At 72.4% G+C, this 114410-nt stretch carries 96 protein-coding genes and 6 pseudogenes (2 of these 102 only partly in view); 50 read left to right on the plus strand and 52 right to left on the minus strand.

The window, feature by feature from the left end:
• Positions 1-2319, plus strand: partial view of a malto-oligosyltrehalose synthase gene (gene treY, locus AB0L59_RS11835; RefSeq protein WP_365581876.1) — the 3' portion only. Its footprint begins 51 nt before the window's first position; 2319 of the gene's 2370 nt are visible here — the last part of the coding sequence; the start codon falls outside the window, past its left edge; its stop codon occupies positions 2317-2319.
• Positions 2320-2504: 185 nt separating this feature from the next.
• Here treY and AB0L59_RS11840 read toward each other — a convergent pair whose 3' ends face one another.
• A complete protein-coding gene (locus tag AB0L59_RS11840; RefSeq protein ID WP_365581877.1) occupies positions 2505-3392 on the minus strand; it encodes a LysR family transcriptional regulator in 888 nt (295 codons plus the stop codon).
• A gap of 111 nt (positions 3393-3503) precedes the next feature.
• Here AB0L59_RS11840 and lpdA point away from each other — a divergent pair, with 111 nt between their 5' ends.
• Together lpdA and AB0L59_RS11850 are read left to right on the plus strand one after the other, a co-directional pair.
• The gene (gene lpdA, locus AB0L59_RS11845) at positions 3504-5015 is read left to right on the plus strand and encodes a dihydrolipoyl dehydrogenase (RefSeq protein WP_365581879.1); all 1512 of its coding nucleotides are present in this window, start codon (positions 3504-3506) and stop codon (positions 5013-5015) included.
• 136 nt (positions 5016-5151) lie between these two features.
• Entirely contained in the window at positions 5152-6402 is a 1251-nt protein-coding gene (locus AB0L59_RS11850; protein ID WP_365581880.1) for a M14 family zinc carboxypeptidase, read from the plus strand.
• Positions 6403-6437: 35 nt separating this feature from the next.
• Here AB0L59_RS11850 and AB0L59_RS11855 read toward each other — a convergent pair whose 3' ends face one another.
• Both AB0L59_RS11855 and AB0L59_RS11860 read right to left on the minus strand, forming a co-directional pair.
• Positions 6438-6872 carry an SSI family serine proteinase inhibitor gene (locus tag AB0L59_RS11855; protein WP_365581881.1) on the minus strand — a complete coding sequence of 145 codons (435 nt, stop codon included), beginning with the start codon at positions 6870-6872 and terminating at the stop codon, positions 6438-6440.
• A 107-nt stretch (positions 6873-6979) separates the two neighbouring features.
• A complete protein-coding gene (locus AB0L59_RS11860) occupies positions 6980-7531 on the minus strand; it encodes a DUF1707 and FHA domain-containing protein (protein ID WP_365581883.1) in 552 nt (183 codons plus the stop codon).
• A gap of 190 nt (positions 7532-7721) precedes the next feature.
• Between AB0L59_RS11860 and treZ the strand changes: the two genes are divergently transcribed.
• Complete coding sequence (gene treZ, locus AB0L59_RS11865; protein WP_365581884.1) at positions 7722-9467, plus strand: malto-oligosyltrehalose trehalohydrolase; 1746 nt, start codon at positions 7722-7724, stop codon at positions 9465-9467.
• Between the two features lie 321 nt (positions 9468-9788).
• Here treZ and AB0L59_RS11870 read toward each other — a convergent pair whose 3' ends face one another.
• The 5 genes from AB0L59_RS11870 to AB0L59_RS11890 form a co-directional block, all read right to left on the minus strand.
• The gene (locus AB0L59_RS11870; protein WP_365581885.1) at positions 9789-10727 is read right to left on the minus strand and encodes an aminoglycoside phosphotransferase family protein; all 939 of its coding nucleotides are present in this window, start codon (positions 10725-10727) and stop codon (positions 9789-9791) included.
• Between the two features lie 65 nt (positions 10728-10792).
• Complete coding sequence (locus AB0L59_RS11875; RefSeq protein ID WP_365581887.1) at positions 10793-11920, minus strand: aminopeptidase P family protein; 1128 nt, start codon at positions 11918-11920, stop codon at positions 10793-10795.
• Between the two features lie 214 nt (positions 11921-12134).
• On the minus strand, positions 12135-12701 hold the full coding sequence (locus tag AB0L59_RS11880) for a PDZ domain-containing protein (RefSeq protein ID WP_365581888.1): 567 nt from the start codon (positions 12699-12701) through the stop codon (positions 12135-12137).
• A 694-nt stretch (positions 12702-13395) separates the two neighbouring features.
• Positions 13396-15558 (minus strand): germacradienol/geosmin synthase Cyc2, encoded by a 2163-nt coding sequence (gene cyc2, locus AB0L59_RS11885; protein WP_365581890.1) that lies wholly within the window; start codon positions 15556-15558, stop codon positions 13396-13398.
• Positions 15559-15610: 52 nt separating this feature from the next.
• Entirely contained in the window at positions 15611-16636 is a 1026-nt protein-coding gene (locus AB0L59_RS11890) for an LLM class flavin-dependent oxidoreductase (protein ID WP_365581892.1), read from the minus strand.
• Here AB0L59_RS11890 and AB0L59_RS11895 point away from each other — a divergent pair.
• Positions 16635-17453 carry an alpha/beta hydrolase gene (locus AB0L59_RS11895; protein ID WP_365581893.1) on the plus strand — a complete coding sequence of 273 codons (819 nt, stop codon included), beginning with the start codon at positions 16635-16637 and terminating at the stop codon, positions 17451-17453. The two genes, AB0L59_RS11890 and AB0L59_RS11895, sit on opposite strands and share 2 nt — an antisense overlap.
• Positions 17450-18712 (plus strand): cytochrome P450, encoded by a 1263-nt coding sequence (locus AB0L59_RS11900; RefSeq protein ID WP_365581894.1) that lies wholly within the window; start codon positions 17450-17452, stop codon positions 18710-18712. The genes AB0L59_RS11895 and AB0L59_RS11900 overlap by 4 nt, the downstream gene beginning before the upstream one ends.
• Here the strand turns inward: AB0L59_RS11900 and AB0L59_RS11905 are convergent.
• Positions 18705-19886: a damage-control phosphatase ARMT1 family protein gene (locus AB0L59_RS11905; RefSeq protein WP_365581896.1), complete on the minus strand. Its 1182-nt coding sequence runs from the start codon at positions 19884-19886 to the stop codon at positions 18705-18707. The two genes, AB0L59_RS11900 and AB0L59_RS11905, sit on opposite strands and share 8 nt — an antisense overlap.
• 22 nt (positions 19887-19908) lie before the next feature.
• The gene (locus AB0L59_RS11910; RefSeq protein ID WP_365581898.1) at positions 19909-20556 is read right to left on the minus strand and encodes a ScbR family autoregulator-binding transcription factor; all 648 of its coding nucleotides are present in this window, start codon (positions 20554-20556) and stop codon (positions 19909-19911) included.
• 430 nt (positions 20557-20986) lie between these two features.
• On the opposite strand from AB0L59_RS11910, the gene AB0L59_RS11915 reads away from it, so the two are divergent.
• The gene (locus tag AB0L59_RS11915) at positions 20987-21814 is read left to right on the plus strand and encodes a lytic polysaccharide monooxygenase (protein ID WP_365581900.1); all 828 of its coding nucleotides are present in this window, start codon (positions 20987-20989) and stop codon (positions 21812-21814) included.
• Positions 21815-21832: 18 nt separating this feature from the next.
• Here AB0L59_RS11915 and AB0L59_RS11920 read toward each other — a convergent pair whose 3' ends face one another.
• Positions 21833-22486 carry a Tat pathway signal sequence domain protein gene (locus AB0L59_RS11920; RefSeq protein WP_365581901.1) on the minus strand — a complete coding sequence of 218 codons (654 nt, stop codon included), beginning with the start codon at positions 22484-22486 and terminating at the stop codon, positions 21833-21835.
• A 632-nt stretch (positions 22487-23118) separates the two neighbouring features.
• Here AB0L59_RS11920 and AB0L59_RS11925 point away from each other — a divergent pair.
• Together AB0L59_RS11925 and AB0L59_RS11930 are read left to right on the plus strand one after the other, a co-directional pair.
• Positions 23119-23817 carry a DUF6230 family protein gene (locus AB0L59_RS11925; protein WP_365581903.1) on the plus strand — a complete coding sequence of 233 codons (699 nt, stop codon included), beginning with the start codon at positions 23119-23121 and terminating at the stop codon, positions 23815-23817.
• Between the two features lie 5 nt (positions 23818-23822).
• Entirely contained in the window at positions 23823-24263 is a 441-nt protein-coding gene (locus AB0L59_RS11930) for a DUF6114 domain-containing protein (RefSeq protein ID WP_365581904.1), read from the plus strand.
• A gap of 203 nt (positions 24264-24466) precedes the next feature.
• Here AB0L59_RS11930 and AB0L59_RS11935 read toward each other — a convergent pair.
• Positions 24467-24935 (minus strand): annotated as a pseudogene (locus tag AB0L59_RS11935) (magnesium-translocating P-type ATPase); the annotation flags it as partial.
• On the minus strand, positions 24925-25293 hold the full coding sequence (locus AB0L59_RS11940; protein WP_365581906.1) for a metalloregulator ArsR/SmtB family transcription factor: 369 nt from the start codon (positions 25291-25293) through the stop codon (positions 24925-24927). The gene AB0L59_RS11940 and the pseudogene AB0L59_RS11935, both read right to left, overlap by 11 nt.
• 164 nt (positions 25294-25457) lie before the next feature.
• On the opposite strand from AB0L59_RS11940, the gene AB0L59_RS11945 reads away from it, so the two are divergent.
• From AB0L59_RS11945 to AB0L59_RS11955, 3 genes and pseudogenes are all read left to right on the plus strand, one after another.
• Positions 25458-25913 carry a TerB family tellurite resistance protein gene (locus AB0L59_RS11945; protein ID WP_365581907.1) on the plus strand — a complete coding sequence of 152 codons (456 nt, stop codon included), beginning with the start codon at positions 25458-25460 and terminating at the stop codon, positions 25911-25913.
• A gap of 28 nt (positions 25914-25941) precedes the next feature.
• Positions 25942-26010, plus strand: a pseudogene (locus AB0L59_RS11950) (hypothetical protein); the annotation flags it as partial.
• Between the two features lie 539 nt (positions 26011-26549).
• Positions 26550-26834, plus strand: coding sequence for an Lrp/AsnC ligand binding domain-containing protein (locus tag AB0L59_RS11955; RefSeq protein ID WP_365581909.1), 285 nt, complete (start codon positions 26550-26552; stop codon positions 26832-26834).
• A 233-nt stretch (positions 26835-27067) separates the two neighbouring features.
• Here the strand turns inward: AB0L59_RS11955 and AB0L59_RS11960 are convergent, their stop codons facing one another.
• Positions 27068-28642, minus strand: a complete 1575-nt coding sequence (locus AB0L59_RS11960) for an aromatic amino acid lyase (protein ID WP_365581910.1) — start codon at positions 28640-28642, stop codon at positions 27068-27070.
• Between the two features lie 22 nt (positions 28643-28664).
• Complete coding sequence (locus AB0L59_RS11965; RefSeq protein WP_365581912.1) at positions 28665-29627, minus strand: ABC transporter substrate-binding protein; 963 nt, start codon at positions 29625-29627, stop codon at positions 28665-28667.
• 289 nt (positions 29628-29916) lie between these two features.
• Here AB0L59_RS11965 and AB0L59_RS11970 point away from each other — a divergent pair, with 289 nt between their 5' ends.
• From AB0L59_RS11970 to AB0L59_RS11985, 4 genes are read left to right on the plus strand one after another with little or no spacing between them, the layout of a single operon-like run.
• On the plus strand, positions 29917-32484 hold the full coding sequence (locus AB0L59_RS11970) for an ATP-binding protein (RefSeq protein WP_365581913.1): 2568 nt from the start codon (positions 29917-29919) through the stop codon (positions 32482-32484).
• Entirely contained in the window at positions 32481-32957 is a 477-nt protein-coding gene (locus tag AB0L59_RS11975; RefSeq protein ID WP_365581914.1) for a roadblock/LC7 domain-containing protein, read from the plus strand. Before AB0L59_RS11970 ends, AB0L59_RS11975 begins: the two co-directional genes overlap by 4 nt.
• A gap of 14 nt (positions 32958-32971) precedes the next feature.
• Entirely contained in the window at positions 32972-33382 is a 411-nt protein-coding gene (locus AB0L59_RS11980) for a DUF742 domain-containing protein (RefSeq protein WP_365581916.1), read from the plus strand.
• Positions 33379-33978, plus strand: coding sequence for an ATP/GTP-binding protein (locus AB0L59_RS11985; RefSeq protein ID WP_365581918.1), 600 nt, complete (start codon positions 33379-33381; stop codon positions 33976-33978). Before AB0L59_RS11980 ends, AB0L59_RS11985 begins: the two co-directional genes overlap by 4 nt.
• Positions 33979-33987: 9 nt before the next feature.
• Here the strand turns inward: AB0L59_RS11985 and AB0L59_RS11990 are convergent, their stop codons facing one another.
• The 5 genes from AB0L59_RS11990 to AB0L59_RS12010 form a co-directional block, all read right to left on the minus strand.
• Positions 33988-34656, minus strand: coding sequence for an ABC transporter permease (locus AB0L59_RS11990; protein ID WP_365581919.1), 669 nt, complete (start codon positions 34654-34656; stop codon positions 33988-33990).
• Positions 34653-35306 carry an ABC transporter permease subunit gene (locus tag AB0L59_RS11995; RefSeq protein ID WP_365581921.1) on the minus strand — a complete coding sequence of 218 codons (654 nt, stop codon included), beginning with the start codon at positions 35304-35306 and terminating at the stop codon, positions 34653-34655. Before AB0L59_RS11995 ends, AB0L59_RS11990 begins: the two co-directional genes overlap by 4 nt.
• A complete protein-coding gene (locus AB0L59_RS12000; RefSeq protein WP_365581923.1) occupies positions 35303-36466 on the minus strand; it encodes an ABC transporter ATP-binding protein in 1164 nt (387 codons plus the stop codon). Before AB0L59_RS12000 ends, AB0L59_RS11995 begins: the two co-directional genes overlap by 4 nt.
• Positions 36467-36592: 126 nt before the next feature.
• On the minus strand, positions 36593-37312 hold the full coding sequence (locus tag AB0L59_RS12005) for an FAD:protein FMN transferase (protein ID WP_365581925.1): 720 nt from the start codon (positions 37310-37312) through the stop codon (positions 36593-36595).
• Position 37313: 1 nt separating this feature from the next.
• Positions 37314-37523 (minus strand): FMN-binding protein, encoded by a 210-nt coding sequence (locus tag AB0L59_RS12010; protein ID WP_365581927.1) that lies wholly within the window; start codon positions 37521-37523, stop codon positions 37314-37316.
• Between the two features lie 4 nt (positions 37524-37527).
• Between AB0L59_RS12010 and AB0L59_RS12015 the strand changes: the two genes are divergently transcribed.
• Positions 37528-37692: a hypothetical protein gene (locus AB0L59_RS12015; protein ID WP_365581928.1), complete on the plus strand. Its 165-nt coding sequence runs from the start codon at positions 37528-37530 to the stop codon at positions 37690-37692.
• A 75-nt stretch (positions 37693-37767) separates the two neighbouring features.
• Here the strand turns inward: AB0L59_RS12015 and AB0L59_RS12020 are convergent, their stop codons facing one another.
• A complete protein-coding gene (locus AB0L59_RS12020; protein WP_365581930.1) occupies positions 37768-39105 on the minus strand; it encodes a ferredoxin reductase family protein in 1338 nt (445 codons plus the stop codon).
• A gap of 150 nt (positions 39106-39255) precedes the next feature.
• On the opposite strand from AB0L59_RS12020, the pseudogene AB0L59_RS12025 reads away from it, so the two are divergent.
• Positions 39256-39562, plus strand: a pseudogene (locus AB0L59_RS12025) (response regulator); the annotation flags it as partial.
• Positions 39560-40270 (plus strand): annotated as a pseudogene (locus AB0L59_RS12030) (ATP-binding protein); the annotation flags it as partial. The pseudogenes AB0L59_RS12025 and AB0L59_RS12030, both read left to right, overlap by 3 nt.
• Before the next feature lie 21 nt (positions 40271-40291).
• On the opposite strand, the gene AB0L59_RS12035 reads toward AB0L59_RS12030, so the two are convergent.
• The 6 genes and pseudogenes from AB0L59_RS12035 to AB0L59_RS12060 form a co-directional block, all read right to left on the minus strand.
• Complete coding sequence (locus AB0L59_RS12035; RefSeq protein ID WP_365581932.1) at positions 40292-41602, minus strand: SpoIIE family protein phosphatase; 1311 nt, start codon at positions 41600-41602, stop codon at positions 40292-40294.
• A gap of 96 nt (positions 41603-41698) precedes the next feature.
• Positions 41699-41881, minus strand: a complete 183-nt coding sequence (locus AB0L59_RS12040; RefSeq protein ID WP_365581933.1) for a hypothetical protein — start codon at positions 41879-41881, stop codon at positions 41699-41701.
• Between the two features lie 516 nt (positions 41882-42397).
• A complete protein-coding gene (locus AB0L59_RS12045) occupies positions 42398-43675 on the minus strand; it encodes a vanadium-dependent haloperoxidase (protein WP_365581935.1) in 1278 nt (425 codons plus the stop codon).
• A 479-nt stretch (positions 43676-44154) separates the two neighbouring features.
• A complete protein-coding gene (gene msrB, locus AB0L59_RS12050) occupies positions 44155-44562 on the minus strand; it encodes a peptide-methionine (R)-S-oxide reductase MsrB (protein ID WP_365581936.1) in 408 nt (135 codons plus the stop codon).
• A 14-nt stretch (positions 44563-44576) separates the two neighbouring features.
• Entirely contained in the window at positions 44577-45965 is a 1389-nt protein-coding gene (murC, locus tag AB0L59_RS12055) for a UDP-N-acetylmuramate--L-alanine ligase (protein ID WP_365581937.1), read from the minus strand.
• 42 nt (positions 45966-46007) lie between these two features.
• Positions 46008-46390: pseudogene (locus AB0L59_RS12060) on the minus strand (helix-turn-helix domain-containing protein); the annotation flags it as partial.
• On the opposite strand from AB0L59_RS12060, the pseudogene AB0L59_RS12065 reads away from it, so the two are divergent.
• A pseudogene (locus tag AB0L59_RS12065) lies at positions 46390-46596 on the plus strand (integrase core domain-containing protein); the annotation flags it as partial. The pseudogenes AB0L59_RS12060 and AB0L59_RS12065 sit on opposite strands and share 1 nt — an antisense overlap.
• Here the strand turns inward: AB0L59_RS12065 and AB0L59_RS12070 are convergent.
• Positions 46593-47066: an indole-3-glycerol phosphate synthase gene (locus AB0L59_RS12070; protein ID WP_365581939.1), complete on the minus strand. Its 474-nt coding sequence runs from the start codon at positions 47064-47066 to the stop codon at positions 46593-46595. The pseudogene AB0L59_RS12065 and the gene AB0L59_RS12070 overlap by 4 nt on opposite strands.
• 131 nt (positions 47067-47197) lie before the next feature.
• Positions 47198-48058, minus strand: coding sequence for a pyrimidine reductase family protein (locus tag AB0L59_RS12075; RefSeq protein ID WP_365581941.1), 861 nt, complete (start codon positions 48056-48058; stop codon positions 47198-47200).
• Positions 48059-48095: 37 nt separating this feature from the next.
• Here AB0L59_RS12075 and zapE point away from each other — a divergent pair, with 37 nt between their 5' ends.
• The 10 genes from zapE to AB0L59_RS12125 all read left to right on the plus strand — a co-directional run bounded on the left by zapE (position 48096) and on the right by AB0L59_RS12125 (position 56288).
• Positions 48096-49199, plus strand: a complete 1104-nt coding sequence (gene zapE / locus AB0L59_RS12080; protein ID WP_365581943.1) for a cell division protein ZapE — start codon at positions 48096-48098, stop codon at positions 49197-49199.
• Between the two features lie 164 nt (positions 49200-49363).
• On the plus strand, positions 49364-49759 hold the full coding sequence (locus AB0L59_RS12085) for a hypothetical protein (protein WP_365581945.1): 396 nt from the start codon (positions 49364-49366) through the stop codon (positions 49757-49759).
• 87 nt (positions 49760-49846) lie between these two features.
• Complete coding sequence (locus AB0L59_RS12090) at positions 49847-50425, plus strand: carbonic anhydrase (protein ID WP_365581947.1); 579 nt, start codon at positions 49847-49849, stop codon at positions 50423-50425.
• 8 nt (positions 50426-50433) lie between these two features.
• Entirely contained in the window at positions 50434-51912 is a 1479-nt protein-coding gene (locus AB0L59_RS12095) for a SulP family inorganic anion transporter (protein ID WP_365581948.1), read from the plus strand.
• 140 nt (positions 51913-52052) lie between these two features.
• Positions 52053-52853 carry a slipin family protein gene (locus AB0L59_RS12100; protein ID WP_365581949.1) on the plus strand — a complete coding sequence of 267 codons (801 nt, stop codon included), beginning with the start codon at positions 52053-52055 and terminating at the stop codon, positions 52851-52853.
• Between the two features lie 10 nt (positions 52854-52863).
• The gene (locus AB0L59_RS12105; RefSeq protein ID WP_365581950.1) at positions 52864-53433 is read left to right on the plus strand and encodes a YbhB/YbcL family Raf kinase inhibitor-like protein; all 570 of its coding nucleotides are present in this window, start codon (positions 52864-52866) and stop codon (positions 53431-53433) included.
• 46 nt (positions 53434-53479) lie between these two features.
• A complete protein-coding gene (locus tag AB0L59_RS12110) occupies positions 53480-54376 on the plus strand; it encodes a PPK2 family polyphosphate kinase (RefSeq protein ID WP_365581951.1) in 897 nt (298 codons plus the stop codon).
• A 416-nt stretch (positions 54377-54792) separates the two neighbouring features.
• The gene (locus tag AB0L59_RS12115; protein ID WP_365581952.1) at positions 54793-55245 is read left to right on the plus strand and encodes a hypothetical protein; all 453 of its coding nucleotides are present in this window, start codon (positions 54793-54795) and stop codon (positions 55243-55245) included.
• A complete protein-coding gene (locus AB0L59_RS12120) occupies positions 55242-56087 on the plus strand; it encodes a polysaccharide deacetylase family protein (protein WP_365581953.1) in 846 nt (281 codons plus the stop codon). Before AB0L59_RS12115 ends, AB0L59_RS12120 begins: the two co-directional genes overlap by 4 nt.
• Before the next feature lie 18 nt (positions 56088-56105).
• Positions 56106-56288, plus strand: coding sequence for a hypothetical protein (locus tag AB0L59_RS12125; RefSeq protein WP_365581955.1), 183 nt, complete (start codon positions 56106-56108; stop codon positions 56286-56288).
• Here AB0L59_RS12125 and AB0L59_RS12130 read toward each other — a convergent pair.
• Both AB0L59_RS12130 and AB0L59_RS12135 read right to left on the minus strand, forming a co-directional pair.
• Positions 56280-56951, minus strand: a complete 672-nt coding sequence (locus AB0L59_RS12130; protein ID WP_365581957.1) for an ABC transporter — start codon at positions 56949-56951, stop codon at positions 56280-56282. The genes AB0L59_RS12125 and AB0L59_RS12130 overlap by 9 nt on opposite strands.
• Positions 56948-57850, minus strand: coding sequence for an ATP-binding cassette domain-containing protein (locus tag AB0L59_RS12135; protein WP_365581958.1), 903 nt, complete (start codon positions 57848-57850; stop codon positions 56948-56950). The genes AB0L59_RS12130 and AB0L59_RS12135 overlap by 4 nt, the downstream gene beginning before the upstream one ends.
• A gap of 105 nt (positions 57851-57955) precedes the next feature.
• On the opposite strand from AB0L59_RS12135, the gene AB0L59_RS12140 reads away from it, so the two are divergent.
• The 7 genes from AB0L59_RS12140 to AB0L59_RS12170 all read left to right on the plus strand — a co-directional run bounded on the left by AB0L59_RS12140 (position 57956) and on the right by AB0L59_RS12170 (position 65226).
• On the plus strand, positions 57956-58672 hold the full coding sequence (locus AB0L59_RS12140) for a peptidyl-tRNA hydrolase (RefSeq protein ID WP_365581959.1): 717 nt from the start codon (positions 57956-57958) through the stop codon (positions 58670-58672).
• 9 nt (positions 58673-58681) lie between these two features.
• A complete protein-coding gene (locus tag AB0L59_RS12145; protein WP_365581960.1) occupies positions 58682-59320 on the plus strand; it encodes a TetR/AcrR family transcriptional regulator in 639 nt (212 codons plus the stop codon).
• A 73-nt stretch (positions 59321-59393) separates the two neighbouring features.
• Positions 59394-60002 carry a TIGR03086 family metal-binding protein gene (locus AB0L59_RS12150; protein WP_365581961.1) on the plus strand — a complete coding sequence of 203 codons (609 nt, stop codon included), beginning with the start codon at positions 59394-59396 and terminating at the stop codon, positions 60000-60002.
• 90 nt (positions 60003-60092) lie between these two features.
• Positions 60093-61430 carry a DUF692 domain-containing protein gene (locus AB0L59_RS12155; protein ID WP_365581963.1) on the plus strand — a complete coding sequence of 446 codons (1338 nt, stop codon included), beginning with the start codon at positions 60093-60095 and terminating at the stop codon, positions 61428-61430.
• A 355-nt stretch (positions 61431-61785) separates the two neighbouring features.
• Complete coding sequence (locus AB0L59_RS12160) at positions 61786-62559, plus strand: DUF4142 domain-containing protein (RefSeq protein WP_365581965.1); 774 nt, start codon at positions 61786-61788, stop codon at positions 62557-62559.
• Between the two features lie 97 nt (positions 62560-62656).
• Positions 62657-63436 (plus strand): TIGR04222 domain-containing membrane protein, encoded by a 780-nt coding sequence (locus tag AB0L59_RS12165; protein ID WP_365581967.1) that lies wholly within the window; start codon positions 62657-62659, stop codon positions 63434-63436.
• 143 nt (positions 63437-63579) lie between these two features.
• Positions 63580-65226, plus strand: coding sequence for an alpha/beta hydrolase (locus AB0L59_RS12170; protein ID WP_365581969.1), 1647 nt, complete (start codon positions 63580-63582; stop codon positions 65224-65226).
• Between the two features lie 16 nt (positions 65227-65242).
• On the opposite strand, the gene hemQ is transcribed toward AB0L59_RS12170, so the two are convergent.
• Both hemQ and hemG read right to left on the minus strand, forming a co-directional pair.
• Positions 65243-65974: a hydrogen peroxide-dependent heme synthase gene (hemQ, locus tag AB0L59_RS12175; protein ID WP_365581971.1), complete on the minus strand. Its 732-nt coding sequence runs from the start codon at positions 65972-65974 to the stop codon at positions 65243-65245.
• Between the two features lie 5 nt (positions 65975-65979).
• Complete coding sequence (gene hemG, locus AB0L59_RS12180; protein ID WP_365581972.1) at positions 65980-67500, minus strand: protoporphyrinogen oxidase; 1521 nt, start codon at positions 67498-67500, stop codon at positions 65980-65982.
• 157 nt (positions 67501-67657) lie between these two features.
• Here hemG and AB0L59_RS12185 point away from each other — a divergent pair, with 157 nt between their 5' ends.
• Together AB0L59_RS12185 and AB0L59_RS12190 are read left to right on the plus strand one after the other, a co-directional pair.
• Positions 67658-68665 carry a DUF4349 domain-containing protein gene (locus AB0L59_RS12185; RefSeq protein WP_365581973.1) on the plus strand — a complete coding sequence of 336 codons (1008 nt, stop codon included), beginning with the start codon at positions 67658-67660 and terminating at the stop codon, positions 68663-68665.
• 27 nt (positions 68666-68692) lie between these two features.
• A complete protein-coding gene (locus AB0L59_RS12190; RefSeq protein WP_365581975.1) occupies positions 68693-70087 on the plus strand; it encodes an FAD-dependent oxidoreductase in 1395 nt (464 codons plus the stop codon).
• Here AB0L59_RS12190 and AB0L59_RS12195 read toward each other — a convergent pair.
• On the minus strand, positions 70084-70326 hold the full coding sequence (locus tag AB0L59_RS12195; RefSeq protein ID WP_365582195.1) for a hypothetical protein: 243 nt from the start codon (positions 70324-70326) through the stop codon (positions 70084-70086). The genes AB0L59_RS12190 and AB0L59_RS12195 overlap by 4 nt on opposite strands.
• 118 nt (positions 70327-70444) lie before the next feature.
• On the opposite strand from AB0L59_RS12195, the gene AB0L59_RS12200 reads away from it, so the two are divergent.
• Positions 70445-71269, plus strand: a complete 825-nt coding sequence (locus AB0L59_RS12200) for a rhomboid family intramembrane serine protease (RefSeq protein ID WP_365581977.1) — start codon at positions 70445-70447, stop codon at positions 71267-71269.
• Position 71270: 1 nt separating this feature from the next.
• Here the strand turns inward: AB0L59_RS12200 and hemE are convergent, their stop codons facing one another.
• Positions 71271-72329, minus strand: a complete 1059-nt coding sequence (gene hemE, locus AB0L59_RS12205; protein ID WP_365581979.1) for a uroporphyrinogen decarboxylase — start codon at positions 72327-72329, stop codon at positions 71271-71273.
• A gap of 114 nt (positions 72330-72443) precedes the next feature.
• On the opposite strand from hemE, the gene AB0L59_RS12210 reads away from it, so the two are divergent.
• The 6 genes from AB0L59_RS12210 (at position 72444) to AB0L59_RS12235 (ending at position 80578) form a co-directional block, all read left to right on the plus strand.
• Positions 72444-73121, plus strand: a complete 678-nt coding sequence (locus tag AB0L59_RS12210) for a DUF3000 domain-containing protein (RefSeq protein WP_365581981.1) — start codon at positions 72444-72446, stop codon at positions 73119-73121.
• A gap of 280 nt (positions 73122-73401) precedes the next feature.
• Positions 73402-74058 (plus strand): response regulator transcription factor, encoded by a 657-nt coding sequence (locus tag AB0L59_RS12215; RefSeq protein ID WP_023545949.1) that lies wholly within the window; start codon positions 73402-73404, stop codon positions 74056-74058.
• Positions 74059-74275: 217 nt separating this feature from the next.
• Positions 74276-75565, plus strand: coding sequence for a ribonuclease D (locus AB0L59_RS12220; protein WP_365581983.1), 1290 nt, complete (start codon positions 74276-74278; stop codon positions 75563-75565).
• 455 nt (positions 75566-76020) lie between these two features.
• Positions 76021-77238, plus strand: a complete 1218-nt coding sequence (locus tag AB0L59_RS12225; protein WP_365581984.1) for an acetyl-CoA C-acyltransferase — start codon at positions 76021-76023, stop codon at positions 77236-77238.
• The gene (locus AB0L59_RS12230) at positions 77235-79364 is read left to right on the plus strand and encodes a 3-hydroxyacyl-CoA dehydrogenase NAD-binding domain-containing protein (protein WP_365581985.1); all 2130 of its coding nucleotides are present in this window, start codon (positions 77235-77237) and stop codon (positions 79362-79364) included. The genes AB0L59_RS12225 and AB0L59_RS12230 overlap by 4 nt, the downstream gene beginning before the upstream one ends.
• Before the next feature lie 344 nt (positions 79365-79708).
• The gene (locus AB0L59_RS12235; protein ID WP_365581987.1) at positions 79709-80578 is read left to right on the plus strand and encodes a GNAT family N-acetyltransferase; all 870 of its coding nucleotides are present in this window, start codon (positions 79709-79711) and stop codon (positions 80576-80578) included.
• A 22-nt stretch (positions 80579-80600) separates the two neighbouring features.
• Here AB0L59_RS12235 and AB0L59_RS12240 read toward each other — a convergent pair whose 3' ends face one another.
• The 6 genes from AB0L59_RS12240 to AB0L59_RS12265 form a co-directional block, all read right to left on the minus strand.
• A complete protein-coding gene (locus AB0L59_RS12240) occupies positions 80601-81617 on the minus strand; it encodes a hypothetical protein (RefSeq protein WP_365581988.1) in 1017 nt (338 codons plus the stop codon).
• 46 nt (positions 81618-81663) lie between these two features.
• Complete coding sequence (locus tag AB0L59_RS12245; protein WP_365581990.1) at positions 81664-82716, minus strand: NlpC/P60 family protein; 1053 nt, start codon at positions 82714-82716, stop codon at positions 81664-81666.
• 36 nt (positions 82717-82752) lie between these two features.
• A complete protein-coding gene (locus AB0L59_RS12250) occupies positions 82753-83235 on the minus strand; it encodes a poly-gamma-glutamate biosynthesis protein PgsC/CapC (RefSeq protein WP_031169214.1) in 483 nt (160 codons plus the stop codon).
• Positions 83232-84863, minus strand: a complete 1632-nt coding sequence (gene pgsB / locus AB0L59_RS12255; protein ID WP_365581992.1) for a poly-gamma-glutamate synthase PgsB — start codon at positions 84861-84863, stop codon at positions 83232-83234. Before pgsB ends, AB0L59_RS12250 begins: the two co-directional genes overlap by 4 nt.
• A 6-nt stretch (positions 84864-84869) precedes the next feature.
• Positions 84870-87116 (minus strand): HAMP domain-containing protein, encoded by a 2247-nt coding sequence (locus tag AB0L59_RS12260; RefSeq protein ID WP_365581994.1) that lies wholly within the window; start codon positions 87114-87116, stop codon positions 84870-84872.
• Positions 87117-87335: 219 nt separating this feature from the next.
• Positions 87336-88553 (minus strand): CapA family protein, encoded by a 1218-nt coding sequence (locus AB0L59_RS12265; protein WP_365581996.1) that lies wholly within the window; start codon positions 88551-88553, stop codon positions 87336-87338.
• Between the two features lie 20 nt (positions 88554-88573).
• Between AB0L59_RS12265 and AB0L59_RS12270 the strand changes: the two genes are divergently transcribed.
• Positions 88574-89545, plus strand: coding sequence for a hypothetical protein (locus AB0L59_RS12270; protein WP_365581998.1), 972 nt, complete (start codon positions 88574-88576; stop codon positions 89543-89545).
• A 40-nt stretch (positions 89546-89585) separates the two neighbouring features.
• Positions 89586-89996 carry an NTP pyrophosphohydrolase gene (locus tag AB0L59_RS12275; RefSeq protein ID WP_365582000.1) on the plus strand — a complete coding sequence of 137 codons (411 nt, stop codon included), beginning with the start codon at positions 89586-89588 and terminating at the stop codon, positions 89994-89996.
• Between the two features lie 285 nt (positions 89997-90281).
• On the opposite strand, the gene AB0L59_RS12280 is transcribed toward AB0L59_RS12275, so the two are convergent.
• From AB0L59_RS12280 to ngcE, 9 genes are all read right to left on the minus strand, one after another.
• On the minus strand, positions 90282-91805 hold the full coding sequence (locus tag AB0L59_RS12280) for an amino acid permease (RefSeq protein ID WP_365582002.1): 1524 nt from the start codon (positions 91803-91805) through the stop codon (positions 90282-90284).
• A 152-nt stretch (positions 91806-91957) separates the two neighbouring features.
• Positions 91958-93922 carry a 1-deoxy-D-xylulose-5-phosphate synthase gene (dxs, locus tag AB0L59_RS12285; RefSeq protein ID WP_365582004.1) on the minus strand — a complete coding sequence of 655 codons (1965 nt, stop codon included), beginning with the start codon at positions 93920-93922 and terminating at the stop codon, positions 91958-91960.
• Positions 93923-94120: 198 nt separating this feature from the next.
• Complete coding sequence (locus AB0L59_RS12290) at positions 94121-95431, minus strand: sugar ABC transporter permease (RefSeq protein ID WP_365582005.1); 1311 nt, start codon at positions 95429-95431, stop codon at positions 94121-94123.
• Positions 95428-96228 (minus strand): ATP-binding cassette domain-containing protein, encoded by an 801-nt coding sequence (locus tag AB0L59_RS12295; protein ID WP_365582006.1) that lies wholly within the window; start codon positions 96226-96228, stop codon positions 95428-95430. The genes AB0L59_RS12290 and AB0L59_RS12295 overlap by 4 nt, the downstream gene beginning before the upstream one ends.
• Positions 96229-96415: 187 nt before the next feature.
• The gene (locus AB0L59_RS12300) at positions 96416-97516 is read right to left on the minus strand and encodes a substrate-binding domain-containing protein (protein WP_365582197.1); all 1101 of its coding nucleotides are present in this window, start codon (positions 97514-97516) and stop codon (positions 96416-96418) included.
• 133 nt (positions 97517-97649) lie between these two features.
• Positions 97650-98849 carry an ROK family transcriptional regulator gene (locus AB0L59_RS12305; protein ID WP_365582007.1) on the minus strand — a complete coding sequence of 400 codons (1200 nt, stop codon included), beginning with the start codon at positions 98847-98849 and terminating at the stop codon, positions 97650-97652.
• Positions 98850-99037: 188 nt separating this feature from the next.
• Positions 99038-99958, minus strand: a complete 921-nt coding sequence (locus AB0L59_RS12310) for a carbohydrate ABC transporter permease (protein ID WP_365582009.1) — start codon at positions 99956-99958, stop codon at positions 99038-99040.
• 15 nt (positions 99959-99973) lie between these two features.
• Positions 99974-100909: a sugar ABC transporter permease gene (locus tag AB0L59_RS12315; RefSeq protein WP_365582011.1), complete on the minus strand. Its 936-nt coding sequence runs from the start codon at positions 100907-100909 to the stop codon at positions 99974-99976.
• 145 nt (positions 100910-101054) lie between these two features.
• Complete coding sequence (gene ngcE, locus AB0L59_RS12320) at positions 101055-102500, minus strand: N-acetylglucosamine/diacetylchitobiose ABC transporter substrate-binding protein (RefSeq protein ID WP_365582013.1); 1446 nt, start codon at positions 102498-102500, stop codon at positions 101055-101057.
• A gap of 352 nt (positions 102501-102852) precedes the next feature.
• On the opposite strand from ngcE, the gene AB0L59_RS12325 reads away from it, so the two are divergent.
• Positions 102853-106659 carry a GH92 family glycosyl hydrolase gene (locus AB0L59_RS12325; RefSeq protein WP_365582014.1) on the plus strand — a complete coding sequence of 1269 codons (3807 nt, stop codon included), beginning with the start codon at positions 102853-102855 and terminating at the stop codon, positions 106657-106659.
• Positions 106660-107151: 492 nt separating this feature from the next.
• On the plus strand, positions 107152-109845 hold the full coding sequence (locus AB0L59_RS12330) for a SpoIIE family protein phosphatase (protein WP_365582016.1): 2694 nt from the start codon (positions 107152-107154) through the stop codon (positions 109843-109845).
• Between the two features lie 4 nt (positions 109846-109849).
• On the opposite strand, the gene AB0L59_RS12335 is transcribed toward AB0L59_RS12330, so the two are convergent.
• On the minus strand, positions 109850-111352 hold the full coding sequence (locus AB0L59_RS12335) for a HAMP domain-containing sensor histidine kinase (RefSeq protein WP_365582017.1): 1503 nt from the start codon (positions 111350-111352) through the stop codon (positions 109850-109852).
• Between the two features lie 421 nt (positions 111353-111773).
• A protein-coding gene (acnA, locus tag AB0L59_RS12340) for an aconitate hydratase AcnA (protein ID WP_365582018.1) crosses the window boundary here: on the minus strand, positions 111774-114410 show its 3' portion. It continues 78 nt past the right edge of the window; only the last 2637 of its 2715 coding nucleotides appear in the window; its start codon lies beyond the right edge, outside the window; the stop codon is at positions 111774-111776.

A 114410-nucleotide genomic window follows, 5' to 3' on the forward strand; every position in this document is an offset into this window, starting at 1 on the left:
CAGCTCCAGCCCGCCTTCCCGTTCGCCGCCGCCGCGGCGGCCGTACCGTACCTGGCGTCGCTCGGCGTCTCGCACCTGCATCTGTCCCCCGTCCTGGAGGCCGTGCCCGGCTCCACGCACGGCTACGACGTGGTGGACCACGCGCGCGTGCGTGAGGAACTCGGCGGCGAGGAGGGCCTGCGGTCGCTGGCGCGGACCGCGCGGGAGCACGGTCTGGGCCTGGTGGCCGACATCGTGCCGAACCACATGGCGATGGCCCCCCGGCACAACCACGTCCTGTGGGAGGTGCTGCGCGAGGGGCCCGGCTCCCCATACGCGCGCTGGTTCGACATCGACTGGGAGGCGCAGGGCGGGCGGGTGCTGCTGCCGGTGCTCGGCGGTCCCGTCGGCTCGCAGTTGGAGCATCTCGTGGTCGACGGCGACGTACTGCGCTATCACGACCACGCGTTCCCGCTGCGCGCCGGCACCGCCGAGCTTCCCCTGCCGCAGCTGCTGGACGCCCAGTGGTACCGCCCGGTGTGGTGGAGGCTGGCCCGCACCGAGCTGAACTACCGGCGGTTCTTCAGCATCTCGGAGCTGATCGGGCTGCGCGTGGAGGATGCGGAGGTGTTCGACGCCACCCACGCCAAGATCCTCCAGCTGCTCGACGAGGGCGTGCTCGACGGACTGCGCGTCGACCACCCCGACGGCCTCGCCGATCCCGACGGCTACCTCGCCCGGCTGCACGAGGCGACCGGCGGGCGCTGGACGGTGGTGGAGAAGATCCTCGCCGACGGCGAACGGCTGCCGGCCTCCTGGCCGGTCGCCGGCACCACCGGCTACGACGCCCTGCGGCAGGTCGACGGCCTGTTCACCGACCAGAAGGGGGCGTACGAACTGCTCGGCCGGTACCGGGCGTTCGCGGCGCCGCAGACGGACCGGGGCGGCAACTGGGAGGCCACGGTGCGCCGGGCCGCCTACAAGGTGCTCACCCACGAGCTGGCCGCCGAGGCCGACCGCCTCACCCGGGTGGCCACCCGGCTGTGCGCGTCCTCGCCGGACCTCGCGCTGCGCGACCGGGCTCCCTGGGCGCTGCGCACCGCCGTGGAGGAGCTGCTGGTGCGGATGCGGGTGTACCGGCCGTACACCTCCGGTGACGCGGCCGCCGTCGTCACCGAGGAGGCCGCCGAGGAGGCCCGGCTCGCCTTCGTGGTGCCGGAGGAGGCGGAGGCCGTCGGCATCGTGCGCCGGCTGCTGGTCGAGCCGCTCGGTGACGGGTCGGCACCGGACCACGCCGACCGGGTGGAGTTCCGCACCCGGTTCGCGCAGACGGCGTCGGCGCTGCGTGCCAAGTCGGTGGAGGACACGGCGTTCTACCGCTATGTGCCGCTGCTGTCGGCGACCGAGGTGGGCGCGGATCCGGGCCGGCCGGGGGTGTCCCCGGAGGACTTCCACGCGTACTGCGCGCGCGTGCAGCGCGACTGGCCGCTCACCGGCACGGTCGTCTCCACGCACGACACCAAGCGCAGTGCCGACGTCCGCGCCGCGCTGGCCGTGCTCACCGAATGCCCGGACCGGTGGGCGGAGTTGCTGGCCGAGGTGACCCTGCCCGAGGAGGGCGCGCCGGACGGGCAGCTGGCCTGGGCGGCCTGGCAGACGGTGTTCGGGCTCGGGTCGGCCGAGGAGGAGCGGGTCCGGCAGACGCTGCTGAAGCATGTGCGCGAGGCGGGCATGTACACCAGCTGGACGGAGCAGGAGCCGCCGTACGAGGAGGCGGTGGCCGCGTTCGTCGCCGCCGGGCCGTGCGGGCCGCCCGGTGAGCGCGTGGCCGCGTTCCGCAAGGCGCTGGAGCCGCACGTCCGGGCCAACGTGCTCGGCACCGCCCTGGTCCATCTGACGATGCCGGGGGTGCCGGACGTGTACCAGGGCACGGAGGGCGAGTACCGGGCGCTGGTGGACCCGGACAACCGGCGTCCGGTGGCGTTCCCGCCCGAGGTGCCCGGCGAGAAGGACGCGCTGACGGCGGCGGCGCTGCGGCTGCGTGCCCGGCGCCCCGGGGCCTTCGGCGCGGCCGCGTCGTACGACCCGCTGGCCGCCGAGGGCCCGGCGGCCGGGCACTGTGTGGCCTTCGCGCGCTCGGGTGAGGTGGTCACGGCGGTGACCCGCCTGTCGCTGCTGCTCGCGGAGGCGGGCGGCTGGCGGGACACGCGACTGGCGCTGCCGCCCGGCCGGTGGGCGGACGTCCTCACGCCGGGACGGGAGTTCGGCGGCGACGTGCGCGTGGCGGACCTTTTCGACCGGCTGCCGGCGGTGCTGCTGGAGCGGGTCGCGGAGGGGTGAGGGAGCGGCCGGGGAACGCGGCGGTCGCCGGGAACGTGGGCGCGGAGGGCCCCGGTTGCTCTGAGCGGCCAGGGCGCCGAGGAGGCTCGGCGGGCAGGCGGAGCGGCGCGTGTTCCTCCCTCCGTCCGGCCGACCGGTGACGGTGCCTGGGCCGGTCACGGAGGGTGCGCGACGTGCCGACGGGCTCAGCCGGCCGGAGGGGCGCCCGGGGCGGCCCAGGTGGCGCGCAGGAGGTCGACGAAGGCCTCGGCGGCACCGGTGGGCGGCACGCGCGCGTAGACCGCCAGGGGGCGCTTCCAGGCCGGGTCGGGGGTGAGGACGGCGCAGTCCTCGCCCACCGCCCCGCGCACGACGTCGGCCGAGGCGGCGCACACCCCGACCCCGGCGGCGGCCATGCGCACGGCCGTCGAGCTGTGCTCGGTCCACACGGCGGTCCGCGGCCTGAACCCGGCCCGCCCACAGGCCCAGTCGAGGAAGCGCTCGCCGTGGACGACGGGCTCCAGCGCACAGCGCACCCAGGCCCGGTCGGCGAGCTCGGGCAGCCGCACCGTCGTACGGCCCGCGAGCCGGTCGTCGAAGGGGACCACCAGGACCAGTTCCTCCTCACCGACCGGTACGACCGTGCCGTGCGGCTCGGTGGGCTCCGGACCGAAGGCGAGGTCGGCGGTGCCGTGCTGCACCGCCTCCTCCAGCGCCTCGGCGGTGGCGTACTCGTGCAGCCGCAGCAGCACCCGGGGGCGGGCCGTACGCCAGCGGGCGAAGACGTCGGGCAGGACGCCCACGGCGAGGGAGTGCAGGGTGGCGACGTGCAGTTCGCCGCCCTCGGCCCCGGCGGTGGCCCGGGCCGCGCGACGGGCCTGTGCGGCGCTGCGGACGGCGAGTTCGGCGTGCGGCAGGAAGGCGCGCCCCATGGGGGTGAGGCGCACGCCACGGGGCAAGCGCTCCAGCAGGGCGCCGCCGACCGACCTCTCCAGGGCCTTGACCTGGTGCGAGAGCGCCGGCTGCGTGACGTTCAGGGCGTCCGCCGCGCGGGTGAAGGACGCCTCCTGGACGACCGTCACGAAGTACTCCATCTGCCGCAGGCTCAACTCGGAGCCCTCCCCCCAGGCCCATAAGCATCCTGCATGGCTTCCACAAGAACATTGCCTTGGACTCATGACAAGGGGTGGGCGGAGGGTGGGGCCATGACCACACGAGCCACGCACACAGCGGACGTCATCGTCATCGGCGGCGGCACGGGCGGGTACGGCACCGCCCTGCGTGCCGCCGCCCTCGGGCTGGACGTCGTCCTCGTCGAACGCGACAAGGTGGGCGGGACCTGTCTGCACCGGGGCTGCATCCCGAGCAAGGCGATGCTGCACGCCGCCGAACTCGTCGACGGAATCGCCGAGGCGCGAGAGCGGTGGGGCGTGAAGGCCACGCTGGACTCGGTCGACTGGGCGGCGCTGGTGGCCACGCGGGACGACATCGTGGCGCGCAATCACAAGGGGGTAGAGGCGCACCTGGCGCACGCCGGCGTGCGGGTGGTGCGGGGCACCGCACGGCTGACGGGGCCGCGGACGGTACGCGTGGAGAGCGTGCGCACGGATTCCGCGCCGGGCACGGCGGACAGGCGGACGCTGAGAGCGCACGCCCAGGACGCGCGCCCGCACACCGATCTCGAGTCGGGCGTACACGACTTCAGCGCGCGGCGTGGGATCGTGCTCGCGACCGGCTCGCGTCCGCGCACGCTCCTGGGGCTCGAACCGGACGGACAGCACATCGTCACCAGTGACGATGCGCTGTTCGCGCCGGGACTGCCGGCCTCCGTCCTGGTGCTGGGCGGGGGCGCGATCGGCGTGGAGTACGCCTCCTTCCACCGGTCCATGGGCGCGGAGGTCACCCTGGTCGAGGCCGCGGACCGGATCGTGCCGCTGGAGGACGCCGACGTGAGCCGCCATCTGACGCGCGGCCTGAGGAAGCGCGGCATCGATGTCCACGCGGGCGCCCGGCTGCTGGACACCGAGGTGCTGGACAACGGCGTACGCGCGAGGGTGCGCACCGCGCGGGGCGAGACGCGCACGGTGGAGGCGGAGCGGCTGCTGGTGGCCGTCGGCCGGGTACCGGTCACCGAGGGGCTCGGCCTGGCGGCGGCCGGACTGACGACCGACGAGCGGGGTTTCGTCGTACCGGCGGACTGGAACCGGCTGGAGACGGCCGTACCCGGCATCCATGTCGTCGGGGACCTGCTGCCGCCGCCCTCGCTCGGCCTCGCCCACGCCTCGTTCGCGGAGGGCCTGCTGGTCGCCGAGACGCTGGCGGGGCTGCCCCCGGCCCCGGTGGACTACGCGGCCGTGCCCCGGGTGACGTACTCCTCTCCGCAGACCGCCTCGGTGGGGCTGAGCGAGACCGAGGCACGCGCGCGTGGGCGAGAGGTCGAGGTCGACACCATGCCGCTGACCGCCGTGGCCAAGGGCATGGTGCACGGCCGGGGCGGCATGGTGAAGGTCGTCGCCGAGGCCGGCGCCGGGCAGGTGCTCGGGGTGCACCTGGTCGGCCCGAACGTGTCGGAGATGATCGCCGAGAGCCAGCTGATCGTCGGCTGGGACGCGGAGCCCTCGGACGTGGCCCGGCATGTGCACGCGCATCCGACGCTGTCGGAGGCGGTGGGCGAGGTGTTCCTGACGCTCGCGGGACGTGGCCTGCACCAGCAGTGAGCACACGGCACGCACCGCCCGCGCCGCGCCCCGTGCCTGGGTCCGGGCGCCCCCGGGAGCCTCCCCGCCGCATGCTTGACAGTTCACCTTTCCCGTGCGGGACTTGGAGGGCGAAGCCGGGCGGAACAAGTCGGGGGTGAGTCTTCTGCCGGAGCTGCGCTATCCCAGCGTTCCCGAACTGGTTGCCTCCGCACAGGCGTTGGCCGCTCAGGAACCGGGGCTGTGCTCGCTCAGGCAGGTGGGCGCCTCACGCGCGGGAAGACCTCTGCACCTGCTGTCGGTGGGGCACGCCCGGCGGGCGGTGCTGGTGGTCGCCGGTGCCCACGCCAACGAGCCGACCGGGGGCTCCACCCTGCGGGTGCTTGCAGAAAGAGTGCTGGCGGAACGGGAGTTGCGGGCGGACGCGTCCTGGCACTTCCTGCTGTGCGCGGATCCGGACGGCGCGAGCCTGCACGTGACGCCGGCACCGCGCAGCCTGCTCGACTACCACCTCGGCTTCTACCGGCCGACGGGCGCGGAACAGCCGGAGTGGTCGCCGTCCGTGCTGCCGCCGGACCGGCTGCCACCCGAGACCCGGGCGCTGACCGGGGTGATCGACGAGCTGCGGCCCTACCTCCAGGTGACCCTGCACGGCACCGACCTGGGCGGCAGCTGGGTGCAGTTGACCCGGGACGTGCCGGGGCTGGCCGAGCCGTTCGCCAAGTCCGCGGCGCAGCTGCACATCCCGGTGGAGACGGGCGCCTCGGACGCCGCCGGCTGGCCGGCCTCCGGCCCCGGCGTGCATGTCATGCCCGGCCCGGAGACGGGCGCCGCGTACCCGAGCATGCCGGACGACGCGCGCCACAGCACCTGGTACCACGTGCACCGGTACGGCGGTCTGACGGCCGTGGTGGAGGTGCCGATGTGGGCGAGCGACCTGGTGGACGATCCGGCTCCGCATCCGGCACCGGTGGCGGCGATGCGGCGTCTGGCGCAGCGGCTGCTGCGGGACGCGCTGGAGGTGGAGCAGGTGCTCGCCGACGCGCTGCCCCGCCTCGACGGCGTGGACGGCCCGCTGCTGCGGGCCGCGCGCTGGGCGCTGGAGCTGATCCCGGGCCTGGCCGAGGACTGGATCCACACCCCGCCGGCCGCCACCACGATGGCGTACGTCGGCAGTGTCGACGCCTTCGGGCGGCGGCTGCCGCTGCGCGCGGCGGCGATGCTGCTGCGGGTGCTGCGGGAGGCGGACGACCGGGCGGCACCGCGGCTGGAACAGCTCGTCGCTGCCTGGTGCGACGCCTTCGCGGTGCGCTTCCGGGCCCGCTGGGTGCCGTTGGAGCACCAGGTCGAGCACCAGTCCCGGACGGTGCTGGTGGCGGCGCAGCAGGCCCGCGAGCGGGTGGGGTGAGGCTCCGCGCCGCCCGCGCCGCCCGGCGGCCGGGCTCAGTGGCCCACGTCGAACACCGCTCCCGTGCGCGCTTCCATGGTGCACCTGCTGGAGTAGGTCTCCTGGTAGTCGACCGGCCGTCCGTGCCACCGCCCGTGGGCGTGGACGGTCACGGGCGCGAAGATCATCGGGCAGAAGACCTTCTTCGCCGGGATGCGCGCGATGTCGCCGTCGGCGGCCGCGAGTTCGCCGCAGGCTTCGGCCGCGCGCGCGTACCCCAGGGGCACCGGGTCGCACAGCAGCAGCGTGCCGTGCTTGTCGCCGGCCGGGGCGGTCTCGCCCGGGGTGACGGTGAGGTAGAGCCAGTCGTCGGTGAGGGGCAGGACCGCCCGCGTCGCGCGGGGTGCCGCCTGGGCCGGGGCCGCGGTGAGGAGACCGGCACAGGCCAGCAGGGCGCCGGCGGCCGTGGTCACTCGGGTCATGTACGTCATGCCCGATGCATCGGCACACGGGCCCGCGTGCCACAGCCCGGCTCACCCGATCGGTTGGGCACGCGCCCGTGCGGGTGAGCAGGTTCGAACAGACGGGCCGGTGCCGTTCAGCTCGCGGCGAGGCGGAACGCGATCCTGCCGAAGGTGACCTGGTCGCCCTCGCGGACGACGACCGAGCCGATCACCCGGCGGCCGTTGACGGTGGTGCCGTTGGTGGAGCCGAGGTCCCTGAGCACCCACAGGTCCGCCTGCCGGCTGAGCTCGGCGTGCACACGGGAGACGGTCTCGTGGTTCAGGCGCAGCCCGTTGGCGGGGTCCCGGCCGATGCGCAGCGGGTGGGTTCGCGCCGGGTGCGGCAGCAGCAGCTTGGGCAGCCGCTCGGCCTGCCAGGCCCGGCGCAGCCGTACGGTGAACCCGGAGACGGCCTCGACGGAGCCGAAGAACGCGCGGGAGAAGCGGTTCTCGCGGGGCAGGTCGGCGACGAGGGCGGCCAGTTCGTCGGCGTGGCGGGCGGCCAGCGCCAGCTCCATGCGGCGCACGAACGTGTCGTGCGAGAGCCGGCCCATGGCGACGCCGTCACGCAGCACCTGCAGCGCCTTGTCGCGCTCCGCGTCGGACAGCCGCGCGGGGTACGTGGAGAACTCGAAGGACGACGTCACGCAGCTGATTGTCGGACAGTGAACCCCGGGTGTCCAGAACACGCGGAATCGGCGCCGATCTGCGGGTACTTCCACGACACCACCGGGAAAGGACGGATTCGAAAGCGGATTGATCGTCCGGGCGGGCACGATGGGGACGCGGGACATCACGGTGAGCAGGCGAGACATCACAGACGAAGGGGAACCGTCCGTGCAGTTCGAGGTGTGGGCACCGCAGGCGGACCGAGTGACGCTCCATTGCGAGGGGGGCACGCGCGCGTTGGCGCGCGATCCCGAGCGCGCGGGCTGGTGGACGGGGGAGGCGGATGCCGGGGACGGCGCGCGGTACGGGTTCGCGCTCGACGACGGGCCGGTGCTGCCCGACCCGCGCTCGCGCCGCCAGCCGGACGGCCCGGACGGGCTGAGCGCGGTCGTGGACCACGGGCGTTACGCGTGGCGAACGCGGTGGGCGGGGCGGGGGCTGCCGGGCGCGGTGCTCTACGAGCTGCACGTGGGCACGTACACCCCCGAGGGCACCCTGGACGCGGCCGCCGCCAGGCTGGAGCACCTGGTGGAACTGGGCGTCACTCACGTGCAGTTGATGCCGCTGTGCCCGTTCCCGGGGCGGCACGGCTGGGGCTACGAGGGGGTGTCGCTGTGGGCCGTGCACGAGCCGTACGGCGGCCCCGAGGCGCTGAAGCGCTTCGTCGACCGGGCGCACGACCTCGGCCTGGGAGTCGTCCTGGACGTCGTGCACAACCACTTGGGCCCGTCGGGGAACTACCTGCCGCGGTTCGGGCCGTACTTCACGGAGGCGCACCACACGCCGTGGGGTTCGGCGGTGAACCTGGACGCGCCGGGCTCGGACGAGGTGCGCGCGTTCCTCGTGGGCAGCGCGCTGGCATGGCTGCGGGACTACCGGATCGACGGGCTCCGGCTGGACGCGGTGCACGCGCTGTACGACACGCGCGCTCAGCACTTCCTGGAAGAGCTGTCGGCGGAGGTGGACGGCCTGGCCGCGGAGCTGGGCCGGCCGCTGTTCCTGGTCGCCGAGTCGGACCTGAACGACCCGCGGTTCATCACCCCGCGCGCGGAGCACGGCCTCGGGCTGCACGCGCAGTGGAACGACGACTTCCACCACGCCCTGCACTCCGCGCTGACCGGTGAGTCGCAGGGCTACTACGCGGACTTCGCGCACGCGCCGTTCGCCGCGCTGGCCAAGACCCTGACCGGCGGCTACTTCCACGACGGCACGTACTCCAGCTTCCGCGGCCGGCACCACGGGCGGCCGCTGGACCGGGCGCGGGTGGCCGCGCACCGGCTGGTCGGCTACAGCCAGACCCACGACCAGGTCGGCAACCGCGCCCAGGGGGACCGGCTCGCCGCCCGCCTCTCCCCCGGCCTGCTGGCCTGCGCGGCGACGCTCACGCTGACCTCGCCGTTCACGCCGATGCTGTTCATGGGGGAGGAGTGGGCGGCGGGCACGCCCTGGCAGTTCTTCACCGACCACACGGATCCGGAGCTGGCCGAGGCGGTACGGCAAGGCCGGCGGCGGGAGTTCGCGGCCCACGGCTGGGCCGAGGAGGACGTACCGGACCCGCAGGACCCGGCGACCCGTGAGCGGTCCTGCCTGGACTGGTCGGAACCGGAACGCGAACCCCACGCGCGCGTGCTCGCCTGGTACCGGCGCCTGATCGCGCTCCGGCACGAGCAGCCGGACCTCACCGACCCCGACCTGGCCGACACGAAGGTGGCGTACGACGAGGACGCCCGCTGGCTGGCCTTCGCGCGCGGTGACGTACGGGTGGCGGTGAACCTCGGCAAGGAGCCGGCGGCGATCCCGCTGGGCACCCGCCCCGCGATGGTCCTGGCGGCCTGGGACCCGGTCTCGACGCCGGGCCAGGACGGACTGCTCCGGGTACCCGGCGAGTCCTGCGTGGTCCTGGCCCAGCCCTGATCCGGGACGACCGACGCACACCCCGCCCGGGAGGCACCCCGACTCCGCACCGAGCGAACCTCCCGGGCAGGCCCGCCCCACCCCGGCACGCCGGGACCCGTCCGGCCTCCGCCCCCGGGCCACGGGTCTCTACCGGGGGTGCACGGCATCCGGCCTCCAGCACCACGGGTGTCCCGGGCATCCACGGCCTTCGGCCTCGGGCCCGCCCGGCGTCTCCGGGCCACTGCTCGCCCGGGCTGCACGGGCGCGGACCTCGGGGCCGCCCGGCGCCTCGGGAACCCTCCGCCACGTCGGTGCCTGACCCACCACGGGATCGGTGTCCTACCCCTCCGGCTCGTCCTCCTTGAATTCCGACAGGAGCTCCAGCAGGATCGGCTCCCAGGCGCGGGTCAGCTGGGTGCGCAGGAGGGGGAGGGGGCTGTCGTCCCGGCCCTCCAGGCGGTCGGCCAGGCGGACGACGGTGTCGCAGCGGGCCAGCCACAGGCCGCGCAGGCAGGGGCGGGCGCCGTAGCCGGCGAGGGTGGCCGCGCGGACCGCAGCGCCGGAGCCGACCGCGAGGACGAGCCCGGCGATGTCCTCGGCAGGGTCTCCCAGGGCCGCGTCGGTCCAGTCGAGGACGCCGCGCACCCTGCCGTCGGCGCTGACCACCAGATGCTCGCCCTTGAGATCGTGGTGGACGAGCACCGCGGTGCCGGGCTGGGCCGTGAGCTGGGCCGCGCCGGGCGGGGTCAGCTGGTGCAGCCGGGCGGCGTCGAACTCGTCGGCGGCGGCGAGCCGTTCGGCCGCGTGGACCGCCATGCGGCGCAGCGCCTCCAGGGAGCGCGGGGCGGCACGCGGCACGCCGAGCGCCTCGGCCTGCCGTGCGGGCACCGCGCGCAGCCCGGTGAGCAGCCCGGCGAGGTCCGCCTCGCCGACGGCCGAGACGTCGTGTTCCTCGGCGGTGCCGCCGGGGATGGCGGTGTCGAGCGTGTAGCCGAGCCCCGGTGCCCACTCGCCGTGCGCCACGCCCGCGGGGACGGCGACGGGGAGGTGCGGCCTGACCGCATCGCGCAGGCGCACTTCGCGGCGCTGGCGCAGGGTGCCCTCGCGGTCGGTGGCGAGCCGCAGCACATGGCGGCTGCCGACCCACCACGTGGAGTGCTCGCCGCCCTCCGTCACGGGCCGCACGTCGGGTCCCGCGGTGTCGTCGCCGCCCTCCTTGAGCAGCGAACGGACCAGTCGGCGGACGGTGTCCGCGGTGGGTGTCGATGCCTTGGTCATGGGTCGCGCGTCGCCGTTCCGGGATGTCGTCGAAGGTGGTGTCTCCTGGGTCTCCGCAGGGTGTCTCAGTCCACTATGACCATCTCGCGCGTGGTGGTGTTGAGGCGACGGCCGCCGTCCTCGGTGACCGTGACGATGTCCTCGATGCGCACCCCGAACCGGCCGGGCAGGTAGATGCCCGGCTCCACGGAGAAACACATGCCGGGCACGAGGGGCTGTTCCTCGCCCTCGATCATGTACGGCGGCTCGTGCGTGGTGACGCCGATGCCGTGCCCGGTGCGGTGGATGAAGTACTCGCCGTACCCGGCGTCGCCGATCACCGCGCGGGCGGCGCGGTCCACCTCCTGGCAGGCCACGCCGGGCCGCACGGCCCGGCAGCCCGCCTCCTGGGCCTCGCGCACGACGTCGTGCACCCGGCGCTCCTCCTCGGTGGGTTCGCCCACGTGGACCGTGCGGGTGGTGTCGGATCCGTAGCCGTCCTTCAGCCCTCCGAAGTCCAGGACGACCATGTCGCCGTGCTGGATGACGCGGTCGCCCATCTCGTGGTGCGGGTTGGCGCCGTTGGGCCCCGAGCCGACGATGGTGAAGTCCACCTGGGAGTGGCCGAAACGGCGCAGCAGACGGGCGAGGTCGTGGCCGACGTCGGACTCGCGGCGGCCGGCGAAGGGAACCTTGCGGATCTCCTCGAACGTTGCGTCGGCGGCCGCTCCGGCGGCTGCGAGGAGTTCCAGTTCCGCGGCGTCCTTGACGGCGCGCAGCATGGGGAGGGCGTCGGTGAGGGAGGCGTAGGAGCTGTCGGGCAGGGCCCGCTGCAGGCCCAGCAGGTGCATGGCCCACGTGTTGTCGCTGATGCCGAACCGGCCGCGGCCGTCGAGGAGGGCGGCGGTGACGGCGTAGGGGTCCTTGCCGTCGGTCCAGTCACGCAGGGTGAGGGCGGTCGCGCCGGTCGCGTGCTCGGCGTCCGGGGCCTCCAGGGTCGGCACGACGAGCACGGGGTCGTGGCCGGGGGTCAGGACCAGCACGGTGAGCCGTTCGGTGACGGCGGTGGGGGTGTAGCCGGTGAGCCAGACCATGTCCGGCCCGGGTGCCACGAGCAGGCCCGCGAGGCCGGCGTCGGCCGCGGAGCGTGCGGCACGCTCCATGCGGGCCCTGTAGTCGGCGGCGGTGAAGAGCGCGGGCGTACTACCGGTCATCCGGGCCTCCGGGCGCGGGTCGGGAAACGGGCGACGGCGTCTCGGGCAGCATCCTGCCCGGCCGGGCAGGGGCACGCGAGCCGATCGCCGGTGCTCCCCGCGGGCTGCGGTCGGAGAAGGGACTCGGCATGGGGCCATCATGGCGCGCGGGGCGGATGGTGACCAGCGGGTTTCCCTGAGTGACCGGGAGGTGCGGGCGCGTGCCGGGGCCTGGTCAGGTCACCACGCCCGGTACGATCGCCAACTGCCGGTAGCCCCCACCGCCGTGACGCACGGTGAGCAGCACCGGCTTGCCGGGCCGGGCGCGGGCGACGGCCCGGACGAGGTCGGCGGCCGTGTCGACGCGGGCGGAGCCGAACTGCAGCAGGACGTCCCCGCGGACCAGGCCGGCCGTGTAACCGGGGCCGGGCACGTGCACGCCCACGACCAGCGCGCCCGCCTTCTCGGCGTCCACGGCCTCGACGCCCAGCGTGGCCCTCGCGGGAGCGGGCTGAGCGGGACTCGGGCCTGCGGTGGGCGTGGCGGTGGCCGGCGGCGCGGCCTGCGGGGGGTGGCGCTGGAGTTCGGCGAGCCTGCTCATGCCGATCACCGTGGCGCCGACCGTGCCGATGCCGACGCCGGACAGCACCAGCACGGTGCCGGCGCACAGGCCGAACAGCACGGTCCGCAGCCGCCGACCCCGCCGGGGCGCGGCGTGCGGGCGGTGGGGCGGGCCGGCTGTGCCGCCCTCCCTCGGGTCCTGACCGGGCATGGGCTTGGGACGCAACGCAGTCTGTTCCATGGTTCGCTCGCCTCCGGCTGGTGCTTACCCGGCGCGCCGGGCCACGACGAGACACGAACGAGTGAGACTGGCCGGAGGGTGGCGGAGGGTAGTCATACCACCCTGCGACGAGCGTCCGGAGCCGCACCCGGGACAGTCCGTGGACTCCCGCGGTGCTCACCGGCCGGGCGACCGGCCCTCGCGGTGCACACGGACCGGCCCGCCGGCTCCGCCGCCGCTCCGCCCCGGCTTCCACCGTGGACCAGTTCCGTGCGCGGCCGTGCGCTCCCGCACGCGAGGAGGGCACTGCGGTCTGACCGCGGTCGCACACGCCAGAACGACCCGGACCTGCTCGTCGAGCCGCCGGGCTGCTCGCTGGTGGGCCACGAGGCCTCCCTGACGATCGAACCGGGTTCGCCGGCGGAGACCGTGACCGGCTCCGCGCCCACGGTCTGCGGTTCTCCGGGCACGACGAGGACGGGCAGGTACGGACACCGTGCCGTGCCGTCCCTTCTCCCTGGTGTCCCTGGTCCAGCCGGAGCCGGCGTCCACGGTCGCCCGGCCCGCGTGACCGCCCCCGCGCCGGCCGGGCGAGCCGGGCCGTGACTCGGCCGGTGTCCCGCGCCGTGGCCACCGTGCCCGGCACCGTGGTCGAACTCCGGGGCCTCGGCCTGCGACGCCGGTTCGCCCGCCGAGTCAGAAGGCTGGGCGGCCGTCAGGCGGGCGCCAGGGCCGGCACGGCGGGTGCGCGGTCGGGCAGGAAACCGTGCGAGCGGCGGCTCAGCCACTCGGCCTTGTACCGGTCGACCTCGCGGTGCCAGTTCAGGATCCCGGTGAGCCAGTTCTGCAGGTCGAGGACGTAGGCGTCCATGGCGGCCCGCCCCGCTCCCGACAGCCCGAAGTCGTCGTACAGCACCGGCAGTTCGTGCGCGACGACATGCTCGAACTGCTGCATGCGCTGGGTCGTCAGGTCGTGGACGACGCGCAGCGCGGCCGGATAGTCGACGCCGAAGAACTTCTGCACCACCAGGACGGCGTTGTGGATCTCGCCCTCGTACTCGATCTCCTTCTGGTAGGAGAAGATGTCGTTGAGGAGACAGGCGTAGTCGATGGCCGCGTTCTCCAGGGAGCGCACCGGGCCGCTGCGGTACACCTCCGGTGGGACGGCGGGTCCGCGGCCCATGCGGCACAGGCACAGCGTCAGGTCGGAGCCGAAGGTGGCGCGCCGCATCTCCAGGTAGTCGACCGGGTCGGGAATGCGGTTCTGCAGCTGGTTGGACAGCTCCCACACCCAGCTCTCGGTCATCGCGTCCACCGCGGCCTTCAGGGTGCGCCGCTCGTCGGCGGTCATCCCGGCCGTCGTACGCGCCCACAGGTCGACGAGGCCCCGCTCCATCGCGTCGGCCGGAACCGGGGCCGGCTCGTCATCGAGGGGCATGCACTGCGACAGCCGGGCCGTGGCCAGGCGGGCGGCGGCGAGGTCCCGCCGGTGGCCGTACACCAGCGGGTAGTAGTCGTCGCCGTACGTCCCCCATGCGAGCCACTGGGCGCTGAGGTCGAGGGCCTCCGGGGTGGCGTCCGGGTCCAGGCCGGCGGAGCAGAGCGCGAGGTCGTAGGCGGCGAGTTTGTCCTCGTCCCAGACGCCCTCCGCGAGGATGCCCATGCGGTGCGACCAGTGGACGAGGTTGCGGCGGGCCGCGTCGAGGTGGGGGCTCAGCTCGAGGCGGTACGGCATGTGGAACTCGGGCAGGATGGACGGGCCGACCTTCTGGTAGGGCACGTGGGTGTAGGCGCGCAGGCGGTCCTGGGCGGCGCGGGCGAGCAGCGCGGCGACGTCGGCGGCGGAGGTGCCGGGGCCGCTCGGCAGCTGCCAGGGCGAGCCGGTGCGCGCGCCCTCGTTCATGTAGCGGCTGGAGCGCATGTGCCATTCGTGGCCGCCGGACTGCCAGTCCTGCAGGCCCTTGGTGTAGGCGGCGACCGCGGCGACCTGGTCCGGGGTGAGGCCCTTCTCCAGGGCGACGGCGGGGACCTCGGTGAGCGCGGTGTGCTCGAACTGGTGCAGGCGTGAGGTGAGGATGTCGTTGACGGTCTCGGCGGCCTCCTGGGTGGAGCAGCCGAAGAACTTCTCCAGGACGAGCACGCCGTTGCTGTTCTCGCCCTCGTCCTCGACCTCGCGCTGGTAGGAGAACAGGTCGTTGCGCAGGTGGACGGCGTCGGAGAACGTCTCCATGAGGACCCGCAGCGGCCGGGTGCCGGCGACGGCGGCGGGCACCTCGGCGGTGGCGTACTCCACGAGCCCCGCCGACCAGGGCGCGCCACCCACCTTGCGGCGCATCTCGATGTACTCGACGGGGTTGGCGATCCGCCCCTCGTTGATGTTCGACAGCTCCCACATCGACTCGTTGAGCAGGTGCTCGGTGGCCACGGAGAAACGGCGGCGCCAGTCCACGGACATCGACGGCACGGTACGCGCCCACAGGTCCTTCAGACCCGCCTCGACGGGGTTCTCCGGCTCGGGCACGGGGGTCGACAGGTCGAGCGGCATGAACAGCGGCAGGCGGTCCAGGTGGGCCTTTCCGGCGGCGCGGTCCTGGGTGCGCTTGTACATGTCCAGGAAGTGGTCGTCGAAGAAGAACACCCACACGTACCAGTCGGTGATCAGCGAGAGAGCCGGGCCGTCGCAGTCGGGGTGGGTGTAGGAGCACAGGAGCCCGTAGTCGTGGGCCTCCAGGTCGGCCTGCTCCCAGATCCCGGAGCCTTCCAGCATGCCCATCTCACGCGCCCACGCGGTCGAGTGGGCGCGGGCCTCGTCGAGATGCGGGTTGAGCCGCGCGGGATACGGCATGTAGAAGCGCGGGAGTTCGAACGGCTGCGTCATGGCCGGGGCCCTACCCGTGGGCCCTCACGCCCATCCGCCGCGCCGGACATGATCACACCATCGCGTGAACCGCCCCCGGAACGCGGAACTTCGGCGGCCACCGCGAGACGGCCGGCAACCCGGCCTCGGCCGGCCGCCCCGGCTCGTCCCGCGCGCTCTGCGCGTTCGCGCGCGTGCCGCCCTGAGGGCGCCCGGGCAGATCGACGGCGCGGGACAGGCCCCGTGGCGGCAGAAAAGCCCCGGCGGTGGGCGGGATCGCCGCCGGGTCCCGACCGGTCCGACCGGCCCGGCCCGGCTCCGTTCCCGTGCCCCGGGCCGGTGCGATCGCACCGGCCCGGTCCCGTCGGTACCGTGCCCGCCCGTTTCCGCAACCGGATGCGTCAACCGGGCGCGTATCACCCCGAGTTGCCCGGCGTCGATTTCCCGCTCCGTGCCAGGCGTCGCGTGACGGAGGGTGCGGCGCAGGGCCGCGGCGCTGTGGCCGTCGATCCGCACGGGCGGGCCGCCCGGGGAGCGCGGCAGTACGCCGAGCCGCCTCGCGGGGTCCTCGTCCCGCCACAACCGCCGTACGGACGCGAGCTGTCCGTCGCCGTGGCGGCCCCGTCCGCTGAAGGGGGCGCCGACCGCCGCGAACTGCGCCGGGTCCCAGCCGGTGCCGAGCCGAGGACGAAGCGGCCTCGGGAGAGCCGGTCCAGGGTGCCGGTCCGTGGGCGAGGACCACCGGGTCGTACCGCGGCAGCACCAGGACACCGGCGACCAGCCGGATCCGCCGGGTGGCTCCGGCCGCCGCGGACAGCAGGACCAGCGGATGCGGCGGCACCCCGGCGTCCCCGGCGGGCAGGTGGCCGCTCGCGATGATGTGGCCGAAGCACGGTTCCTCGGCCGTGCGGGCGGGCTCGGCGACGTCATCGGTCTCGCCGTCCGACCGGGGCCACAGCCGGTGCGGTGCCACTCCGATGCGCATGGCGTCGCCGCCGGTGCGGACAGCAAGCCTGTGCGGGGCGACGTCGCCCGGCCCGCCGGTACGCCCCGACCGCGCCCTTGCCGTGCCCGCGCGGCCGGGCCACGGTAGGCGCATGACCTCCTTCGTGCTTCCCCACGAGGTGCACGGCGACGGCGCCCACAAGGTGTTCGCCGTGCACGGCTGGTTCGCCGACCGCTCCGCCTACGCGGCCGTCCTGCCGGATCTCGACCGCACCACGTTCAGCTACGCGCTGGTCGACCTGCGCGGCTACGGCGACGCCCGGGACGCGTCGGGCTCGTACACGACGGCCGAGGCGGCCACCGACCTGCTGGAGCTGGCCGACCGGCTGGGGTGGCACCGGTTCTCGGTGATCGGGCACTCCATGGGCGGCGCCGTGGCGCAGCGGGTGGCGGCCGCCGCCCCGGACCGGCTGCGCCGGATGGTCGGCGTCTCACCGGTGCCGGCCTCCGGGGTGCCACTGGCAGGCGAGCAGGGCGCGCTGTTCACGGACGCCGCGCACCGGCCCGAGTACCGGCGGGCGATCATCGACTTCACCACCGGGGGCCGGCGTCCCGCCGCCTGGCTGGACCGCATGGTCGCGCGTTCGCTGGAGCGCAGCGACGCCAGGGCGTTCCGGTCCTGGCTGGACTCCTGGGCGGGCGACGACTTCCACACCGACGTCGTCGGCAGCGAGGTGCCGGCCCTGGCCGTGGCCGGCGGGCTCGACCCGGCCCTCTCGCCGGAGGTCATGCGGCGGACGTGGATGTCCTGGTACCCGCGTGCCGAACTCGTGGCCCTGCCGTTCGCCGGTCACTACGCCATGGACGAGTGCCCGCTGGAACTGATCCGCGTCGTCGAGGACTTCCTGCGGGCGGACACCGGGGGGACGGCGGCCGAGCCGGCCCCGGCCGACGAGAGCGAGCCGGCGTGAGCGTGCCCGACGGGCCGCCGGTGCCCGACGTGTTCGACCCGCGCCGGTACGCCGTCGGGGTGCCGTACGACGACTACCGTGTACTGCGCGACCACCGTCCGGTCGCCTGGCAGGAGGAGCCGGAGGTGCTGGGCTGGCCGGCCGGGCCGGGGTTCTGGGCGGTGACCCGGCACGCGGACGTCGTCCGGGTGCTGAAGGACGCCACGACGTACTCCTCCCACCTCGGCGCGACCCAGATCCGCGATCCGGACCCCGAGGACCTGCCGTTCATCCGCGGCATGATGCTCAATCAGGACCCGCCGCGGCACGGGCGGTTGCGCCGGCTGGTGAGCCGTGCTTTCACGCCGGGCCGGGTCGACCGGTTCGCCGCCGTCGCCCGGGAGCGGGCGCGCACGCTCCTCGCCGGAGCGCTCCGGGAGGCGCGGGAAGGGGACGGCACCGTCGATCTGGTGGCGTCCGTGACCGACGAGTACGCCCTGCTCAACCTGGCGGATCTGCTGGGCGTCCCGGAGACCGACCGGCGGCTGCTGCTGCACTGGACGCAGCGGGTCATCGGCTACCAGGACCCGGACGAGGCCGGTCCCGCGGTGCTGGACGAGGGGGGCGAGCCCGTCGATCCGCGATCCCCGGCGATGCTGGAGGACATGTTCGCCTACGCGCGCCAGCTGGCCGCGCACAAGCGGCGGTACCCGGCCGACGACGTCATGACCACGCTCGCGAGCGAGGCAGAACTCGCCGAGGCGGAGCTGGAGATGTTCTTCTTCCTGCTCACCGTCGCCGGCAACGACACCGTACGCAGCGCGGCCCCCGGCGGGCTGCTGGCACTGGCGGAACACCCGGAGGGCTACGCTGCGCTGCGCGCCGGGAAGGCGGAACTTCCCACGGCCGTCGATGAGTTGCTGCGCTGGCATCCGCCCGTGCTGACCTTCCGGCGGACCGCCGCACGGGACACCGAGCTGGCCGGGCAGCGGATCCGGGCGGGTGACAAGGTCGTGGTCTTCCACGCCTCGGCCAACCGGGACGAGCGGGTCTTCTCCGATCCAGCCCGGCTCGACCTCGCCCGCTCCCCCAACCCGCACGTGTCCTTCGGCGACGGCCCGCACGTGTGTCTGGGCGCCCACTTCGCCCGGCTGCAACTGCGGCTGCTCCACGAGGAGGTGCTGCGCGTACTCCCCGAGGTGTGTCCGGCGGCACCGGCCGGGCGGCTCGTGTCGAACTTCATCAACGGCATCAAGTCACTGCCGTTGCGGATCACTTGAGGTCGGCCTGGATCAGCGCGTGGGTGCCTCCGGTGCGCCAGCGGCGGCCCTCGGCCGCCACCAGCCGGGCCTCGGTCGCCGGGGACAGGCCGGTGATCACGTCCGACTTCAGGGTGCGCAGCGCGGCGACCGGGCCGGGGAAGTACGCGGTCGTCTCCCGGAAGGGGGTCGTCGGCGGCCACAGCCGGTCGCCCACCAGACGCCGGTAGTTGAGGTCGCCCTTGAAGACGGTCAGCGTGGCCGCGGCGAACTCGGCGCGCAGGTCGTCCGGCATCGCCGCATAGGGCAGTGGCGCGCAGGAGAAGGGGTGGGCGCGCACGGTGAGGCGGCCGTCGGCCATGGCCGACCAGAGCACGCGCGCGTACTCGGCGGCCGCGCCGGACACGGCGCGCAACCGGTGCAGCGCGTCGACGACGTCGGCGGTCGTGGCGTCGGAGACGTAGTACGGGTACGGCTTGACGTGCAGCACCGCCCGCGCGGCACGGCCCTCGGCGAGGAGGTGGGCGATCAGCAGCAGATCCGGGACCAGTTCGCGGCCCGCGTTGTCGGCGACCGGGACGAGCGCGGCCGTGCCGCCGGGCGGCAGCAGCGACCACAGGGCCTCGCTGTCGTCGGCGACCAGCGCGGGGGCCGGGTCCTTGGCCTCGGCGCCCTCGGCGGAGAGCCGGAAGCCGAGGTCGGCACGGTTGCCCCACAGCGAGCCGTGCAGCAGGGCACGCGCCCGTTCCTGCTCCGGCAGGTCGGGCAGGGCGTTCAGCGCGGCGAGTTCCTCGTCCGTCTCCGGCGCGTCGAGTTCGGCGCGTTTGAACGGGCGGAAGGGGTCGATGCCCCGCCAGGCGCCGGGGCCGAACCAGCCGACGGACTCGAGCAGCCGGCGGTAGAAGTAGCTCTCGGACCACAGCCACGGCACGTCGTACCAGGAGCGCCCGGCGTGCTCCGCCAGGCCCCACTCCTGCCACCGGTCCCGGTCCGGGGCGTCGGCGGGCAGCGGGTCGACCGTCCCTTCGGTGCAGCTCTTCAGCAGCTCGTCCAGCGCCCGGTGCTGCCTGGGGCCGTACGGGAAGGCGTCCCGTACCTGCCTGATGATCGCGGGATGCCGGTCGGCCAGCACGCCGTGCGGGAACGAGCCGGGTTCGTTGCCGAGGATCACGGGTGCGAACGGGGTGTCGGGCATGTCCGTCACGGTATCGCGCGCGTCAGGCGGTTCTGATCTCCCGCTCCAGCTGCGTGGCGAGCGTGACATAGCGAGGGCGGCGGTGCACCGGGACCAGGCCCCGGACGAGGAGGTGCCACATCTCGGCGACCCGGCGCGGAAGCCGTCCCACGGGTTCGAGCGAGCGGCCGGCGACCCGGGTGCCGACGAAGAAGGAGACCAAGGAGTGCGCGACGATGCCGACGTCGAGATCGCCGTGCACGTCGGCCTCCCTGACGGCCGCGTTGAACTTCCGGGTCGCGAACTCCAGCCACTCGGTGAACGGGTGCCTGAGCGGTGGCCGTACGGCTATGTCCGCGGTGGCCAGGCGCAGGGCGGCGCGCGGTACGGGGTCCTCCACGGCGAGCCTGGCGGCGCCGAACGTGGTGCGCATCAGAGCCTCCAGCGAGGAGTAGCCGCGGCTCTCGACCTCCGCGACGAGCTGCCGGCCGGCCCTGGCGTTGAGTTCGAGGATGGCGTGGGCGAGGTCCTCCTTGGCGGCGAAGTGGAAGTACAGCGCGCCCTTGGTGACCTTCGCGTGTGCGACGATGTCGCTCAGGCTGGTGGACTCGTAGCCGTGCCGGTCGAACAGATCGGCGGCGGCCGTGATGATCGTTGCCCGGGTCTGCTCGGCGCGTAACTGCCTCGCCATCCTTGACCCCTCCTCGCGACTCGAACGAACGGGACATGCGGTTTGTTTTTGACCCCGCGCACACGATAACTCACCTGGCGACAGCGGGAGTCCGGGGCAGGGCCGACCCAACGACGCCTGTCACCTGCGGATCCGGCCTCGGACGCCCCCTCGACGGTCCTGCACGGACGAGACCAGAGCGGTTCCCCCTTCCTTGCCCGACTGCCCTCGGCAGCCGCGGGGCGGCGGGCGCCAAACCCATGATCGCCACGATACGAGGCCGACGCCCGGCTCCTCAACGGTGTCACGGAGCAGGCGCGAAACATCCCAACCGGTCGGTGCTTTCACGCCCCCGGCTCGCCGATGCGCCGGTCCCTTGAACACGCCGCACACCGCCGCCGTACTGGACGCCGCAGACCCCGTTCCCGTGCCCGCCGAGGAGATGCCCCGGATGACCCGGACGACCGCCCGCCTGAGCGCCGCGGCGGCCGCCGCCGCGGCCCCGCTCCTGCTCGTGACGTGGGCGGCGGGGCCCGCACAGGCGCACGGAGCCCCCACGGCCCCGGTGAGCCGGGTCTACGCCTGCTCGCCCGAGGGCGGCGACGCCACCCGCTCGGCGGCCTGCCGGGCGGCCGTCGCGGCGAACGGCGCTCCGTTCACCGCCTGGGACGACCTGCGCGTGGCGGGGGTGAACGGCCGCGACCGGCGGCTGATTCCCGACGGCAGGCTGTGCAGCGGGAACCTGCCCGCGTACCGCGGTCTGGACCTGGCCCGGCGGGACTGGCCGGCGACGCGGCTGGCACCCGGCGGCAGGCTGACGATGACGTACGCCTCGACGATCGCGCACACGGGCACCTTCAGGCTCTACCTGACCAAGCCCGGTTACGACCCGTCGAAACCGCTCACGTGGTCCGACCTGCCCGGGCGCCCCTTCGCCCGGGTCACCGATCCGCCGCTGCGGGACGGGGCGTATCACCTACGCGCGACGCTGCCGGCGGACCGTACGGGGCGTCAGGTCCTCTATACGATCTGGCAGAACAGCAGCACTCCGGACACCTATTACTCGTGCTCCGACGTGGTCTTCCCGGAGAAGGGACAGGACGCGGGGGCAGGGGCGGCGAAGGCCGCACAGGGCGCGACGGCGGTCCCGGCTCCCGCTGCGGGCGAGCGCGTCGGCCAGGGCAGCGGGCCCTCGGCGCACATGCTGACGGGCGGCGCCGCCGCGGTGCTGGTGCTCACCGGGGGCGCCGCCCTGGCCGTACGGCTACGGCGGCGTTGAACCGATCCGTCCGGCAGGTCAGTTGACGTAGACGCGGGCGCCGCCGTCCGTCACGGGCGCGTACTTGGCGGTGAAGTAACCGCTCGCGAAACACAGCGACGAACCCGAGACCTTCGTGAACTGCTGGTTGGTGAAGGTGATGCTGCTGTCGGAGTTGTCCGCCTTCCCGGTCAGGGAGGCCGCCTGGTAGACGCAGGTGATGGAGCCCAGCAGCGTCTTCAGCTTGACCGTGGTCTGGACGCTCGAACCGCCGGCCGGGGAGACGGTGAGGGTGCCGTCGGAGGCGACCGTCGCCGTGTAGGGCAGGTTGTCGACGGTGATGCTGCTGACGCCGGTGACACCGATGACGTTGCTGGTGCAGGAGGAGGCGTCGAAGCTGTGCCCGGTGACGGACTCGGTGGCCGTACCGGGGGCCGACGGGTTGCCGGTGACCGTGGCGGTGAACTGGGAGGACGTGCAGCTGACGCCGCTGGTGCCGGTCGCGCTGGAGTAGAGCGTGGCGGAGGTGCCGGGGGCCAGCGGGGCGACGAGGGTGTCGCCGGTCGCCGCGGCGGTGCCGCCCGCGCTGCCGGTGGTGAGGACGGCGCTGCCGTCGGCGGAGGCGGGGGCGGCCACGGCGAGGGCGAGGGCGGTGGCGGTGCCGGCGAGGGCGAGGAGGGATCGGGTACGCATGCGGGTGCCTCTTTCCTGGTGGGGTCCGGACGAGGTGGGGTGAGGGTGACAGTCGATGCCGTGAGGCGTGGCGCGGTGGAGCTGCGCGGTGCCGCCGACGCCGGGCCGTGGCGCCTTCTCCGTACGCGACGGACCGGCGCCGGCGGCGATGCGGGCACCGGCCGAAGTCCTACGGGGGGAGAAGGCCCTCGGCCGGGCCGGCAGGAAGCGGTCGGGCACGGTCCGGGGGGGAAGGGCCGTGCGCGGCCGCACTGATGTGAGCGGTTTCCGCGAGCTGAGGTGAGCGGTCGTCGTGAAAGGCCGGGAAACGCTTCCGGTACCGCTCGGCGGATCCGGCGCCACGGATCCGTGAAACAGGGGAAGTTGTAGACCTGATCAACCGTCAACGTCAAGCAGTGCAAGGGGAGTTGTGGCACGCGGTCGCACATCGCGCACATCCGACACCCTTTTTTCACATCTCCCTTGACCCCCCAAAGTAACCGGCGGTAACTTCCTCGCAGGCTACTGCCGCGTAACGAGAAAGCCCTTGCTCCGCCGGGAGTTCGAGGAGGCGTGCGCGGCGGTCGCTGTCCGCGCCAGGACACCGCGCCACGGAAGCCCGACCGCGTTGATCCATGCCCATGGGAGCAGACATGGCCTCGTCCCCGGACGTCTCGTCCGTCGGCAACACCCCCGAGAACCCGGAGAACGGTTCTCCGTCCGAAGCGCCGCAGGCTGCCGCTACCGCCGGCGGCGGCCGGAGACGCGGTCGCGTCCGGGCCCGCCGGGCCGCGGTGATGGCGGTACCCGCCACCCTCGTCGTCGCCGGTCTCGCGGTGTTCACCGCTCAGGGGGCGCTGGGTGTGCAGTTCGCGATCTCCGGCATGCCGTTCACGGTCACCGCGACGGAACTGAACGGAACCGGTTTCGAGCAGTTCGGCGGTCTCGACACCATGGCGGACGGCAGCCCGAACGCCGGGGACACCGGCGGGCAGGAGCTCGTCATCACCTCCGCGATCAAGAACGCCACACTCACCAAGTTGTGCCAGAGCGTCGACCTCGGCGGCACCAACCTGCTGATCACCGCGGGAAGCGGTTCCGACAAGGTGACCGCGAGCGACCTCACGACCGACTCCACCGAGCTGTCCGGCGACGCGGCGTTCGACAACATCGAGATCGGCAACGACGCCAGCACGCTGACCAAGGCGGGCGTGAAGGGTCCGATCGGCGTCTTCAGCCAGCAGGCCGACACCGTGCACATCGGCAATCTCCGGCAGACCAACTACGCGACCACGGCAGGTGTGTTCAAGCTGCCGGGCCTCAAGCTCCGCTTCAGCGACTCGGGTTGCTGATCGCGGTGACGGACCGTCCACGCCAGGGAGCGCGGGCCGCCTTCCGCGGGTGGCGGGGCCGCCGGCCGTTCTGGGGCGGGCTGCTGCTCACCCTGGCCGGGGGTGAGATCCTGCTCACCGAGAAGGCTTCGATGAAGGTCGTGATGCACGTCGGCATGCAGGGGCTGGCGGGCTATCTGCTGCCGACGCTGATGGCGCTGCTGGGCCTGCTGATCCTGTTCAACCCCGCCCAGCGGCTCTTCTACTCCATCACCGCCGTCCTGATCACCCTGGGCACCTGGGTGACCTCGAACCTGGGTGGCTTCTTCGTCGGTCTCCTCCTCGGCATCACCGGCAGCTGCCTCACCTTCGGCTGGCTTCCCGACCAGGAGCCGCGGGTCGGCCGCCGCAAGCGCCGGAGGCCGGCGAGGGCGGTGGCGGAGGGGGCGGAGGGCACGGCCGTCTGAGAGCGAGGCGCCGTACCGCCGGCGCGGCCTCCGCCGGACGGGACGGGCTCGAGTCGGCCTCCACCACTTGCCCGGGCACGCCCCCGCCCGTTCGGGCAGCGGGCCGGAGCACAACTCCAGCCACCGCGCAGCCCTCCCCCAGTTGCCCGACACAGTCCCGGCGCAACACCGCATGCCCGAGCAGAACCCCGGCCGCTCCGAAGCGCGGACTCGCCGGTGAGCGCGGCCTCGCACACCGTCAGCGTGGGCGCGAAGCCTTCGTACGTCGGCGGGGACGAGGTCGCCGGGGCCGAGCCGGACCACGTCGCCGGGGACCAGGTCGGACACCGGGACCTCGTGGGCGCGTGGTGTGCGGTGTCGTCGGTGCGGCGCAGCACGCCGGCCGTGCCGGTGACCAGTGCGCACAGTACACAGCTGACGGCGACCAGCGCGAGGATCACCGTGGCGGTACCCCAGGAGGCGGCGAACGGGTCGCGCAGCCCCCGCGGACAGCGCCGGGGCACGGAGGGGGTGTGCGGGCGGGGCGGGGTGTTCTCGCCGTGTGCGGCGAGCCGCGCGGCGGCCCACGGCGTCGGTGCGTCCGCGCGGGCCGGTGTCCAGGCGCGGCGGCACCTGCCGGGACGTCGCGGTCGCGGGCCCGGTCCCCCGGCCTGTCGGGGACTCAGAGGCCATGGCGGCGGCGGGCCGGGGCCTGGGTGGCCGCGTCCCGTTCGGCGAGCCGGCCGACGAGGAGACGTACGACGTCGACGACGGCGGCCTGGCCGGCGCCGTCCACGTAGTACACCTGGCGGCGGCCCTCGCGGCGGGAGCGGACGAGCCCGGCGAGTTTCAGCTTGGTCAGGTGCTGGCTGACGGCGGGCAGCGCGCCGCCGACCCGCTCGGCGAGCCCGGTGACGTCGCTCTCCCCCTGGATCAGCGTCCACACGATGTGCAGCCGGGCGGGCGAGGCGAGCAGTCCGAAGGCGGCGGCCGCCTCGGTGAGCACCTCGGCGGAGGGGTCCTGATGGCCGGTGCCGGGCGCTGTCGCCACTGTCGCCTTCCTCCGTGTCGCCCCGTGCCGCGTCCGCGTACCGGGGAATCAGTCTAGATCTCAGGAACTTCCCGGCGGTCCCACGAGTTTCTACGGTGCTGTAGAAGTCGCTGCCGGTGCGCCGGAGCACCCGGCCGTTGATACGAGTGATACGAGGAGTGCGCATGGCCCTGTGGGACCGCGTCAAGGAGTCGGCGTCGCAGATGCAGACCCAGTTGGTGGCGAAGAAGAACGACCTCAAGAGCGGCGCGTTCCGGGACGCGAGCATGGCGATGTGTGCGCTCGTGGCCGCCGCGGACGGGACGGTCGACCCGTCGGAGCGGCAGCGGGTGGCCCAGCTCATCGCGACGAACGAGGTGTTGCAGAACTTCCCGGCGGACGACCTCAGGCGCCGCTTCGAGGAGAACCTGAACAAGCTGACGACCGACTTCGCCTTCGGCAAGGTGAGCGTGCTGCAGGAGGTCGGCAAGGCGAAGAAGAAGCCGGCCGAGGCGCGGGCCGTCATCCAGATCGGCGTTGTGATCGGCGGTGCGGACGGCGACTTCGACAAGACGGAACAGGCCGTGGTGCGGGAGGCGTGCTACGCGCTGGACCTGCCGCCGCACGAGTTCGACCTCTGAGCCTGCCGGGCCGCGCGAGGACGGGGGCATGCTCGACGACCTCGACCGTGCCCTCATCCCCGCCCTGCACCTGGACGTCCGGGCGTCGTTCAGCAGGATCGCCGAGGGGCTCGGCGTCTCGGCGCGGACCGTGGCCCGCCGCTACCGCCGGCTGCGCACGGAGGCCGGGCTGCGCGTGGTGGGCCTGGCCGATCCGCACCGGGGCGGGCCACGCGCAGTGGCTGGTCCGGCTGACGGCGACGGCACGGTCGGCGCAGGACGTCGCCGCGGCACTCGTACGGCGGCCGGACACGTCCTGGGTCAAGCTCACCTCCGGGGGCACGGAGGTCACGGCGGTGATCCACGCCCCGGCCGAGGACGGCTCCGCCAGCTCCCTACTGCTGCGCGACGTCCCGCGTACCGGCGGCGTCACCGTCGTCTCCGCGCACTGTCTGCTGCACACCTACCTGGGCGGCCCCCCAACTGGCGGCGCAGCGCACAGGCACTGGACGCGGAGCGGCAGGCGGCCCTGGAGTACCGGCGGAGCGCCGAGGGGGTACGGCAACCGGGCGCGCAGGACGCCGGGTTGCCGGCCCGCGCTGGAACGGGACGGGCGGGCTCTTCGGCGTCCGTACCCGGGCCCTGCTGTGGCTGTCGGTGCGCCCGGCGGACCTGGAGCGGGTCGCGCTCGCGCCGGCCGCCCATGACGAGCCGGCCTTCGTCGCCGCGACCACCGGACGCACCGATCTGGTCGCGCAGGCACTGTGCCGCGATCCGGCCGGCCTGCACCGCTGTCTCACGCAGCGGCTCGGGGCGCTTCGGGAGGTCGACGCACTGGAGACGAGCCCGGTGCTGCGCACGCTCAAGGCGGCGAGTCCGGCGCTGAGGGGGATCGCGCAGGTGCGGCGCGGCCGTGCGGCGCCCACGCGCAGGGGCGGTTGAGACGGTGCGCGACCAGCCGGGCCACGGCCGGTCGCGCCCACGGGGAGGAGCCGCATGTGGATACAGCCCCGCGGCCCTCGGGGAGCCGCGGTGCCTTCGCCTTCTTCCGTACCGGCCCGCACACTCGCCACCCACGCCACGCCCGGCAGCCCCACCGCCACCCAGCAGGCGCCCTGTGCGCGCCCGGCCCTCTGCCCGCCACGTGCAGGGCGGTCGGCAGGGTGCCGTGCGGGTTACAACTCCGCGAGCCGTGGGAGCAGTTCGGCCGCCGCGGTGATGTCTCCGGACAGCGGGCGGTCCTCCGTGGGTGTGGGGAGGGCGGCGGCCGCGAGGGTGAGAGCGGGGACTGCGGGCGGCGCCGGGTGAAGCCGCAACGCCCGTACGGCAGCGACGAGTTCGCAGGCCAGGGTCGTCGTGTAGGCGGCGGTGGCCCGCTGCGTCTGGCGGGCCGCCTGGCCGGCGAAGGCCGCGGCCTCCTCCAGGCCGTCGGAGAGGACGACGTGGCCCGCAAAGGCGGGTGCGGCGGCGCTGGACCGCAGGTCGGAGAGGGCGGAGTTGGCGGTGTACTCCAGGATCATCGCGCCGGAGCTGCCGTCGGGGCCGGTGGCGAGGAACGCGGGCAGACCGGTGAGGTCGGTGCGGCTCAGCGCGGTCAGCCGGGCGGCGGAGAGCTGTGCGGTCTTCAGCAGGGCCAGGTTGAGACCGTCCAGGGCCAGCGCCAGATGCGCGGCGAAGAAGCCGCCGTGGTGGTAGAGGCGGCCGTCAGGGGTCAGCAGGGGGTTCTCCGAGGGGCAGTTGATCTCGGCCTCGACGATCCGGCACAGGGCGTCCGAGGCCTCCAGGGCGGCCCCGTGCACCTGTGGGAACGCGCGGAAGCCGTAGGGGTCCTGGATGCGCCGGCCGGGGCCGGAAGGGTGGTCGGGCATGCCGAGCAGCCGCCGTACCTCGGCGGCGGCGCGGGCCGGTCCGGGGTACGGCCGCAGGGCGTGCACCGGTGCCGCGTAGGCCTCCGGCGAGCCGGAGACGGCGGCGAGGGACAGTGCGGCGACGGCGTGCGTGGCTCGCAGCAGCAGTCCGGTCTCGTGCGCGGCGAGCGCGGCCTGGGCGAGGGCCAGCGCGTTGCTGCTGAGCAGGGCCAGGGCGTCCCCTGGGCGGAGGGTTGTGGGTTCGGGCAGGTCGTGGTGTGGCATTCCGCCGTGGGGGTGGCTGTCCTCCGCCGAGCGCGGGTCCGTGGTCGCTCGCGCCCACGCGGCGCAGCCGCACGTACGGGAACACCCTCGCGCCGTCAGCCAGGGGCGTTCCCCCAGCAGGGTCAGGCCCGTCTGGGCCAGGGCCGTCAGGTCGCCGGTGCCCACGGCGCCGTACTCGTTGACGGCCGGGTGGACGCCGAGGCGGAGGGCGTCGGTGAGGGCGGTGACGAAGGAGGGGTGGATGCCGGAGCCCCCGGCGAGGAGCTGGTTGGCGCGGACGGCGAGCATGGCGCGGACCGGGCGGGCCGGGAGCAGCGCGCCGGCGCCGCCCGCGTGGCTGCGCAGGAGCCGTAGCCCGTGGGCGGTCTCGTCGGCGGCGTCGACGGGGACGGAGCGGTGGGCGCCGACGCCGGTGCCGCGGCCGTACCAGCGGCCGGTCGCGGCGAGCCGGTCGGCCGTCTCCCGGGCCCGGCGGACGCGGTCCAGCGCAGCGGGGTCGACGACGGGGTCGGCGGTGCCGTCGGCGAGCCGGATCAGACCGGACAGACCGAGGCCGGTGCCGTCGAGCACGACGCGGGTGCTCCCGGCCTGAGGGGGCACCCGCGTCGGCACGTCCACGGTCGTACGGAAGGGCCGGGCGTCAGGCGAGGCCCGCGGACTTCAGCCAGGCCTGGGCGACGTCCAGCGGGTCCTTGTTCTGGGCCTGCACCTGGGTGTCCAGGTCCAGCAGGGTCGCCGTGTCGAGCTTGGCCGAGACCGCGTCGAGCGCGTCGACGCCCTTCTGCGGCAGGGCGCTCTTGTAGACGAGCGGCTGCACGTTCTCGAAGCCGAAGAGGTTCTTCGGGTCCTGCAGGACGACGTGCTTCTCCTTGGCGATGGACGGATCCGTGGTGAAGAGGTCCGCCACCTGCACGGCGTTCTTCTTCAGCGCCGCCTGGGTGAGCGGGCCGCCCGCGTCCAGCGCCTTGAAGGACTTGAACTGAAGGCCGTAGACGGACTTCAGGCCCACCAGACCCTGCTGCCGGGTCTGGAACTCCGGCGAGGCGCCGATGACCAGGTCCTTCGCGATGTTCTTCAGGTCCGCGATGGACGACTTCCCGGTGAGGCCGTACTTCTTCGCCGTGGCCGCGTTGACCGTGACCGAGTCCTTGTCCTCGGCCGGCGAGGGCTTGAGCAGGGTCAGCTTGGAGTCCAGCTTGGCCTCGATGGCCGCGGTGGTGGCGTCGGCCGTATCGGGCGCGGCCTTCGGGTCGAGGTAGGCCAGCAGCGCGCCGTTGTACTCGGGCAGCACCGAGATGGAGCCGTTCTTGATCAGCCCGTAGGTGGTCTCGCGGCTGCCGATGTTCGGCTTGTACGTGACCTTGATTCCCTTGGCCTTGAGGGCCTCGCCGTAGATGTCGGCGAGCAGGGTGCTCTCGGGGAAGTTGTTGGACCCGACGACGACGGTGTCGCCGCTCGCCTTGTCGTCCGTCAGCGGGTTGCCGCCGGACTTGTCGTCCTTGGAGGAACAGCCCGCCAGCAGAGCCGTCGCCGCCGCGAGGGCGACCACCGCCGCGCCTCGGTTCCTCCGGATGGACCTGCTGATGCGGTTGGTGGAAGTCACGCAGCCGATCCAATCCAGCCGGTTCTCGGTGAGTCAAGGGCCACAGATCACCGATTGGCCTCGATCTGCGGTCACTTGTGGGCACAGAGCGGTCTCTTCGTAACAGATTCTTGATGAAAGCCGCCCCGACCAGGCCGCCAAGAGCACGTAGTCTCGGGGCAGTTGATATCGCCACAGCGGTGCACGGGGCCCGCTTCGGTGTCGTGTCGCAGGTATTCCGGAGGCGACGAGGCCTCCAGGTCCGGGGGTGACGACGTCCCCCCGGCAAGACACCCACGAAGGAGGCCCGGTGTCCACGGACCAGGTGGACGCACCCGTCCCGCACGCCCCCGTACGACGCAGGGTACGGGATGTCGCCGACCGCTGGCCCTTCCGGCGCAAGCTCAACCTGCTGGTCGGCATCCCGCTGGCGGTCATCGCCCTCCTGCTGTCGTACCTGTTCACCGACCTGGTGCAGGAGTCGGGCAGCGCCGCCTCGGCGGCCCGGCTGGTGCGGGACAGCGCGCAGGTGGCGCGGCTGGTGGACCGGGTGGAGGCAGAACACCAGCAGGCCATCCTGCTCTCCACCCGCTACGAGTCCCGAACCGCCAGGCCCTCGGTGACTGCCTACCGCGCGGCGCAGCAGGCGGTCGACTCCCAGATGGCCACGGTGCGCGCGGCCTTCGGCGACCGGCTGCCGGACGGCGAGGCGCAGGCGCTGCGCGAGGTGGCGGGCCTGTCCAGCCTGCGCACCACGGTGGAGCAGTCGTATCTGCCCGCCGACAACATCGACCCCGCCTACGCGGGCGCCGCGCAGCGGCTGATCGACGGTCTGGGGCTGGACCGCGACGCGGACCTGGCCGCCACCTTCACCGGCGACCTGCTGGACTCGCTGCTGCGCGCGGACGCCGCCCACGGAGCCTTCGAGACCAACGTGTTCGCCGCGGCGACGGGCGACACCAACGCCTTCATCGAGTTCACCAACGCGGTCGGCGCCCACGACCAGTACACCCACCAGGCGGACCGCTTCGGCCGGTTCGCCTCCGATGCGCAGGCCGAGCGGCTCGGCGGCATCGAGCACACCGCGGCGCAGCGCCGGATCGACGACGCCTACGCCGAGCTGCAGGTCGACTCCGGCCGGCTGCAGGCGGACACCCAGGCCGAGATCCAGCAGGCGGTCCGGGACGCGCTGAGCGACTATCCGGACTATCCCGAACAGGCCGCCGCCCGACTGCGGATCACCACCGGGCTGATCGGCCAGATCGCCGGCCGCGCCGACGACGCCGCGGCCTCCGCCCGCCGGCGGGCCGGACTGCTGCTCAGCGGCGCGCTGGCCGCGTTCGCGCTGTGGATCGCCTTCGCGGTGCTGGTACGGCGTTCGGTGATCAGGCCCGTGCAGGCGCTCACCGGGGCCGCGCGGGAGGTCGCCGAGGTGGCGGGACGGGAGCTGGCCCGGGTGGCCGACGACGACGCCGAGGACGACGGGCCGCCCCGCCTGCGGGACATGCCGGTCACCGCGCGCGACGAGATCGGCGACCTGGCCGAGGCGTTCAACCGGGTGCAGACGACCGCGGGCGCGCTGCTGGAGCGGCAGGTGCTCAGCCGGCGCAACACCGCGGAGATGTTCGGCAACGTGGGCCGCCGCGTCAGCAACCTGACGACACGTCAACTTGCCCTGATCGACGCCGTGGAGCGCGGCGAGACGGATCCGGCGCTGCTGGAGCGGCTGTACTCCATCGACCACATCGCCGTACGACTGCGCCGCAACGCCGACAGTCTGATGCTGCTGGCCGGCCTCCGCGAGACCGTGCTGGACGCGGGACCGACGGCGCTGAACAACGTGGTCCGCGCCGCCCTCGGGCAGATCGAGGGCTACCGGCGGGTACGGCTGTACGCCGCCTCGGACGCGATGGTCGAGCCCGACATCATCGGCGATCTCACCCTGATGACGGCCGAACTCCTGGAGAACGCGGTGTCGTTCTCGCCCGAGGGCAGCCCGGTGGAGGTGACCGTCCGCTCCGGTGCCGAGGGCGCGCACATCGTCGTCACCGACCACGGCCTCGGCATGAGCGCCGAGCGGCTCGCCGAGGAGAACGCCCGGCTGATCCGCCGCGAGCGCCTGGACCTGGCACCGACGAGGGTGCTCGGCCTGTTCGTGGTGGGCGCGCTGGCCCGCCGCTGGGCGATCGGGGTCGAGTTGACCCGTACACCCGGCGGCGGTGTGACGGCGGAGGTCACCCTGCCCGCCTCCCTCCTGCTGACGATGAGCCCCGTGTCCGGTACGCCGGTCACGGTGACGCCCGCGCAGACGGGGACGGCGTCGGGACCGACTCCGGCGGAGAGCGTGCCGGGGCGGAGCGCCGCGGCACGCGCCCGCCCGGTGCCGGCGCCCTCCGCCGCACCGCGGTCCGCGACCACCACGTCCGTCCCGGACGCGTCCGATGCGGCGGGCGGCACCGTCCCAACGGCGGGAGCCGCCCCGGCGGAATCCCGCACCGCTGAGCCGCCCGGCCCACTCCCCCGGCGCGTGCCCCGCCGCGAACCGGAGCCCGGGGCCCGGCGCGCCACGCCCGAGGCGCACTCCTCCGCACCGGACACCGGCCCCCTCCCGGACGCCGCGCAGACGCCGGGCTCCTCCCGTCCGCTGCGGCGCCGGGTTCGCGGGGCCACCCTGCATACGACGGTCGGCAAGGGGCAGACCGTGCCGCTGGACGCGCGTGCCCGGGACGCGGAGGCCGAGCGCAGCGCGCTGGAGGAGTTCGAGGCGGCCGTGGCCCGGGCCCGACGCGACAGCGCCACCGGGAGCTTCGCCCGCCCCGCAGACCCACCCCACCCAAGGCAAGACCAGAACCACCTTCCGGAAGGAGCCGAGCAGTGAGCACGTCGACAGGTGACAGCCCGACGGGCGGCACCGCGCCGACCGACCTGCAGGCGGCCGCGGCCGACTTCACCTGGCTGCTGAACCGCTTCGCGACCGAGACCGCGGGCGTCGTGGACGCCATCGCCGTGTCCTCCGACGGGCTGCTGATCGCGGTGTCGCAGGTGCGCGAGCACGCCGACTCCGAGCGGCTCGCGGCGATCGTCTCGGGCATCACCAGCCTGGCCTCGGGCGCCTCCGGCAACTACGGCCTGGGCGGCCTCAACAAGGTCATCATCGATCTGGAGGACGGCCATGTCATCGTCTCCGCGATCGGCAGCGGCGCGGTGCTCGGCGTCGTCGCCGACAAGGAGGCGAAGCTGGGCAACATCGCCTACGAGATGACTCTGTTCGCCAACCGGGCCGGCGCCGCGCTCAGCCCCCAGCTGGTGCTGGAGCTGAAGAACTCCGTCGGCGCCGGCTCGGCGCGCTGAGAGCGGGGTCCACCATGGCGGACGGCGTCCCGGCCCCGGATCCGGTCGGCCCCGCCCCCGCCGTACGGCCGTTCCTGGTCACCGCCGGCCGGGTCGCGGACGCGGGCACGGGCCGGGCGATGCCCCTGGAGACCCAGGTGGTGGCCACCGCCGACGGCCTCGGCGCGCTCTGCCGGCTCTCCTTCGAGCGGCACGACATCGTCGCCGCCTGCCGGCTGCCGCAGTCCCTCGCGGAACTCGCGGCCCGGCTGCGGCTGCATCTGAACGTGGTCCGCGTGCTGGCCGAGGACCTGCGCGAGGCGGGGCAGTTGGCGGTGTACGTGCCCGACGCCGAAGCCACCCACGACGCGTCCGTCCTGCGCAGGCTCATCGACGGCCTCAGGGCCGTCCCCGACTCCCGAGGAATACCGAGGAACACCGAGTGACACCGACCGAACCGCTCCTCGGGGGCACGGCCGAGCCCCCCGTCGTACGGCCGCCGCTGCCGGTGAAGATGGTGATCGCGGGCGGCTTCGGCGTGGGCAAGACCACCGCCGTCGGCGCGATCTCGGAGATCGAGCCGCTGACCACGGAGGCGTCGATCACCGAGGTCGCGGCGGGGGTGGACGACCTCACGCACACCCCGCGCAAGACCACGACGACCGTGGCGATGGACTTCGGCTGCATCACCGTCGACCCGACGCTGAAGCTGTACCTGTTCGGCACCCCCGGGCAGGAGCGGTTCGGGTTCATGTGGGACGACATCGTGGAAGGCGCGGTCGGCGGGCTGGTCGTCGTCGACACCCGGCGGCTGGACGACTGCTATGCGGCCGTCGACTACTTCGAGCACCGGGACATCCCGTTCGCCGTCGCGATCAACGCCTTCGACGGCAGGGTGGAGCACACCCTGGAGGAGGTCCGCTGGGCGCTGGACGTCTCCGACGGGGTGCCGGTCGTGGTCTTCGACGCCCGGGAGCGGGGCTCGGTGCGGGACGCGCTGCTCGTCGTTCTCGAACTGGCGCTGGCCCGCACCGAGCACTAGGCCCTGTCGTCAGCCGCTGCGGCGTACGCCCGGCGAGACCGTGATGCGGGAGGCCGCCCAGAAGACCACGAGGGTGGCGAGGGCCAGTCCGGCGACCAGGGTGGCACCGCCGACGACCTTCTCGTAGTTCCTCTGGTAGAGCCCGTCGATGATGTACCGGCCGAGGCCGCCGAGACTGACGTAGGCGGCGATGGTGGCGGTGGAGACGATCTGGATGGCCGCCGTGCGCAGGCCGCTGAGGATCAGCGGGAGCGCGACCGGCACCTCCACCTGGAACAGCACCCGCGCCTCGGCCATGCCCATGCCGCGGGCGGCGTCCACGGGCGAGGGGTCGACGGACCGGATCGCCTCGTAGGTGGTGACCAGGATCGGCGGCACGGCGAGCACGACCAGCGGGATCATCACCGGCAGCAGGCCGAACCCGATCCAGATGAACATCAGGACCAGGAGGCCGAAGCTGGGCAGGGCCCGGCCTGCCGTGGCGATCAGGGCCAGCGCGTTGCCGCCGCGGCCGTAGTGGCCGGTGACCAGGCCGACGGGCAGTCCGATCAACGCGGCGAACGACAGGGCTTCCAGGGAGTACTTGACGTGCTCGGCGAGCCGGGTGGGGATGCCGTCGTAGCCGTGCCAGTGGGCGCTGTCGCTGAAGAAGGCGTGCGCGAAGTTCAGGACGTTCACCGGGTGGCACCCTTCCTCGGCATCCAGGGGGTGAGCAGGCGGCGGAGAAGGACGAGCAGGGCGTCGGCGAGGATGCCCAACGCCGCTGTCGTGACGACCGAGTTCACGGCGAGGGCGGGCCGGTGGTAGGTGGTGGCGTCGTTGAGCATGTTGCCGAGCGCGCCCTGGTTGCCGATGAGCATGCCGACGCTGACCAGGGAGAAGCTGGAGACGACCGCGACCCGCAGGCCCGCGATGATCGCGGGGGCGGCGATGGGCAACTGGACCTGGAGATAGCGGCGTACGGGGCCGAGGCCCATGGCCTGCGCGGCGGCCAGGGTCTCCTGCGGCACCGAACGGACGCCGTCCACGATGCCCGGGACCAGCACCACCAGGCTGTAGACGGCGAGCGGGATCATCACGGTCGTCTCGCTCTGCCCGAAGTAGTCGATGAGGACGACGAAGAAGGCCAGCGAGGGGATGGAGTAGAGCACGGTGGTGATGCCGAGGACGGGCGGGTAGACCCAGCGGAAGCGGACGCAGAGCTGCGCCACGGGCAGCGCGACGAGCAGCGCGGCCAGCACCGGCAGCAGGCCCTCGCGCACGTGCAGGCCGACGAGCCCGAGGTAGCTGTGCTGGAGGTCGCTCGGGAGGTCGAAGAAGCCGTTCATCGCACGGCCTCGACGTCGGTGCCGTCCGCGGCGCGGCCGGGCGCGGCGTCGGCGCCGTCCGCGACGCGGCTGTGGGCGGCCCGGATGGCCTCGCCGATGACCTGCTGGGAGACGACGCCGACGGCGCGTCCCTCGCCGTCCACCGCGACGGCCCACCCGGTCGGCGAGAGCACCGCCCCGTCGAGCGCGGTGCGCAGCGAGTCGGTGCCGGGCACGAACGGCCGCCCGTGGTCGAGGAGTCGGTCCTCGTCGATGGTGCCGGCGGTGAGCCGGTCCGGCTCACTCCAGCCGAGCGGGCGGCCGTCCAGGTCGGTGACGAGGAGGTAGGGTGCGTCGGAACGGGAGGCGAGCTGGGCGGAGTCGGCGTCGATGCCCACGATCGGCGCGGTCTGCAGCTCCAGGCCGGCGGACGGGAAGAAGGACAGCCGGCGGATGCCGCGGTCGGCGCCGAGGAAGTCCTCCACGAAGGAGTCGGCGGGCGCGCTGAGCAGTTCGGCGGGCGGGGCGAACTGGGCGAGTCGGCCGCCGGTGCGCAGCACGGCGACCATGGTGCCGAGCTTGATCGCCTCGTCGATGTCGTGCGTGACGAAGACGATGGTCTTGCCCAACTCGGCCTGGATCCGCAGCAGTTCGTCCTGGAGTCCCTTGCGCACCACGGGGTCGACGGCGGAGAACGGCTCGTCCATCAGCAGCACCGGCGGGTCGGCGGCGAGCGCCCGGGCCACACCGACGCGCTGCTGCTGGCCGCCGGAGAGCTGGTACGGGTACCGCTTCGCGAGCGAGGCGTCGAGCCCCACCCGCTCCATCAGCTCCGCGGCCCGGGCACGGGCCTTGTGCTTGGTCCAGCCGAGCAGCCGGGGGACGGTGGCGATGTTGTCGACGATGGTGCGGTGCTGGAAGAGCCCGGCGTTCTGGATGACGTAACCCATCGAGCGGCGCAGGGTGTTGACGGGCTGCTGCCGGATGTCCGTGCCGTCGAGGAGGATGCTGCCCTCGGTGGGTTCCACCATTCGGTTGATCATCCGCAGGGTCGTCGTCTTGCCGCAGCCCGAGGGGCCGACGAGGACGGTGATCGCGCGGTCCGGTATCTCCAGTGACAGCCGGTCGACCGCGACCGTACCGTCCGGGTACCGCTTCGTGACTGAATCTATCCGTATCAAAACGCCGAATGCCCTTCGGGTTTGGCGGACTCCCGCCCGTTTGCGGCCGAGGTCGTCGGTGCGCAGGCCGTTGCGGGGAGAGTCTAGACCGCGAGTGTTTCAGCGTTTTGGCGGGTGAACGACGGGTCAGGCCACGGGCAGCTCGGGTGTGCGCAGCACGCTGCGCGCGGCGTCGACCGCGAACACCTCGCAGCCGGGGCGGGCGGCGGCCCAGGCCGGTCCGTCGGCGCCCAGGGCGAAGGCGGCCGTGGCGGTCGCGTCCGCCTCGGTCAGGGTCGGGGCCACCACGGTGAGGCTGAGCAGCCCGGTCGCGGGGCGTCCGGTGCGCCCGTCGAGGATGTGGTCGCCGCGCTCGTACCGCCCGGAGGTGGCCACCGCCGCGTCGGTGACCGCCAGCACGGCACACACCCGGTCGGCCCGTTCCGGATGCCGTAGCCCGACCCGCCACGGACCGCCGGAGACCACCACGTCACCGCCGGCGTTGAGGCAGAACCGCCGGGCTCCTGCCGCCGCGAGCAGTTCGGCCGCCCGCTGCACCGACCAGCCCTTGACCACCGCGCAGGGATCGAGCCCCCGGCCGGGCAGCCGGACGTCGAACGCGCCGCCGGTCTCCGCGCGGTACCGCTCGCACAGGCCGAGGACCTCCCTCAGGTCCGCGCTCAGCTCGCCGTCGGCCACCTCGCCGCGCCCGTACCGGGACACCTCGCTGTCGGCCTTGAACGGGCTGAAGCGGGCGTCCACTCGGCGCAGCCAGTCGAAGACGGCGTCCGCGGCCGCGTCGTGGTCGCCCTCGTCGTCGATCCGCAGTGAGACCGGGAACCCCATGACGTGTTCGACACGCCGCACCTCAGGTGCCCTTGGCGTCGAGCGCGGCCTGGAGGGACTCCTTGTATCCCTCGCTCGTGATGGTGGCCCCCGACACCGCGTCGATGCGGGCGTTCTGCGCCGCGAGCGTCTCCGAGATCAGCTGCGGCACGGCGAACGCGGTCTGCCGGTGGTGCGGCGCCTGGAGCATCCGCACGGAGGTGATCCGGTCGCCCAGGAGGGTCACCTCCACCTGGATGACACCCTTCGACGTGTTCACCGCGGGGCCCGGGACGACCCTCGAGACCGGTGTGGAGGGGCGTGCGGAGGACGACGCCGAGGGCGAAGGGGAGGACACCGGCACGATGGTCGGCGTCGACGCCGGCTGGGCGGTGTCGGTGGTCCCGATCGAGGGCTGGTAGCGCCACACCGGGATCAGGCCCGCGACGGTCAGGACGAAGACGGGGATGACTCGCTTCACGGTGGGAAGCCCTTCCTCAGCCCGCGAGGCTGAAGCGCTCGAAGTGGATCTGCCGCTTGGGCACGCCCAGGTCGGCCAGGCTGCGCAGCACGGCGGTCATCATTCCGGGCGGCCCGCACAGGAAGACGTCCCGGTCGCCGATGTCTGGCACGAGCCGGGCCAGTTCGCGCGGCGCGAGCTTGTCGGGGGCTACCGGCCCGGTCACGAGGTGCAGCTCGGCGCCCTTGGCGAGGGCGAGGTCCTGCAGTTCGTCGTAGAGGACGGCGTCACGGTCCGTGGCCACCCGGTAGATGACCACGGCGTGGCCCTGCAGGTCCTCCAGCAGCGCCCGGATGGGCGTGACGCCGACGCCGCCGGCGATCAGCACCGACTCCGGGCGGGTGCGGTGCAGCGTGGTGAAGGCGCCGTAGGGGCCCTCGGCGAAGACGCGGGTGCCGACCTTCAGCCGGCGCAGAGCGGCACTGCCGTCGCCGGCCGCCTTGGCGGTGAGACGCAGGGTGCGGCCGTCGGGGGCGGCGGACAGGGAGAACGGGTTGGCCTGCCACCAGCGGTCCCGGGTGAGGAACCGCCAGAGGAAGAACTGGCCGGCCCGGGCGGGCAGCCGGTCCAGGTCGCGGCCGGTGACGTAGACGGAGACGACGTCGTCCGACTCGGCGACGACCGCCGCGACGCGCAGCCGGTGCCGCAGGTTCCGCCACAGCGGCAGCACCAGCCGGCCGAGGACCACCGCGCCGAGCGCGGCGCCCCACACCGTGTACCAGTACGCCCTGGCGGCCGGCGACGCGGTGAAGGTCGTACCGACCGCGACCTGGTGGGTGAAGGCGAGGACCACGGCGACGTAGGTGTAGAGGTGGACGAAGTGCCAGGTCTCGTAGGCGAGCCGGCGGCGTGCCCAGCGGGCCGAGGTGGCGCCGACCACGAGGATCAGCGCGAGCGCGACGAGGGCGCGCAGCACGCCCTCGACGGTCTCGGCGAGGTTCACCAGCTGGTTCACCGGGGCCATCGAGGACTCCCGGGCGTAACCGAAGGTGATGAACACCGCGTGGGTGAGCAGGGTCCAGACGACCCCGATGCCGGTGCGGCGGTGCCAGGCGGTCAGCCGGTCCATGCCGATGCGGCGGTCCAGCCAGGGCAGCCGGGCCACCAGCAGCAGCTGGAAGGCCATGAGGAGGGCGCCGTACAGGCCGGCGAGGCGGCCCAGCACGATCAGCGTGTTCGAGGCGAATCCGGCCTGGGCGAAGAACCAGGCGACGACGGCCGCGTTGACGGCCAGCAGGGTGTAGAGGCCGGTGCGGGCCACGACCCGGGGGCGGATCGCCGTGGGGGGCACGGTTCGGGACTGGAGGGTCGTCACGGACGGCAGCTCCTTGATCGGGTCCTGGGTGACGAGCTTCGCCCGAGGATGCTGTCGGTCTCCTGTCGGACGACTTTCACTTGAGTATCGATACGGCCGGCGGGGGCTCGCAGCCCGGCCGGGGCCGAACGGGTGCCGCAGGATGAGCGAGTGGAGAACGTACGACTGCTGGTCGTGGACGACGACCCGCCGATCGCCGACCTGGTGGCCACGGTCGCCCGCTACGAGGGCTGGGAGGCGGTCACCGCGCACTCCGGGGAGGCGGCGCTGGCCCGGGCCGCCGGGTTCCGCCCGGACATCGTGGTCCTGGACGTGATGCTGCCCGACCTGGACGGGTTCGGCGTGCTGGACGGGCTGCGCCGCTCGGGGACGATGGTGCCGGTCGTCTTCCTCACCGCGTGACGGCGTCGCCGACCGGGTGGCCGGCCTGACCCGGGGCGGGGACGACTGTCTGGTGGTCACGGTGCGCGGCTACGCCGACCTGTTCCAGTACGCGGCCGCCAACGAACCCGCCGAACGCGACCGCCACTTGGCCCGGCTGCGCGCCGAGGCGGCCCGGATGGGCGTCCTCCTGGACGATCTGCTGCTGCTCGCCCGCCTGGACGCGGCCGAGGCCGAGACGGCGCTGCGGTGCGCGGACACCGACCTGACGGAGCTGGCGCGCGAGGCCGCGGACGCCTTCCGCGCGGGCCACCCCGGCCATCCGCTGGCCGTGGGCGCCGAGGGCGGACCGGTACGGCTGTGCCTGGACCCGGTCCGCATCCGCCAGGTGCTGGACAACCTGCTCACCAACGCGGCCGTGCACACCCCGCCCGGTACGGAGGTGTCCCTCACGGTCTCGGGCGGGGCCGACGGCGCGCGCGTGCGGGTCGCCCACGCGGGCCCCGGTGTCCCGGACGCCGACCGGGGCCGCGTCTTCGACCGCTTCTACCGCGTGGACAAGGCCCGCAGCCGTGACCGGGGCGGCAGCGGACTGGGCCTGTCGGTGGCCCGGGCCCTGGTGGAGGCCCACGGCGGCGGCCTGCGGCTGGACCGGGAGGACGGGTGGACGGTCTTCACGGTACGGCTGGAAGCGGGTGGAACCGCGGCAACTCCCCGGGGAACGCGGGGCCGTACCGGCGCGCGGCCCGGATGTGTGGTCGCGAGCGGCCACGACGGACGGTAGGCCGCCACCCGACCGGGTCCGCTACGGCGAGACCGCGCCCGCCGAAGGCACCTGCTGCCTGATGTGCGGCCGGGCGGCGAGCGCGGCGACGTCGTCCTCCGCGTGCCGGGCGTCCAGCCGGCCGAGGATGGTGTCCAGGACGCCGTCGAGCCCTTCCCCGCCCGGGAAGCGCACCGCGGACAGCCGGTCCAGGGACCGGTCGATGTCCTCGCCCCGGCGTTCCACCAGGCCGTCGGTGAACAGCAGCAGCGTCTCCCCCTCGGCCAGCGGCTGCGTGGCCGACTCGTAACCGCCGAGCCCCGTGCCCAGCGGTGGTCCGACCGGAACGGGCACGATAGAGGCCGCGCCGTCCCGGGTGATGAGCACGGGCGGCAGATGCCCGGCACTGGCCAGCGTGACCTGGTGGCGCCCCGGGTCGACGCGGGCGAGCAGGCAGGTGGCGGGCCTGAGGTCGGCCTCACGGGAGGAGATCTCGTCCATCTGCCGCAGCACCCGGTGCGGGGGCAGGTCGGCGGAGGCGATGTAGCGCAGGGAGGACCGGTAGACGTTCATGTCGACGGCGGCCTCCAGGCCGTGCCCCATGACGTCGCCGACGACCAGCAGGGTCCGCCCGAAGTGCAGCCGCACGGTCTCGCACCAGTCGCCGCCGACCAGGACGCCACCGCCGGCCGGCAGATAGCGGATGGCGACGTCGAGGTTGGGGTGCGGGCGGCCGGGCTCGGCGAGCAGGGCACGCTGCAGGTCGCCGGCGGTGCGGTTGATGGTCTCGTAGGCGCGCGCGTGCCGGATGTGGGAGGCGGCGCGCTCGGCGAGCAGGCTGACCAGCTCGGCCTCCGTACGCAGCAGCGGCTGCCCGGAGCGCGCCCACACCAGGACCCCGTAGGCCTCCTCGCCGCTGAGCAGCGGCGCGCACAGGGCGACCCGGGCCGGGGTGGGACCCAGATGCTCGGTCCATGGCTCGGACTGGGTGCCGAGCGCGGGCACGTCCGCCTCCCGGGCCATCGCGGCGGCCCAGCGGGCGTCGGGCAGCGCGTCGGCGTCCCCGGTGATCGCCTCGTACCCGGAGACGGTCTGGCCGGTCAGGCGGATCACGGCGGCCGTTCCGCCGGCCAGCCGCACGGCGACCCGGGTCAACTCGGCGCAGGTCGTGGCCTCGTCCAGGGACGTGCCGATCCCGGCCAGCGCCTCCCGCAGTGTGTTCAGCCGCGCGCCCTCCGCGACGTCCTCGGCGCGCGCGGACGTCACAGTGCCCTCGTGGCCCCCGCCACCCTCGCGGCGGGGGCCGCTGTCGGCGGGTACGGGCCTGCGACGGGACTGGATCCAGCGCGCCACACCCAACACCCTCACAGAATCTCAAACCGGAGCGAGTGGGGCACCGGCCTCATCCATCCCTGCGCCCTCGGCAGCCCCATGCCAGGACGCGGGCCTTCATCCGCGGGGCCGGGCCGGAGTGCCGTACGGGACCGGTCCGTGGCCCCGCAGCACCCTCCCGAACCGGCCGGGAGCGCCGTCCGGCGAGGTCAGGGCGGTCGGCTCGCGGTACGCGGCGCCTCGCGCGTCGAGGATCGGCAGGGCGAACCACTCGGCGCCCTCCCGGTCCCCGGCGGCCACCCGGCGGGTGAGGATCGCCGTAGGGGCGGAGGGCAGAGCGGGGGTCGCATGCGCCGGCTCGCTCCGGCGGGCCGGTGGGGTGCCGGGTTCGGGCAGGCAGGGCGCCGGGCCGCGTGGTACGCACCGCGGCGCACCCTGGTGACGTCCGGCCGGGACAGCGGGATCCGTGCCGTCCTCCCGGCCCGGAGCGGCCCGCGCGCGCCGCGTAAGCGGGTGCGCGGTTCGGGCAGCCCCGTGCCCGGATCGTGGTGGCCGTCCGTACCCACGCTCCGCCGCCTCTCCCGCTCCGGTGTCCGACGGCGTTCATCTTCGACCGGACACACCCTGTCGAGCATCTCTTTTGCCAGATTCGGAGTGTCGATCGATCGAGACGGCTTCCGGCCTCGCTCCATCGACAGAGCCCGGCCGAACGGTTCAGCCCTCGGGCACGGCGCAACTCGGCGCCGACCATCCTTGCGCGTCGCGTGGATTCGGGTCACCGCCGTGCGGCGCATGAATGTCGCCCGGTGTGGACGCTCAGAGACGACCTGCCACGAAGTCGGCGACCTGACTGCCGAGTTGCCGGCCCGCACGGTTGTCGATCGAGGTGTGCTGGCCGGCCCAGGTCCGGCTGAGCCACGCCTCGGTGGCCGCGTCCTGGAAGCCGGCAAAGGTCCGGGACATGCCCTTCGAGGTCACCGCGAGATGACGCCGCGCGCCGTAGAACCCGGCGAGCGCCGTCGCCGCCGCCTGGCTGAGGGCGGCGTGAGCGCTGGGATAGGACGGATCCAGGGCGGTCGTCAGCAGGGGAGCCCAGTTGGGATCGCCGACGATGCGCGGGTTGTAGTGCGTACCGCCCAGCCGTATGGCAGTCACGGGGCGCCATACGCGGTAGGCGTACTTGGCGTCGTACACCGCGATCGTGGTGTCGGCGAGGGACAGGTCGAGCCGGGCGAAGACCTTCACCGCCTTCTCCAGGCTCGCGTTCTGGGCGGTGACGAGGTTCTGCGTGATCTGGTTCCAGAGGTTCCAGACGGGGGCCGCCGCCCAGAACTTCGCGGCCGCGGTCTGATCGGGGGTGCGGGCGGTATCGGTCTTGCTCCCCAGACCCTTGACCTCGTTCAAGGCGGTGGCGTACTCGGCGCTGCTCACGGCCGGTGGCGCCACAGGGCGGAACTGGCGTCCGCTCGTCAGCACGAACGGCTTGACCGAGCCCCAGCCGGTGAACACCGGTGCCGGGAAGTCGGGAGGGGTGGACCGGTAGTCACCGGCCTTGCCGCCCTGGCGGAACCGCGGCGGCTTCGCCGAGGACCCGTCGCCGGACCGAAGGCTGATCAGTCGGCGAGCGACCTCGGCTCCCACAGCCATGCCCGCCTGCTTGCCCGAGCCGCCCGGAATCGCGGCCAGCTGGGTGCTCAGCCGCTGGTCCACGCCCGCGCGCTTGGCCGGGTACAGAGCGACCAGCACATCGTGGGCCGCCTGGTCCGCTGCGGCATCGGCACGAGCGCCTCGCGGCGCCGACACCGAGAACAGGTAGGCGGGACCGGCCCGGGTGATCGATACCACCGCGTCGTACTCGGCAGCCTGGAGGAGCGCGAAGCCGCGGGTGGGGTGGACGGTGGCCGGCTGCGCCTTCGGATCGCCGAGGATGGTGATGAGCTCACGGTTCCATTCCACGACCGACGTCCCCGATCCCGTGGCCACGGTGGGTGGGGCAGCCGAGTGAGCGGCGCCGGCCGCGAAGGCGGGGCTGGTGAGCCCGGCCGCCAGCGCGGTTCCGGTCAGGACGGCGAGTGTCTTCTGCCTTCCACCCATCTTCTGTGGCTCCTTGTCGCTGGTGACGGGCTGTGGCGACCGTGGTCGTACACGTCAACCATGTGGGCCACGTGTACGACCCCAGGCTCAGCGGACACCACGGACCGGACGGGGAGTCCACAGCGCGTGCCGCGAAGAAGCACTCCGGACATCCGCTTCAGGGCGGGACGGGGATTGCGAAGCCGGTCCCCGTCCGAGTGATGCCCGGGCCGGACCGGCCGGCGAAGAATCACGACCGGCCCCACCGGGATACCGGCACATGAGCCGGCACGCGTCACCCGCACCAACGTCTCGGAGGGCTGACCGGGCGCACGTGGTCTGCTGCCCGATCACCTCTTCACGTCATCAAGGTCGGTTGCCAGATCCAGCGTGCGGGGACCCGATCCACGCCGCAACTCCGGCATCGTGGCCATGGGCGGCGCCCACAGGCGTCGCCGCAGTTCCGCCGACAGGCGAGCTGAGCCTCCGGCGGGCCCGTGTCAGCCCTCGGCGGGGGCCAGCCGCAGCGAGATGGAGTTGATGCAGTACCGCTGGTCCGTCGGGGTCGGATACCCCTCGCCCTCGAAGACGTGACCGAGGTGCGAGCCGCAGCGGGCACAGCGCACCTCGGTGCGGACCATGCCGTGGGAGCGGTCCTCGACCAGTTCCACCGCGTCGGTGTCCTTCGGGTCGTAGAAGGAGGGCCAGCCGCAGTGCGACTCGAACTTCGTGTCCGAGGTGAACAGTTCGGCGCCGCAGGCACGGCAGGAGTACACGCCCTTGGTCTTGCTGTCGGTGTACTCACCGGTGAAGGCCGGTTCGGTGGCGGCCTGGCGCAGCACCGCGTACTCGGCCGGATTCAGCTCCGCGCGCCACTGCTCGTCCGGCTTCTCGACGTCGTACGACATGAGCGTCAGCCCCTTTACTGCGACAGGCGGTCCAGGATGAGCGGGCCCAGGTCGGTCACGTCACCCGCGCCCATGGTGAGAACCAGATCACCGGGCTTCGCCATTCCCGCGATCACGGCGGGAATCTCGGCCTTGTCGTGGACGGCGGTGACGTCGGCGCCGGCCGCGCGCGCGGCCTCGATGATCAGCTCGCTGGTCACGCCCGGGATCGGGTCCTCGCGGGCCGGGTAGATGTCCAGCACCACCGAGGCGTCGGCGAGCGCCAGCGACTGGCCCATCTCCTTGCCCAGTTCCTGGGTGCGGGAGAACAGGTGCGGCTGGAAGACGACGAGGATCCGGGAGTCGCCGGCGGCGGCCCGCATGGCCTCCAGGTCGGCGGTCATCTCGGTGGGGTGGTGGGCGTAGGAGTCGATGACCTGCACCCCGGCGGCCTCCCCCTTGAGCTGCAGGCGCCGCTTGACCCCGGTGTAGGCGGCGAGCGCGGGCGCCAGGCCGCCGGCCGGGATGCCGAGGGCGGCAGCGGCGGTGAGCGCGGCGACGGCGTTGAGGGCGTAGTGCCGGCCGGGCACGGAGACCGCGAAGGTCAGCTCCCGGCCGTCCAGCACCACGGTGACCTGGCTCTTCAGCCCCTGCGGCACGACCGCCGTCACCCGTACGTCGGCGTCCTCGGCCTCGCCGTACGTCACCGTCTTCACCGAGCCCGCCAGCCGCCGGGTCAGCTCGCGCGCCCCCTCGTGGTCGGCGGAGATCACCAGCGTGCCGCCAGGGACGATCTTCCCGGCGAAGGTCTCGAAGGACTCGTAGATCTCGTCCATCGAGGCGTAGTTGGCGTGGTGGTCCAGCTCGACGTTGAGGACGATGGCGACCTCGGGGGCGTACTTGTGGAAGCTGCGGTCCGATTCGTCCGCCTCGGCGACGAAGATCTCACCCTCGCCGTGCAGCGCGTTGGAGCCGGGCGCGTCCAGGTCGCCGCCGATGGCGTAGGACGGCTCCAGGCCCAGCTCGGTCAGGGAGACGGCCAGCATCGAGGTGGTCGTCGTCTTGCCGTGGGTACCGGCCACGGCGATCGGGCGCAGCCCCTCCATCAGCGCGGCGAGCGCGTCGGAGCGGTGCACCACCGGGATGCCCAGCTCGGCGGCTCGGGCCAGCTCGGGGTTGTCCTTGCGGATCGCCGAGGAGACGACGACACAGCTCGCGTCGTCGGCGAGGTGCTCGGCCGCGTGCCCGATGTGCACGGTGACCCCGAGCGCCCGCAGCGCCTCGGCGGTCGCCGACTCCTTGGCGTCGCTGCCGGCCACCTCGGCCCCGCGCTGCGCGAGGATCTTGGCGATCCCCGACATCCCGGCGCCGCCGATGCCGATGAAGTGCGGTCGGTCCATGGCGGTAGGAAGGCCGGGTGCCATGCGTTTCTCCCCAGAGACGGTACGTGCGGAAGCAGGCCTAGCCTATGCGCTCGGGCGCCGGGCGCCTCGCAAGGGGCAAGGCGTGACCGCGACCGCCGGCGGGTCCGGCACCGGGGTGCGGGAGCGGAAGGTGCGCCGGTAGGCGTCCGGGGCACGCCGACCGTGCGGCGGAAGTGCCGGCGCGTCGTCGCGGCCGTGCCCATGCCGGTGGCCGTGGCGAGGGCGTCGAGGCCGGAGTCGGTGGTCTCCAGCAGTTCCCGGGCCCGGCGGATCCGCTGGGTCAGCAGCCACTGGAGCGGGGTGGTGCCGGTCACCGACCCGATGTGACGGCCCAGGTTGCGCGAGCTCACGTTCGCCCGGCGGTCCAGGTCCGCCACGGTCAGCGGCTGGTCCAGCCGCTCGAGCGCCCAGGGCGGCAGCTCGGCGGCCACAGACCAGCGGCAAGGTCGAACGCTTCCACCGCACCCTGCCCGAGGCATGGGCCTGCCGCCGGCCCTGCACCTCACGCCTCGAACGCCGGGCAGCGTTCCCCGACCGGCTGGACTGGTACGACTACCACCGGCCCCACACCGGCATCGGCGGCCACACCCCGGCCGGCCGCGTCACCGACCTGTCCGCACAGCAGACCTAGGCCTTGCTGTGCGAGAACAGCTTGAGCACCGGCACTCCGACCTTGTGGCGGGCCCGGGAGGCCCAGTCCCGGTGGAAGAACTCCTCCACATAGTGGGGATCGGTGAGCACGATCACCTCGTCGGCTTCGGCCTCGGCGACCAGCGTCTTCAGCGCGTCCAGCGGATGGTCCTCGACCATCCGCCCCTCGGCCCGGCTGCCCGTGGAGCGCAGGGCCTGGACGGAGACGTCCAGTGCCTGCTGTCCGACGCTCCGCGCGTCGTCCCCCTCGGGTGTCTCCCGTTCCCGGACGGCCTCGTCGAGCTCGCCGAGCGCGATGTCGTCGATGGCCCGCAGCAGGCGGTCCGCCTGGTCGCCGCGCGGCTGGAGGAGCACATGGAAAGCGACGGGCTCGTCTCCGTGCAAGGTGGTGACGAACTCGACGTCGGCGGACGTCAAAGCCTTCTCGATCATCAGAACGCTGGTGAACACCGAACGCCTCTTCTCCTCCGTGGGCCCCGGACAAGGCCCCTGCGGAAACCATCCTGCCCCGTGATCGCACGGGTTCTGCCGGATTAAGTCTGCCTTCCGGAAGTTAACCGGAGCGGTAGATTCCACTGATGTCAGGACCGGCGATAGCGACCGAACAGAAAACCGGCCTCTTCGAGGAGGGACACGAGCTCGAAACGGTGCGGCACGGCGATCGGCGGTCCCCCGGCGATGCGCTGGGCGTCGCCCGCGGTGACCGTGGGCGAGAGGGTCAGGCACAGCTCGTCCAGCACCTCGGCGGCGATCAGCTGGCCGAGCAGCCGGGGACCGCCCTCGGTGAGCAGCCGGGTGTGGCCCAGTCCGGCCAGGGCACGTACCGCGCGCACGGGATCGATGCCCGCGCCCTCGCCGGCGATCACCACCTTGGCGCCGGCCTTCTCGGCGGCGGCGACCCGGTCGGCGGCGGCCCCGGCTCCCGTCAGGATCAGCGTGGGCACCAGGGGCGAGGTGAACAGCGGGAGCGAGAGGTCGAGCTCCAGGCTCGCGGTGACGACCGCGATCGCCGCCGCCGGGTCCTGTCCCGCGGCCGCTCGGGCGGCGGCGAACTCCGCACGCGCGCGTGCGGGCCGGTACCCCTCCTGGCGTACCGTTTCCGCCCCCACCACGATCACGTCCGCGAGCGCCCTCAGCGTGCCGAAGATCCGCATGTCGGAGGCGCTGGAGATGGGCTGGGAGCGCCCCTCGTGCTGGGCGGCGCCGTCGAGCGTGGAGACCATGTTGGCCCGCAGCCACGGCCGCGGGGCGCCCGGCGCCGGCTCCGGGTAGGCGTAGGCGGCGGCCAGCTCGGCGAGCGTCCACTCCCGGTCGACGAGCGCGGCGCCACCGTGCTCTTGCGGCATCCGGGTCCCGGCGACCCCCCTCGCCCCCTCCCGCTCGGTCGTCCCGCCGGGGGCCTGGGCTGCTGTTTCTTCGGTCACAGGGAACAGGCGTCGCATGTCGTGCAGTGTGACACGGCGCTTAGCATGGATAACCGTGTCGTCCTCCACCACCGCCCCCGGATCCAGCCCCCTGACCGACGCGGGCCCCCTCTCCCTGTGCGCCCGTGAGCCGCACGTCCCCGCGGACCGACTGGTCGCCGAGATGGTGCCACCGCCGCGCTTCGACTCGGTCCGCTTCTCGACGTACATACCGGACCCCGGCCAGCCCAGCCAGAGCGAGGCCGTGCGGGTCCTCGACGGCTTCGCGGCCGGGCTCGGCGGGGCGCACGCCTCCGGCGCCGCCCGGCGCGGCTTCCTCGGCTTCGGCAGGACCAAGGCGCCCAAGGCCCCGGCCGGCCCGCGCGGGGTCTACCTGGACGGCGGCTACGGCGTCGGCAAGACCCATCTGCTCGCCTCCCTGTGGCACGCGACCCCCGCCGAGCCCTCCCTCAAGGCCTTCGGCACCTTCGTGGAACTGACCAACCTGGTCGGCGCCCTCGGCTTCCAGCAGACGGTGCAGACCCTGTCCGGCCACCGCCTGCTGTGCATCGACGAGTTCGAGCTGGACGACCCGGGCGACACGGTCCTGGTGTCGACACTGCTCGGCAAGCTGGTCGAGGCGGGCGTGGCACTGGCCGCCACCTCCAACACGCTGCCGGGCAAGCTGGGCGAGGGCCGGTTCGCCGCCGCCGACTTCCTGCGCGAGATACAGGGGCTCGCGGCCCGCTTCCGCACCCTGCGCATCGACGGCGAGGACTACCGCCACCGCGGTCTGCCCGAGGCCCCGAAGCCCTTCACCGACGAAGAGGTCACGAAGGCCGCCTACTCCACCCAGGGCGCCTCGCTCGACGACTTCCCGCACCTGCTGGAGCACCTGGCCAAGGTGCACCCGAGCCGGTACGGCGCGCTGACCGACGGGGTGCGAGCGGTGTGCCTCACCGATGTGCGGCCGGTGCCGGACCAGTCCACCGCGCTGCGGCTCGTGGTGCTCGCGGACCGGCTCTACGACCGCGAGGTCCCGGTGCTGGCCTCGGGGCTGCCGTTCGACAAGCTGTTCAGCGAGGAGATGCTGAACGGCGGCTACCGCAAGAAGTACTTCCGCGCGATCTCCCGGCTCACCGCGCTGGCCCGCGACGCGAAGGGTCTCGTCCGCTCGTAGTCAAGGGCCGGATCCAGCCACGCGACCGACGCTTTTCACGCTCTCTCGCGCACGTGACGCGCAGTTGACCCTGCAAAGGACTTTGCAGGGTTAACGTGTTTCTTGACCAATCATTGACCAATGCTTGGCCTGTGCGAGGCGCGCGAACCGCGGAAGGGGGTCGCATGTTCCGAGGTACGACGGCCCGGGCCGTGCTCGCCCTGCTCGCCGCCGCGCTGCTCGCACTCCAGCTCTTCGCACCCACGGGTCCCTTCGCCACCACGCACACGCTCAGCCATCCCCAGGCCAAAGCCGAACCCGAAACGCCCTTCCCGGCGAAGCCGGTGCGCGACGGGGCGGCCATGCTCCACGCCGCGGGCGGCTCGGGCGCTCCCGTGGGCCTGCCGCGGCTGCGCGACCCGCAGCGCCGTACGGCCTCCGGCTGCTCGCAGGCGGACCCGCTCATAACCGGCCGGGCGGCCGGTACGGGCCCGTCGCACACACCCCGCACCGCGCACGACCCGGCTCCCCGAGTCTCCAGAGCCCACACCCCGGCAGCGCTCCAGGTCTTCCGCTGCTGACCGGCGCCGCGCTCTCTCTCCCCCCCCCCACGACCGTCGTTCAAGTCCGACGCGCCCGTGCAGGCGCGCCAGGAGGAACTCACAGACATGCAGCCCCTCATCGACAACGCCCGTACGTTCGGACAGCGCCCTGAGGAGTTCGCCAAGCTCGCCCAAGGCCAGTCCCCGCAGGTCCTGTTCATCACCTGCTCCGACTCCCGGGTCGTCCCGGCCCTGATCACGGGCGCCCGCCCCGGCGAGCTCTTCGAGCTGCGCACCGCGGGCAACATCGTCCCTCCCCACACCTCTCGACACCCCACCAGCGAGGCCGCGACCATCGAGTACGCCGTGGAGGTGCTCGGCGTGCGGGACATCGTCGTCTGCGGCCACTCGCACTGCGGTGCCGTCGGCGCGCTGGTGCGCGGCGACGACCTGACCGCCGTACCCGCCGTGCGCGACTGGCTCGCGCACGCGACCCCGCGCCCGGCCGGCCAGGCCGAGGACCCGGAGGTCGCCGAGGGCGTGCAGGCGCACGTCCTGACCCAGCTGCTGCGGCTGCGCTCGTACCCGTGCGTCGAGCGGAAGCTGGCGGAGGGTCAACTGCGCCTGCACGCCTGGTACTACGAGGTGCACACCGGCGCCGTACGGGCGCACCGCCCGCAGTCCGACACCTTCGAGTCCCTGTGAGCGCGCCGATGACCCGCAAGAACCTCATATCGCGGTTCCCGTATCTGCGGCAGGACGTCGCCGCCTCCCTCGTCGTGTTCCTGGTCGCGCTGCCGCTGTGCGTGGGCGTGGCCGTCGCCTCCGGAGTCCCGGCCGAACTCGGCCTGGTCACCGGCATCGTGGGCGGGATCGTCACCGGGCTGATGCGCGGCAGCAGCCTGCAGGTGTCGGGTCCGGCGGCCGGCATGACCGTGCTCGTCTTCGAGGCGGTCAAGGAGTTCGGGCTGCCGGCGCTCGGCGCGATCGTGCTCGCCGCCGGACTCCTCCAGGTGGGCATGGGCCTGCTCAGGCTGGGCCGTTACTTCCGTGCCATCTCGGTCTCCGTCGTCGAGGGCATGCTGGCCGGAATCGGACTGGTGCTCGTCGCCGGGCAGTTGTACCCGGCGCTGGCCGCCAAGGCCCCCGACTCCGGTCTCGGCAAGATCGCCGGGCTGCCCGGGGCGTTCCGGGACGCCCTCGGCGACGGCACGGCGCTGGCCTCGCTCGCGGTGTGCGCGGGCACGATCGCGGTGCTGCTGCTGTGGCAGCACGCCCCTGCGAGGGCGCGTACGCTGCCCGGCCCGCTGGCCGCGGTCGGCCTCGCCACGGCGGCCGCGTTCGCGCTGGACCTGCCGGTGGCCACGGTCGAGGTGCAGGGCCTGCTGGGCTCGGTCCAGCCGCCGCCGCTCGGCGCGTTCGGCGAGCTGGCGAGCGTCGGCGCGGTCGGCACCGTCGTCGCCTTCACGCTGATCGCGTCCGCCGAGTCGCTGTTCAGCGCGGCCGCCGTGGACCGGCTGCACTCCGGTCCGCGCACCGCGTACGACAGGGAGCTGGTCGCCCAGGGCGCCGGCAACACGGTGTGCGGGCTGCTGGGCGCGCTGCCGATGACCGCGGTGATCGTGCGCAGCGCGGCCAACGTCCAGGCGGGCGCCCGCACGAAGGCCTCCCGTGTGCTGCACGGGGTGTGGCTGCTGCTGTTCGCCGCGCTGCTGCCGGACGTGCTCGCCCACATCCCGATCCCGGCGCTCGCGGGCATCCTGATCCACTCGGGGGCCAAGCTGGTCCCGGTCCGGGCGCTGGCCGCGCTGTGGCGCGAGCACCGCGGCGAGGCGCTGATCCTGGCGGTGACGGCGGTCTCGATCGTGGCGGTCAGCATGTTCGAGGGCGTGCTGATCGGCCTGGCGATGGCGGTGGTCAAGACCGCCTGGCAGGCCTCCCACGTCAAGCTGGAGGTCATCGACAAGGGCGCGGGCCCGGTCGACGCCCACCTCTCGGGCAACGCGACCTTCCTGCGGCTGCCGAAGATCCTGGACAGCCTGGAGTCGCTGCCCCGGGACCGCCCGGTGCGCCTGGACCTGTCCGGCCTGCACCATCTGGACCACGCCTGCCGTACGGCCCTGGGGAACTGGGCCGCGCGCCACAGCGCGGCGGGCACGGAGCCGGTGCGGGTCACGGCGCCGGCCGGCTGACGGCCGCTGTCTCCGGGCCGGGACGCCGACGCCCCTCGGCATCCCGGCCCGGTCCCGGGCGGAGCCTGTGGCTTCCGCTTCACCCCGGGCATATGGTGACAGCAGCGGATGAAAACGGACCTCTCCGCGAGGAGGTCACCATGCTCCAGGAGCTGTTGGGCGCCGTGGCGGCGGCGGGTTCGGCCGCCGTGGTCTACCTGGCGATGGCGGCGCGGATCGTGAAGCAGTACGAGCGAGGCGTGCTCTTCCGCCTCGGCCGGGTGGCGGGCGGCGAGCGCGAGCCCGGCCTGACCCTGGTGATCCCGTTCGTGGACCGGCTGCACAAGGTCAACATGCAGATCGTCACGATGCCGATCCCGGGCCAGGAGGGCATCACCCGCGACAACGTCACCGTCCGTGTGGACGCGGTCGTCTACTTCCGCGTGGTCGACGCGGCGAGCGCCCTGGTGAAGGTCGAGGACTACAAGTTCGCGGTGTCGCAGATGGCCCAGACCTCCCTGCGGTCGATCATCGGCAAGAGCGACCTGGACGATCTCCTCTCCAACCGCGAGAAGCTCAACGAGGGCCTGGAGCTGATGATCGACAGCCCGGCCGTCGGCTGGGGCATCCAGGTCGACCGGGTCGAGATCAAGGACGTCTCGCTACCGGACACGATGAAGCGGTCCATGGCCCGCCAGGCCGAGGCCGACCGGGAGCGCCGGGCCCGGATCATCAACGCCGACGCCGAACTCCAGGCCTCGAAGAAGCTGGCCGAGGCCGCCCAGCAGATGGCCGACACACCGGCCGCTCTCCAGCTGAGGCTGCTCCAGACGGTGATGGCGGTGTCCGCAGAGAAGAACTCCACGCTGGTGCTGCCCATCCCGGTGGAGTTGCTGCACTTCCTGGAACGGGGCAACCGGCAAGGCGTGCCGAACGGTGACGGTGAGCTGCGCTCCGGCTAGCGTGCCGGGCATGCGCAGAAGCTGGGTGACCGTCATGGCCGCGATGGCCGTCGCCACGGGGTGCGGAAGCGGCAGCGGTCCGGCCGCCGCGCCGTCGCCGCACGCGGCGTCCCCCGCCGCGGCGACCGGCCGGCTGACCGTCACCAGTTCCGCGTACGCCGACGGCGGCACCGTCCCGCGCCGCCACACCTGCGACGGCGCCGACGTCTCGCCTCCGCTGGACCTCACCGGCGTACCCGCGCACACGGCCGCGCTGGCCCTGCTCCTGCAGGACACCGACGCCCCGCACGGCACGTTCACGCACTGGCTGGCGTGGGACATCGACCCGCACACCACACGGTTGTCCGCGGGGGAGCATCCGCGAGGCGCCAGAGAGGGGCGCGACGACTTCGGGAAGACCGGGTACGCCGGGCCCTGCCCGCCGCGCGGTGACCGGCCGCACCACTACGTCCTCACGGTGTACGCCGCGGACCGCCGCGTCCCGCTCGCCGCGGGGGCCTCGCCGGCCGAGCTGTTGCGGGCTCTTTCGGGGCACACGCTCGCCATGGGGACGTTGACGGGCCGCTACGGCCGCGGATAGTGCCGCGACGGTCCCGTCGTGCGTCCGTCGGCAACGGAGGGAAGGGATGGCCGTGACGAAGAGGAGCTGCGAGGACCTCCGGGAGGCGCTGCGGCTCCCGCCGGGCGAGCCGGTCGATCTGTCCGCGTACGACACGCGGGCCACTCCCGGTGCCCCCGGTGGGAAGAGGCCGGCCCAGGAGGACGCCGTGCGCACGGGCAAGCGGCTGGCCCGGCTGCAGGAACGGCTGTGGGCGGCGGGCACGGCCGGGGACCGCCGGCGGGTGCTGCTGGTGCTCCAGGGCATGGACACCAGCGGCAAGGGCGGCACGGTCAAGCACGTCACCGGCCACCTCAATCCGTCCGGCTGCCGGATCCGGGCGTTCAAGGCGCCCACAGAGGAGGAGGGACGGCACGACTTCCTGTGGCGGGTGCGCGCGGCCCTGCCCCGGCAGGGTGAGATCGGCATCTTCGACCGCTCGCACTACGAGGACGTCCTCATCGCCCGCGTACGGCATCTTGTCGCGCCGGCCGAGGTCGGCAGCCGCCACGGCCTCATCAACGATTTCGAACGGTCCCTCGCCGAGGACGGCGTGACCGTGATCAAGTGCTTCCTGCACCTGTCCTACGAGGAACAGCGGCGCCGGCTGCTGCGCCGCCTGGACCGCCCCGACAAGCACTGGAAGTTCGACCCCACCGACATCGACGAGCGCGCCCTGTGGCCCGCCTACCAGGAGGCGTACGAACTGGCCCTGGAGCGCTGCGCGGCACCGTACGCGCCCTGGTACCTGATCCCCGCGGACCACAAGTGGTACCGGAACTGGGCGATCAGCCGCCTGCTGCTGGAGCACCTGGAGGAACTCGACCCGCGGTACCCGAAGGGCGACTTCGACGCGGCGGAGTGCCGGGAGCGGCTGCTGACGGAGCCGCCGCTGCCCGGCCCGGACCCCGCGCGGACCGCGTGAACAGACAGCAGGGCCCGGCGCTGTCCCGCCGTTCGGCATGATGCCCGGGGCGGCGGAGACGCGCTTCTGCCTCCGCCGCGAGGGCGTCGGGCGGTCCTGGGATGCCCCCGGCGGAACGCGCCCTCGCTGAGGAGCCCCAGGCGACGGCGGCTCGGCGCCGACCCCCGCACGAGCACCGGACCGGGCAGGCGCACCGAGGAGCCACTCTGGCCCCAACTGCCATGGAAACCCTGGAAACCCCAGGAGTTGAGTAGAGCCGCCGTGTTCGCGGCCCTGCGGGCGCGGCACGGTCGCGGCACGCGACGGGCGCGGGGCGTGCTGCCGGGGGCCAGGCTGACGAGACGTCCGCCGGTTCTTCGTCTCCACCCCCCCGGGCACCGGTCTGCCACACCGATGGTTTCCAGGCCGCGCCAGAAGTGGCGCAACGCCGCCGCCAACACCTGGCGGCCTTCCTGCGGGTCATCAGCCGCACCGGGCGCGCCGCGCTGCGCGGCACCGTCCTCGACTATGCCCGGCAGGACGCGTGGACGGGCCGCCACCTCGTCGAAGTCACCCGGCAGCGCCTCGGCGACATCTCGCGGGAGCTGCTGTGGCTGCCGGGCCACCCGGACACCCCGCCCGCGCTCGTCGGGTATCTGCGCCGCGTCGCGCTCCGGGCGGGCCGCGGCGACCGGGGAACGCCCTGGCCGGGCCTCTTCCTCGAACCCGACCGGATACCGGCGACGCCGGCCGGGCCGTCGAACGGCGGCCCACGGAACCGAAGCCGTCCCGAGCGGCGCCGGGGTCGCCGCCGCAAGGGTGACCCTGCCGCCGCGTCATCGGGCATATCGATATACAAGCGGCTATTCAGCCCTACGTTCGTACGGTGATCCCACAAGTACGCCGTATCACCGCCGTCTGCGCCCTGGGCGTGGCGCTCGCCGCCTGCGGTACCGCGGGCAGTGCGCGGCAGGCCCCGGCCGGGCCGTCCGCCCCGGCCTCCCGGTCCGCCTCGCGTCCACCGGTGCTGGTCCCGGGCCCCGGCGGCCTGACACCGGTCTTCGAGCACGGCCCACGAACCCTGGGCAAAACCGTCGCGCTGACCTTCGACGCCGACATGACCGCCGACCAGGGGCCCCGCGCGGCCGCCGGCGAGCACTTCGACAACCCCGGCCTCATCGGCGCCCTGCGCACACTGAAGGTCCCGGCGACGATCTTCATGACCGGCCGCTGGGCCGACGAGTACCCGACCGAGGCCCGCAGCCTCGGCCACGACCCGCAGTTCGAGGTCGCCAACCACTCCTACAGCCACTACGCGTTCACCGCGAAGTGCTACGGCCTGCCGACCCTGGATCCCGGCGAGATGCGCGAGGACGTGGAACGGGCGTATGCCTCCCTGCGCAGTGCGGGTGTTCCGCACGCGCTGCCGTACTTCCGCTTCCCCGGCGGCTGTTACAACCAGCAGGCCCTGCGCGCGCTGAGCGGCACCGGGGTGACGGCGGTGCAGTGGGACGTGGTGAGCGGCGACGCGTTCGCCAAGGACGCCGACGCCGTGACCCGGCAGGTGCTGGACGGGGTGAAGCCCGGCTCGGTGGTCATCATGCACTGCACCCGCAGCGCGGCCCCGACCACCGAGAAGGTCGTCCGCGCGGTCGTACCGGAACTGCGCAGGCGCGGCTACCGGTTCGTGAAGGTCTCCGAGCTCATCGGCGAGACCAGCAAACATCACTGAGCGTCCTACGCCGGAAGCATGAGCGACGAGGACTACTGCACGGTCGCCCGGGCGGCCAGGCCGCCGAAGGCCGAGGGGCCGCCGTACGCGGAGTGCGTGCTGTGCCGGGAGCCGACGGAGTATCCGGAGTCGTACAAGGGCATCACGCTCTGCCCGAGCTGCGAGTGGCTCGAGGCGCAGCGCGCCGCCTGCTCAGGGTGACCTGCGGGTGGCGAGCCCGGCGGCCACGGCGAAGGCCGCCGCCGTGAGCAGGGCCGCCCCGACCAGCGGCAGCAGCGGCACCGGCGCCCGGCCCGTCTGCGAGCCGGTGACCAGGCCCCTGACCGCGGCCTGCGCCGGGGAGCCGGTGAGCACCACCGCCAGCAGCGCGCCCAGCAGCATCGCGGGCACGGCGCGGCCGGTGGAGCGCAGCAGCGGCCGGTTGGTGAGCGCCCCGACGGCCGCGCCGAGCAGCGCGCAGGTGAGCGTGGCCGGCAGCCCGGCCGCGCCGGCCTTCAGCAGGGGTACGGGGACCCGGTGGCCGTTGCTCGCCGGATCGCTGATCAGCGTGATCACCAGGGTCGCCAGCACCCCGAGCGCCACCGCCGCCAGCAGCGCCGTCAGCAGACAGGCCAGGTGCGCCCGGGCGGAGCCGCGTGCGGCGGCGACACAGGCGCGGGCCGCGTCCGGCTCGGCGGTGACACAGATCCGCGCCAGCCAGGCGGCCACCGGGAGCAGACCGGCGGCGGTGTAGCCGAGGGAGTCGAGGACGGGCTGGCCGCTCTGCACGCCGACCGCCAGGAAGGCGGCGTACAGGATCACCGGCGGCAGCCAGCGCTGGGAGCGCACCAACAGGTCGGCCTGGTAGCGCAGGAGTGCGGTCATGGTCGGCTTCCGGGGTCGGCGGGCGGGGCGGGGGTTCCGGCGGCCGGGGTGAGGCCGGGGGGCGGGGCGACGCTCACGACGTGCCAGGGCGGCCGGGCCGTGAGCAGGGCGCGCAGGACGACGTCGGAGTGGGAGGCGGGGACGGCGAGCCGGTACACGCCGGGCGTGGTCTCCTCCACCGAGGCGGCCGTCCGGGCGGCGTCGGGCGCCAACTGCCCGCCGGCCGGCCCCCGCACGGTGACGAGGGTGAGCGGCCCGGCCGGTGAACTCCCGTCGGCCGTGCGGTGCTTGAGCCCGCCGCCGAGCACGGTGTACGTCGCGTCCGGTGCCCCGGCCAGCCGGCGCGGGTCGTGGTCCACGAACACCACCGCTCCCCCGGCGGCGGTCCGCTCGGCCACCGCCCGCTCCAGCTCCCCCCGTGCCGCCGCGTCCAGGCCCGTCCACGCCTCGTCCAGCACCAGCAGCTCCGGGTCGCCGAGCAGGGCCTGGGCGACGGCGACCTTCTGACTGCTGCCCTTGGACAGCTGGGCCATGGGCGTAGCGGCGTACGCCCCGGCGCCGAAGCGCTCCAGCCACACGCCCGCCGCGCGTTGTGCCGTCCGGCGGCTCAGGCCGTGCACCGTGCCGAGGTGGGTGAGATAGCCGAGGACGGTGAAGGGGAGCGCCGACGGGAACCGCTCCGGGACGTACGCCGTGCGCGGGTGGCCGGTGACGCGGCCCTCGCTGGGGGCGTCGAGCCTTGCGAGCAGGCGGAGCAGGGTGGACTTTCCGGTGCCGTTCGCTCCTTCAATGCGGGTGAGGGTTCCGGGGGTGACGGTGAGGTCGACGCCTCGTAACACCCAGGGGCCGCGGATGCCGTAGCGGCGGCCTACGGCGGTCAGTCGTAGGTCTCGTTGCATGGAGTGATTCTGTCCGGTCCCGCCGCAGAAGCTGATCAAGGGTCCGGGGTCCGAGACGACTGCGGCCGGTCACGCAGTTCCCCGCGCCCCTTAGGGTGGGCTGTCGTGAGCCATGTTTCCACCGCCCCCGGAGCCAGTCCCTTCCAGGCCGAGCGCAGCCCTCGCGACGATGCCCCCCAGTTCGTGCTGCCCCTTGTCGTGCGGATCGAGCGGAACGCGCCGCCCGCGCGCACCGACGCGCTGGAGACGGCCGCCCGGGCGGTGCTCGTGCTGCTCGGGGACGAGCGGGCGCAGGGCGACGGCGAGTGGGCCGAGGCGGTGCGGAGCTGGGAGGACGCGCGGATCCGGAAGGTCGTCCGGCGGGCCCGGGGCGCCGAGTGGCGGCGGGCCGAGACGCTGCCGGGGATCACTGTGCCCGGCGGGTCCGCGCAGGTACGGGTCTTCCCGCCGATCCCGCTCGACGGCTGGCCCAAGGACCTGGCCAAGCTCCAGGTGTCCGGCACCGAGCTGGACGACCCGGAGCCGCCCGCGGCCGCCGACCCGGCGCAGCCCGTGCTGTGGCTGAACCCGGAGCTGGAGATGTCGGCCGGGAAGGCGATGGCCCGGGCCGGGCACGGCGCCCAGCTGGCCTGGTGGGCGCTGTCGGACGCGGAGCGCGCCGCCTGGCGGGACGCCGGCTACGCGCTGGCCGTCCGCACGGCCGACCCCGCCGACTGGGCCCGGCTGACCGGCGGCGGGCTGCCGGTGGTGCGGGACGCCGGCTTCACGGAGATCGCCCCCGGCAGCTGCACGGTCGTCGCGGACCACCCCGCGCTGCGCTAGGAGGGGCCGATGACGCGGGTCGACGGGCGGGTCGAACGGGGCAACCGCACGCGCCGCCTGGTGCTGCGCCGCACGGTGGACATCGCCTCGGTCGAGGGCCTGGAGGCGCTCACCGTCGGCCGCCTCGCCGCCGAGCTGGAGCTGAGCAAGAGCGGGGTGTTCGCGCTCTTCGGCTCCAAGGAGGAACTGCAGCTGGCCACCGTGCGCGAGGCGGCGCGTATCTTCTCCGAGCGGGTGATCCGGCCCGCGGCCGAGACCCCGGCCGGCGTCGGCCGGGTGTGGCGGCTGTGCGAGCTGTGGCTGCAGTACTCGCGCGACCGGGTCTTCCCGGGCGGCTGCTTCTTCTACGGCGCCATGGCCGAGTTCGACGCGCGGACGGGGCCGGTGCACGACGCGGTGGTCCGCGCGCAGCGCGACTGGTCGGACCATGTCGAGCGCACGCTCGACGAGGCCCGTACGGCGGGTGAGCTGCGCGCCGACGCGGACGTCCCGCAACTCGCCTTCGAGGTGGTCGCGTTGCTGGAGACGGCGAACGCCCTGTCGGTGCTGCACGACGAGGAGACCGCGTACCGCAGGGCGCGCGTGGCCATCGCGCGGCGGTTGAGCGGCGCGGCCGCGGACGGCATCCCCCTGCCTCAAGTCTCCTGAAGTCGAGACGAGTTGGAGGACCACGCCTCCCAAAAAATAAGCACGATCGTTCGCTTTGTTTTAGGCTCGGGTCATGACCTTCACCGGAGCGGACTTCGTCGAACTCGACCGGATCGCCGTCCAGGAGGCCGTACGCGTGGTGGACCTTGCCACGCCCGCGGACTGGACGCGGGACACCCCCTGCGCGGGATGGACCCTGCGCAAGCTCGTCGCGCACATGAGCGCACAGCACTCCGGTTTCGCCGCCGCGGCACGCGGAGCGGGGCGGGAGGCCGGGTACTGGCGGGAGCCGGCGGACATGAGCGAGCCGGCCCGGACACACCGGGCGGCCGCCGCCTCGGTGCTCTCGGCCTTCGCCGAACCGGGCGTGCGGGAAAGGGAGTTCGCGCTCCCGGAGCTGGGCGCCGCGTTCCCGGGCGGACAGGCGGTCAGCTTCCACTTCGTCGACCACGTCGTGCACGCCTGGGACGTCGCCGCCGCCCTCGGCGTCGCCGTGGAACTCCCCGAGCACGTCCTGGTCGCCGCGCTCGCCGTGGCCCGTCAGGTGCCGGCCGATCCCGCCCGGCGCGGCCCGGGCTTCCCCTTCGCCCCGGCACTGGAGGTGCCCGAGGGGACCGGCCCCCTGGAGGAGGCCCTGCGGCTGCTGGGGCGCAGTCCGCGGCGGTGGCCGGCGCGACGCTGAAGCTCAAATGTTGCTCTGAACACGACACGGAGGAGGTTCGGGTCCGGTCGCCGGGGCCATACCCCCTGCATTCGAGGGAGGGGAGGCGCCATGCGGCGACTGGGCACGGGCATCGGCTGGCGGCCGGAGATCGCGGACGCCGTGGAGCGCATGCCGGGCATCGACTGGGTGGAGGTCGTGGCGGAGAACGTCTGCCCCGGTCACCTGCCCGCATCGCTGCTGCGGCTGCGCGAACACGGGGTGACCGTGATCCCGCACGGCGTCTCCCTCGGGCTGGGCGGCGCCGACCGCCCCGACGAGGGCCGGCTGTCGGCCCTCGCGGAGCGTGCGGAGGCCCTCGGCTCGCCGCTGGTCACCGAGCACCTCGCGTTCGTCCGCGCGGGCGGCCCACTCACCGCCTCCCCGCGACTGGAGGCCGGTCACCTGCTGCCGGTGCCGCGCACCAGGGACGCCCTGGACGTGCTCTGCGAGAACGTCCGCATCGCCCAGGACGCCCTTCCCGTGCCACTGGCCCTGGAGAACATCGCCGCCATGTTCTCCTGGCCTGGCGAGGAGCTGACCGAGGGGCAGTTCCTGTCCGAACTGGTCGAGCGCACCGGCGTGCGGCTGCTGATCGACGTGGCCAACCTGCACACCAACCATGTCAACCGGGGCGAGGACCCGGCCGAGGCGCTGGCCGCGCTGCCCGTGGAGGCGATCGCCTACGTCCATGTCGCGGGCGGCTTCGAGCGTGACGGCGTCTGGCACGACAGCCACGCCCACCCCGTGCCGCGTCCGGTGCTCGACATCCTGACGGAGCTCGCCTCCCGCACCGCACCGGCCGGCGTGCTGCTGGAACGGGACGAGAACTTTCCCGAACCGGCCGAGCTGGAACGGGAGTTGACGATGATCCGGGAGGCGGTGAGGGCGGGACGCGACCGGGCCGACGAGGACCGGGACGGGGCAGCCGACCCCGACGGTGGAGCGGCGGGCGGCGGTGATGCGGCGCCGGCCCGGCCGGTCGTCGGGGCACGGGAGCGGCTCGGGGTCGCCCAGGCCGCCGTACTGTCCTCGCTGGTGGCCGGGACGCCGGTGCCCGAGGGGTTCGACCGGGTGCGCATGGGGGTGCAGGCCCGGGCGCTCGCCTCGAAGCGGGCCGACGTGGTGGCCAAGGTGGCACCCGAACTGCCGGACATGCTCGGCCAGGGGTACCGGGCGGCGTTCCTGGACTACGCCCGGCTGCGGCCGATGACCGGCGGCTACCGACGGGACGCCCTGGACTTCGCCGGGCACCTGCTGGAGTCCGGGCGGCCGGAGGGCCCGGGGGGCCGGCGCGAGCTGCGGGAGTGGTGGCTGGACCGGGCGGGGCCGGCACCGAGGCCGTCCGGCGGGCGGGCGGCGCGGGCGGCGCGGGCGGCACGGAGGGTGCTGACACGGCACCGGCACTGAGCGGGGGTGGGGACGCTCACCGGGGTGGGCGCGGGGGTGCCTCCCCAGCGGCGGCACCCCCGCGCCCCGCCCGTGCCGCCGACAGCGGCACGACTGCTCGAGGTCAGGAGCGCTCCCGCCAACGGACGCGGGGCACCGCGCGCCCCGCCCCGACGCACCCGCCGCCCGCCGATCCATCGCGGCCCGGCGGCACCGACGCGCACCCACCCCCGCACCGCACCCGCCCCCACAGCACACACCGCACCCGCACGGCGACCAGGCGTACGCGGCCCGAGCCCCGCACGGAACCGCAGTAATATGCCAAGCCGCACCCGCCCCCGTGCACATTCGCGTGGGGCGCGCTACAGGAGGCGCCATGCGACCCCGACCCCCGATCAAGGGCCGAGGCATATTCAGCGGCACAGGCCTCGTCATCGCGGCCCTCGCGGCGACCGCGGCGGCGCTGCTCTACCCGCTCTGGTCGTACGCCGACCGCCCGAGCCCGGCGGCCGGCGCCACCGTGCTGAGCACGCAGACCGTGACGACCCCGTACGGCCCCCTGTCCGCACAGGACCGGGATCTGATCACCAAGGTCCGGCTGGCGGGGCTGTGGGAGCTTCCCGCCGGCGAACTGGCGGAGCGGAAGGGAACGACGGCGGCCGTGCGCACCGCGGGTCAGCACCTGGTCGACGGGCACACCTCGCTGGACGCCCATGTCCGCACCGTCGCCACCCAGCTCGGCGTGCCGCTGCCCAACGTGCCGGACGCGCAGCAGACGCAGTGGCTCGACACCCTGAGGACGGCCCAGGGCCAGGACTTCGACCGCCGGTTCGCCGGCCTCGTGCGGCTCGCTCACGGCCGGGTGTTCGCACTGATCGCGCAGGTCCGGGCCGGCACCCAGAACTCCCTGGTGCGCGATCTCGCCGACGACGCGAACGCGACGATCCTGGACCACATCAAGGCCCTGGAAGCGACCGGTTACGTCGACTTCGCCGCGCTCGCCGACGAGTTGGCGGCCTCACCCACGCCCGTGCCGACCCCGCCGGCCGTCGATCCGAGTGCCGCCGTGCCTCTGACGCCCTCGCCGAGCGAGTCGTACTCCATGCCGCCCGCCACCACCAGCCCGCCGCCGCGGACGAGCCGTTCCTGACCTGGACCCAAAGCGGAACGTCACATACCGCCAACACTGTGTCCGGATGATGAACAGGGCATGGCGCTCACCGAGGTCCCTGGCATAGAAACGCGTCATGTTCTGGGTCCTTCTCCTGCTCCTGGCCTGGGCTTTCGCCGGTACGGCGTGCACCCGGCTGTGCCTGGCGGCCGTCCGTTCCGCCGCCCTGGACGCGGATGCCGCGCCGGCGGAACAGGAGCACGAGCTGACGCTCTACGAGGCGGCCTTCCTGTCCGGCGGCCCCGCCCGGGTCGCCGACGTGACGATGGTCTCGATGGCCCGTCAGCGGCGCCTGCTGCTCGCGCACACAGGCTGGGCCACGGTGGTGGACCCGCGGGGCCGCGACGAGATCGAGCAGTCGGTCATAGGCGCCATCGGGCCGGAGGGACAGTCGCGGATCGCGCCCGCGCGGGCGCGGGCGGCCGGCGCCGAGGCCGTGCGGCGGCTCGCCGACGGGCTGGTGCGGGCCGGTCTGGCGGTCCCCGACGGCGCCGGCGCGACGGTGGGGGCGGCCGTGCGCCAGGTGCGCGCCGCCGCGTCGGCCGTGGCCGCGCTCGGCGTGACCGCGCTGCTGCTGCCCGCCCAGACCGGGACGCCGCGTCTGCTGGTCGGCCTGTGGTTCGCGCTGCCCCTCGTCCTGTCGCTGAGCTGCCTCGCCATCGCCCGGTTCGAGGTGCATCCCTACGCGCGCTGGGCCTCCCCGGCCGGGCAGCGGCTGCTGGGCGCGCTCGTGCGCAGGCCGGCCGGCGACGAGCGGTCGTTCCTCACCTCGGTCGCCGTACGCGGGATCCGCGCGATCGGCGAGCCGCAGCTCCGCGCCGCCTTCACCCACCGCGACCAGCCCTGGCGGGAGTGAGAGCGGGGGGCGCACAGGGGGCATTGGCGCCGACACCGGCCGGACGGTGCTTGCCTTCACCGTCGGCCGAACGAAATATCCCTTTTGTTGTCGCCGGGAGCGTGGCAGCCGTGTGCCTCGCCGCCGCACCGAAGGGATACGCGATGAGAGATGCCGCCCTGTACGCGGCCGCCGGGTCCTTGCTCCTGACCACCCTGGCCGCCGCGCCGGCCGGCCACGCGGCCGCCGGGAGGGTGGCGGCCGGTGCTCCCGGCACGGCCGAGCTGCACGGCGCCGAGGCGGCCGTGGCCCGCGCACGGACGGCCGGCATCGACTTCGGCGCCTGCTCCCGCGCCGACGTACCGCAGGCGCCGAAGGGTCTGCGGTGCGGCACGGTGACCGTCCCACTGGACTACGCCCGCCCGAACGGCCCGCAGATCAAACTGACCGTCAGCCGGATCCCTGCGACGCAGAGGGACCCGCGCAACAGCAAGCGGAAGGTTCCCCGGCAGGGCGCCCTCGTCTACAACCCCGGCGGGCCCGGGGCGTCCAGCGTGTACTTCCCGGCGATCGGCGCGCTCCCGCCGTGGAAGCGGATCGCCGCCGCCTACGACCTCGTCGGCTACGCCCCGCGCGGCGTGGGCCGTTCCGCGCCGCTGTCCTGCGAGGACCCGAAACGCTTCTTCAAAGGTCCCACCGCCTCGCCAGCGCACCCCTCCGAGGCGTACAAGCGGCAGCGCATCGCGCAGGCCAAGGCCTACGCCCGCGGCTGCGCCCGGCGCTCCGGGAGCAAGCTGCGCTTCTTCACCTCGCTGAACAACGCCCGGGACCTCGACGTGCTGCGGGCCGCGCTGGGCGAGGACCGGCTGACGTTCGTGGGGGCGTCGTACGGCACCTACTTCGGATCGCTGTACGCGGCGATGTTCCCCACGCACGTACGGCGCATGGTGCTGGACGCGGCGGTGAACCCGGCCCCGGAGAAGATCTGGTACCGCACCAACCTCGACCAGTCGGCCGCGTTCGAGGACCGCTGGGCGGACTTCCGGGACTGGATCGCCCGCCACCACGACGTCTACCGGCTCGGTGACACCGCCGGGAAGGTGCAGCGCAGTTACGACACCGCGCGGAACCGGCTGGCCGGGAAGGCGGCCGGCGGGAAGGTCGGCCCCGAGCAGCTGCAGAACGCGTTCCTGACGGCCGGGTACTACGACGACTTCTGGCCGAGCCGCGCCGCGGCCCTCTCGGCGTATCTGCACGGCGACCCCAAGCTCCTGGTACGGCTGGCGGCGCCCAGGCCGGAGACGGCCGCGGAGGCGGAGAACAGCAGCGCGGTCTACACGGCCGTGGAGTGCAACGACGCGCCCTGGCCGACGGACTGGAAGGTGTGGGACCGGGACAACACCCGCCTCGCGCGGGTCGCCCCCTTCGAGACCTGGGACAACGCGTGGATGAACCTGCCGTGCGCCTACTGGCCGGCGGCCCGGCAGCAGCCGCTGGACGTGCGGACCGGGCCGGGTGAGCTGCCGCCGGTGCTGATCCTGGCGGCGGAGCGGGACGCGGCGGCGCCGTATCCGGGCGCCCTGGAGATGAACCGGCGGCTGGCCGGCTCGGTGCTGGTGACCGAGCGGGACGCGGGCACGCACGGCATCGGGGGCGGCCCCAACACCTGCGTCAACGGCCACCTCGAGGCGTACCTCCTGGAGGGCCGTGTGCCCGGGCGGCGCGCGTCGTGCGCGCCGCACCGACTGCCTCCGGCGGTGGGGCCGGCGAAAGAGCCCCGGCGGGGGTCTCCTCGCAGTGGCCGGCGCTAGGAGCCCGGCGGCGCGCTCAGGCCAGGCCTGCCACCAAGTCGCTGAGGTCCTTGCGGCGGCCCGTGAAGAACGGGATCTCCTCGCGGACGTGCATGCGGGCCTCGGAGCCGCGCAGGTGGCGCATGAGGTCGACGATGCGGTACAGCTCGTCGGCCTCGAAGGCCAGGATCCACTCGTAGTCGCCGAGGGAGAACGAGGCCACCGTGTTGGCGCGCACGTCCGGGTAGCCGCGGGCCATCTTGCCGTGGTCGGCGAGCATGCGGCGGCGGTCCTCGTCGGGGAGCAGGTACCAGTCGTAGGAGCGCACGAACGGGTAGACGCTCACGTAGTTGCGGGGCGTCTCGTCGGCGAGGAACGCCGGGATGTGCGAGCGGTTGAACTCGGCCGGGCGGTGCAACGCCATGTTCGACCACACCGGCTCAAGCGCGCGGCCCAGCTTGGTGCGGCGGAAGAGGTTGTACGCCTCCTGGAGCTGGTCGCTGGTCTCGGCGTGCCACCAGATCATGAGGTCGGCGTCGGCGCGCAGGCCGGAGACGTCGTAGGTGCCGCGGATCGTCACGTCCTTGGCGGCGAGCTGGTCGAACAGCTCCTGGACCTCGTCCGCGTAACCCGCGCGGTCCTCCGGCAGCACGTCCTTCAGCTTGAAGACCGACCACAGGGTGTAGCGGATGACCTCGTTGAGGTCCTTGGCCAGCTTGCCCTTGTTCGGGATCCTGCCGGACTCGGTGGTGGGGGCGTCGTCACTCATGCTCCCTATTCTCCCGCTCCGCCGTGGAGGCTCTGCACCGGGTTGGCGGTCAGCTCCCGGACGCCGCTCGGGTCGCCGCCGAGCTGGTCGACGGCCGCGTGGGCGCTCGCGACGCACGCCGGGATGCCGACGCCGTCGTACTGCGCACCGCACACCGCGAGGCCCGGCAGCTTGGCGACGTGCTCGCGGATGCGGGCCACGCGCGCGTGGTGCCCCACCGGGTACTGCGGCAGCCCGTCGGTCCAGCGGGTGACCCGGCTCTCCAGCGGCACGGCGTCCAGGCCGGTGGCCTCCCCGAGGTCGTGCCGGGAGACCTCCACCAGGGCGGCGTCGTCCCGCTGGAGGATCTCGGTCTCGCCGTGCCGCCCCACGGAGGTGCGCAGCACCACCACGTCCGGGTCCTCCTCGGCGATCCAGCCCCACTTCTGGGACGCGAAGGTCGAGGCCTTGATGGTCCGCCCGTCGACGGGGGGCACGAGGAAGCCGCTGCCTTCCGGGAGCTTCAGGTCCGCGCGCCGGTAGGCGAGGGTGACCAGGGCCATCGAGGCGTACTCGACAGCGGCGAGTTCCGCCGCCGCGGCCGGGGCCTCGGCGCGCAGGAGGCCGGCGGCGACGCCCGCGGGGACGGCGAGGACGACCGCGTCCGCGTGCAGCACGCGGTCACCGGCGACGACGCGCCAGGTGGCGTGCGCTCCCCCGGGTGCCGCCGTGCTCGCCTCCGCCGCACCCCCTTCCGGGGCGCTCGCCGGTTCTGTGCCCTCGCGGCGCAGCTCCCGCACCGGCGTTCCGGTGAGGATCTCTGCCCCGCGTGACCGCACCGACTCCGCGACCGCGAGCGGGAGGCTGCCCACGCCGCCCTCGACACCCATGAAGACCGGGCCCGTCTGCTGGTTCGCCGCGGCCTTGGCCTGGATCTCGCGGACCCCTTCGGTGAGGGAGGTGTGGGCGCGGGCGGCCTGGAAGAGCTGGGGGACGGCCGAGCGCATCGAGATGCGGTACGCGTCACCCGCGTACACCCCGCCGAGCAGGGGCTCGACCAGGCGGTCGACGACCTCTCGGCCGAGCCGGGCGGCGACGTACTCCCCCACGGCCACGTCGTCGCCCACCTCCGTGCGCGGCAGGTCGGCGTCGCGCTCGATGCGGGCGAGGCCCTCGTCGGACAGCACACCGGCGAGCGCTGCGGCGGTGCCGGGCACGCCCATCACATGGCCCTTGGGCATGGGGCGCAGGGCCCCACGGGTCCAGATCGAGGCCGTCGCCGTGGCCGGCGGCTGGAGCCGCCCGGCGAGGCCCACCTCGCGGGCGAGGGTCACCGCCTCGGGGCGGCGGGCGAGCATCGACTCCGCGCCCAGATCGACCCGGACGCCCGCGATCTCGCCGGACAGCAGCTTGCCGCCGACCCGGTCGGCGGCCTCCAGCACGGTCACGCGCGCGCCGCGCCCCAGCAGCCGGTGCGCGGCGGCCAGCCCCGCGATACCGGCTCCGATGACGACGACATGTCCCGTACGCGTACCCGTTGCGCTCATGCGCCCACTCTCTCAGACCCCACTGACACCGCCGAGCCGCCCCGGTGGCCGGGCCGAGTCCGGACCGTGACCGGTTCGGAACCATCCGGCCCCAACGTTCCCGTGGGCCCGGCCGTCGTAGGTGCGTCTCAGGTCTCGGCCCTCGGGGAGTACGCCCATGCGCACACAGTGCACACCACGTTCCGCACGGCCCGCACGCTCTCTCCGGGCGCTGGCCGGGCTGCTGCTCGCCGGCTCCCTCGCGCTCGCCGGATGCGGCGCGGACGACTCGGGCGGCGGTGACTCGGCGAAGTCGGCCGCGAAGGGCCCCGTCGCGGCCGCCGGGCAGGGCGGGGCGGACCAGGCCGGGTCCGGCGGTTCCGGGTCGTCTCCCAAGGCGCCCGACCTCACCCCCGGCGCGATCATCCGCACCGCCTCCCTCACCGTTCAGGTGGCGGACGTGCCCGAGGCCCTGGACCGGGCCCGCGCCACCGCCGAGGGCGCGGGCGGCTACGTCGGCAAGGAGAGCACGAGCCGGGACGCCGGCGGCCGTGAGCGCACCCGGGTCGTCCTGCGCGTGCCCAGCGCCCGGTACGACGAGGTCCTCACCGCGCTCCAGGGGACGGGCAGGCTGATCGACCGTACGGCCCAGGCGGTGGACGTCACCGACCAGGTCGTGGACGTCGACAGCCGCGTGAAGTCGCAGCGGGCCAGCGTGGACCGGATCCGCGCGCTGATGAGCCGGGCGACCAAGCTGAGCGATGTCGTCGCTCTGGAGGGCGAGTTGAGCAGTCGTCAGGCGGACCTGGAGTCGCTGCTGGCCCGGCAGGCGTCCCTGAAGGACCGTACGAGCCTCGCCACCATCACGCTGTCGCTGTCCGAGAAGCCGGTGCGGAAGGCGGGCGGTGACGACTCTCCCGGCGTCGTGGACGCGCTGTCGGGCGGCTGGCACGTGTTCGTCACCCTGTTGCGCTGGGTCGTCCTCGCGCTCGGCGCCGCTCTGCCGTTCCTGGCCTGCGCGGCGCTGCTGACGGTGCTGTGGCTGCGGGTCGTGCGTCCCCGGCTGCCGCGCCACGGCGGGCCCGTGCCCGCGATGACGGCGCTGGGCCCGCTGCCGCCGGCCCGTCCGGCGCCGGAGTCCGCCGGGGAGCGGTCCGACGCCGGGGAGGGGTCCGGCCGGGACTGACCCGCCCCCGCCCCGTAGCGTGTTCCCATGAGCGTGAGCGGTGGGCGGGGCGGAACGGAACGGCTGGTCGTGATCGGCGGCGACGCCGCGGGCATGTCCGCGGCGTCGCAGGCGCGGCGGCTGAAGGAGCCCGGCGAGATGCAGATCGTGGCCTTCGAACGCGGCCACTTCACCTCCTTCTCGGCCTGCGGCATCCCCTACTGGGTGGGCGGCGACGTTTCCGAACGGGACGCCCTGATCGCCCGCACCCCGGAGGAACACCGCGCGCGGGGGATCGATCTGCGGCTGCGCACCGAGGTCACGGAGATCGACCTGGCCGGCGGGCGGGTACGCGCGCGTGACGTCGCTTCCGGCGCCGAGTCCTGGACGCCGTACGACAAACTCGTCATCGCGACCGGAGCGCGCCCGGTCCGCCCGGACCTGCCCGGCATGGACGCACCCGGGGTGCACGGCGTGCAGACCCTGGACGACGGCCAGGCCCTGCTGGACACGCTGGCACGCGCGCGTGGCCGCACAGCGGTGGTCGTGGGCGCCGGCTACATCGGTGTGGAAATGGCGGAAGCGCTGATCAACCGCGGGTTCGAGGTGACGGTCGTCAACCGCGGCGAAGAGCCGATGTCGACACTCGACCCCGACATGGGCCGCCTGGTGCACCGGGCCATGGAGGGCCTCGGCATCACCATGGTGAACGACGCCGAGGTCACCAAGATCCTCACCGGAGCGGACGGCCGGGCCCGCGCCGTGGCCACGGAGGACGCCGAGTACCCCGCGGACGTGGTGATCCTCGGTATCGGTGTCCGCCCGGAAACCGCTCTCGCCAGGACCGCGGGCCTGCCCCTCGGCGCCCACGGCGGCCTGCTCACCGACCTCGCGATGCGGGTGCGCGGCCAGGAGAACGTCTGGGCCGGCGGCGACTGCGTGGAGGTGCTGAACCTGGTCTCCGGCCAGGACCAGTACGTCCCCCTCGGCACCCATGCCAACAAGCACGGCCAGGTCATCGGAAGCAACGTCGGAGGCGGTTACGCGACCTTTCCGGGCGTGGTCGGCACGGCGGTCAGCAAGGTCTGCGACCTGGAGATCGCGCGGACGGGCCTGCGCGAGAAGGACGCCGACCGGGTGGGCCTGCGGTACGAGACGGTCACCATCGAGTCGACCAGCCGCGCCGGCTACTACCCCGGCGCCTCCCCGATGACGGTCAAGATGCTCGCCGAGCGCCGCACGGGCCGGCTGCTCGGCGTCCAGATCGTCGGCCGGGAGGGCGCCGCGAAACGGGTCGACATCGCCGCGGTCGCGCTGACCGCGCAGCTGACGGTGGAACAGATGACGGCCCTGGACCTGGGCTACGCCCCGCCGTTCTCACCGGTGTGGGACCCGGTCCTGGTGGCGGCGAGGAAGGCCGCGGCGAAGGTGCGGGTCTCCTAGGCCGTCCCGCTGATCCGCGGCAACGCGGACACCGCTGCCGGCTGCTCCCCGGCGGGCTTCGCGTGGGTGGCCGTCGGGCGGGTCGACCGCAGCCGGTAACTGACCGCCTCGTCCAGCGTCACCGGCCGCCCCGTCTGCGCGGCGAGCCGCCCCGCCTCCTGACCGAGCCGCGCGACATCCTCCCAGGGGATCCGTACCACCAGAGCCAGCTCGGCCTCACCATCGGGCAGCGCCTGCATCGGCTGTACCTGCGGAGCGTTCGTCATCGCCTGTCCTCACGTCGGTTGAGAACAGATACGCGCCTCCGCCCCGGGCCGTTCACCGATTCGGCCGCCGTATCCCGGGCACTACTTCTGTGTGGTCATCCCCGTCCATGACGTGAACCCGGTGCGCCGCACCCCGTGGGTGACGTACGCCCTGATCGCCGCGAACTTCCTGGTGTTCGTCACCACGCCCGGGATAGCCGGTTCCGTGGCCGGCGGCAGCGACCTGGCGCAGCTGTGCCATCTGCAGGCCTTCATGGACCACTACGCGGCGGTCCCCAGAGAACTGATCCACCATCAGATGCCCCGGCTGGTCCCGACCGGAGGCACAGGGGTGGGCCCGCACGGACCGGGCTGTGTCGTCGCCCCGCCCCGCTACGACAAGTCGCCGCCGGTGTCGGTCTTCACGGCGATGTTCCTGCACGGCAGCTGGCTGCACCTGCTCGGCAACATGCTCTTCCTGCTGATCTTCGGCAACAACGTCGAGGACCGGATGGGCCACGTCCGTTACTTCTTCTTCTACGTCGTCTGCGGTTACGCGGCCGGATACGGTTTCGCGCTGCTCAACGACGCGTCGGGGGACCCGCTGATCGGCGCGTCCGGCGCGATCGCCGGGGTCCTCGGCGCCTACATCGTGTTGTGGCCGAGGGCGCGGGTGTGGGTCCTCGTCCCGTTCCTGGTCTTCCTGCCGCTCAGGCTGCCCGCCTGGCTGGTGCTGGGCTTCTGGTTCGCCCTGCAGGCGGTGTACTCGTCCGGACACGGCGTGTCCGGGGCGGGCACGGTGGCGTACGCCGCGCACGTGGTCGGCTTCGTGGCGGGCATGCTGCTCGCCTGGCCGCTCAAGCCCGGCACCCCGCCCCCGCCGGAGCCGCCCGGCCTGCTGTTCGGCAGGCGGGCGCGGCCCCGTCACGCCTGGTGAGTCAGCGGGCGGTCGTGGTGTGGACGTACTCCACGAGCCGGGTCAGCGCGTCCGGGTCGGTGTTCGGCAGGACGCCGTGGCCGAGGTTGAAGACGTGGCCCTCCAGGCCGACGGCCGCGTCCAGCACCTCGCGGGCCCTGGTCTCCACGGTGTCCTTGTCGGTGAACAGGACGGTCGGGTCGAGGTTGCCCTGGAGCGCCTTGCCGGGACCGACGCGGCGCCGGGCCTCGTCCAGCGGGACGCGCCAGTCGACGCCGACGACGTCCGCACCGGCCTCGCCCATGAGCGGCAGCAGCTCACCGGTGCCCACACCGAAGTGGATGCGCGGGACGCCGTAGCCGGAGACGGCCCGGAAGACCTTCGCGGAGGCGGGCATGACCGAGCGCCGGTAGTCCGCCGGGGCGAGGGCGCCGACCCAGGAGTCGAACAGCTGGACCGCGCTCGCGCCGGCCTCGATCTGCACCTTCAGGAAGGCGGCCGTGATGTCGGCCAGGCGGTCCAGCAGGTCGGCCCACAGCTCGGGGTCGCCGTACATCATCGCCTTGGCGTTCTCGTAGGTCCGCGAGGGACCGCCCTCGACCAGGTAGCTCGCGAGGGTGAAAGGCGCGCCCGCGAAACCGATCAGCGGGGTGGCGCCCAGCTCCTTGGTGAGCAGGCCGATCGCCTCGGTGACGTAGGGGACGTCGTCGGGGGTGAGGTCGCGCAGCCGGGCCAGGTCGGCCCGGGTGCGGATGGGCTCCTCCACGACCGGGCCGACGCCCGGCTTGATGTCGAGGCCGAGGCCGATGGCCTTCAGCGGGACGACGATGTCGCTGAAGTAGATGGCCGCGTCCACGTGGTGCCGGCGCACCGGCTGCAGCGTGATCTCGGTGATCAGCTCGGGCCGCATGCAGGACTCGAGCATGGGGACGCCCTCGCGCACCTTGCGGTACTCGGGCAGGGAGCGGCCGGCCTGGCGCATGAACCACACCGGGGTGTGCGGCACGGGTTCGCGCCGGCACGCCCTCAGGAAGGCGCTGTCGTACGTCGCTGTCGGCTGCATGCTGTCGTTGGCGGTCACGGGGAAAGTTTCGCATGCCGCCGGGTCGGGACTTCGCCCGGAGTCGAGCCTGCCTGCGGCTCCGGACTGTGTCTTGCCCTGCACAAAGCCGCGGTTCCCCTTACTCTTCCCCGCATGGCTGCGGCTCACGGACGAATGTCGGACAGCGCTGACGGAATGGACGACGTGAAGGACACCGAGGAGGCGGACCGGCGCTCCGGCAGTCCCGGGCCGCCGGTCTTCCAGGCCGCCGTCGAAGCCCTGCGCAGCAGCCGGCTGCGGCCGCAGATCGAGGTGGAGCCCACGCCCGCCCCGCAGCGGCTGGCGCCTTACGCGTACGCGCTGGAGGCCGTGGTGGTCGAGGGGGAGCAGGAGCTCGCCGACGGACGCCTGGTGCTGCTGCACGATCCGGCCGGGCACGACGCCTGGCGGGGGACGTTCCGGCTGGTGACCCTGGTGCGCGCGGAGCTGGAGCCGGAGATGGCGGCCGATCCACTGCTGCCCGAGGTCTGCTGGTCGTGGCTGACCGGGGCGCTGCAGGCGCGCGGGCTGGGCTACGGCGAGCCGAGCGGGACGATCACGCGCGCGAGTTCGCACTACTTCGGCGGGCTGTCCGAACGGCGGCCCGCCTCGCAGATCGAGATCCGGGCGTCCTGGACGCCGCGCGAGGGGCTCGGCGGGGTGCCGGACACCGGCTCCCACCTGGCCTCCTGGTCCGACCTGCTGGCCCAGGTCGCGGGGCTGCCGCCGGCCGGTCCGGGCGATACCTCGGTGGTGACGCTGCCCCAGCGCAGGGGCCCCCAGCCACGGTGATCGAGGCCTCCTGAGCGCGGCTTCATCCACATGGGCGCCTTATTGACCATCCCTTTGTCGATACGGCCACTTTCCGACTCCGAATCGCATCCGCTCGAACCGACTCGATCTTCGGATGATCGATCGCGTGTCCGAATTGCACAGATTGTTACTCACTAGATCGTGATCATTCTCTAAAGGCGGACGAGTTTGCTGCCGAAGACGACTGTGACCTTGAAAGCACGGTTCGTCCCGGCTTCCTCCCCACAAGCCGGCCCCGTCCCCCCACCCAGGAGGCCTGGTGTCCGTTCTCCTCGAGCAGCCCGCAAGCCTGGTCGCCTACCGCCCGAACAAGCCGACCGCCATGGTGGTCGTGGCCGACCCGCGCGTGCGTTCCACCGTCACCCGCCATCTGTGGGCGCTCGGCGTGCGCGACGTCATCGAGGCCTCGTCCATCGCGGAGGCTCGTCCCCGCATCGGCAACCCGCGCGACATCTGTGTCGCCGACGTCCACCTGCCCGACGGCTCCGGCCTGACCCTGCTGTCCGAGACCCGCGCCGCGGGCTGGCCCAACGGGCTGGCGCTGTCCGCCGCCGACGACATCGGCGCAGTGCGCAACGCCCTGGCGGGCGGGGTCAAGGGCTACGTCGTCACCGGCACCCGCACCAACATCGGCCTGCCCACCCGGCCCGGCGCCGCTCCGCTCGGTGCCGCCCGCATGCACCGCCGCCCCCCGGGCGCCCCGAGCCACCCGGGCGGCTACCGCGAACTGTCCGGACGCGAGGTCGAGGTGCTGCGGCTGGTCGCGGAGGGGCAGTCGAACAAGGCGATCGGCGTCTCCATGGGTCTGTCCGCACTGACCGTCAAGAGCCACCTCGCCCGCATCGCCCGCAAGCTGGGCACCGGTGACCGGGCCGGCATGGTGGCCGTGGCCCTGCGCACCGGGATCATCCACTGAGCCGAACCCCAGCCGGTCGCCGGACCGATTGCCGAACCGCTCCCGAGCCGTGTCAGCGAGCCGCTCATCGACCCGTTCATTGAGCCGATCAGACCAGCCGACGCCTCCCTGACGTGAACCCCGCCTTTCCCCGACCTGACTGGTTTACGACCCTTCCGCGCCCGTCGACGGAACGTTCCGTCGACGGGCGCCGTCCACACACGGATACCCTTGACAGGTGACCGACGCCCAAGAGACCGCAGCAGACAGCTCCCTGCGCACCACCGGAGGCACCCCTCCGGACGACGCCGGATCTTCTGTGACGGAGGCGCCGACACCGCTGCTCGAACCCCGCGAGGGCATTCCGCCGGTCATCACCGACGAGGCCGCCCTCGCCGAGGTGATCGCCGCCTTCGCCGCGGGCTCAGGCCCCGTCGCCGTCGACGCCGAGCGCGCCTCCGGCTACCGCTACGGCCAGCGCGCCTATCTGGTGCAGCTGCGCCGCGAGGGCGCCGGGACCGCGCTGATCGACCCCGTGGCCTGCCCCGATCTGTCCGGGCTCGGCGAAGCGCTGTCCGGCGTCGAGTGGGTGCTGCACGCGGCCACCCAGGATCTGCCCTGCCTGCGCGAGATAGGCATGGTCTCCACCCGCCTCTTCGACACCGAGCTGGCCGGCCGGCTCGCCGGGTTCCCCCGGGTCGGCCTCGGCGCCATGGTGGAGAACGTCCTCGGCTTCGTCCTGGAGAAGGGGCACTCCGCCGTCGACTGGTCGACCCGGCCGCTGCCCGAGCCGTGGCTGCGCTATGCCGCGCTCGACGTGGAGCTCCTCGTCGACCTGCGTGACGCCCTGGAGAAGGAACTGGACCGGCAGGGCAAGCTGGAGTGGGCCCTGCAGGAGTTCGACGCGATCGCGGCCGCGCCGCCGACCGAGCCGCGCAAGGACCCCTGGCGTCGTACGTCCGGGATGCACAAGGTGCGCAGGCGCCGGCAGCTCGGGGTCGTACGGGAGCTGTGGGAGACGCGGGATCGCATCGCGCAGCGCAGGGACGTGTCGCCGGGCAAGGTGCTGAGCGACGCGGCCATCGTCGAGGCGGCGCTCGCCCTGCCGGGCAATGTGCACGTGCTGGCCGGGCTGAACGGGTTCGGGCACCGGATGGGGCGGCGGCAGCTGGAGCAGTGGCAGGCGGCCGTGGACCGGGCCAAGGCCCTGCCCGACAGTGCGCTGCCGCAGCCGGGGCAACCGGTCACCGGGCCTCCGCCGCCGCGGGCCTGGGCCGACAAGGACCCGGCTGCCGCGGCTCGGCTGTCCGCGGCAAGGGCCGGGGTGACGGCTCTTGCCGAGCAGCTCAACATGCCGCAGGAGAACCTGGTGTCCCCGGACACGGTGCGGCGGATCTGCTGGGAGCCGCCGAAGGCGGTCGACACCGGGTCCGTGGAGGTCGCGCTGGCCGGATACGGCGCGCGGGCATGGCAGGTGGAGCTGGTGGCGCCGGTGCTGGTGCGGGCGCTGGCGGCGAAGGCCGCCTAGCCTCACCCGGTCGCTCCTCGCGGGAACCGTCCCGCCGCGACGATCTCCCCCTGGGCGCCGTAGGGACGTCGAGATCACGCCAAGATCCTGGGCCGGCCCGCAGAATGGGCGGGCGACCGTCCCTCATCGGCGTGGCGCCGTTCGAGCGGGCAAGGGCACGCCGGGAACCGGCCCCCCGGGGCGTGACAGGCGGCGGCCGGTTTCTCCGGCGAGTCCGGGGCGCGGGCGACACGCGCTCTGCTGTCGGCCGCTCGGCGGCAGTGGCCATCCTCGAGCCGGCACCACGCGGACCCCTGGCATCGGCGTGACAAGACCCATCCCCGGTGGTGTGACGTTCACCGCTCCAGCCGGGGGGACTGGGCAGTCACGTTACTCGTAAGTAGCATGGTGCTGAGCGCGCGCTCAGTGCATGCGTGCCGCAGCAGTGCCATCCCGCACCCTGGAGGAGAGCCATCGTGCCTCGTACCGTCAGGGACGTCGTCTTCGTCGACGGCGTCCGCACCCCGTTCGGCAAGGCGGGCCCGAAGGGCATCTACCACGAGACCCGCGCCGACGACCTCGTCGTGAAGGCGATCCGGGAGCTGCTGCGCCGCAACCCCGGTCTGGACCCGAAGAAGATCGACGAGGTCGCCATCGCCGCGACCACGCAGATCGGTGACCAGGGCCTCACCCTGGGCCGCACGGCCGGCATCCTCGCGGGCCTGCCGCAGTCCGTGCCCGGCTACTCGATCGACCGCATGTGCGCCGGCGCCCTGACCGCCGTGACGACCACCGCCGGTTCGATCGCCTTCGGTGCCTACGACGCCGTCATCGCCGGTGGTGTCGAGCACATGGGCCGCCACCCGATGGGCGAGGGCGTGGACCCGAACCCGCGGTTCGTCTCGGAGAAGCTGGTCGACGAGTCCGCCCTGTTCATGGGCATGACCGCGGAGAACCTGCACGACCGCTACCCGCAGATCACCAAGCAGCGCGCCGACGAGTACGCGGTGCGCTCGCAGGAGAAGGCCGCCAAGGCGTACGCCAACGGCAAGATCCAGCAGGACCTGGTGCCGATCTCGGTGCGCCGCACCAGCCCCGAGGCCGGCGAGACCGGCTGGGGCCTGGTCACCGCCGACGAGCCGATGCGCCCGGGGACCACCCTGGAGAACCTGGCGAACCTCAAGACGCCGTTCCGCGTCCACGGCCGGGTCACCGCAGGCAACGCGGCCGGTCTGAACGACGGTGCGACCGCCTCGATCATCGCCTCCGAGGACTTCGCCCGCGAGAACAACCTGCCGGTGAAGATGCGGCTCGTCTCCTACGCCTTCGCGGGCGTCGAGCCGGAGGTCATGGGCTATGGCCCGATCCCGGCCACGGAGAAGGCCCTCGCCAAGGCGGGCCTGTCCATCTCCGACATCGGCCTGTTCGAGATCAACGAGGCCTTCGCCGTCCAGGTCCTGGCCTTCCTCGACCACTACGGCATCGCGGACGACGACGAGCGCGTCAACCAGTACGGCGGCGCCATCGCCTTCGGTCACCCGCTGGCCTCCTCCGGCGTCCGTCTGATGACGCAGCTGGCCCGCCAGTTCGAGGAGCAGCGACACGTCCGCTACGGCCTGACCACCATGTGCGTCGGCTTCGGCATGGGCGCGACGGTCATCTGGGAGAACCCGCACTTCGAGGGGGACAAGTGAGCACCACCGCCGAGCTTCTGAAGCAGGCCTCGGGCCTGTTCCCCGACGAGGTCGTGACGTCGGCGCACGTACGCCACTTCGACCTGCCGTTCGGCGCGGGGCGCTTCGCGCTGATCACGCTGGACAACGGTTTCGACCACACGAAGCCGACCACCTTCGGCCCCGGCTCGCTGGCGAACCTGAACGCCGCCGTCGACCAGGTCGAGAAGGAGGCGGCGGACGGCGAGATCGTCGGTGTCGGCATCACCGGCAAGCCGTTCATCTTCGCGGTCGGCGCCGACCTCAAGGGCGTGGAGATCCTCAGGGAGCACGAGCACGCGCTGGCCATCGGCAAGGGCGGCCACGACGTCTTCAAGCGCCTGTCCGGCCTGGCCGTCCCGACCTTCGCCTACTACAACGGCGCGGCGATGGGCGGCGGTGTCGAGGTCGGTCTGCACTGCACCTACCGCACGGTGTCGAAGGCCGTCCCCGCGTTCTCGCTCCCCGAGGTCTTCCTCGGCCTGGTCCCCGGCTGGGGCGGCTGCACCCTGCTGCCGAACCTGATCGGCGCCGACAAGGCCGTCTCGGTGATCACCGAGAACTCGCTGAACCAGAACAAGCAGCTCAAGGGCAAGCAGGTCTTCGAGCTCGGGATCGCCGACGCGATCTTCGAGGGCGCGGACTTCCTGGAGCAGTCGTTGCTGTGGACCGCGCAGGTCCTCAACGGTGACGTCAAGGTCGAGCGTCCGGCGATCGACCGCGGCGAGGGCTGGGACCAGGCCGTGGCCAGGGGCCGGTTCATCGCCGACTCCAAGGTGCACGGCGCGGCCCCGGCCGCCTACCGCGCCCTCGACATCATCGCCGCCGCCAAGAACGGCGACCTGCAGCAGGGTTACGACGCCGAGGACCAGGCCCTCGCGGACCTGATCATGAGCGGCGAACTGCGCGCCGGCCTCTACGCGTTCAACCTCGTCCAGAAGCGCGGCAAGCGTCCCGCGGGCGCCCCCGACAAGAACCTGGCGCGTCCGGTCACCAAGGTCGGCGTGGTCGGCGCGGGCCTCATGGCTTCGCAGCTCGCCCTCCTCTTCCTCCGCCGCCTCGAGGTGCCGGTCGTGCTGACCGACATCGACCAGGAGCGCGTCGACAAGGGCGTGGGCTACGTCCACTCCGAGATCGACAAGCTGCTCGGCAAGGGCCGGATCAACCAGGACAAGGCCAACCGCCTCAAGGCGCTGGTCACCGGTGTCCTGGACAAGGCCGAGGGCTTCGCGGACGCGGACTTCGTCATCGAAGCCGTCTTCGAGGAGATCGGCGTCAAGCAGCAGGTGTTCGCGGAGGTCGAGGCGGTCGCCCCGGCGCACGCGATCCTCGCGACCAACACCTCCTCGCTGTCGGTGACGGAGATGGCGTCGAAGCTGAAGCACCCCGAGCGGGTCGTCGGCTTCCACTTCTTCAACCCGGTCGCGGTCCTGCCACTGCTGGAGATCGTCCGCGGCGAGAAGACCGACGACGCCTCGCTCGCGACCGCGTTCGCCGTCGCCAAGAAGCTGAAGAAGACCGCGGTTCTGGTCAAGGACGCCCCGGCGTTCGTCGTGAACCGCATCCTGACCCGTTTCATGGGCGAGATCCAGAACGTCATCGACGAGGGCACCCCGGTCGAGGTCGCGGAGAAGGCCGTGGAGCCGCTCGGTCTGCCGATGTCCCCGCTGGTGCTCCTGGAGCTGGTGGGTCCCGCGATCGGCCTGCACGTCTCGGAGACCCTGCACGGGGCCTTCCCCGACCGCTTCAAGGTCTCCCCGAACCTCAAGGCGGTCGTGGAGGCGGGCAAGCGCGGCTTCTACGTCTACGACAGCGGCAAGCCGGAGCTGGACCCTGAGGTCGCGGCGCTCCTGAAGCAGGGCGACAGCGTCCTGACGGAGCAGCAGGTCCGTGCCCGCGTCCTGGACGCGGTGGCGCAGGAGATCGGGCTCATGCTCGACGAGGGCGTCGTCGCCGAGGCCCAGGACATCGACCTGTGCCTGATCACGGGCGCCGGCTGGCCCTTCCACCTGGGCGGCATCACGCCGTACCTGGACCGCGAGGGCGTCTCGGAGCGCGTGAACGGCAAGACGTTCCTGGAGCCGGGCGTGGCGAGCGTCCCGGCGTAACGCTCCGCCGGTGAACGCCGGGTGTGCGCGCTCCTGTCGGGGGTGCGCACACCCGGCGTTCCCGTGTCTCGGCCTTCGTCCGCCATCGCCTGACCGGCTCGAGGGTTCGGACCGCGCCCCGGGGGACGCGGCAGGCGTGCGGGGCCGTGCCTTCCGGACACAGCGCCCTGATCCCCGTCTTGCGGACGGCGCTCCGGATCCGCAGGGAGCAGCCTTTCTGACGGCCTCCCGGCCCTCCCGGCCTTCGTGGCCCTCCTCTTGAGGACGTCCTGTCCGTCCGCAAGGTCGTCGGATCACCGCCCGCGGGGGTTCCCCGGCGTCGAATGCATGCGGGATCATGAAGGATGCGCCCGGATGCCTGGCACCTCACCGAAGACATCGACGAATTCCTCTCCCACGCCAACGACTTCCTGTGCTCGCGCCCCGCGCTGCACACCATGCAGCTGACGGTGCTCGAGAAACTGCGCACACGCGGTGCGGACGCCTACGGGGGCGCCGGCACCGTCGTCGGCCGGCTGGAGCGAGCGGGCGAGGTCGGCGCCACCTTCTACCGCCTACCGTCCGGCGGGCTGGGCGTCACCCCGCTGACCCCCGAGCAGGCCGGCACCCTCGCCGAACACCTGGTTGCCCTCGGGCACTGCCTTCGCTCCATCAGCGCGGACCACAACACCGCCACTGCCTTCGCCGAGGCCTGGCAGCGGCACGCAGGCGCGACGCCGACGCTCCGCGTCCGGCTCCACCTGTACCGCCTCGGCACGCTCACCCCGCCGGAGCCGTTCCCGCCGGGCCGGGGCCGGCTCGCGGGCGAGCCGGACCACGAGCACCTCATGCGCTGGTGCCGGGAGTTCGCAGAGGACGTCGGGGAAGCCGTTTCCATTGACGCCGCTTCCTGGGACGGCACCCGCTTCGCCGAGAAGCGCTACACCTTCTGGGAGACCCCGGACGGCACGCCCGTCTCCATGGCGGGCCTGAACCCGATGGTCGGCGGCCAGGTCCGGGTGGACCCCGTCTACACCCCGGCCCACCTGCGCGGTCGCGGCTACGCGGGCGCCGTGACGGTCGAGGTCAGCCGCGCCGCGCGCGCCGCAGGCGCGAAGGAGGTCGTGCTGTTCACGAACGCGGCCAACCCCACCAGCAACGCCCTCTACCGGCGCGTCGGGTACCGCCCGATCACCGACTGGGCCGCCTACGACTTCGCGTACGGCACACCGTGAGCGGGTTGGCGCAAACACCTGCTCAGACCTGCCGCCACGCCTCCAGCGCCAGGCCCGGCTCGTCCTTCCGCCGGGTCAGCAGGAGTTGGCCGGTCGACGGGGACAACGTTGCCGCCACGACCCGGTCGTCCTCGTCCGTCGTCAGGGACACCCGTGCGTCCACCGGCAGCCGCGGGCCCGACTCGCTCCACCAGGCACCCGCCGACTCCAGCTCGGTGGGGTGGGCGGCGAAGGCGACGCGGCCGCTCGCCGAGCGCTGGGCGAGCAGGGTGCAGTCGTGGCCGTCGAGGGCGCAGCGGACCGCGGAGACCGGGCCGTGGCCGGCCGAGGGCAGCAGGGTGGCCGGCTTGCCGCCGGGGCGCCAGGCGCACAGGTCACCTGAGGTGTTCGTGTAGTAAACGGTTGTGCTCTCGGGCGAGGTGGCGAGGGCGTACAGGCTGCCCGGGCGCACCGGGGCCTGCAGGGAGTCCGTGAGGACCGGCTCGGCGCCCGCCTCCTCCTGGCGCCAGTGGAGGAGCCCGTCGGGGACGGTCGCGTACAGCTCGACCCTGCCGGACTCCCCCGTCACCGCCGCCAGTCCGTCCAGCACCTCGCGGCCCTTCAGGTCCCGCCAGGGGTCCCAGCCGCCCTTCTCCTTCTGCGCGAGCAGGCGCACCCCGCCCTGGCCGTCGGGCACGAAGACGTGGGCGCGGCCCTGGGCGTCGACGGCGACCGCGGGCGTACCGGTGCGCTCGCCCTTCTTCAGCGGGTGGCCGAGCGGGTTCCAGTCCAGGGCCGCCAGGCGCGGGCGGAAGTGGGTGGAGTGCACGAGGCCCGACTCGCCCTTGACAGTGGGCCGCCAGGAGACGAGGTGGGCATAGCCGTCGGCGCCCTGGCCGACCGCCAGGACGGGATGCAGCGTCTGGTCGCCGCCCACCGTGCGCGGGGTGGTCCAGGGGCCGCCGGGCTCGCGCTCCGCCCGGCACAGGACGGCGTCGCCCGACAGCTGGTAGACACTGAGCCGGCCGTCTCGGCCGCGCAGGAGCCAGTCGCCGTTCACCGGTTCACTCTATGCCGTGCGTCCGGAACGGCCCGCGCCCGTCTGCTCACAGCCGCTTCGCGCTGCGGAACAACCCGGCGTAGAAGCCGTTTCCGTCCAGGCGCGAGACACCGCCCTGGTCGCCGATCGTCGGCCCGTTCTGCTCCTTGCGGCTGGAGATGAACACCTTGTGGCCCTCGGTGTCCGGGCCGAGGTAGATCGCGGAGTGGTCCATGTGGTTGCCGGTGCGGTGGTCCATCTTGAAGAAGAGCAGGTCGCCGGGCTGCAGGACGTCGATGTTCTGCGGCCGGACGTACCAGGGGCTCGGGCCCTGGAGCTTGATGATGTCCACGCCCTCCTTGCCGCGGGCCATGCCGTCCGCGGTGCGCGGCAGCCCGTCGCCGTGGTCGTTGTCGGACATCAGCGGGTAGCGGGCCCGGTAGCCGTAGACCAGGCGCAGATAGCCGGAGCAGTCCACGGAGCGCAGCCGGTCCTTCTGCGGGTACTTGGTGACCCCGTCCCGGAAGGTGTACGGGATGCCCAGGTAGTCGTAGAAGTCGGTCTGCTCGTAGCGGTCGACGCCGTCGGTCTTGAGGGGGCCGTAGTACGCGTGGCCGGCGTACTGGATGCCCTGGTCGTCCTTCTTGGCCGGCGCACCCACGATGTACTGGAAGGCGAACGCGAAGACGTCGTCCTCCTCGCTGCCGTAGTACTGCTTGAACCAGTCCTTGAACCACTGCTGCTTCTCGGAACCCTTGGTCCAGGTCTCCGGCATCAGGCGGACCCAGTCGTCGGTGACCACCTTGGTGGTGGTGTTGGCGGGTTCGCTGAAGGTCCGCGTCGGGCCCTTGAGGGTGGCGGTACGGGCGCCGTCCGTGAAGGTGGCGATGACCGCGCCCTTGCCGTCGCGCAGCACCGAGCGCGCCGGGTTGTTCAGCCGTTCCCAGGTCTGCTTCCCGGTCGCCTTGCCCGAGGTCTGCAGGTTCTCGGTGATCGTCTGGGCGGCCGGGAGCTTGGCCTGCTCGTCCTTGCGCAGCTCGTAGGTGAAGTAGGCGCTGCCCGCGAGCAGCGCCAGGACCGTCACCGTGTGGACGACGGGGCGGCCTTTGCGCTTCGGCATGGTGGGGGCTCCAGGAATGCGTCGGATGGGGCGGGGTCAGGCGGTCGGCATGGCGCCCAGGAGGATGCCGGCGGTCAGCACCACGTAGGTGGCGAGCGAGACCGAGGCGACGGACAGCAGGGTCGCGCCCTTGGGCTGGCGGACCAGCTGGTAGCCGATCAGGCCGGGGACGATGAAGCCGAGCGTCTGGTTGGCGTACAGCAGCGGGAACTCCATCTGCAGCACGATGATCACGGTGGCCTGGATGAGCACACCGCTCAGCACGACGGCCGCGAAGAGCCGCTTGCCGTACAGGATCACGAACTTCTGCATGAGCAGCGTGGCGAGGTAGGTCAGCACGGTGACGCCGACCACCAGCGCGGCCCGCTGGAGGTCCTCGATGAGGGTGAGCGCGAGCCAGCCCGGCGTGATCATGCCGCCCGGCGAGAGGTTGGTCGTCAGGTAGCACATGAGCGAGAACATCAGGCCCAGGCCGATGCCGATCGCGGCGATCTCGGGGGTGAGGACGGAGGGGATCAACGCTGTTCTCCTGGGCTGTGCCACTGCTGGCTGTCGTCTTCGGGAGGCTGGGGCGGGAGGCGGGGTTCGAACAGCCCCCGGGGCTGGGCCGGTTCGGGCGCCCGGTCGCTGTCGGAGGGTGCCTGCGGCAGGGCGGGGGCGGGCCCGCCGTCGTGGTACGGCTGGGGCTCGGTCCAGGTGTCGTACGAGGTCTCGTACGCCTGCGCCTGGTCGTACCCGGACCGGCGCGCCGGCTCCTGGTGCGGGTGGGGCTGTCCGGCGTCCCGTTGCGGCGGGATCCGCGGGACGTACGGCTGCTGGTGCGCGTACCGCGTCTCGTACGCCTCCGAGTAGTGCTGGTACGGGTCGATGCGGGGCGCGTACAGCTGCATGGTCTCGGAGGAGTCGGCCGCGGGTGCCGGCTCGGACCGGCCGGCCCGGGCCCCGGCCACGGGCTCGTCGGCGCTCTCGTCCGGCGGCAGTTCGGCGAGGTGCTCCAGCAGGATCTCGCCCTGGCCGTGGATGTTGCCGATCGCGACCATCGACGAGTCCTGGCCGAGCATGTCCAGCATCTTGCCCATGAACTCCTCGGGGTCGCGCTTGTCGCCGCCCAGGTCGACGGCGCGCGAGCGGAACTCGGCGGGGATGGCGTCGATGGCGGACTTGGCCGGGTGGCCGATGACGAAGACGCGCTCGGGGTCGAGGTCGGGGATGATCTCGCCCATCTGCCCGTTGCGTTCGACGCGGTCGGGGCGGCAGTTGATGACCACGTTGAGCGGGCGGTGGATGGCGCCGAGGTCGAGCAGCTGGTTGATGTTCATCAGCGTCGACTCGGGGTCGTTGGCCGCGAAGACGTTGGCGAAGCGCAGCTTCTTGCCCTCGTGCGTCAGATAGCGCTCGACGGAGAGGACACCGGGGTCCGGCGGGGCGTCGTACATGCCCTGCAGGGCCGTCTCCCGGTCCACGCCGAGGAGTTCGGCGACGGCGAGGGCGATGGCCACGTTCTCCTTGAAGGTGAACCAGCTGAAGCCGCGCAGCTCCTCGTCGGTGACCGTTTCCGGGTCGGCGTAGATCAGCTTGCAGTTCCGGGCGTCCGCCTCCTCCTGGAGGATGTGGAAGCGGTCCTTCTCCGCGGTGACGCAGATGCCGTCCTCGGGCATCGAGCGGCACAGCGAGCGGGCCACGTCGTCCAGGGTGGGGCCCATCTCGGCGAGGTGGTCCTCGCGGACGTTGCACAGCACGCCGATGGTGGAGCGGATCAGCTTGGACTGGTTGATCTCCTGCAGGGCCGGCATGACGGCCATGCACTCGATGACGAGCGCGTCCGGCTTGTACGCGGCGGCACGCCGCACGATGCCGATCTGCTCGACCACGTTGGCGATGCCGAACTTGCGGTAGACCGGCTCCTCGGTGGCGTCCGGGTGGATGAACCGGGCCGCGGTGCCGGTGGTCTTGGCGATGGTGACCAGGTCTCCGCCGCGCAGGGCGCCCGCGCACAGCCGGGTGATGGAGGACTTGCCGCGGATGCCGTTGACCAGGACCCGGGTGGGTATGTGGTCCAGGTTGGCGAAGTGCCGCCGCTGCTCCACGATGCCCGCGACGAGCAGTATCGCGCAGCAGACGAGCAGCACGGCGTAGAGGAAGAGCACGGGTGATCAGTTCCTTGTGTACTGCTGAGGCGGGGTACGGCGGGGCTGCTGGCGGCGCTGGTCCTGCAGTTGCTGCCGGATGAGTTCCAGGGAGCGGGTGACGGCGCCGACCTCGTCGTGGTGCTGCGGGAAGAGCACGTTCTTGCGGTCGCCTCCGGCCAGCGCCTCGGCCCGGTCGGCCAGGGTGCGCAGCGGCCGGGCCACCACGATGTGCAGCCAGCCCAGGCAGGCGACGGCTGCGGCGGCGCCGAGCAGACCCGCGAGGACGGTGCGGTTCTGGGCGTCGTACTCCGGGAGGGCGAGCCGGTCGACGGGCTGCCAGCTGACCACGCTCCAGCCGAGCGACTCGGCCGATCCGCTGCCGGAGAACGGCGCGGCGGCGGCGATCCGCACCCCGTTCTCCCCCCGGTACAGCACGCCGTTGGAGCGCGGCTTCTTGCCGAGCCGCTGGGCGCTGGCCTCGACAAGGTCCTTCAGGTGGTCGTCGGGCAGCGACTGGAAGGCGAGGAAGCCGGTGTTGCCGCCGATGACCTTGTCCCGGTCGTCCACGAGCCGGACCACGCCGAGGCCCGGCCGGGTCAGCAGGGCGTTGAAGAACTCGACGCGGAACTCGCCGATCAGCTGGGCTCCGTTCCGGCCGGGAATCTCGGCGGAGGCGACGACCACGGGCTCCTTGCCGCCGCGGCCAAGCAGCCGCAGGGGCTTGCCGGAGACCCGGTCGGACTGGATCACCTTCGGCTTCTTGCCCTCGCGGGCCTGGATGGCGCCGTGTGCGTCGACGACGTACAGGGAGCGGTAGCGCCGGTTCTCGTTGTAGGTGCGCTCCAGCACGGTCTCCATGGCCTCGGGCGAGGTCTTGTCGCCGATCAGGGAGGCGACCGACTGGAGGTCGGCGTCGCCCTCGTTGAGCGCCCGGCGCACCCGGTCGCTGAGCGTGTCGGTGCGTTCGCGCTGGTCGTTGACGAGCTGGCGGGGTATCTCGGCCGTGTTGTCGGCCCGGTTGACCAGCAGCATCAGGGGTGCGCACCAGGCCAGCAGCAGCACCGCGCAGACCGCGAGGAGGGCGCCGGTGCCCACCCGGCGCAGGCCCTGCGGGCGTTCGGCCGGGCCGGTGGCCTCGGCGCTCTCGCCGAGCAGTTGCCGGCGCAGCCGTTCCAGGGCGCCGCCGATGCGGTGCGCCTCGCCGTAGCCGGGGACGGTGACGGGCCGGGTCAGGTCGCCGCGGGTGAGCCGGCGGGACTCCAGGAACAGCCGGATGAGCGGGCGCTGCACGGTGCCCAGCAGCACCGCCACGGCCAGGGCACCCACCACGAGCAGGGCGCCGGCCACCGCCAGTCCCAGCACCGGGGAGCCGGCCCGGGCGGACTCCTCGGTCACCTTGACCATCGCGACCACGGACAGGCCGAGCCCGCTGGCGGTGGTGACCTCGCCCGGCTGGGCCGCGGCGAGCGTGGCGTATCCGGCCACGGACCGGTCGCCGACCAGCTTGCCGCCGAGCAGGCTGCCGCTGACGCCCTGGTAGCCGCCGGTGCCGGGGTCCTTGCTGCTGCGCGGGTCCTGGAGCGCCTTGCGGGCCGCCTGCTGGGCGAAGTCCTTCAGCTGCTTGCGGGAGTCCGTGAGGTCCTTGCGGTCGATGCTGTTGCGCGCGGACTCGGGATCGGCGATGCCGTCGCTGCTGAGGATGGTGCCGCTGGAGTCGACCACGGCGATGGAGCGGAACTGGCCGAGGCTGATGCCGGGGAACTTCAGGTTCCGGGAGGCCACCAGCAGCAGCTGCGGCTTGCCCGGCCAGGTCAGCAGTCCGAAGGACAGCAGCCGCACCTCGCCGTTCTTCAGCTGGACCATGCGCGGGGCAAGGCCTCCCTCGCCGCTGAGGGAGGAGAGGTCCACGGAGGTCAGCGGGACCGTCTCACCGCGGGCCGCGACCAGCTTGCCGGTGCGGATCTCGACGACGGCGGTGCCCATCCACTTCTGGTAGGTGCTGCCGAGCTTGTCGAGGACGGCGTCACCGGAGACCGGCTGCCCCGCGCTGAACAGCGAGGCGGAGCGGGTGACGTCGGTGACGGACTCGTCGATGGAGGCGCGCAGCGCGATGGCACCGTCCTCGGCGAAGTGCTGCTGGGAGGTCAGCACCGCCCGCGGCACGCCGGCGTCGTCGACCCGGCCCAGCACGAGTGCCGTGATTCCGGCGAGCGTCAGCAGGAGCGCCGAGAGGACCGCGATCGGCGGTCGGATGCCGCCGATCAGCGACATGTCGGCTCGGCGGCGGGCTCGATGCTGCCGCGCCGGGGGCGGTGGCGCCACAGAAGGGTCCTCTCGTGAATGCGGGCTGCGGGCGCGCCGACAGTGAGGGCCCGCCCAGATACCTCAGACAGATAAGAGAGACGTTAAGTTGCAGTAAGTCCGACGTGATCTAGGCAACATCGCGCAACCGTCGGACAAGTTAGGACAAACACCGGGGCCGTTCGGCAGCTACTCGGGCAGCGGGGTGAGCGGCTTCAGGCCGTCCGAGCCCGCGCCGCGGTTCAGCAGGGTGCCCTCGGTGCGCTCGAAGGCCAGCCGCAGCCGCGCCCTCCGGGTGGCGGTGAGGTCGTGGTCGTCGCGCAGCGCGGCCGGCACGTCCAGCAGACGGTAGTCCCGCACGTCGTCGCCGGAGTAGGCGGCGGTGCCGCCGTCGCGGACGTTCTCCGCGTCCGGCGGGATCGTCAGCAGCGTCGGCTCGAAGCGCGGCTGGACGTCCCAGTCGCCCTTGCCGCGCTCGGTGAAGGTGAACCAGGCGATCACCCCCTCCTCGGTCAGGCCCGTGGGCACCTCGTGCCGGGCGATCTGGTTGCCCAGCCCGTAGGTGATCCAGGTCCCGTCGACCTTCTCCATCGGCTCCACGACATGGGCGTGATGGCCGATGACCAGATTGATGCCGGTGTTCCGGGCGATCTGGCGGGCGAAGGAGATCTGCGAGGCGGACGGCTCCGGATGGTGCTCACGGCCCCAGTGCAGGGAAAGGATCACCACCTCGGCTCCGGCCTTGCGGGCCCGCTGCTCGGCGGCCTTGATCCGGCCGAGGTCCTGCAGGTTGGCCAGCCACGGCTTGTCCTTGGGCAGCTGGTGCGGCTCGTTGAAGCCGTAGGCGAAGGAGATCTGCGCGACCTTGACGCCCTTGACGTCCATGACCAGCGGGGTGAGCGCCTCCTTCTCGGTCCGGGCGGAGCCGGTGTGCTTCACACCGGCGGCGTCCAGGGCGTCGAGGGTGCGCTTCACTCCGTCGTAGCCGTGGTCGAGGGTGTGGTTGGAGGCGGTGGAACAGGTGTCGTAACCGATGTCCTTGATGGTCGTCGCCTGCTGCGGCGGCACCTGGAAGTCCGGGAAGCCCTCGAACGGGCCCTTCGCCGGGCCCATCACCGGCTCGAAGTGACAGATCGCCAGGTCGGCCTTGCTGATCACCGGCTTGATGCCGGCCATCATCGGCCCGAAGTCGAGCCCGTCCACGCCCCGGCCCGTCCGCTTGGCGTCCTTGCGCGCCTGGTCCACCAGCTCGGGGTGCATCAGGATGTCCCCGGCGGCCGCGACGGTGAAGGAGCGCCCACCGCCCCCGGCACCGGCATCGTCCGAGAGGAGGCCACAGCCGGAGGCGGCGATCAGGGAGAGCGGGGTCAGCAGGGACAGCAGGGTCCGGCCACGGCGTCTGTTCACCGGGATATCTTGATACAACCATGAGAGCACATCGCTCACGCGCCATAACGATCGCAACACTTCTGCTGCTCGCCGCCCTCACCGGCGGTCTCGTCGCCCTGCTCCGGCCCTCGGACGGCCAGGGAGACAGGGCCGGGCGGCCCGCCCCGTCGGGAGCCGGGCAGATCGACCTGGCGCACGAGGTGGCGCAGTACACGAGCCGCTTCGGGCCCGACCGGGGCTATCTGCCGCCCGGCCGGCCCGACCGCGAGGACATCGCCGCGGCCATCGGCCTGTTGCTCGACGGTCACCGCAAACAAGCGGAACAGCGTCTTTCGCAACGGGACTTCACCGTGCGCACGGTCGTCGACCGGCCCTCCGGCCACCGCTTCACCGAGGTGGCCGACCGCACGGACTCCGCCGTGTCACCGCGCGGCTGGGGCCGGGTCTATCTCGATCTGGACCACCGCCCGAGCTGGTCGGTCCAGGTTCCGCACCCCGGCTTCGACCTGGGCACCGAACAGCTGGGCGTACGCGTGCTGCGCGGCTCCCCCGGCGGGATCCTGGTGATCGCAGGCGCACATCGCAAATCCGGACCTGGTAATTCCGCGGATGTGGCGCACCGCCGGGACACCGTTTTCCACGCCATCTGCGCCGAGCTGGCCCGCCGCGGGATGCCCGGGATCCAGCTGCACGGCTTCGCGGCTTCCGCCGTACCCGGCTACGACGTCGTCGCCTCCACCGGGGCCGGTACGGCGGCCCGTCCGGAGGGCCGCGAGCTCGCCGACGCCCTGCGCGACCACGGCTTCCGGGTGTGCCGGGCCTGGGTGCGGTCCTGCCCGCTGGAGGGCCGGACGAACGTGCAGGGCCGGGAGGCCGACGCCGACCATGTGCCGTTCCTGCACGTCGAGTTCTCGCCCGGGGTGCGCGCAGGCGGGCGCCCCGCCGAGCGAGCGGCCGCCGCGATCGCCGGGATCGCCGACCGATGGGCGGGGAAACCCGTGGCAGACTGAGTTCCCCCAAACACCCGACACATCAGGGCCATTACGGGACATGACGGATACGCCAGGCACGACGGACTTCGCCGCCGCCGAGCCCCTCCCCCTGCTCATCGTCGACGGCGCGAACGTCGTCGGGTCGGTGCCGGACGGCTGGTGGCGCGACCGCCGCGGTGCCGCAGAACGCCTGCGCGACCGGCTGGTGCCCTTGGCGGCGTCCGGCGTGGCCGGTCTGCCCGGCCCGCTGGAGCTGGTCCTGGTGGTGGAGGGCGCGGCCCGGGGCGTGGACTCGGTGCCCGGGGTGCGCGTCGAGGAGGCGCCGGGCAGCGGGGACGACCGGATCGTGGACCTCGCGGCGGCGGCCGGCGACCGTCCCTGCCTGGTCGTCACGGCCGACCGCGAACTGCGGCGCCGGGTCCAGGAACACGGGGCACAGGTGACCGGCCCCCGCACGGTGCTGAGCTGAACCACGCACCGCCCCCGCAGCCGGGCCGGGGAGCCGGAGCCGCACCGGGGGGCGCGGCCACGCACCACCGGGGCGGCAGCGGCGGCCTGCCGCCCACCGCGGTGTCGTGCAGCGGCCCCTGGGGCAGGCAGCCGCGCCCAGAGGCCGTCCGGGCGGCACTTTCGTGCCCACGGTTCGTGTGGGCGGCGAGGGGCGGCGGACATGGGAAGCACACCGTGCGGCCCCGCTGTCCCCGTCGAAGCGGGACATGCGGGGCGGGCAAACGGAAACCGCCGGTGAAGACGGTTACGGAGCGTTCCCGGCGGGCGGTCGCGGGGCCTCCCCCGCGGCGGCCCGCGCGCCCACCGCCAGCTGGCTGTGTGTGCGGCCGTAGAAGAAGTAGACGGCGAAACCGATCACCATCCAGATGGCGAACCGCAGCCAGGTCTCGGCCGGCAGGTTGACCATCAGCCACAGCGAGGCGCACACCGACAGGATCGGGAGGACCGGGACGAACGGGGTGCGGAAGGCGCGCGGCAGGTCCGGGCGGGTCCGGCGCAGGATGATCACGCTGATCGCGACGACGACGAACGCGAAGAGGGTGCCGATGTTCACCAGTTCGGCCAGCTCGCTCAGGCTGGTGAAACCGGCGACGATCGCGATGACGGCGCCGAGCAGGACGGTCGGCCGGTGCGGGGTCCTGAAGCGCGGGTGGACACGGGAGAAGAAGCGCGGCAGCAGTCCGTCGCGGCTCATCGCGAAGAACACCCGGGTCTGGCCGAGCAGCAGGATCATGCACACGGTGGTCAGGCCGACGGCGGCGCCGAAGCTGATCACGCCCGCGTACCAGGGATGCCCGATGGCCTTGAAGGCGTCGGCGAGCGGGGCCTCCACGGACAGCCGGGAGTACTTCTCCATGCCGACGACGACGAGGGAGACGGCGACGTAGAGCACGGTGCAGATGACCAGGGAGCCGAGGATGCCGCGCGGCATGTCCCGCTGCGGGTTGCGGGTCTCCTCGGCGGCCGTGGCGACGATGTCGAAACCGATGAACGCGAAGAACACCACCGAGGCGGCCGTGAAGATGCCCATCACACCGAAGTTGGCCGGCGCCCAGCCGAACATCAGCTGGATCAGCGGGGCCTTGAGATTGCCGGCGGCCGTCGCCGGCCGGGAGGGCGGGATGAACGGCGAGTAGTTGGCTGACCTGATGAAGAAGGCACCGGCGATGATCACGATCAGGACGACGATCACCTTGATGGCGACGACGAGCGAGGTGATCCGGGCCGACAGCTTCATGCCGAGGACGAGGATGCCGGTGAGCACCAGCACCAGGGCGGCGGCGAGGATGTCGAAGCCGAAGCCCGAGGCGGTGTCCCGGCCGGCCAGATAGTCCGGCAGATGCCAGCCGGCGTTGTCGAGCAGCGAGCGGATGTAACCGGACCAGCCGACCGCCACCACCGCCGTGCCCAGCGCGAACTCCAGGACCAGGTCCCAGCCGATGATCCAGGCGGGCAGCTCGCCCAGGGAGGCGTAGCTGAACGTGTACGCCGAGCCCGCCACGGGGACCGTGGACGCGAACTCGGCGTAGCAGAGGGCGGCGAGCGCGCAGACCACGCCGGCCACCACGAATGCCAGGGACACCGCCGGGCCGGCGTTGTTCTTGGCGACCTGTCCGGTGAGGACGAAGATGCCGGTGCCGATGATGACGCCGACGCCGAAGACGGTGAGGTCGAGCGCGGAAAGGGATTTCCTCAGTGAATGCTCGGGTTCCTCGGTGTCCTGGATGGACTGCTCGACGTTCTTCGTCCTGAACAGCGCGCTGCTCACGTACCTACCTCCCACGCTTGGGGGCCTCGCCGTGGCCCGTCATGATCGAGAGGGTCGGGATGCGTATGCCCCGGCACAGGCAGGTTCACGCAGACGGGCCGGTTCCGCCACCGCAAGGAGTGGCGGAACCGGCCCGTGGGGCGCGTGCCGCGTCAGTCGCGCGCGGGCTCCACCGAGTCCACCTCGGCGGCCGTACGGTCCAGGGAGGTCCCCCCGCTCGAGCGAAGCCGGGAGTGCGGGAGGCCGTCCAGCTTGGCGACGAGCCCGGTGACCTGGCGGGCGATGTCCGGGGCGGTCAGGCCGATCTCGGCGAGGACCTCGCCGCGCGAGGCGTGGTCGAGGAAGCGCGGCGGGATGCCGAAGTCGCGCAGCGGCACGTCCACGCCCGCGTCGCGCAGGGCCTGGGCGATCGCGGAGCCCACACCGCCGACACGGCTGTTGTCCTCGACGGTGACGACGACCCGGTGCCGCTCGGCCAGCGGGGCCATGGCCTCGTCGACGGGCTTGACCCAGCGCGGGTCGACGACGGTGGTGGAGATCCCCTGCTTGTCGAGCAGGGCGGCGATCTCCAGGCACATCGGGGCGAGCGCGCCCACCGAGACCAGCAGGACGTCCGGCTCGTCGGTGCCGGGCTCGCGCAGCACGTCCATGCCGCCGACGCGGCCCACGGCCGGTACGGCGGGGCCGACGGCACCCTTGGAGAAGCGGACCACGGTCGGCGCGTCGTCGACGGCGACGGCCTCGCGCAGCTGGGCCCGCACCTGCTCGGCGTCGCGCGGCGCGGCCAGCCTGAGGCCCGGCACGACCTGCAGGATCGACATGTCCCACATGCCGTTGTGCGAGGCGCCGTCGGTGCCGGTGACGCCGGCCCGGTCCAGCACGAAGGTCACCCCGCACTTGTGCAGGGCCACGTCCATGAGGACCTGGTCGAAGGCACGGTTGAGGAAGGTGGCGTACACGGCGAAGACGGGGTGCAGCCCGCCGTGCGCGAGGCCCGCGGCGGAGACGGCGGCGTGCTGCTCGGCGATGCCGACGTCGTACACCCGCTCGGGGAACCGCTTGGCGAACCTGTCCAGGCCGACGGGCTGGAGCATGGCCGCCGTGATGGCGACGATGTCCTCGCGCTCGTCGCCGAGCTTGACCATCTCGTCCCCGAAGACGGAGGTCCAGTCGGCGCCCGAGGTGGCGATCGGCAGGCCGGTGTCCGGGTGGATCTTGCCGACGGCGTGGAAGCGGTCGGCCTCGTCCTGCAGGGCGGGCTGGTAGCCGCGGCCCTTCTCGGTGAGGCAGTGCACGATCACCGGGCCGCCGAACCGTTTGGCCCGGGCCAGCGCCGACTCCAGCGCCTCGATGTCGTGGCCGTCGATCGGGCCGACGTACTTCAGGCCCAGGTCCTCGAACATGCCCTGCGGGGCGATGAAGTCCTTCAGCCCCTTCTTGGCGCCGTGCAGGGTCTCGTACAGCGGCCTGCCGACGACGGGGGTGCGCTCCAGGATGTCCTTCCCGCGGGCGAGGAACCGCTCGTACCCGTCGGTCGTGCGGAGCGTGGCCAGGTGGTTGGCGAGGCCGCCGATGGTCGGCGCGTACGACCGCTCGTTGTCGTTGACGACGATGACCAGCGGGCGGTCCTTGGCGTCGGCGATGTTGTTCAGCGCCTCCCAGGCCATACCGCCGGTGAGCGCGCCGTCACCGATGACGGCGACGACATGGCTGTCGCGCTTCTTGAGCTGGTTGGCCTTGGCGATGCCGTCGGCCCAGCCGAGCACCGTGGAGGCGTGGCTGTTCTCGATGACGTCGTGCTCGGACTCGGCCTGCGAGGGATAGCCGGACAGCCCGCCCTTCATCTTCAGCTTGGAGAAGTCCTGCCGGCCGGTGAGCAGCTTGTGCACGTAGGACTGGTGGCCGGTGTCCCACAGCACCTTGTCCTTCGGGGAGTCGAAGACGCGGTGGAGAGCGATGGTGAGCTCGACCACGCCCAGGTTGGGGCCGAGGTGGCCGCCGGTCTTGGAGACGGCGTCGACGAGGAAGGTCCGGATCTCCTCTGCCAGCTGGTCCAGCTCCTCCTGGCTGAGCCGGTCCAGATCGCGCGGTCCCCTGATGCGGGTCAGCAGCGGCACCCGTGCCTCCTTGCAGTAGAGCTGATCTAGCTTTCGCCGGGCTCGCCCGAGTCTAATGTTCCGGCTTTACGACACACGACAGCGCCCGGCACGTTCGATGCGCCGGGCAGAGCGGAAAGGGGCGCGGGGAACCGCGCGGCCGGTCTCGGGGGACCGGCACACGCGGGACGCCCACGCCCCTACGACGACACAGCGCTGTTACGCGCGGCCGGCCGTCTTCTGCGTCTTACGGGTGATGGAGTCGATCACCACCGTGGTCAGCAGCACAGCCGCGGTGATCATGTACTTCACCGGCTCCGCGATGGACTCCAGCTGCAGACCGTACTGGATCGAGACGATCACCAGCACACCGAGCAGCGCGTTCCAGGTGCGGCCGCGGCCACCGAAGAGCGACGTGCCACCGATCACCGCCGCGGCGATCGCGTTCATCAGCAGGTCACCGGTACCGGCGCTCTGGTTGGCCGAGGCGATCTTCGAGGCCAGGAACAGACCACCGATCGCGGCGAAACCGCCGGAGATGGCGAACACGGAGATCCGCACCGCGGTGACGTTGATACCCGCACGGCGGGACGCCTCGACGCTGCCACCGAGCGCGAAGATCTTGCGGCCGTAGGCCGTGCGACGCAGCACGAAGTCGGTGCCGACCAGGAAGGCGAGGAAGATCACCGTGGCCAGCGGCAGGCCCTTGTACTGGTTGTACATGTAGGCCGCGGCGAAGGAGATCACGGCCAGCAGCACGGTCCGCAGGATCGTGTCGCTGAGCGGGCGGAACGGGACGCCCACGGCCTCCCGGCGCCGGTTGCCGAGGAAGGAGGTGAGGAAGAACACGGCCACCACGACCACGGCGAGCCCGTAGGCGGCGGCCACGTCGGAGAAGAAGTACGTGGTCAGCTTGCCGACCAGGCCGTTCGAGTCGAGGTTGATCGTGCCGTCCGAGCCCAGCACCTTCAGCATGAAGCCCAGCCAGAACAACAGGCCGGCCAGCGTGACGGCGAAGGCGGGGGCGCCGAGCACCGCGAAGAAGAAGCCGTGCAGCGCGCCGATGGCGATGCCGGCGGCGATGGCGATCAGCACGGCCGCCCACTCGGGCCAGCCCTGGTTGACCGCGAGGACGGCCGCCAGGGCACTGGCCGCGCCGCTGACGGAGCCGACCGACAGGTCGATCTCACCGAGCAGCAGCACGAAGACGATGCCGACCGAGATCATGCCCGTGCCGACCATCGTGACCGTGATGTCGCTGAGGTTCTGCGCGGAGAGGAACTCCGAGTTCAGCAACTGGAAGATGACGCAGATGATCGCGAGGCCGACGATGACCGGGAGGGAGCCGAGCTCACCGGCCTTCATCTTGCGCTTGAACTCGTGCCAGTAGCCGAGCAGGCCCTCTTCCTGGACCAGCAGGCGCGGGTCGACCGCGGTGACCGCGGCGGCCGCGGCCTCGGGGTTCTCGACGACGGGGTCGTCCTGCGACGGCGTCTCGTCGACGTTGGCGGAGGTCTTGTCGATGCTCACTTGGAAACCTCCCCGTTCACGCCGGAGGTGCGGGCCGCACGGCGGGTCACTGCGTTGTCGGTGGCGCCGGTGATGGCGGAGATGATCTCCTCCTGCGAGGTCGTCTTGACCTCGAAGACGCCGTTGTTGCGGCCGAGGCGCAGTACGGCGACCTTGTCGGCCACCGCCTTCACGTCCGCCATGTTGTGGCTGATGAGGATGACGGCGTGGCCGCGCTCGCGCAGACGCTCCACGAGGTCGAGGACCTGGGCGGTCTGCTCGACGCCGAGGGCGGCGGTGGGCTCGTCGAGGATCACCAGCTTGGGCTCGCCGAGCATGGAGCGGGCGATGGCCACCGTCTGGCGCTGACCGCCGGAGAGCGAGGCGATCGGGATACGGACGCTGGGGATGCGGATCGACAGCGTGGTGAGCAGCTCGCGGGAGCGGCGCTCCATCTCGACCTCGTCCAGGACGCCCCACTTCCTCAGCTCACGGCCGAGGAACAGGTTGCCGACGACATCGATGTTGTCGCACAGCGCGAGGTCCTGGTAGACCGTCGCGATGCCCAGTGCCTGGGCGTCGTGGGGCCTGCTGATGGCGACGGGCTTGCCGTCCCACTCGATGACACCCTCGTCGATCGGGTGCACGCCGGCGATCGTCTTGACCAGCGTGGACTTTCCGGCGCCGTTGTCGCCCACCAGGGCGACCACCTCACCGGCGTGGACCTCAAGCTCTACGTCGGTGAGCGCCTGAACGGCACCGAACCGCTTGGAGACCCCGCGCAACGCCAGCACGGGCGTAGCGGACACGTGAACCATCTCCTTCGCCGCCTGACCCGGCGGGAGGTTGTGCAGAAAGATTGGGGGGTGTTCCGTCCGGCGCCCCGCGCCGAGCTTGCGGGGCTGTGTGAGTCGCGGGACGCCGGAGGAGCCGGGAGCAGTCAGTCGGCTTCCCTACGGGCATTCAAGGACGAACGCCCGCTTCCGGGAAGGGACTTGACGCTGCTTACTTCAGGCCGAGCTTGGCGCAGGCCGCCTTGTAGTCGGCGGTGCAGATGTCGGCGACGGTGTAGACGCCGTCCTTGATGACGGTGTCCTTGATGTTGTCCTTGGTCAGCGCGGTGACCGGGACGAGCACCGACGGGACGTCCTTCTGGGAGTTGCTGGAGACCTTGTCCTTGGCGATGGAGTCCAGCGGCTTGCCCTGGGCGAGCGCGACGGCCATCTCGGCGGCGGCGTCGGCCTCGGGGGCGTACGGCTTGTAGACGCTCATGTACTGGGTACCGGCGACGATGCGCTGCACACCGGCCAGCTCGGCGTCCTGGCCGGTGACCGGGACCTTGATGCCCGCGGCGCTGAGGGCGGTGATGATACCGCCGGCCATGCCGTCGTTGGCGGAGTAGACACCCGCGATCTTGTCCTTGCCGACCGCGGAGATCGCCGCCTCCATCTCGGAGTTGGCATTGTCCGGCGACCACTCCTTGGTGTCGTACTCCTTGGCGATGGTCACCTTGCCGTCGAGGATCTTGTGGGCGCCGGCCTTGAACTGGGCGGCGTTCGGGTCGGTGACCGAGCCGTTGACCATGACGATCTTGGAGGACTTGGTGGCCTTGCTGCCCAGCGCCGTCAGCAGGGCCTGGCCCTGGGTCTCGCCGACCTTCTCGTTGTCGAAGGAGGTGTAGGCGCTGATCGGGCCCTCGGCCAGGCGGTCGTAGGCGACGACCTTGATGCCGGCATCCACGGCCTTCTGCACGGAGTTCTGGATGGCCTTGGCGTCCACCGCGTCCACGATCAGGACGTCCACCTTGTTGGTGATCATGGTGTCGACCTGCTGGGCCTGCAGGTTCGCGTCCTGGTGGGCGTTGTTGTACTGGAACGTCGCCTTGTTGTTCGTCAGCTCCTGGATCTTCTTCTCGATCAGCGGCTTGTCGAACTTCTCGTAACGCGCGGTCTTGTTCTCCGGAAGCAGGAGACCGACCTTGATGTTGTCGCCCTTCTTCGGCGACGAGGAGGAAGAGCTGCCGCCCTTCGAGTCCTTGGCACTACCACAGGCGGCCAGCGAGACCGCCATCGCCCCAGCAGCAATAGCAACGGCGGCACGACGCATACGTGCGTTCACTTCAGAAACCTCCCTGACGAGGCCGCGTCGTTGCGGCCGAGGTGGCTGGAAGTCAACTCGGCCACACGTGCGACGTCAAGAAGTAAATCCTTAACGAGATGGCAACGGTGCCATCCGTTCTCTAAGTGAAGGCAGGGGCCGCCACGGGCAACGTCCCGTCCAAAAGGGTCGAATCGCCCATCTCGCTGAGGGCCAGGGCGAGCGCCCCGAGCACCTCCGCACGGCCACCAAGTGCCCCCGGGAGAACGGACAGTTGGCGCGCCGCGCTGGGAATGGCGTAGCGGCCGACGGACTCCCTGATCGGCCCGAGCACCAGCTCACCGGCCTCGGCGAGATCACCGCCGAGGACCACCCGGCTCGGGTTCAGCAGATTGCACAGGTTGGCCACCCCGCTGCCGATGTGACGGCCGACGTCGGCGATCACCCGACGACAGCCCGGGTCTCCGTCCCTGGCCAGCCGTACGACGCCTTCCATCGTCAGGTCGGGGCCGTGGCTGGGCTGGAGCAGCGGGAGCACATAGCGCGCGGCCGCGAAGGTCTCCAGGCAGCCGCGGTTTCCGCAACGGCAGACCGGACCGGATTCATCGAGTGTAATATGCCCTATTTCTCCGGCAGTGCCGCCCGGGCCGCGATAGATCTTCCCGTCGATCACCAGACCGGCGCCGACACCGCTCGCGACCTTGATGTACGCGAGATCCCGGACACCCTTCCCGCTGCCCCAGACCAGCTCGCCGAGGGCGCCGAGGTTGGCGTCGTTGTCCACGTGCACGGGCACGCCGAGCCGGTCGCGCAGCTCCTCGGCGGGCTTGGCGCCGGTCCAGCCGGGCAGGATCGCGGTGGATCCCAGGGTCCCCGACTCCACGTCGATGGGGCCCGGCACGCCGAGACCCACGCCGGCCACCTTGGAGCGGTTCACCCCCGTCGCCGCGATCAGGCGGCTGACCAGCTCTTCCGCCCGGTCGAAGCCCTGCGCGGCGGAGGCGTCGACGTCCAGCGGCTCGGCTTCCTCGGCCAGTACCTGATGGGCGAGGTTCCCGATCGCGACGCGCAGATGGGTGTGCCCGAAGTCGACCCCGATCACAATGCCGGCGTCCCCGCTCAGACTGACGCTGCGGGCCCGCCGCCCGCCCGCCGACGTGGGCGTGACCTCGACGGTTCCGCCGTCCTTCAGCTCCCGCACGATGTTGGAGACGGTCGCGGCGGACAGACCGGTCGTCCGCGCGATCTCCGCCTGCGTGAGGGACCCGGCCAAGCGCACGGCACGTACGACCCGCTCCAGGTTGGCTCGGTGCAGCGACGACTGCGACCCTGGAGTCTCCACGACGACCTCCTGAGCGCGAGGCCGCTTCGGCGAGGCCCCGCGTATGTCCAACTAGTGAACTCTAAGCTGAGCCGTTCGGGGTCACTTACGTCAAGAGGTTGAACCGTTTCCGGGTGGGCGGACACAGCGGCGCACGCCGTCCCCGGAGGTGGGGACGGCGTGCACTCGGACGGTCGCGGAGCGTTCGGCTACTTCAGGGTGGCCGAGGTCAGACCCGCCTGCACCTGGCGCTGGAAGGACAGGTAGACGACCAGCATCGGGATCATCGCGATGGTCACACCCGCGAACAGAACCGGCAGGTCGGAGGCGTACCCCTGCTGCTGTTGCAGCTGGATCAGCCCCTGGGTGAGGACGTAGCGCTCGGGGTCGGAGCCGCTCTGCGGCTGCATGAGCACCGTGGGCAGGATGAACTGGTTCCACTGGCCCAAAGTGTTGAAGATCCCGACGCTGATCAGGCCGGGCCTGGCCATCGGCAGCATCACCTGGAAGAAGGTCCGGGTGTGCGAGGCGCCGTCCAGGACCGCCGCCTCGAAGACCGCCGTGGGCAGGGTCCGGAAGAAGGCGTGCATGAAGAAGACCGTGAACGGCATCGAGTAGGCGATGTAGACCAGGATCAGGCCCTGGTAGGTGTTCAGCATGTCCAGCCGCTTGACCATGAAGAACAGCGGCACGAGGGCCAGGAACACCGGGAACATGGCACCGGCGACGAAGAAGTAGTACAGCAGCCGGTTGCCCCAGAAGCGGTACCGGGCCAGGACGTAGGCGGCCATCGATCCGAAGAGCATGGTCAGCGGCACCGAGAACACCAGGACGATCACGGTGTTCAGGAAATAGTCCCCGATGCCCTTGTTCCAGGCCCGCCGGAAGACGCCGAACGACCAGTCGTGCGGCCAGCCGAAGGCGGAGCCGCCGATCTGGGCGTCGGTCTTGAAGGAGCTGAGCACCAGCCACAGCAGGGGCAGCACGATCAGCAGGGCCCACACGGCGAGGAAGCCGTGCGAGAAGACGTTCAGGACCACACCCTCGCCGCGCCGGTCGCCGGGACGGGCGGGCGCCTTGGCCACGGGACCCTCGGCCGGAGCGGGGGCGGTCTCCTTGAGTGCACTCATCGTCGTTACTCCCGCTCAGAACTCGATGCGCTCGCGGCGGGTGGCGCGCAGCGTGACGACGGACAGGACCAGGGTGAGCAGCAGCATGACCACGCCCATGGCGCAGGCGTAACCGCTCTTCCCGTAGTAGAGGAAGTTGCGCATCATCACGGTCGACATCACATCGCTGTGATGGTCGGGACCGCCGCCGTACGCACCCATGTTCTGGGTCATGGACGACACCAGTACGAACATGTCCATGGCGACAATGCCGAGGTAGACCCAGGCGGTCTGCACGGTGTCCCACAGCAGCGGCAGGGTGATGCGGAAGAAGGACTGGTTGCGGCTCGCCCCGTCGATCAGGGCCGCCTCGTATATGTCCCGCGGGATGGACTGCATGGCGGCCGAGAACAGCACCAGATAGAAGCCGACACCCTGCCAGATCACGGCCACCATCAGGGCGCCCAGGACCAGGCTCGGCTCGTTCAGCCATTCCACCGGGTTGTCGGCGTCGACCAGACCGATCTTGATCAGCACGCCGTTGAGCAGGCCGCCGCCGTCGCTGCGGTACACCGCGTTGAACAGCACGGCGAGAATCGCCAGCGACAGCACCTGGGGGAAGAAGTAGACGATTTTGTAGAACGAGGATCCGGCGACACCCTGCACCCCGCCGGCCCTGCCGCGCCCGCCCGCGTTCAGCATGAAGGCGAAGAACAGGGCGAGCAGAATCGTGATCACCGGGATGAAGATCAGGAACAGGATATTGTGCCAGATCGCCTCCAGGAACACATCGTCCTGGAACAGCGCCTTGTAATTGTCCAGGCCGACGAAGCTGAAGGTCTGCGACTGCCCCTTCCAGTCCGTCAGTGAATAGCCGAACGTCTGGACGTACGGCCAGATCACGAAGATCAGATAAAGCGCCACGGGAACGAAGAGAAACCCCGCGACGAACCGGTACTGCCCTCTGCGCATACCTGCCCCCGAAATTCCGGTCAGCATCAACGCCCCGAAAGGGACGCGGGCGAGATCACTATGCGGCTTCCGCCGCGCGGGCGCGACGAGCCACAACGGACCGCACCCGCAATCACACCCGCGCCCCTACGGCGCCGAGGCGAATCTACTCGTGCCGGTTCTTCTTCGACGCCGGGTCCTTGGCCTGCTTGTCGACGGCGGCCTGACACCGCTTCAGCCACTCCTTCGGCTGGATCCGCTTCGCCATCAGCTCATTGGACGCGTTCTGAATCGCCGTGTCCATCTCGCTGTACCAGTCGGGATACAGGTACCGGAAGGTGTTGGAACCGGCCGCCTTGGAGGCCTCCACCGTGGACTGCGTGCCGGGCCGCAACTGCACGCTCGGGTCGACACCGTCCTTCAGGATGGTCAGCGAGTTCGCCTCCTTGGCGAACAGCGTCGACCAGTCCTTGGACAGCATGCGCCGCATGAACTCCTTGGCGCCGGGCAGGTTCGCCGCCTTCGCCGGGATGATGAAGGGCTCGCCGGAGCCGGCCCGGATCGCCTCGAACGGCATCTTGCCGCCGGGCAGCACCGGCATCGGCAGGAACTTCATGTCGAAGTCGGTCGGCGTCTGCTTCAGCTGCTCGTTCTCCAGCCAGGAGCCGCAGGTGATGAACGCGGCCTTGTACTGGTTCCAGCGGGTCTGCGACTCGGTGTGGGTCAGGCCGTTGGTGCCGGGCATCAACAGGCCCTTCTCCACGACCTCGTAGATCGCCTCGATGCCCGCCTGGGCCGCGTCGGAGCCGACGAACGCCTTCGGGTCCAGGTTGTCGATCGCCTTGACGGCGTCGATGCCGCCCTTCTTGGCGATGAGGTCCATGATGGCGACGTTGATGTAGTACGGGTACTTGCCCTGGTGCGCGAGGCCGCCGATGCCCTGCTTCTTGGCGTCCTGGCAGATGGCGAGGAAGTCGTCCCAGGTCTTCGGCGGCGTCCAGCCCTTCTGCTTGAAGAGCTTGCCGGAGTACCACAGGCCCCACACCGTGTAGATGTAGTTGAGGGCGACGACCTTGCCCTCCTGGATACCCGGGTCGAGGGTGCCGGGGATCAGGGTGTCGCGGACCTTCTTGCTCGGGTCGTCGACCGACGGCGTGTCGAGGACCTCGGAGAGGTCGAGCAGGGAGTCGTTCTTGTAGAGGACGTCGATCTTGATCTGCTGGGCGCCGGAGTCGTCCACGATGTCCGGCGGGTTGCCGGCGTTGAAGCGCGGCTGCAGCTTGCCGGTGATCTCCTGGGTGCCGGTGTGGGTCGAGGTGATGCCTAGCTTCTTGCTGAAGTCGGCTTCCCACGCCTTGGCGTAGTCGTCGCCGTATCCGCCCTTGAAGACGACGACGTCAAGTTTGCTGCCGCTCTTCGCGCCGAAGGGGTTGTCCTTGGACGCCTTTCCCTTGGTGTTGCCCTCGTCCGAGTTGCCGCCGCCTCCGCCGCCGCTGGCACAGGCGGACAGCAGGCCCATTCCGGGGGCCGCCACCAGGCCGAGGGCGGCCGAACGCTTGATCAGATCGCGGCGGCCGACGCCTTCGCCACCGTGGTGCGCAGTGGATCCCATCCTCAAGTCCTCGCCTTCTTCAGGACTCAGGCGGTGAACCGGATCCTCCCCGGCACCGCGGTCGGGTAGTGCTGGGTTGTGCAGGGTCATGCTGGAAGTGCCGACAGGTATAGTCCAGTTCCGGTCAGCGGAGCAAGATCGAATACATGGTTCGCGATGGGTCTTTTCCGAGTTGAGACCTCGAGGAAATGTGAGCCCCCGATGTCTGCCCTGTGCGAAAAACTCTCGACATAAGTGCCTGAATGCCACACCCAACACCCTTGACATCACGGGCCACTTGACGCCCTACTGGTTCCTGCGCACCGAAGTTGACAACGTTGTCCAGAGCGGTCGCAGGAGGGGAAATCCGTAGATGCAGCGGAGAACGCGGCACAGATGGGGTCCGGCGGTCGTCCTCACGGCCGCCTTTGTCATGGCCGCCGGCGCACAGGGCGCGGCGGTCGCCCTGCCCGCCAAGGCTCCGGCCGCCGACCGGGAGTTCGCATCCTCGTTCGAGACGGGGGATCCGGCACCGGACTGGCTGAACACCGTCGACACCGGGCCGGACGGCGGCAAGCGCGCCTCGGGTGTCGACGGCGGCTACAGCACCGGCATCCCGGGCAACGTGACCGACCACGTCACCGATGTCCGGGCGAGCGGCGAGAACACGGGCGCCGGCGAGGTGAAGGAGAACCTGGTCGACGGCGAACCCGGCACCAAGTGGCTGACCTTCGAGCCCACCGGCTGGGTCGAGTTCGACCTCGACAAGCCCGTCAAGCTGGAGACGTACGCGCTCACCTCGGCCAACGACTACGACGAGCGCGACCCGAGGGACTGGACGCTGCTCGGCTCCACCGACGGCAAGGACTGGAAGACCGTCGACACCCGCGCGGGCGAGAGCTTCTCCGAGCGCTTCCAGACCAAGTCGTACGACCTGGCCCAGCCGGCCGAGTACCAGCACTTCCGGCTGGAGGTCACGAAGAACAACGGCGGGGACATCCTTCAGCTCGCCGATGTGCAGTTCTCCACCGGCGGCGGGGGCGGGCCGGTGCCGCAGGACATGCTGACGCTGGTCGACAAGGGCCCGACCGGCTCGCCGACGGCCAAGGCGCGGGCCGGGTTCACCGGCAAGAGGGCGCTGCGCTATGCCGGTCGGCACACGGCGGGCGGCCGGGCGTACTCGTACAACAAGGTCTTCGACGTGAACGTGAAGGTCGGCGGCGACACCGAGTTGTCGTACCGGATCTTCCCGCAGATGGCCGACGGCGACCGGGACTACGACGCCACGAACGTCTCCCTCGACCTGGCCTTCACCGACGGCACGTATCTGAGCGACCTGGGCGCGCTGGACCAGCACGGGTTCCCGCTGTCGCCGCGCGGGCAGGGGGCGTCGAAGTCGCTGTACGTCAACCAGTGGAACAACGTGGTCTCGCGGATCGGCTCGGTGGCGGCCGGCAGGACGGTCGACCGGATCCTGGTGGGCTACGACTCCCCCGACGGGCCGGCGAAGTTCCGGGGCTGGATCGACGACGTGGCGCTGCGGCAGGTGGCGCCGGAGCGGCCGAAGGCGCATCTGTCGGACTACGCGCTGACCACGCGCGGCACCAACTCCAGCGGCAGTTTCTCGCGCGGCAACAACTTCCCGGCGACGGCCCTTCCGCACGGTTTCAACTTCTGGACACCGGTGACCAACGCGTCCTCGCTGAGCTGGCTGTACGAGTACGCACGCGCGAACAACGACGACAACCTGCCCACGATCCAGGCGTTCAGCGCGAGCCACGAGCCGAGCCCGTGGATGGGTGACCGGCAGACGTTCCAGGTGATGCCCTCGGCCGCGTCCGGCACCCCGGACACCGGCCGCGAGGCTCGCGAACTGCCGTTCCGGCACGAGAACGAGACCGCGCGGCCCTACTACTACGGAGTCCGCTTCGAAAACGGCCTCAAGGCCGAGATGACGCCCACCGACCACGCGGCGGTGCTGCGCTTCACCTACCCCGGCGACGACGCGAGCGTGCTGTTCGACAACGTCACCGAGCAGGCGGGGCTGACCCTCGACAAGGAGCACGGGATCGTCACCGGTTACTCGGACGTGAAGTCGGGCCTGTCGACGGGCGCCACACGGCTGTTCGTGTACGGCGCGTTCGACAAGCCGGTGACCGACGGCGGATCGAGCGGGGTGAAGGGTTACCTGCGTTTCGACGCGGGTGCGGACCACACCGTCACCCTGCGCCTCGCGACCTCGCTGATCAGCATCGACCAGGCGAAAGACAATCTGCGCCAGGAGATCCCGGACGGCACCTCCTTCGACACGGTGAAGGCGCGGGCGCAGCGGGTCTGGGACGGGCTGCTCGGCAAGGTGGAGGTGGAAGGGGCGACCCCGGACCAGCTCACCACGCTGTACTCCAGCATGTACCGGCTGTACCTGTACCCGAACTCGGGCTTCGAGAAGGTCGGTGACAAGGACCAGTACGCCTCCCCCTTCTCCCCGATGCAGAGCCAGGACACCCCGACCCACACCGGCGCGAAGATCGTCGACGGCAAGGTGTACGTCAACAACGGTTTCTGGGACACCTACCGGACCACGTGGCCGGCGTACTCCTTCCTGACGCCCTCTCAGGCGGGCGAGATGGTGGACGGCTTCGTGCAGCAGTACAAGGACGGCGGCTGGACCTCCCGCTGGTCCTCACCCGGTTACGCCGACCTGATGACCGGTACCTCCTCGGACGTGGCGTTCGCGGACGCCTACGTCAAGGGCGTGCAGTTCGACGCGAAGGCGGCCTACGAGGCGGCCCTGAAGAACGCGACCGTCGTCCCGCCGGTGTCGGGCGTGGGCCGCAAGGGCATGAGCACCTCGCCGTTCCTCGGCTACACCAGTACCGCCACCTCCGAGGGCCTGTCCTGGGCCATGGAGGGATACGTCAACGACTACGGCATCGCGAAGATGGGCGAGGCCCTGTACAGGAAGACGGGCGAGAAGCACTACGAGGAGGAGTCCGAGTACTTCCTCAACCGCGCCCGGGACTATGTGAACCTGTTCGACCCCAAGGCGGCGGGAGGCTTCTTCCAGGGCCGTGACGCCCAGGGCGCCTGGCGTGTCGACTCCTCGAAGTACGACCCCCGTGTGTGGGGGTACGACTACACGGAGACCAACGGCTGGGGTTACGCCTTCAGCGTCCCGCAGGACAGCCGGGGCCTGGCCAACCTCTACGGGGGCCGGCAGGCCCTCGCCGACAAGCTGGACGCTTTCTTCTCCACCCCGGAAACCGCCTCGCCGGACTTCGTCGGCTCCTACGGCGGCGTCATCCACGAGATGACCGAGGCACGGGACGTCCGTATGGGCATGCTCGGGCAGTCCAACCAGGTCGCGCACCATGTGTCGTACATGTACGACGCGGCCGGCGAACCCTGGAAGACGCAGGCGACCGTGCGCGAGATCCTGTCCCGGCTCTATGTCGGCAGCGAGATCGGGCAGGGCTACCACGGCGACGAGGACAACGGCGAGCAGTCGGGCTGGTACCTCTTCTCCGCGCTCGGCTTCTATCCGCTGGTGATGGGCAGCGGTGAGTACTCCATCGGTTCCCCGCTGTTCAAGAAGGTCACCGTGCACCTGGAGAACGGCCGCGATCTGGTGGTGAAGGCGCCGAGGAACAGCGCGAAGAACGTCTACATCCAGGGCGTGACGTTCAACGGCCGCCCCTGGAACTCCACCTCGCTCCCCCACTCGCTGCTGTCCAGGGGCGGGGTGCTGCAGTTCACCATGGGCGCCGAGCCGTCGACGTGGGGGACGGGCAAGGACGCGGCCCCGGTCTCCATCACCCAGGACGACAAGGTGCCGGTGCCCCGGTCCGACGTCCTGAAGGGGGACGGCCCGCTGTTCGACAACACGTCGGCCACGGACGCCACGGTCACGTCGGTGGACCTGCCGGTGGCCGGGGCCGTGAAGCCCGTCCAGTACACGCTGACCTCGTCGACGGACCACACCAGGGCGCCGACCGGCTGGACCCTCCAGGGTTCCACGGACGGCACCACCTGGCAGACCCTGGACCACCGCTCGGGCGAGACGTTCACCTGGGACCGCCAGACCAGGGCGTTCACCATCGCCACGCCGGGCACGTACACGAAGTACCGCCTGGTCCTGGACGGCGAGTCGACGCTGGCGGAGGTGGAGCTGCTGGCCTGACGCGGACGGAAGAAGGGGGGCGGGCCCGTGCGGGTCCGCCCCCCTGTTCATGTGGTCCGTCGGCCGGGCGGCCGCCGGGTGAGCCGGGCCTGGCCCAACCCCTTCCGAGGTCGGCGCACGCATCACCGGTCCCACAAGCCCCACGGACAGCAAGCTGTGCCACCGGTGACACCAAGTGGGTTGACATCGTTGTCCGTTGAGGCGGTAAAGTCGTGTGCAAGCAAGACAACGTTGTCTCGGCCCATTGTGGCCGATCTCACAAGCCTGCACCGCCCGGGCGGGTGTTCACCCCCCTCAGCCGCCCGGCTCGCGGACCCGGTGGACACGACCACCGGGTCCGCCCAGAGCGACCGATCGCAGGACGAAACAGGCTCGCCACCTTTGTGGCCAGAGGGGCGAGAGTCTTCTTGTGTGGCGAATGAGGCGACGAAAATGTGCCCGCCTCCGGGATCGGCCATAGGCAACAGAACCTCCCGGTGCTACAAATGCCGCATGTGGGACGTATCCGCCCGGCTCGGTCGTAGCTCCAGGCGCTCCAGCGCCGTCAGGAGCCGGCGCAGCGTCGCCGGGCAGGTCTTCCTTCTGCAGGTGGCCCTGGTGGTCCTGCTCGTGGTCTGCGGCGTCATCGCGCTCGTGCTGCAGTCGGAACACGACACCAGCAGCGAGGCCAGGCGCCGGTCCATCGCCGTCGCGCAGACCTTCGCGCACTCCCCCGGCGTGCTGCAGGCGCTGCGCGCACCCGACCCGACCAAGGTGCTCCAGCCCCTCACCGAGGCGGCACGCAAGGCCGCGGGCGTCGACTTCATCGTCGTCATGAACACCAACGGGATCCGCTACACCCACCCCCTGCCGAGCAAGATCGGGCACCGGTTCGTCGGCCAGATCGGTCCCTCACTGGCCGGGAAGGTCTACACCGAAGAGGTCCACGGACCGCTCGGCCACGAGGAACAGGCGACCGTTCCCGTCTTCGGCGCTCACGGCAAGGTCGCCGCGCTCGTCTCCGCCGGACTCAAGGTGAAGAACGTGACCAGCGAGGTGAACCGCCAGTTGCCGATCATCCTGGCCGCCGGGGCCGGGGCGCTGGTGGTGTCGACCGGCGGCACGGCCCTGGTGGGCCGGCGGCTGCGGCGGCAGACGCACAGCCTGGCGCCGGACGAGATGACCCGCATGTACGAGCACCACGACACGGTGCTGCACTCGGTGCGCGAGGGCGTGCTCATCGTCGGGGACGACGGGCGGCTGCTGCTGGTCAACGACGAGGCCAGGCGGCTGCTGGAGCTGCCCACCGACGCCGAGGGCAGCGATGTGCGGGAGCTGCCGGGCCTCGATCCCGCGACGGCGGACCTGCTCGCCTCCGGGCGCGCCGCCTCCGACGAGGTGCACTTCGCGGGGGGACGGCTGCTGGCGGTCAACCAGCGGCCCACCAACCGCGCGGGAGGCCCCTGCGGCACCGTGGCCACGCTCCGCGACTGCACCGAGCTCCAGGCCATCACCGGCAGGGCCGAGGTGACACGGGAGCGCCTGGAGCTGCTGTACGACGCGGGGCTGGGCATCGGCAGCAGCCTCGACGTGATCCGGACGGCCGAGGAACTGGCCCGGATCGCCGTACCCCGCTTCGCCGACTTCGTCACCGTGGACCTGGCCGACGCCGTGCTGCACGGCGAGGAGCCGGCGCCCACGGCGACGGGCATGCGGCGCGTGACCGTGGGCGGCATCCGGGACGACCACCCCCTCTACGAGAAGGGCAGGCTGATCGACTTCCTGCCCTCCACCCCGCAGGCCCGCGGCTACCGCGCCGGCCGTTCCGAGCTGGTGACCGACCTGTCGGACGCGGACGACTGGACCGCGCAGGATCCGCAGCGCGCCCGGCAGATCCTGGACTACGGCATCCACTCGCTCATCGCCGCCCCCATCCAGGCGCGCGGCATCGTGCTGGGCATGGCCAACTTCTGGCGGTCCAAGGGTGAGCCCTTCGACGAGGAGGAACTGTCGCTGGCGGAGGAGCTGGTGGCCCGGGCGGCGATCAGTATCGACAACGCCCGCCGGTACACCCGCGAGCACGCCCTGGCCGTGACCCTCCAGCGCAGCCTGCTGCCCCGGGCGCTGCCCGCGCAGAGCGCCCTGGACGTGGCCTACCGCTATCTGCCCGCCCAGTCGGGGGTGAGCGGCGACTGGTTCGACGTGATCCCGCTGCCGGGCAGCCGGGTGGCGCTGGCCGTCGGCGACGTGGTCGGTCACGGTCTGCACGCCGCCGCGACGATGGGCCGGCTGCGGACCGCGGTGCACAACTTCTCCACTCTCGACCTGCCGCCCGACGAGCTGCTCAGCCACATGGACGACCTGGTCGGCCGCATCGACCAGGACGAGGCCTGCCCCGAGACGGCCGGTGAGATCGTGGGCGCCACCTGCCTGTACGCGATCTACGACCCGGTGACCCGCCGCTGTGTGATGGCGCGTGCCGGACATCTGGCGCCCGTGCTGGTCCTCCCCGACGGCACTGCCACGTTCCCCGATCTGCCGGCCGGCCCACCGCTGGGCCTGGGCGGCATGCCGTTCCAGGCGGCCGAGTTCGAGGTGCCGGAGGGCAGCCAGCTCGCCCTGTACACCGACGGCCTGGTCGAGGACCGCTCGCGCGACCTGGACGTCGGCATGGAGCTGCTGCGCCGGTCGCTGGCGGGCCATCCCGACCGGGCGCCGGAGGAGACCTGCCGGGCGGTGCTGGAGGATCTGCTGCCGGAGCGTCCCACCGACGACATCGCCCTGCTCATCGCGCGCACCCGGGTGCTGCCGCCGGAGCGGGTCGCCGACTGGGACGTGCCCGGCGATCCGGCCGCCGTGTCGGGGATGCGCGCCGCCGTGTCCGAGAAGCTCGCGGAGTGGGGCCTGTCCGAGCTGGGCTTCGGGATGGAACTCGTGCTGAGCGAGCTGATCACCAATGCCATCCGCTACGGCTCCGACCCGATCCATGTGCGGCTGATCCACGACCGCACGCTGATCTGCGAGGTGGCCGACGGCAGCAGCACCTCGCCGCATCTGCGGTACGCGGCGACCACCGACGAGGGCGGACGGGGCCTGTTCCTGGTCGCGCAGCTGGCCGAGCGCTGGGGCACCCGGTACACCCCGCAGGGCAAGGTGATCTGGGCCGAGCTCGCGGTGCCGGACCTCGGTGAGTTCCTCGCGGACTGAGGGGTCAGGCGGAGCTGCCGAGCGGGCGGGAGGCCGGGCGCCCGGTGGCGGGCAGGCGGACCGGCGCACGGCGTCCGGCCGCGGGGAACTCGACGGTGAACTCGGTCCGGCCCGGAACACTGTCCACGCGGACCGCGCCGCCATGGGCACGGGTGACCGCCGCCGCCACCGCGAGACCCAGCCCCGAGCCGCCCTCGCTGAGGCCCGTGCGGCTGCGGGAGGGGTCGGCACGGGTGAAGGGGTCGAAGACCGTGGGAAGGAGCTCGCGCGGGATGCCCGGACCGTCGTCGCGGACGCGCACGGTGTGGCCACCGGCTCCGGTCCCGACGGCGACGGTGACCGTCGTACCCGGCGGGGTGTGCACCCGGGCGTTGACCAGCAGGGCGGACAGCACCTGCCGCAGGCGCGGTCCGTCGCCGATGACCGACAGCGGGGACTCCAGAGGGGGCTCGAGCCGCCACACATGGTCGGCGCCGGCCGTACGGGCCTCCCGTACCGCCTCCGCGGCCAGCAGCGCGAGGTCCACCTCGGCCGCCTGCAGGGGCCGGTCCTCCGCGAGACGGGCGAGCAGCAGCAGGTCCTCCACCACGCCGGTCATCCGGGCCGACTCCGCGCCGATCCGTCGCCAGGCGAGGTCGGCGGTGCCGCCCGGCCCGGTGCCGCGGTTCATCAGCTCGGCGTAGCCGGCGATGGAGGCGAGCGGGGTGCGCAGTTCGTGGCCCGCGTCCGCGATGAAGCGGCGCATCCGCTCCTCGCCGCGCCGGTGTGCGGCGAGCGCGGCCTCGACCTGGTCGATCATGCGGTTGAGGGCCGCACCGACCTGGCCGGCCTCGGTGCCGGGGTCGGTGTCGGGCGCGGGAATCCGGGCGAGTGCGGTGGGCCGGTCCGGTCCGAGCGGCTCCCGGGCGACCTGGGCGGCGGTGGCGGCGACCCGGCCGAGCGGGCGCAGCTGCCGCCGTACGACGAGGGCGCAGGGGCCGCCCGCCAGGACGAGCGCGGCGGCGGTGGCCGCGGTCTCGACGCGGACCAGTGCGTCGAGGGTGTGCCGTACGTCGGCCGTGGGCAGGCCGGCCAGGACGCGGATGCCGCTCGCGTCGAGGGCGGTCACGCGGTAGGTGCCGAGTCCGGGGACCGAGCGGGTGTGGGCCGCTCCGTCGTCGGGGACACCGGCCAGGGCGGCGCGCTGGGCCGCGGTGAGCCCGGCGGGCTCGGCGTCCCGGCGGACCACCGCGGCGGCCAGAACGTCCCCGCCGGGGCCGAACCGGGCGGCGAGCAGCCCCGGCGGGTGGCCTCCGGTGCCGAGGAAGGTCAGGTCGGCCGGGCGTTCGGGGTGGCGTGCGGCACCGGTCACCCCGTGCTCGGCGGCGTCGGCCACCCGGCCGTCCAACTCGCCCATCAGATAGACGCGTTGGATGAAGACGGTGGTGAGTGCGAGCGCGGCGCACACGCAGACGAGGGTGGCGGTGAGCAGGAGCGGCAGGCGGGTGCGCAGGGGGCGCCGCGTCATCTGGACCTCCCTGTCGGCGGGGCCGCGGGCGCGTCCCGCAGGGGCGCGAGCCGTATCGACGCGCGGCTCCGCAGCGACGGGGGTGCCCCCGGGTTCGAGCGAGGCCGGGAATGCTGGGGATCGGCCCGCCCCGGACGGCCCTCGGCCGCCGTCGCCGCGCGACCTCCCGAGCTCTCGTGCGCCCGCACCAGGGCGGCGGATCCGGTGGGGGCCGGCTCGTCGTGGACGTTCGGCGTGTGGAGGTGGCCGGTGTGGGACCCGGGAGCGCCAGACATGTGGCAATCGTGTGCCGGTCCGCTGAGAGAAGGCTGTGTTCCACCTGAGCCGGGGCGATGACCGGGCCTGCCGCGGTACGGCGAAGGGCCGCGTCCCCGGCACCGGGGACGCGGCCCTCGACGGCTGTGCCGTACCGCCGTACCGCTTACTTGCGGATCAGGTTGCGCAGCACGTACTGCATGATGCCGCCGTTGCGGTAGTAGTCGGCCTCACCGGGGGTGTCGATGCGGACGACCGCGTCGAACTCGACACCGGTGTCGGTGGTGACCTTGACCGTGCGCGGCGTGGTGCCGTCGTTCAGCTCGGTGACACCGGAGAAGGAGAAGGTCTCCTCACCGGTCAGGCCGAGGGACTGGGCGGAGGCGCCCTCCGGGAACTGCAGCGGCAGGACACCCATGCCGATGAGGTTCGAGCGGTGGATGCGCTCGTACGACTCGGCGATGACGGCCTTCACACCGAGGAGCGCCGTGCCCTTGGCCGCCCAGTCGCGGGACGAACCGGAGCCGTACTCCTTACCGGCCAGGACGACCAGCGGGATGCCGGCGGCCTGGTAGTTCTGCGAGGCGTCGTAGATGAAGGAGACCGGGCCGCCCTCCTGCGTGAAGTCACGCGTGTAGCCGCCCTCGGTGCCCGGCGCGATCTGGTTGCGCAGGCGGATGTTGGCGAACGTACCGCGGATCATGACCTCGTGGTTGCCACGGCGGGAGCCGTAGGAGTTGAAGTCACGACGCTCCACACCGTGCTCGGTGAGGTACTTGCCGGCCGGGGTGTCGGCCTTGATGGCACCGGCCGGGGAGATGTGGTCGGTGGTGACCGAGTCGCCCAGCTTGGCGAGCACGCGGGCGCCGGAGATGTCGGAGACCGGGGCTGGCTCCATCTCCATGCCCTCGAAGTAGGGGGGCTTGCGGACGTAGGTCGACTCGGGGTCCCACTCGAAGGTGTTGCCGGTCGGGATCGGCAGCGCCTGCCACTGGGCGTCGCCCGCGAAGACGTCGGAGTAGGACTTGTTGAACATGTCCTCGCCGATGGCGTTGGCGACGACGTCGTTGACCTCGGCCTCGGTCGGCCAGATGTCCTTCAGGTAGACCGGGTTGCCGTCCTGGTCGGTGCCCAGGGCGTCACGGGTGATGTCCACCTTCATGGAGCCCGCGATGGCGTAGGCGACGACCAGCGGCGGGGAGGCCAGGTAGTTCATCTTGACGTCGGGGTTGATACGGCCCTCGAAGTTCCGGTTGCCGGAGAGGACCGAGGTGACGGCGAGGTCGTGGTCGTTGACGGCCTTGGAGACCTCCTCCGGCAGCGGGCCGGAGTTGCCGATGCACGTGGTGCAGCCGTAACCGACGAGGTTGAAGCCCAGCTTGTCCAGGTACGGGGTGAGGCCGGCCTTCTCGAAGTAGTCGGTGACGACCTTCGAACCCGGGGCGAGGGTGGACTTGACCCACGGCTTGCGGGTCAGGCCCTTCTCGACCGCCTTCTTGGCGACCAGGGCGGCGCCGATCATGACGTACGGGTTGGAGGTGTTGGTGCAGGAGGTGATGGCCGCGACCGTCACCGCACCGTGGTCGATCTCGTACGTGGTGCCGTCGGGGGCGGTCACGGTGACCGGGCTCGACGGGACGCCGTTGACGGCGGCCGGGGCGTCGGAGGCCGGGAAGGACTCCTTGCCCGCCTCGTCGACGCTGTCGACGTAGTTGCGGACGTCCTGCTTGAACTGCTCGGCGGCGTTCGCGAGGACGATGCGGTCCTGCGGGCGCTTCGGGCCGGCGATGGAGGGGACGACCGTGGACAGGTCCAGCTCGAGCTTCTCGGAGAAGTCCGGCTCGGCCTTCGGGTCCAGCCAGAGGCCCTGCTGCTTGGCGTAGGCCTCGACGAGCGCGACCTGCTGCTCGGAGCGGCCGGTCAGACGCAGGTAGTTCAGGGTCTCGTCGTCGATCGGGAAGATCGCGGCGGTGGAGCCGAACTCCGGCGACATGTTGCCGATGGTGGCGCGGTTGGCGAGCGAGGTGGCGGCCACGCCCTCGCCGTAGAACTCGACGAACTTGCCGACCACACCGTGCTTGCGGAGCATCTCGGTGATGGTGAGCACGAGGTCGGTGGCGGTGGTGCCGGGCTTGAGCTCACCGGTGAGCTTGAAGCCGACGACGCGCGGGATGAGCATGGAGACCGGCTGGCCGAGCATGGCGGCCTCGGCCTCGATGCCGCCCACACCCCAGCCGAGGACACCCAGGCCGTTGACCATCGTGGTGTGCGAGTCGGTGCCGACCAGGGTGTCGGGGTAGGCCTTGCCGTCGCGGACCATGACGACACGGGCCAGGTGCTCGATGTTCACCTGGTGCACGATGCCGGTGCCCGGCGGGACGACCTTGAACTCGTCGAACGCGGTCTGGCCCCAGCGCAGGAACTGGTAGCGCTCCTTGTTGCGGCCGTACTCCAGCTCGACGTTCTGCTTGAAGGCGTCGTTGGTGCCGAACTTGTCGGCGATGACCGAGTGGTCGATGACCAGCTCGGCCGGGGCCAGCGGGTTGATCTTGGCGGGGTCGCCGCCGAGCTCCTTCACGGCCTCACGCATGGTCGCGAGGTCCACGACACAGGGCACGCCGGTGAAGTCCTGCATGATCACGCGGGCCGGCGTGAACTGGATCTCCTGGCTGGGCTGGGCCTGGGAGTCCCAGTTGCCGAGGGCGCGGATGTGGTCGGCGGTGATGTTCGCGCCGTCCTCCGTGCGGAGCAGGTTCTCCAGCAGGACCTTGAGGCTGTACGGCAGGCGGGCCGAGCCCTCCAC

It is taken from the genome of Streptomyces sp. NPDC052109 (assembly GCF_040680195.1).
Classification (GTDB): domain Bacteria; phylum Actinomycetota; class Actinomycetes; order Streptomycetales; family Streptomycetaceae; genus Streptomyces.

What these genes read in the sequence shown, in the direction of transcription:
- AB0L59_RS11840 (WP_365581877.1), bottom strand. Translation starts at nt 3,392, where the DNA reads ATGGAGTACTTCGTGACGGTCGTCCAGGAGGCGTCCTTCACCCGCGCG.
- lpdA (WP_365581879.1), top strand. Translation starts at nt 3,504, where the DNA reads ATGACCACACGAGCCACGCACACAGCGGACGTCATCGTCATCGGCGGC.
- AB0L59_RS11855 (WP_365581881.1), bottom strand. Translation starts at nt 6,872, where the DNA reads ATGACGTACATGACCCGAGTGACCACGGCCGCCGGCGCCCTGCTGGCC.
- AB0L59_RS11870 (WP_365581885.1), bottom strand. Translation starts at nt 10,727, where the DNA reads ATGACCAAGGCATCGACACCCACCGCGGACACCGTCCGCCGACTGGTC.
- AB0L59_RS11875 (WP_365581887.1), bottom strand. Translation starts at nt 11,920, where the DNA reads ATGACCGGTAGTACGCCCGCGCTCTTCACCGCCGCCGACTACAGGGCC.
- AB0L59_RS11880 (WP_365581888.1), bottom strand. Translation starts at nt 12,701, where the DNA reads ATGGAACAGACTGCGTTGCGTCCCAAGCCCATGCCCGGTCAGGACCCG.
- cyc2 (WP_365581890.1), bottom strand. Translation starts at nt 15,558, where the DNA reads ATGACGCAGCCGTTCGAACTCCCGCGCTTCTACATGCCGTATCCCGCG.
- AB0L59_RS11895 (WP_365581893.1), top strand. Translation starts at nt 16,635, where the DNA reads ATGACCTCCTTCGTGCTTCCCCACGAGGTGCACGGCGACGGCGCCCAC.
- AB0L59_RS11890 (WP_365581892.1), bottom strand. Translation starts at nt 16,636, where the DNA reads ATGCGCCTACCGTGGCCCGGCCGCGCGGGCACGGCAAGGGCGCGGTCG.
- AB0L59_RS11905 (WP_365581896.1), bottom strand. Translation starts at nt 19,886, where the DNA reads ATGCCCGACACCCCGTTCGCACCCGTGATCCTCGGCAACGAACCCGGC.
- AB0L59_RS11910 (WP_365581898.1), bottom strand. Translation starts at nt 20,556, where the DNA reads ATGGCGAGGCAGTTACGCGCCGAGCAGACCCGGGCAACGATCATCACG.
- AB0L59_RS11915 (WP_365581900.1), top strand. Translation starts at nt 20,987, where the DNA reads ATGACCCGGACGACCGCCCGCCTGAGCGCCGCGGCGGCCGCCGCCGCG.
- AB0L59_RS11920 (WP_365581901.1), bottom strand. Translation starts at nt 22,486, where the DNA reads ATGCGTACCCGATCCCTCCTCGCCCTCGCCGGCACCGCCACCGCCCTC.
- AB0L59_RS11925 (WP_365581903.1), top strand. Translation starts at nt 23,119, where the DNA reads ATGGCCTCGTCCCCGGACGTCTCGTCCGTCGGCAACACCCCCGAGAAC.
- AB0L59_RS11945 (WP_365581907.1), top strand. Translation starts at nt 25,458, where the DNA reads ATGGCCCTGTGGGACCGCGTCAAGGAGTCGGCGTCGCAGATGCAGACC.
- AB0L59_RS11980 (WP_365581916.1), top strand. Translation starts at nt 32,972, where the DNA reads ATGGCGGACGGCGTCCCGGCCCCGGATCCGGTCGGCCCCGCCCCCGCC.
- AB0L59_RS11995 (WP_365581921.1), bottom strand. Translation starts at nt 35,306, where the DNA reads ATGAACGGCTTCTTCGACCTCCCGAGCGACCTCCAGCACAGCTACCTC.
- AB0L59_RS12015 (WP_365581928.1), top strand. Translation starts at nt 37,528, where the DNA reads ATGACACCCTTCGACGTGTTCACCGCGGGGCCCGGGACGACCCTCGAG.
- AB0L59_RS12045 (WP_365581935.1), bottom strand. Translation starts at nt 43,675, where the DNA reads ATGGGTGGAAGGCAGAAGACACTCGCCGTCCTGACCGGAACCGCGCTG.
- msrB (WP_365581936.1), bottom strand. Translation starts at nt 44,562, where the DNA reads ATGTCGTACGACGTCGAGAAGCCGGACGAGCAGTGGCGCGCGGAGCTG.
- murC (WP_365581937.1), bottom strand. Translation starts at nt 45,965, where the DNA reads ATGGCACCCGGCCTTCCTACCGCCATGGACCGACCGCACTTCATCGGC.
- AB0L59_RS12075 (WP_365581941.1), bottom strand. Translation starts at nt 48,058, where the DNA reads ATGCGACGCCTGTTCCCTGTGACCGAAGAAACAGCAGCCCAGGCCCCC.
- AB0L59_RS12085 (WP_365581945.1), top strand. Translation starts at nt 49,364, where the DNA reads ATGTTCCGAGGTACGACGGCCCGGGCCGTGCTCGCCCTGCTCGCCGCC.
- AB0L59_RS12090 (WP_365581947.1), top strand. Translation starts at nt 49,847, where the DNA reads ATGCAGCCCCTCATCGACAACGCCCGTACGTTCGGACAGCGCCCTGAG.
- AB0L59_RS12095 (WP_365581948.1), top strand. Translation starts at nt 50,434, where the DNA reads ATGACCCGCAAGAACCTCATATCGCGGTTCCCGTATCTGCGGCAGGAC.
- AB0L59_RS12100 (WP_365581949.1), top strand. Translation starts at nt 52,053, where the DNA reads ATGCTCCAGGAGCTGTTGGGCGCCGTGGCGGCGGCGGGTTCGGCCGCC.
- AB0L59_RS12105 (WP_365581950.1), top strand. Translation starts at nt 52,864, where the DNA reads ATGCGCAGAAGCTGGGTGACCGTCATGGCCGCGATGGCCGTCGCCACG.
- AB0L59_RS12110 (WP_365581951.1), top strand. Translation starts at nt 53,480, where the DNA reads ATGGCCGTGACGAAGAGGAGCTGCGAGGACCTCCGGGAGGCGCTGCGG.
- AB0L59_RS12125 (WP_365581955.1), top strand. Translation starts at nt 56,106, where the DNA reads ATGAGCGACGAGGACTACTGCACGGTCGCCCGGGCGGCCAGGCCGCCG.
- AB0L59_RS12130 (WP_365581957.1), bottom strand. Translation starts at nt 56,951, where the DNA reads ATGACCGCACTCCTGCGCTACCAGGCCGACCTGTTGGTGCGCTCCCAG.
- AB0L59_RS12135 (WP_365581958.1), bottom strand. Translation starts at nt 57,850, where the DNA reads ATGCAACGAGACCTACGACTGACCGCCGTAGGCCGCCGCTACGGCATC.
- AB0L59_RS12145 (WP_365581960.1), top strand. Translation starts at nt 58,682, where the DNA reads ATGACGCGGGTCGACGGGCGGGTCGAACGGGGCAACCGCACGCGCCGC.
- AB0L59_RS12150 (WP_365581961.1), top strand. Translation starts at nt 59,394, where the DNA reads ATGACCTTCACCGGAGCGGACTTCGTCGAACTCGACCGGATCGCCGTC.
- AB0L59_RS12155 (WP_365581963.1), top strand. Translation starts at nt 60,093, where the DNA reads ATGCGGCGACTGGGCACGGGCATCGGCTGGCGGCCGGAGATCGCGGAC.
- AB0L59_RS12160 (WP_365581965.1), top strand. Translation starts at nt 61,786, where the DNA reads ATGCGACCCCGACCCCCGATCAAGGGCCGAGGCATATTCAGCGGCACA.
- AB0L59_RS12165 (WP_365581967.1), top strand. Translation starts at nt 62,657, where the DNA reads ATGTTCTGGGTCCTTCTCCTGCTCCTGGCCTGGGCTTTCGCCGGTACG.
- AB0L59_RS12170 (WP_365581969.1), top strand. Translation starts at nt 63,580, where the DNA reads ATGAGAGATGCCGCCCTGTACGCGGCCGCCGGGTCCTTGCTCCTGACC.
- hemQ (WP_365581971.1), bottom strand. Translation starts at nt 65,974, where the DNA reads ATGAGTGACGACGCCCCCACCACCGAGTCCGGCAGGATCCCGAACAAG.
- hemG (WP_365581972.1), bottom strand. Translation starts at nt 67,500, where the DNA reads ATGAGCGCAACGGGTACGCGTACGGGACATGTCGTCGTCATCGGAGCC.
- AB0L59_RS12185 (WP_365581973.1), top strand. Translation starts at nt 67,658, where the DNA reads ATGCGCACACAGTGCACACCACGTTCCGCACGGCCCGCACGCTCTCTC.
- AB0L59_RS12190 (WP_365581975.1), top strand. Translation starts at nt 68,693, where the DNA reads ATGAGCGTGAGCGGTGGGCGGGGCGGAACGGAACGGCTGGTCGTGATC.
- AB0L59_RS12195 (WP_365582195.1), bottom strand. Translation starts at nt 70,326, where the DNA reads ATGCAGGCGCTGCCCGATGGTGAGGCCGAGCTGGCTCTGGTGGTACGG.
- AB0L59_RS12210 (WP_365581981.1), top strand. Translation starts at nt 72,444, where the DNA reads ATGGCTGCGGCTCACGGACGAATGTCGGACAGCGCTGACGGAATGGAC.
- AB0L59_RS12235 (WP_365581987.1), top strand. Translation starts at nt 79,709, where the DNA reads ATGCGCCCGGATGCCTGGCACCTCACCGAAGACATCGACGAATTCCTC.
- AB0L59_RS12245 (WP_365581990.1), bottom strand. Translation starts at nt 82,716, where the DNA reads ATGCCGAAGCGCAAAGGCCGCCCCGTCGTCCACACGGTGACGGTCCTG.
- AB0L59_RS12260 (WP_365581994.1), bottom strand. Translation starts at nt 87,116, where the DNA reads ATGTCGCTGATCGGCGGCATCCGACCGCCGATCGCGGTCCTCTCGGCG.
- AB0L59_RS12270 (WP_365581998.1), top strand. Translation starts at nt 88,574, where the DNA reads ATGAGAGCACATCGCTCACGCGCCATAACGATCGCAACACTTCTGCTG.
- AB0L59_RS12275 (WP_365582000.1), top strand. Translation starts at nt 89,586, where the DNA reads ATGACGGATACGCCAGGCACGACGGACTTCGCCGCCGCCGAGCCCCTC.
- AB0L59_RS12295 (WP_365582006.1), bottom strand. Translation starts at nt 96,228, where the DNA reads ATGGTTCACGTGTCCGCTACGCCCGTGCTGGCGTTGCGCGGGGTCTCC.
- AB0L59_RS12300 (WP_365582197.1), bottom strand. Translation starts at nt 97,516, where the DNA reads ATGCGTCGTGCCGCCGTTGCTATTGCTGCTGGGGCGATGGCGGTCTCG.
- AB0L59_RS12310 (WP_365582009.1), bottom strand. Translation starts at nt 99,958, where the DNA reads ATGAGTGCACTCAAGGAGACCGCCCCCGCTCCGGCCGAGGGTCCCGTG.
- AB0L59_RS12315 (WP_365582011.1), bottom strand. Translation starts at nt 100,909, where the DNA reads ATGCGCAGAGGGCAGTACCGGTTCGTCGCGGGGTTTCTCTTCGTTCCC.
- ngcE (WP_365582013.1), bottom strand. Translation starts at nt 102,500, where the DNA reads ATGGGATCCACTGCGCACCACGGTGGCGAAGGCGTCGGCCGCCGCGAT.
- AB0L59_RS12325 (WP_365582014.1), top strand. Translation starts at nt 102,853, where the DNA reads ATGCAGCGGAGAACGCGGCACAGATGGGGTCCGGCGGTCGTCCTCACG.
- AB0L59_RS12330 (WP_365582016.1), top strand. Translation starts at nt 107,152, where the DNA reads ATGTGGGACGTATCCGCCCGGCTCGGTCGTAGCTCCAGGCGCTCCAGC.
- AB0L59_RS12335 (WP_365582017.1), bottom strand. Translation starts at nt 111,352, where the DNA reads ATGACGCGGCGCCCCCTGCGCACCCGCCTGCCGCTCCTGCTCACCGCC.